This window comes from Thermovirga lienii, from assembly GCF_036847465.1.
Lineage (GTDB): Bacteria > Synergistota > Synergistia > Synergistales > Thermovirgaceae > Thermovirga > Thermovirga lienii.
Map to the genome: position 1 here is coordinate 1 of NZ_DAITZW010000001.1, position 115,343 is coordinate 115,343.

General features: G+C 45.6%; 115 protein-coding genes, 7 tRNA genes and 1 other RNA gene (1 of these 123 running past the window's edge). 120 read left to right on the forward strand and 3 right to left on the reverse strand.

Features of this window, described 5'->3' with window-relative positions; translation table 11 throughout:
* Positions 1-120 precede the first annotated feature (120 nt).
* The 40 genes from V7Z69_RS00005 (at position 121) to V7Z69_RS00200 (ending at position 38,448) form a co-directional block, all read left to right on the forward strand.
* On the forward strand, positions 121-570 hold the full coding sequence (locus V7Z69_RS00005; RefSeq protein WP_334137991.1) for a type II secretion system protein: 450 nt from the start codon (positions 121-123) through the stop codon (positions 568-570).
* Between the two features lie 77 nt (positions 571-647).
* A complete protein-coding gene (gene pilM / locus V7Z69_RS00010; protein ID WP_334137994.1) occupies positions 648-1,601 on the forward strand; it encodes a type IV pilus biogenesis protein PilM in 954 nt (317 codons plus the stop codon).
* Positions 1,598-2,188, forward strand: a complete 591-nt coding sequence (locus V7Z69_RS00015) for a PilN domain-containing protein (protein WP_334137996.1) — start codon at positions 1,598-1,600, stop codon at positions 2,186-2,188. Before pilM ends, V7Z69_RS00015 begins: the two co-directional genes overlap by 4 nt.
* Entirely contained in the window at positions 2,185-2,706 is a 522-nt protein-coding gene (locus V7Z69_RS00020; protein WP_334137997.1) for a hypothetical protein, read from the forward strand. Before V7Z69_RS00015 ends, V7Z69_RS00020 begins: the two co-directional genes overlap by 4 nt.
* Positions 2,703-3,290 (forward strand): hypothetical protein, encoded by a 588-nt coding sequence (locus V7Z69_RS00025; RefSeq protein ID WP_334137999.1) that lies wholly within the window; start codon positions 2,703-2,705, stop codon positions 3,288-3,290. The genes V7Z69_RS00020 and V7Z69_RS00025 overlap by 4 nt, the downstream gene beginning before the upstream one ends.
* Complete coding sequence (locus tag V7Z69_RS00030) at positions 3,251-5,038, forward strand: type II secretion system protein GspD (protein WP_334138000.1); 1,788 nt, start codon at positions 3,251-3,253, stop codon at positions 5,036-5,038. The genes V7Z69_RS00025 and V7Z69_RS00030 overlap by 40 nt, the downstream gene beginning before the upstream one ends.
* A 73-nt stretch (positions 5,039-5,111) precedes the next feature.
* A complete protein-coding gene (efp, locus tag V7Z69_RS00035; RefSeq protein ID WP_014163015.1) occupies positions 5,112-5,684 on the forward strand; it encodes an elongation factor P in 573 nt (190 codons plus the stop codon).
* A gap of 13 nt (positions 5,685-5,697) precedes the next feature.
* On the forward strand, positions 5,698-6,096 hold the full coding sequence (locus V7Z69_RS00040; protein WP_334138003.1) for a CD1247 N-terminal domain-containing protein: 399 nt from the start codon (positions 5,698-5,700) through the stop codon (positions 6,094-6,096).
* Positions 6,097-6,132: 36 nt separating this feature from the next.
* On the forward strand, positions 6,133-6,621 hold the full coding sequence (locus V7Z69_RS00045; protein ID WP_014163017.1) for an Asp23/Gls24 family envelope stress response protein: 489 nt from the start codon (positions 6,133-6,135) through the stop codon (positions 6,619-6,621).
* Between the two features lie 64 nt (positions 6,622-6,685).
* Positions 6,686-7,192: a hypothetical protein gene (locus V7Z69_RS00050; RefSeq protein WP_014163018.1), complete on the forward strand. Its 507-nt coding sequence runs from the start codon at positions 6,686-6,688 to the stop codon at positions 7,190-7,192.
* 14 nt (positions 7,193-7,206) lie between these two features.
* Positions 7,207-7,662 (forward strand): transcription antitermination factor NusB, encoded by a 456-nt coding sequence (nusB, locus tag V7Z69_RS00055; protein WP_014163019.1) that lies wholly within the window; start codon positions 7,207-7,209, stop codon positions 7,660-7,662.
* Between the two features lie 14 nt (positions 7,663-7,676).
* Positions 7,677-8,897 (forward strand): exodeoxyribonuclease VII large subunit, encoded by a 1,221-nt coding sequence (xseA, locus tag V7Z69_RS00060; RefSeq protein WP_334138005.1) that lies wholly within the window; start codon positions 7,677-7,679, stop codon positions 8,895-8,897.
* A gap of 15 nt (positions 8,898-8,912) precedes the next feature.
* Positions 8,913-9,923, forward strand: coding sequence for an S-methyl-5-thioribose-1-phosphate isomerase (gene mtnA, locus V7Z69_RS00065; protein ID WP_334138007.1), 1,011 nt, complete (start codon positions 8,913-8,915; stop codon positions 9,921-9,923).
* Positions 9,924-9,950: 27 nt separating this feature from the next.
* Positions 9,951-11,183, forward strand: a complete 1,233-nt coding sequence (locus V7Z69_RS00070) for an adenosylhomocysteinase (RefSeq protein ID WP_014163022.1) — start codon at positions 9,951-9,953, stop codon at positions 11,181-11,183.
* Positions 11,184-11,203: 20 nt separating this feature from the next.
* Positions 11,204-12,478, forward strand: a complete 1,275-nt coding sequence (locus V7Z69_RS00075; RefSeq protein WP_334138011.1) for an amidohydrolase — start codon at positions 11,204-11,206, stop codon at positions 12,476-12,478.
* Between the two features lie 73 nt (positions 12,479-12,551).
* Positions 12,552-15,191, forward strand: coding sequence for an alanine--tRNA ligase (gene alaS / locus V7Z69_RS00080; protein WP_334138013.1), 2,640 nt, complete (start codon positions 12,552-12,554; stop codon positions 15,189-15,191).
* Positions 15,191-15,613: a Holliday junction resolvase RuvX gene (gene ruvX, locus V7Z69_RS00085; RefSeq protein WP_334138015.1), complete on the forward strand. Its 423-nt coding sequence runs from the start codon at positions 15,191-15,193 to the stop codon at positions 15,611-15,613. Before alaS ends, ruvX begins: the two co-directional genes overlap by 1 nt.
* A gap of 1 nt (position 15,614) precedes the next feature.
* Positions 15,615-18,203, forward strand: a complete 2,589-nt coding sequence (gene mutS, locus V7Z69_RS00090; RefSeq protein ID WP_334138017.1) for a DNA mismatch repair protein MutS — start codon at positions 15,615-15,617, stop codon at positions 18,201-18,203.
* On the forward strand, positions 18,200-19,924 hold the full coding sequence (gene mutL / locus V7Z69_RS00095) for a DNA mismatch repair endonuclease MutL (RefSeq protein ID WP_334138018.1): 1,725 nt from the start codon (positions 18,200-18,202) through the stop codon (positions 19,922-19,924). The genes mutS and mutL overlap by 4 nt, the downstream gene beginning before the upstream one ends.
* Positions 19,925-19,929: 5 nt before the next feature.
* Entirely contained in the window at positions 19,930-20,874 is a 945-nt protein-coding gene (miaA, locus tag V7Z69_RS00100; RefSeq protein ID WP_041446000.1) for a tRNA (adenosine(37)-N6)-dimethylallyltransferase MiaA, read from the forward strand.
* Positions 20,850-21,737, forward strand: a complete 888-nt coding sequence (ispH, locus tag V7Z69_RS00105; protein ID WP_334138021.1) for a 4-hydroxy-3-methylbut-2-enyl diphosphate reductase — start codon at positions 20,850-20,852, stop codon at positions 21,735-21,737. The genes miaA and ispH overlap by 25 nt, the downstream gene beginning before the upstream one ends.
* Entirely contained in the window at positions 21,738-23,282 is a 1,545-nt protein-coding gene (locus V7Z69_RS00110; protein ID WP_334138023.1) for a 30S ribosomal protein S1, read from the forward strand.
* Positions 23,283-23,349: 67 nt separating this feature from the next.
* Positions 23,350-23,838 carry a peptide deformylase gene (gene def / locus V7Z69_RS00115; protein ID WP_014163031.1) on the forward strand — a complete coding sequence of 163 codons (489 nt, stop codon included), beginning with the start codon at positions 23,350-23,352 and terminating at the stop codon, positions 23,836-23,838.
* Between the two features lie 5 nt (positions 23,839-23,843).
* On the forward strand, positions 23,844-24,770 hold the full coding sequence (gene fmt, locus V7Z69_RS00120; protein WP_334138026.1) for a methionyl-tRNA formyltransferase: 927 nt from the start codon (positions 23,844-23,846) through the stop codon (positions 24,768-24,770).
* The gene (locus tag V7Z69_RS00125; RefSeq protein WP_014163033.1) at positions 24,767-25,510 is read left to right on the forward strand and encodes a hypothetical protein; all 744 of its coding nucleotides are present in this window, start codon (positions 24,767-24,769) and stop codon (positions 25,508-25,510) included. Before fmt ends, V7Z69_RS00125 begins: the two co-directional genes overlap by 4 nt.
* A 78-nt stretch (positions 25,511-25,588) precedes the next feature.
* Positions 25,589-25,810, forward strand: coding sequence for a 4Fe-4S dicluster domain-containing protein (locus tag V7Z69_RS00130; RefSeq protein WP_014163034.1), 222 nt, complete (start codon positions 25,589-25,591; stop codon positions 25,808-25,810).
* A gap of 19 nt (positions 25,811-25,829) precedes the next feature.
* The gene (locus V7Z69_RS00135) at positions 25,830-26,879 is read left to right on the forward strand and encodes a 3-methyl-2-oxobutanoate dehydrogenase subunit VorB (protein WP_334138030.1); all 1,050 of its coding nucleotides are present in this window, start codon (positions 25,830-25,832) and stop codon (positions 26,877-26,879) included.
* Between the two features lie 16 nt (positions 26,880-26,895).
* Positions 26,896-27,654: a thiamine pyrophosphate-dependent enzyme gene (locus tag V7Z69_RS00140; RefSeq protein WP_014163036.1), complete on the forward strand. Its 759-nt coding sequence runs from the start codon at positions 26,896-26,898 to the stop codon at positions 27,652-27,654.
* Between the two features lies 1 nt (position 27,655).
* Positions 27,656-28,225: a 2-oxoacid:acceptor oxidoreductase family protein gene (locus V7Z69_RS00145; protein ID WP_014163037.1), complete on the forward strand. Its 570-nt coding sequence runs from the start codon at positions 27,656-27,658 to the stop codon at positions 28,223-28,225.
* 3 nt (positions 28,226-28,228) lie between these two features.
* Positions 28,229-28,771: an NUDIX hydrolase gene (locus tag V7Z69_RS00150; protein WP_014163038.1), complete on the forward strand. Its 543-nt coding sequence runs from the start codon at positions 28,229-28,231 to the stop codon at positions 28,769-28,771.
* Between the two features lie 26 nt (positions 28,772-28,797).
* Positions 28,798-29,691 carry a tyrosine-type recombinase/integrase gene (locus V7Z69_RS00155; protein ID WP_334138033.1) on the forward strand — a complete coding sequence of 298 codons (894 nt, stop codon included), beginning with the start codon at positions 28,798-28,800 and terminating at the stop codon, positions 29,689-29,691.
* 26 nt (positions 29,692-29,717) lie between these two features.
* On the forward strand, positions 29,718-30,551 hold the full coding sequence (locus V7Z69_RS00160) for a purine-nucleoside phosphorylase (RefSeq protein WP_334138034.1): 834 nt from the start codon (positions 29,718-29,720) through the stop codon (positions 30,549-30,551).
* Positions 30,544-31,860, forward strand: coding sequence for a thymidine phosphorylase (locus tag V7Z69_RS00165; protein ID WP_334138036.1), 1,317 nt, complete (start codon positions 30,544-30,546; stop codon positions 31,858-31,860). Before V7Z69_RS00160 ends, V7Z69_RS00165 begins: the two co-directional genes overlap by 8 nt.
* 35 nt (positions 31,861-31,895) lie before the next feature.
* Positions 31,896-32,384, forward strand: coding sequence for a sigma-70 family RNA polymerase sigma factor (locus V7Z69_RS00170; RefSeq protein WP_334138037.1), 489 nt, complete (start codon positions 31,896-31,898; stop codon positions 32,382-32,384).
* Positions 32,385-32,444: 60 nt separating this feature from the next.
* Positions 32,445-32,541: transfer RNA gene (locus V7Z69_RS00175), tRNA-Sec, on the forward strand.
* A 196-nt stretch (positions 32,542-32,737) separates the two neighbouring features.
* Positions 32,738-33,559, forward strand: a complete 822-nt coding sequence (locus V7Z69_RS00180; RefSeq protein ID WP_334138039.1) for an acetoacetate decarboxylase family protein — start codon at positions 32,738-32,740, stop codon at positions 33,557-33,559.
* A 119-nt stretch (positions 33,560-33,678) separates the two neighbouring features.
* Complete coding sequence (locus V7Z69_RS00185; RefSeq protein ID WP_014163044.1) at positions 33,679-34,761, forward strand: BMP family ABC transporter substrate-binding protein; 1,083 nt, start codon at positions 33,679-33,681, stop codon at positions 34,759-34,761.
* 121 nt (positions 34,762-34,882) lie between these two features.
* Positions 34,883-36,448 carry an ABC transporter ATP-binding protein gene (locus V7Z69_RS00190; RefSeq protein ID WP_334138041.1) on the forward strand — a complete coding sequence of 522 codons (1,566 nt, stop codon included), beginning with the start codon at positions 34,883-34,885 and terminating at the stop codon, positions 36,446-36,448.
* Positions 36,449-37,519 carry an ABC transporter permease gene (locus V7Z69_RS00195; RefSeq protein WP_014163046.1) on the forward strand — a complete coding sequence of 357 codons (1,071 nt, stop codon included), beginning with the start codon at positions 36,449-36,451 and terminating at the stop codon, positions 37,517-37,519.
* Positions 37,519-38,448 (forward strand): ABC transporter permease, encoded by a 930-nt coding sequence (locus tag V7Z69_RS00200; protein ID WP_334138043.1) that lies wholly within the window; start codon positions 37,519-37,521, stop codon positions 38,446-38,448. The genes V7Z69_RS00195 and V7Z69_RS00200 overlap by 1 nt, the downstream gene beginning before the upstream one ends.
* Positions 38,449-38,455: 7 nt before the next feature.
* Here the strand turns inward: V7Z69_RS00200 and gpt are convergent, their stop codons facing one another.
* Positions 38,456-38,947, reverse strand: coding sequence for a xanthine phosphoribosyltransferase (gene gpt / locus V7Z69_RS00205; protein WP_014163048.1), 492 nt, complete (start codon positions 38,945-38,947; stop codon positions 38,456-38,458).
* Between the two features lie 25 nt (positions 38,948-38,972).
* Entirely contained in the window at positions 38,973-40,403 is a 1,431-nt protein-coding gene (cysS, locus tag V7Z69_RS00210) for a cysteine--tRNA ligase (RefSeq protein WP_014163049.1), read from the reverse strand.
* A gap of 123 nt (positions 40,404-40,526) precedes the next feature.
* Between cysS and V7Z69_RS00215 the strand changes: the two genes are divergently transcribed.
* From V7Z69_RS00215 to V7Z69_RS00405, 39 genes are all read left to right on the forward strand, one after another.
* On the forward strand, positions 40,527-42,011 hold the full coding sequence (locus tag V7Z69_RS00215; RefSeq protein ID WP_014163050.1) for an excinuclease ABC subunit UvrC: 1,485 nt from the start codon (positions 40,527-40,529) through the stop codon (positions 42,009-42,011).
* Positions 41,986-43,119 carry a bifunctional diaminohydroxyphosphoribosylaminopyrimidine deaminase/5-amino-6-(5-phosphoribosylamino)uracil reductase RibD gene (gene ribD / locus V7Z69_RS00220; RefSeq protein ID WP_014163051.1) on the forward strand — a complete coding sequence of 378 codons (1,134 nt, stop codon included), beginning with the start codon at positions 41,986-41,988 and terminating at the stop codon, positions 43,117-43,119. The genes V7Z69_RS00215 and ribD overlap by 26 nt, the downstream gene beginning before the upstream one ends.
* Entirely contained in the window at positions 43,092-43,754 is a 663-nt protein-coding gene (locus tag V7Z69_RS00225; RefSeq protein WP_334138047.1) for a riboflavin synthase, read from the forward strand. Before ribD ends, V7Z69_RS00225 begins: the two co-directional genes overlap by 28 nt.
* A gap of 28 nt (positions 43,755-43,782) precedes the next feature.
* Positions 43,783-45,021, forward strand: a complete 1,239-nt coding sequence (locus V7Z69_RS00230; protein WP_334138048.1) for a bifunctional 3,4-dihydroxy-2-butanone-4-phosphate synthase/GTP cyclohydrolase II — start codon at positions 43,783-43,785, stop codon at positions 45,019-45,021.
* Positions 45,022-45,057: 36 nt separating this feature from the next.
* Positions 45,058-45,549, forward strand: a complete 492-nt coding sequence (gene ribH / locus V7Z69_RS00235) for a 6,7-dimethyl-8-ribityllumazine synthase (RefSeq protein ID WP_014163054.1) — start codon at positions 45,058-45,060, stop codon at positions 45,547-45,549.
* A complete protein-coding gene (gene serS, locus V7Z69_RS00240) occupies positions 45,542-46,813 on the forward strand; it encodes a serine--tRNA ligase (protein ID WP_334138050.1) in 1,272 nt (423 codons plus the stop codon). Before ribH ends, serS begins: the two co-directional genes overlap by 8 nt.
* Positions 46,814-46,938: 125 nt before the next feature.
* A complete protein-coding gene (locus tag V7Z69_RS00245; RefSeq protein ID WP_334138052.1) occupies positions 46,939-48,636 on the forward strand; it encodes a WecB/TagA/CpsF family glycosyltransferase in 1,698 nt (565 codons plus the stop codon).
* Positions 48,620-49,093: a CBS domain-containing protein gene (locus V7Z69_RS00250; RefSeq protein ID WP_334138053.1), complete on the forward strand. Its 474-nt coding sequence runs from the start codon at positions 48,620-48,622 to the stop codon at positions 49,091-49,093. Before V7Z69_RS00245 ends, V7Z69_RS00250 begins: the two co-directional genes overlap by 17 nt.
* A complete protein-coding gene (locus tag V7Z69_RS00255; RefSeq protein WP_334138054.1) occupies positions 49,077-49,448 on the forward strand; it encodes a hypothetical protein in 372 nt (123 codons plus the stop codon). The genes V7Z69_RS00250 and V7Z69_RS00255 overlap by 17 nt, the downstream gene beginning before the upstream one ends.
* Complete coding sequence (locus V7Z69_RS00260; protein ID WP_334138055.1) at positions 49,445-51,361, forward strand: V-type ATP synthase subunit I; 1,917 nt, start codon at positions 49,445-49,447, stop codon at positions 51,359-51,361. Before V7Z69_RS00255 ends, V7Z69_RS00260 begins: the two co-directional genes overlap by 4 nt.
* Positions 51,346-51,564 carry an ATPase gene (locus V7Z69_RS00265; RefSeq protein ID WP_014163060.1) on the forward strand — a complete coding sequence of 73 codons (219 nt, stop codon included), beginning with the start codon at positions 51,346-51,348 and terminating at the stop codon, positions 51,562-51,564. The genes V7Z69_RS00260 and V7Z69_RS00265 overlap by 16 nt, the downstream gene beginning before the upstream one ends.
* A gap of 12 nt (positions 51,565-51,576) precedes the next feature.
* Complete coding sequence (locus tag V7Z69_RS00270; protein WP_014163061.1) at positions 51,577-52,215, forward strand: V-type ATP synthase subunit E family protein; 639 nt, start codon at positions 51,577-51,579, stop codon at positions 52,213-52,215.
* On the forward strand, positions 52,196-53,248 hold the full coding sequence (locus tag V7Z69_RS00275; protein WP_014163062.1) for a V-type ATPase subunit: 1,053 nt from the start codon (positions 52,196-52,198) through the stop codon (positions 53,246-53,248). The genes V7Z69_RS00270 and V7Z69_RS00275 overlap by 20 nt, the downstream gene beginning before the upstream one ends.
* 6 nt (positions 53,249-53,254) lie before the next feature.
* Positions 53,255-53,542 (forward strand): hypothetical protein, encoded by a 288-nt coding sequence (locus V7Z69_RS00280; RefSeq protein WP_041445760.1) that lies wholly within the window; start codon positions 53,255-53,257, stop codon positions 53,540-53,542.
* Positions 53,535-55,298 (forward strand): V-type ATP synthase subunit A, encoded by a 1,764-nt coding sequence (locus tag V7Z69_RS00285; protein ID WP_334138057.1) that lies wholly within the window; start codon positions 53,535-53,537, stop codon positions 55,296-55,298. The genes V7Z69_RS00280 and V7Z69_RS00285 overlap by 8 nt, the downstream gene beginning before the upstream one ends.
* The gene (locus V7Z69_RS00290) at positions 55,295-56,689 is read left to right on the forward strand and encodes a V-type ATP synthase subunit B (RefSeq protein ID WP_334138059.1); all 1,395 of its coding nucleotides are present in this window, start codon (positions 55,295-55,297) and stop codon (positions 56,687-56,689) included. The genes V7Z69_RS00285 and V7Z69_RS00290 overlap by 4 nt, the downstream gene beginning before the upstream one ends.
* Complete coding sequence (locus V7Z69_RS00295) at positions 56,686-57,330, forward strand: V-type ATP synthase subunit D (RefSeq protein ID WP_014163066.1); 645 nt, start codon at positions 56,686-56,688, stop codon at positions 57,328-57,330. Before V7Z69_RS00290 ends, V7Z69_RS00295 begins: the two co-directional genes overlap by 4 nt.
* A gap of 45 nt (positions 57,331-57,375) precedes the next feature.
* Complete coding sequence (locus V7Z69_RS00300; protein WP_334138063.1) at positions 57,376-57,840, forward strand: 23S rRNA (pseudouridine(1915)-N(3))-methyltransferase RlmH; 465 nt, start codon at positions 57,376-57,378, stop codon at positions 57,838-57,840.
* 51 nt (positions 57,841-57,891) lie between these two features.
* Positions 57,892-58,200: a YbaB/EbfC family nucleoid-associated protein gene (locus V7Z69_RS00305; protein ID WP_334138064.1), complete on the forward strand. Its 309-nt coding sequence runs from the start codon at positions 57,892-57,894 to the stop codon at positions 58,198-58,200.
* Positions 58,201-58,212: 12 nt separating this feature from the next.
* Positions 58,213-58,827, forward strand: coding sequence for a recombination mediator RecR (gene recR, locus V7Z69_RS00310; protein WP_014163069.1), 615 nt, complete (start codon positions 58,213-58,215; stop codon positions 58,825-58,827).
* 15 nt (positions 58,828-58,842) lie between these two features.
* Positions 58,843-59,991, forward strand: a complete 1,149-nt coding sequence (locus tag V7Z69_RS00315; RefSeq protein ID WP_334138066.1) for a PIN/TRAM domain-containing protein — start codon at positions 58,843-58,845, stop codon at positions 59,989-59,991.
* Positions 59,988-61,142: a 2-C-methyl-D-erythritol 2,4-cyclodiphosphate synthase gene (ispF, locus tag V7Z69_RS00320; protein ID WP_334138068.1), complete on the forward strand. Its 1,155-nt coding sequence runs from the start codon at positions 59,988-59,990 to the stop codon at positions 61,140-61,142. Before V7Z69_RS00315 ends, ispF begins: the two co-directional genes overlap by 4 nt.
* 136 nt (positions 61,143-61,278) lie before the next feature.
* Entirely contained in the window at positions 61,279-62,757 is a 1,479-nt protein-coding gene (guaB, locus tag V7Z69_RS00325; RefSeq protein ID WP_014163072.1) for an IMP dehydrogenase, read from the forward strand.
* Positions 62,758-62,931: 174 nt separating this feature from the next.
* Complete coding sequence (locus tag V7Z69_RS00330; RefSeq protein WP_014163073.1) at positions 62,932-63,456, forward strand: ribosome maturation factor RimP; 525 nt, start codon at positions 62,932-62,934, stop codon at positions 63,454-63,456.
* On the forward strand, positions 63,456-64,556 hold the full coding sequence (gene nusA / locus V7Z69_RS00335; protein WP_041445764.1) for a transcription termination factor NusA: 1,101 nt from the start codon (positions 63,456-63,458) through the stop codon (positions 64,554-64,556). The genes V7Z69_RS00330 and nusA overlap by 1 nt, the downstream gene beginning before the upstream one ends.
* Positions 64,557-64,560: 4 nt before the next feature.
* On the forward strand, positions 64,561-65,223 hold the full coding sequence (rnpM, locus tag V7Z69_RS00340; protein WP_334138070.1) for an RNase P modulator RnpM: 663 nt from the start codon (positions 64,561-64,563) through the stop codon (positions 65,221-65,223).
* Entirely contained in the window at positions 65,216-67,186 is a 1,971-nt protein-coding gene (gene infB / locus V7Z69_RS00345) for a translation initiation factor IF-2 (protein WP_334138071.1), read from the forward strand. The genes rnpM and infB overlap by 8 nt, the downstream gene beginning before the upstream one ends.
* Positions 67,187-67,199: 13 nt before the next feature.
* The gene (locus tag V7Z69_RS00350; RefSeq protein ID WP_334138151.1) at positions 67,200-67,526 is read left to right on the forward strand and encodes a DUF503 domain-containing protein; all 327 of its coding nucleotides are present in this window, start codon (positions 67,200-67,202) and stop codon (positions 67,524-67,526) included.
* Positions 67,513-67,890 (forward strand): 30S ribosome-binding factor RbfA, encoded by a 378-nt coding sequence (gene rbfA, locus V7Z69_RS00355; protein ID WP_334138072.1) that lies wholly within the window; start codon positions 67,513-67,515, stop codon positions 67,888-67,890. The genes V7Z69_RS00350 and rbfA overlap by 14 nt, the downstream gene beginning before the upstream one ends.
* Positions 67,887-68,879, forward strand: a complete 993-nt coding sequence (locus V7Z69_RS00360; protein ID WP_334138073.1) for a DHH family phosphoesterase — start codon at positions 67,887-67,889, stop codon at positions 68,877-68,879. The genes rbfA and V7Z69_RS00360 overlap by 4 nt, the downstream gene beginning before the upstream one ends.
* Positions 68,851-69,789: a tRNA pseudouridine(55) synthase TruB gene (gene truB / locus V7Z69_RS00365; RefSeq protein ID WP_334138074.1), complete on the forward strand. Its 939-nt coding sequence runs from the start codon at positions 68,851-68,853 to the stop codon at positions 69,787-69,789. Before V7Z69_RS00360 ends, truB begins: the two co-directional genes overlap by 29 nt.
* Positions 69,786-70,706 (forward strand): riboflavin biosynthesis protein RibF, encoded by a 921-nt coding sequence (gene ribF, locus V7Z69_RS00370; protein ID WP_334138075.1) that lies wholly within the window; start codon positions 69,786-69,788, stop codon positions 70,704-70,706. Before truB ends, ribF begins: the two co-directional genes overlap by 4 nt.
* 76 nt (positions 70,707-70,782) lie before the next feature.
* Positions 70,783-70,858: transfer RNA gene (locus V7Z69_RS00375), tRNA-Arg, on the forward strand.
* 169 nt (positions 70,859-71,027) lie between these two features.
* On the forward strand, positions 71,028-71,684 hold the full coding sequence (locus V7Z69_RS00380; RefSeq protein ID WP_334138076.1) for a protein-L-isoaspartate(D-aspartate) O-methyltransferase: 657 nt from the start codon (positions 71,028-71,030) through the stop codon (positions 71,682-71,684).
* A 31-nt stretch (positions 71,685-71,715) separates the two neighbouring features.
* The gene (locus V7Z69_RS00385; protein ID WP_334138077.1) at positions 71,716-72,279 is read left to right on the forward strand and encodes a DUF1850 domain-containing protein; all 564 of its coding nucleotides are present in this window, start codon (positions 71,716-71,718) and stop codon (positions 72,277-72,279) included.
* Between the two features lie 128 nt (positions 72,280-72,407).
* Positions 72,408-74,387, forward strand: coding sequence for a TRAP transporter permease (locus V7Z69_RS00390; protein WP_334138078.1), 1,980 nt, complete (start codon positions 72,408-72,410; stop codon positions 74,385-74,387).
* Positions 74,388-74,478: 91 nt separating this feature from the next.
* On the forward strand, positions 74,479-77,271 hold the full coding sequence (gene ileS / locus V7Z69_RS00395; protein ID WP_334138079.1) for an isoleucine--tRNA ligase: 2,793 nt from the start codon (positions 74,479-74,481) through the stop codon (positions 77,269-77,271).
* 71 nt (positions 77,272-77,342) lie between these two features.
* Positions 77,343-77,708, forward strand: coding sequence for a TraR/DksA family transcriptional regulator (locus tag V7Z69_RS00400; RefSeq protein WP_014163086.1), 366 nt, complete (start codon positions 77,343-77,345; stop codon positions 77,706-77,708).
* A 20-nt stretch (positions 77,709-77,728) separates the two neighbouring features.
* Positions 77,729-78,718 (forward strand): RluA family pseudouridine synthase, encoded by a 990-nt coding sequence (locus tag V7Z69_RS00405; RefSeq protein ID WP_014163087.1) that lies wholly within the window; start codon positions 77,729-77,731, stop codon positions 78,716-78,718.
* Here the strand turns inward: V7Z69_RS00405 and V7Z69_RS00410 are convergent.
* The gene (locus V7Z69_RS00410) at positions 78,666-80,339 is read right to left on the reverse strand and encodes an NFACT family protein (RefSeq protein WP_334138080.1); all 1,674 of its coding nucleotides are present in this window, start codon (positions 80,337-80,339) and stop codon (positions 78,666-78,668) included. The genes V7Z69_RS00405 and V7Z69_RS00410 overlap by 53 nt on opposite strands.
* A gap of 165 nt (positions 80,340-80,504) precedes the next feature.
* On the opposite strand from V7Z69_RS00410, the gene V7Z69_RS00415 reads away from it, so the two are divergent.
* The 41 genes from V7Z69_RS00415 to V7Z69_RS00615 all read left to right on the forward strand — a co-directional run.
* Positions 80,505-80,591, forward strand: a tRNA-Leu gene (locus V7Z69_RS00415).
* A gap of 54 nt (positions 80,592-80,645) precedes the next feature.
* Positions 80,646-80,722 (forward strand) — tRNA-Met (locus V7Z69_RS00420).
* A gap of 4 nt (positions 80,723-80,726) precedes the next feature.
* A tRNA-Met gene (locus V7Z69_RS00425) sits at positions 80,727-80,803 on the forward strand.
* A 145-nt stretch (positions 80,804-80,948) separates the two neighbouring features.
* Positions 80,949-82,352 (forward strand): tRNA lysidine(34) synthetase TilS, encoded by a 1,404-nt coding sequence (gene tilS, locus V7Z69_RS00430; RefSeq protein WP_334138081.1) that lies wholly within the window; start codon positions 80,949-80,951, stop codon positions 82,350-82,352.
* Complete coding sequence (hpt, locus tag V7Z69_RS00435) at positions 82,339-82,878, forward strand: hypoxanthine phosphoribosyltransferase (protein ID WP_014163093.1); 540 nt, start codon at positions 82,339-82,341, stop codon at positions 82,876-82,878. The genes tilS and hpt overlap by 14 nt, the downstream gene beginning before the upstream one ends.
* Before the next feature lie 45 nt (positions 82,879-82,923).
* Positions 82,924-84,798, forward strand: coding sequence for an ATP-dependent zinc metalloprotease FtsH (ftsH, locus tag V7Z69_RS00440; protein WP_014163094.1), 1,875 nt, complete (start codon positions 82,924-82,926; stop codon positions 84,796-84,798).
* Positions 84,799-84,923: 125 nt separating this feature from the next.
* Positions 84,924-86,924: an excinuclease ABC subunit UvrB gene (gene uvrB / locus V7Z69_RS00445; protein ID WP_014163095.1), complete on the forward strand. Its 2,001-nt coding sequence runs from the start codon at positions 84,924-84,926 to the stop codon at positions 86,922-86,924.
* A complete protein-coding gene (uvrA, locus tag V7Z69_RS00450) occupies positions 86,884-89,727 on the forward strand; it encodes an excinuclease ABC subunit UvrA (protein WP_014163096.1) in 2,844 nt (947 codons plus the stop codon). Before uvrB ends, uvrA begins: the two co-directional genes overlap by 41 nt.
* Entirely contained in the window at positions 89,708-90,496 is a 789-nt protein-coding gene (gene rlmB / locus V7Z69_RS00455) for a 23S rRNA (guanosine(2251)-2'-O)-methyltransferase RlmB (protein WP_014163097.1), read from the forward strand. Before uvrA ends, rlmB begins: the two co-directional genes overlap by 20 nt.
* Before the next feature lie 26 nt (positions 90,497-90,522).
* Positions 90,523-90,597 (forward strand) — tRNA-Val (locus V7Z69_RS00460).
* A gap of 141 nt (positions 90,598-90,738) precedes the next feature.
* Positions 90,739-91,113: a holo-ACP synthase gene (gene acpS / locus V7Z69_RS00465; RefSeq protein ID WP_014163098.1), complete on the forward strand. Its 375-nt coding sequence runs from the start codon at positions 90,739-90,741 to the stop codon at positions 91,111-91,113.
* A 5-nt stretch (positions 91,114-91,118) separates the two neighbouring features.
* On the forward strand, positions 91,119-92,684 hold the full coding sequence (locus tag V7Z69_RS00470; RefSeq protein WP_014163099.1) for a bifunctional ADP-dependent NAD(P)H-hydrate dehydratase/NAD(P)H-hydrate epimerase: 1,566 nt from the start codon (positions 91,119-91,121) through the stop codon (positions 92,682-92,684).
* Positions 92,681-93,223, forward strand: a complete 543-nt coding sequence (gene tsaE, locus V7Z69_RS00475) for a tRNA (adenosine(37)-N6)-threonylcarbamoyltransferase complex ATPase subunit type 1 TsaE (protein ID WP_014163100.1) — start codon at positions 92,681-92,683, stop codon at positions 93,221-93,223. Before V7Z69_RS00470 ends, tsaE begins: the two co-directional genes overlap by 4 nt.
* Positions 93,211-93,882, forward strand: coding sequence for a tRNA (adenosine(37)-N6)-threonylcarbamoyltransferase complex dimerization subunit type 1 TsaB (gene tsaB / locus V7Z69_RS00480; RefSeq protein ID WP_014163101.1), 672 nt, complete (start codon positions 93,211-93,213; stop codon positions 93,880-93,882). Before tsaE ends, tsaB begins: the two co-directional genes overlap by 13 nt.
* A gap of 252 nt (positions 93,883-94,134) precedes the next feature.
* A complete protein-coding gene (locus tag V7Z69_RS00485; RefSeq protein WP_014163102.1) occupies positions 94,135-94,452 on the forward strand; it encodes a (2Fe-2S)-binding protein in 318 nt (105 codons plus the stop codon).
* Between the two features lie 19 nt (positions 94,453-94,471).
* The gene (locus tag V7Z69_RS00490; RefSeq protein WP_041445766.1) at positions 94,472-95,572 is read left to right on the forward strand and encodes an NAD(P)/FAD-dependent oxidoreductase; all 1,101 of its coding nucleotides are present in this window, start codon (positions 94,472-94,474) and stop codon (positions 95,570-95,572) included.
* Between the two features lie 177 nt (positions 95,573-95,749).
* Positions 95,750-95,887, forward strand: a complete 138-nt coding sequence (locus tag V7Z69_RS00495; protein ID WP_334138152.1) for a 4Fe-4S dicluster domain-containing protein — start codon at positions 95,750-95,752, stop codon at positions 95,885-95,887.
* Positions 95,842-96,081 carry a hypothetical protein gene (locus tag V7Z69_RS00500; RefSeq protein ID WP_334138156.1) on the forward strand — a complete coding sequence of 80 codons (240 nt, stop codon included), beginning with the start codon at positions 95,842-95,844 and terminating at the stop codon, positions 96,079-96,081. The genes V7Z69_RS00495 and V7Z69_RS00500 overlap by 46 nt, the downstream gene beginning before the upstream one ends.
* A gap of 3 nt (positions 96,082-96,084) precedes the next feature.
* Positions 96,085-96,369 (forward strand): (2Fe-2S)-binding protein, encoded by a 285-nt coding sequence (locus V7Z69_RS00505; RefSeq protein WP_334138085.1) that lies wholly within the window; start codon positions 96,085-96,087, stop codon positions 96,367-96,369.
* Positions 96,366-97,517: an NAD(P)/FAD-dependent oxidoreductase gene (locus V7Z69_RS00510; RefSeq protein ID WP_334138087.1), complete on the forward strand. Its 1,152-nt coding sequence runs from the start codon at positions 96,366-96,368 to the stop codon at positions 97,515-97,517. Before V7Z69_RS00505 ends, V7Z69_RS00510 begins: the two co-directional genes overlap by 4 nt.
* Before the next feature lie 216 nt (positions 97,518-97,733).
* Entirely contained in the window at positions 97,734-97,940 is a 207-nt protein-coding gene (locus V7Z69_RS00515; protein WP_334138089.1) for a 4Fe-4S dicluster domain-containing protein, read from the forward strand.
* Positions 97,937-99,070 (forward strand): 2-oxoacid:acceptor oxidoreductase subunit alpha, encoded by a 1,134-nt coding sequence (locus tag V7Z69_RS00520; RefSeq protein WP_014163108.1) that lies wholly within the window; start codon positions 97,937-97,939, stop codon positions 99,068-99,070. The genes V7Z69_RS00515 and V7Z69_RS00520 overlap by 4 nt, the downstream gene beginning before the upstream one ends.
* A 2-nt stretch (positions 99,071-99,072) precedes the next feature.
* Positions 99,073-99,900 (forward strand): 2-oxoacid:ferredoxin oxidoreductase subunit beta, encoded by an 828-nt coding sequence (locus V7Z69_RS00525; protein ID WP_014163109.1) that lies wholly within the window; start codon positions 99,073-99,075, stop codon positions 99,898-99,900.
* Positions 99,893-100,438, forward strand: a complete 546-nt coding sequence (locus V7Z69_RS00530) for a 2-oxoacid:acceptor oxidoreductase family protein (RefSeq protein WP_014163110.1) — start codon at positions 99,893-99,895, stop codon at positions 100,436-100,438. The genes V7Z69_RS00525 and V7Z69_RS00530 overlap by 8 nt, the downstream gene beginning before the upstream one ends.
* 70 nt (positions 100,439-100,508) lie before the next feature.
* On the forward strand, positions 100,509-101,963 hold the full coding sequence (gene rlmD, locus V7Z69_RS00535) for a 23S rRNA (uracil(1939)-C(5))-methyltransferase RlmD (protein WP_334138094.1): 1,455 nt from the start codon (positions 100,509-100,511) through the stop codon (positions 101,961-101,963).
* Positions 101,964-102,001: 38 nt separating this feature from the next.
* Positions 102,002-102,077: transfer RNA gene (locus V7Z69_RS00540), tRNA-Gly, on the forward strand.
* Between the two features lie 199 nt (positions 102,078-102,276).
* On the forward strand, positions 102,277-102,603 hold the full coding sequence (locus V7Z69_RS00545; RefSeq protein ID WP_014163112.1) for a cell envelope integrity/translocation protein TolA: 327 nt from the start codon (positions 102,277-102,279) through the stop codon (positions 102,601-102,603).
* On the forward strand, positions 102,590-104,605 hold the full coding sequence (locus V7Z69_RS00550; RefSeq protein ID WP_334138095.1) for a V-type ATP synthase subunit I: 2,016 nt from the start codon (positions 102,590-102,592) through the stop codon (positions 104,603-104,605). The genes V7Z69_RS00545 and V7Z69_RS00550 overlap by 14 nt, the downstream gene beginning before the upstream one ends.
* A 68-nt stretch (positions 104,606-104,673) precedes the next feature.
* On the forward strand, positions 104,674-105,150 hold the full coding sequence (locus tag V7Z69_RS00555; protein WP_014163114.1) for a V-type ATP synthase subunit K: 477 nt from the start codon (positions 104,674-104,676) through the stop codon (positions 105,148-105,150).
* 21 nt (positions 105,151-105,171) lie between these two features.
* The gene (locus tag V7Z69_RS00560; RefSeq protein ID WP_334138097.1) at positions 105,172-105,753 is read left to right on the forward strand and encodes a V-type ATP synthase subunit E; all 582 of its coding nucleotides are present in this window, start codon (positions 105,172-105,174) and stop codon (positions 105,751-105,753) included.
* A 21-nt stretch (positions 105,754-105,774) separates the two neighbouring features.
* Entirely contained in the window at positions 105,775-106,788 is a 1,014-nt protein-coding gene (locus V7Z69_RS00565; RefSeq protein ID WP_334138098.1) for a V-type ATPase subunit, read from the forward strand.
* Complete coding sequence (locus V7Z69_RS00570; RefSeq protein WP_014163117.1) at positions 106,778-107,119, forward strand: V-type ATP synthase subunit F; 342 nt, start codon at positions 106,778-106,780, stop codon at positions 107,117-107,119. The genes V7Z69_RS00565 and V7Z69_RS00570 overlap by 11 nt, the downstream gene beginning before the upstream one ends.
* Positions 107,120-107,163: 44 nt before the next feature.
* Positions 107,164-108,963 (forward strand): V-type ATP synthase subunit A, encoded by a 1,800-nt coding sequence (locus V7Z69_RS00575; protein WP_334138100.1) that lies wholly within the window; start codon positions 107,164-107,166, stop codon positions 108,961-108,963.
* Positions 108,944-110,362 (forward strand): V-type ATP synthase subunit B, encoded by a 1,419-nt coding sequence (locus tag V7Z69_RS00580; RefSeq protein ID WP_041446017.1) that lies wholly within the window; start codon positions 108,944-108,946, stop codon positions 110,360-110,362. The genes V7Z69_RS00575 and V7Z69_RS00580 overlap by 20 nt, the downstream gene beginning before the upstream one ends.
* Before the next feature lie 35 nt (positions 110,363-110,397).
* A complete protein-coding gene (locus V7Z69_RS00585) occupies positions 110,398-111,024 on the forward strand; it encodes a V-type ATP synthase subunit D (protein ID WP_014163120.1) in 627 nt (208 codons plus the stop codon).
* Positions 111,025-111,082: 58 nt separating this feature from the next.
* An RNA gene (gene rnpB, locus V7Z69_RS00590) (RNase P RNA component class A) lies at positions 111,083-111,463 on the forward strand.
* 158 nt (positions 111,464-111,621) lie between these two features.
* Positions 111,622-112,047 carry a division/cell wall cluster transcriptional repressor MraZ gene (gene mraZ / locus V7Z69_RS00595; protein WP_014163121.1) on the forward strand — a complete coding sequence of 142 codons (426 nt, stop codon included), beginning with the start codon at positions 111,622-111,624 and terminating at the stop codon, positions 112,045-112,047.
* Positions 112,044-112,955 (forward strand): 16S rRNA (cytosine(1402)-N(4))-methyltransferase RsmH, encoded by a 912-nt coding sequence (gene rsmH / locus V7Z69_RS00600; RefSeq protein ID WP_014163122.1) that lies wholly within the window; start codon positions 112,044-112,046, stop codon positions 112,953-112,955. Before mraZ ends, rsmH begins: the two co-directional genes overlap by 4 nt.
* A 5-nt stretch (positions 112,956-112,960) precedes the next feature.
* On the forward strand, positions 112,961-113,407 hold the full coding sequence (locus tag V7Z69_RS00605) for a hypothetical protein (protein WP_014163123.1): 447 nt from the start codon (positions 112,961-112,963) through the stop codon (positions 113,405-113,407).
* Between the two features lie 50 nt (positions 113,408-113,457).
* Positions 113,458-115,113 (forward strand): peptidoglycan D,D-transpeptidase FtsI family protein, encoded by a 1,656-nt coding sequence (locus V7Z69_RS00610; protein WP_334138102.1) that lies wholly within the window; start codon positions 113,458-113,460, stop codon positions 115,111-115,113.
* Between the two features lie 42 nt (positions 115,114-115,155).
* Positions 115,156-115,343, forward strand: the 5' end (the start) of a protein-coding gene (locus tag V7Z69_RS00615; protein ID WP_334138103.1) for a UDP-N-acetylmuramoyl-L-alanyl-D-glutamate--2,6-diaminopimelate ligase. 1,348 nt of this gene lie beyond the right edge of the window; only the first 188 of its 1,536 coding nucleotides appear in the window; its start codon is at positions 115,156-115,158; its stop codon lies beyond the right edge, outside the window.

Genomic DNA, 115,343 nt, shown 5'->3' on the forward strand with positions numbered 1-115,343 from the left:
GGTGGAAAAAAAGAGGGGAAATAGAGTTTTTAGGTAGTGGCTTTTATCATGTGCTTGACTAAAGTTTTTGTGTGTCATATTTATTGTGGTGAAGGGTAATGATTGAAGGAGGGAGAGAAAATGTTCAAATTGGTTAGAAGAAGGAAAGCAAAAGGTTTTACGTTGGTGGAACTCCTCATAGTAATGGTCATCATAGGCATCTTGGCGGGAGCCATGCTGTTGGTGATGGGGTCCGGGAAGGACAAGGCGAACGCGACCAAGATAGTGAGCAACTTGAGAAGCATGAAGGCTGCTGCGCTGATGTATTATTTCGATCACAACGATTGGCCAACATCAATTTCAGATCTAGATGACTATATGGATAGGCCTGTTTCCGCTGATGGAGAAATTGTTAAGGCCTACGACATTGATTCAAATGGCAACGGTGTTTATATTAAAGCTACCCTTGAGGATGGCGGTTTTAGAGACAAGTTAAAAGAGATGGCCACTGAAAATGGTTTATATGCGAATATGAACGGTGGAGATTACACAGGCGGTGATAATGTGTACGTAAAGCTAGGAAGCAAATAAAAAGCTCTTAAGTGAAACTAGTTATTTTAGCTTTGTATATTAAGAGGTTGCCAGAGGGAAGAAGAGGAGGTGCCTCAATGGTTGCTCTTTTTGGCAAAAAAGGCCTTGCTGCCGGGCTTTCCCTTTCCAGTGGGCACGTAAGGTACGTGGAGCTTGAAAGGTCCGGAGGGGGGCTTTCTGTGGCCCGTGCCGGCGAGGTGGAGCTCGGGCCGGGTATAGTGGACGGAGAGATGATCGCCGACGTGCAGGCCCTGGAGGGAAAGCTCGAGGAGCTCAAAAGCTGCATTGGCGGCCATTGGGGCGCCCCTGTCTCGTTGAGCCTCCCTTCAAGGGACGTTTTGCTTCGAATAGTTGAGATGCCCTCCTTGGCCCCAGATGAGGCCAAGGAGGCCCTTAAATGGGATTTTGAAAAGTACTTTCCTTTTCCATACGCCGAGGCGGTGTTCGACCTTTCGCCAGTGGACCTTCCGGGGGAACCTGACGTTACCACGTCCAGGTTCCTCGTGGCAGCGGCTCGCCTCAGGGTGGTGGAGGGGCTGATGGAAGTCACCAAAAGAGTAGGAATAAAGGTCAACGCCGTGGAGCCATCGGGAGTTCCCCTCTACAGAAGTTTTAAGGGAGCCCACACAGAGAGCGATATCATAACGGGGACAATGGTGGTGAGCGTTGGCTCTTTGAGTTCCCAAATAATAGTAGGTTTTGGAGATAACGGAATAATATATCGAACCCTCCTTTTTGGAGGAAGGCCAAAGGATGGACTGGACAGCTCTTCAGGCTTCGTGGCAGTCGCCAGGGAGGTTTCTTCCACCTTCACCTACCTGGCAAGCCAATTTAGGGAGATGAGGGTTGATGAGATCATCCTCTGCGGCGATTACGGTAAGGAAGAGCTCCTCAAGGAGGAGCTCCAAAAGGCCACTGATACAGCGGTGGTTGTGAAAGATCCGTGGGAGATCTGGAATATTAGGGGCGCACCTGCCGATAGGTGGGGGTGGGAGACCGCCCTTGGCCTCGCTGTGAGGGATCTGTCATGAAGATAAAACTGGATTTGAGGCCCCAAAGTTATGCAGAGTCCGTATCTAGAGGTGTGGATCTTGCCAAGATAGTTGCTACGGTCTTGGTGCTATCCTTTTTAGTGGTTTCTTTGACTTCATTTGGCTATGGTTTTTACCTTTCGAATGACCTCAAAAAACAGAGGTTGGCCCTTCAGAACAGGATAGAAGCCCTTCAAGTGCAGAACATAAAGCTTGGTAAGGAGCTAAAGAGGCTTAAAGAGAAGGAAGCAGATTATCAAAGTGCCTTGAGCCTAATTGAGAAGGAACTGCCATCCATTGAGTTTTTGGCCTCTCTGGAGAAGGCTTTGCCCGCGTCTGTGTGGCTGGAAAAGATCAACATCTCAAAAGGCAAGGTGGACCTTTCTGGAAAGGCATTTACGGAAAATGACGTGGTCTCCTTCGGTAAAGCCCTTTTAGATGCCCCTGTGGTCAAGGCTGTGGGATTTCCAGTAACCAACAGGGTGGAACAGGATGGGCAAAGCGTTGTCACCTTCTCTTTGAGCGCCTTTCTCGGGGAGTTTAAGGATCTGCGAAGTGTCCTTAGGGAGGAGGTGGCCGCAAGATGAAGCTGCCTCGCAAACGTTTAGTCATATCGCTGGTCCTTTTGCTTTTGTTCGCCCTGATCCTGGGAGGAGAAGCCTTTTTCAGCAAGAAGGTCTTAGAAGAACGGCGTACGATTGACGAAATGCGTCGCCGTGAGGCTATACTGAGCAGAGATGTGATGGACAAAACCAGGTTGATAAAGGCGTACAAGGAAGCATTGAGCACCATAGATGAGTACAAGATAACCTTGCCGGAGGACGAGGTCTCCTTCTATTCGGCGGTGGAGAGGGAGCTTGCCAAAAACGGTATAAAGGTGAACAGTATCAAACCTGGAAAAGGATCCAAAGATCTGAAGGCCATCAACGTGAACTTTGAAGGGCCATATTACGCTGTGCTCAACGTGTTCGCCGATTGGAGGAGCATGGGAGTGGCTGTAAGGATGGTCTCGGCCTCTTTGCAGAAGGACAATGAAATAGAAGGGTACGTGCGGGGAACCGTTACCCTTGAGTCTGCTTTTCCCAAAGGGGGTGAAGGCCAATGATATCCTCTGATTCTTGGCTCGGTGCCCTTTTGGAGTTCTGGGATGAGATAGTGCACGGCGACAAGGTGCCCAGGTTGATAAAGATCCTTTTGGCTGCAGCCCTCTTGGGAGCAACCGTGTGGTCTGGTTACGTATTCAAGGAGCTAACTGAGTTGGCCAAGCCCCAGATTCCTCCGGAGGTAAAACCAAGTCCCAAGGTGGCCGAGGAAGCAAAACGCCTAGATCAAGTGGTGGAAAAGTTCAGGGCTACAGTGCAGGCCAGAGGCGGAAGTACCGAGCTATCCGTGTTGGCTTCCACTATTTCCAGGAAACCCTTTGTGCCTCCGCCTCCTCCAGAACTGCAGGAAGGGGTTTCAGTCACCTTGGCAAAAGAGGTTGCTCCTCCTTTGATCATAGTAAGGGCGATTATTGTAAACGAGCCTGACAGCGTTGCGCTGCTTGATGTAGATGGATTGAGCGATGGATTAGTGGTCAAAAAGGGTGCGTCCTTTGGTGACGGGCAAGGAAGGATAGTGGCTATTTCAGCAGAAAAGGTGGTGTTCACATGGGCCGGTCAAGTGTACGAGGCTTCAATAGAAATGTGAGAAGTTCCCTGCCTGGGGTGCTTAAAACAGTCTTCGTGTTAACGGTGTTGGTCGCAGTTTTCCTTCTAGGGGGAGCTTCTTCCTGGGCGGGCGATGCTCCTAGCCAGGACCTCGCGAACCAGATGCCGACCATGTTGGGCCTAGAGGTAACCCAGGCGGGCGGCAGGGTCCTGTTGATGGAGTTTAAAGGGCATAAGCTTCCCTTACCTGAAGTGCTGTCGACGGAAAACGATCAACTGGTTTTGTATTTCTTGGGGGTAACCCTGCCTTCTGGATTTTGGGAGAAAGACTACAGTTTGCCCCTGCTTCGCAAGGTGAAGCTTTCCCAGGAAGACCAAGGGGTGAAGGCCGTGATTATGGGTAACATGCCCCTTGGCCTGCTCAAGGTGGAGGGTGCACCACCTTCTAGCTTGTTGAGGCTCTATGTTGGGGTTCCTTCCCAAGGAGGAGAGATCGCTCTGAAGGAGGAAATGCTTTTGGAGGGGGCCAAAGAGTTTCCCGGGGGGTCAAAGTACGATCCTATGATGATAACCAAGCCGGTGACCATAGAGATGAGGGACGCTGACTTGAGGGATGTCTTCAGGATGCTTGGGACCATGATGAACATAAACATTCTGGTTGATCCATCGGTTCCTTCCTCCATGGTTACGGTAAGCCTGAAGGACGTTCCCTTCAGGGACGCTCTGCAGTACTTGATGCGCATGTACGAGATAACCTATGCGATGATAGGAAAGACCATGGTTGTAGGCAAGGCTGAAAGCATCGCCAAAACTTTGGGCCTACAGCAGACGCGAGGGTTCCACATATCCTATGCGGACCCCAAGCAGATACCTGCCCTCCTGCAGAGCATTACAGGCGTTACCAAGTTCGTGGTGGACGAGCGCCTCAGGATGGTGTACGTCACCGGAACCGAAGCCCAGTTGGATCATGTCAAAAGGACACTGGAGAGAATAGATCATCCAGGCCTTCAGGTCATGCTCCAGGCGAGGATAATAGAGGTGTCCGATGACGGCAAGGACGAGGTCGAGGCGCTGGTGAACGCTGTTTACAAGAGCTGGTGGGCCTCCTTTGGCGCCTCAGGAGGCATGATAGGTTACTACGACGATAATCAGAACTCGGAGGGGTCGGTTTACGACCCCGATACGGGCGACAGGACCATTGCGCCTCCAGGAGACTTGACCTTCCCGGACTTGAGCAACGGAGCTTTGAAGGTACTGGATGCAGGACTCAGAGCACTGGAAAGCTCATCGAAAGCCAAGGTCCTTGCTAGTCCATCTTTGGTCACTGTGGATGGACAGCCTGCCGAAGTGAAGCTTACGCAAAACTATATTTACCAGTCTGGTCTGGACGATAACGGAAACCCCGAATTTGAGACCGAAGAGGCAGGGCCTATACTGAAGTTCACTCCGAACGTGGGCAGGTCGGGCGTGGTCACAATACAGCTGGATATAGGAACGGGCCAGATTTTGGAGTTCCGAAAGAGCGGCCAGTCGGAAGTGCCTGTCACGAGCAAGAGGAACGTTAAGACCCTTGTAAGGGTACGAAACGGAGAACCTTTTGTGGTTGGCGGCTTGTTCAGTGAGCAGACCACCCGTTCGGTAACCAAGATACCGGTGATAAGCGATATACCCCTTTTGGGTGAGCTGTTCAAGATCCGAAATGCCAGGAAGCAGAACACAGAGGTCGTAATAATAGTGGTTCCCTACATCCTGGAGGTTCCATCAGGCTCTGTGGCGGCCAACTTTTAGGAGGATATTTTTAAATCGTCGATGCTATTGTAAAATACCTATATACTCTTAATTTTGCGTGGGAGGATTGTACATGGCAAGTGTAGTAGAAACAAGTGATTTTCATAGCGGCATGAAAATTAAGTGGCAGGACGGTATTTGGGAGATTTTGGACTGCCAGCATCACAAGATGGGCCGTGGAGGAGCCATTGTTCGCACCAAGCTCAAAAACCTTGATACTGGTGCCATAATTGAGAACTCTTTCAGGTCCGGTGAAAGGTTCGAGCGGGTCACTTTTGATGATAAGCCGGCCCAATTCCTCTATCAGGACGGGGAAAACTATGTGTTCATGGACCTTGGAAATTATGACCAGATCTACATTCCTAAGGATGTCTTGGGGAATGCCGTCTCTTTCCTCAAGGACAACCTGGAGGTATCCTTGAGCATGTATGAGGGTCGAGTTGTTGGGGTTGAACTTCCTAAGAGCGTTGAACTAAAAGTTGTGGATACCTCGCCTGGCTACAAGGGAGATACCGTATCAGGTGGTGGAAAACCTGCCACCCTTGAGACCGGTCTCGTCCTTACTGTCCCCATGTTCATAGAGGTTGGCGATGTGATAGTGGTGGATACCAGGACTGGCGAGTACATAGAAAGAGCAAAAGGTTAAGTAGGAGGGCAATATGACGTCTAAAGAGAGAATAGCTTATCTGGAAGGTTTGTTAGAGGGACTCAAGGTGGAGGATGAAGACACCAGGCGCGTATATGAGGCCATAGTTGAGGCGTTGCGGGCTTTATCCTCGGAGATTGAGGAGCACGAAGAGATATTGACGGAACAACAGGAATTCCTTGGCGAGTTGGCCGATTATTGCGAAGAGTTGGAAGAGGATATGAGTCGGCTTGAGGAAGGACTCGGCGAGGAATGGGAAGAAGAATATGAAGACGATGAAGATCTGGATTATCCTTCCGTTACATGTCCTGAGTGCGGTTACGTTTTCTTCTACGACCCTGAGGAATACGAAGAAGAGGAAGAGCTTCAGTGCCCTGAATGTGGGTTTTTGATGGACCTGCCAAAGGACTAATTCAAACCCTTTGGTGTCAAGAGAGGGGGGTAAGTGGTGGAGGAAAAGGAAAAACACTTGACTGAGGAGGAAACCTCTGAAGGTCTTGAGTCTACTGAAACTTTGGATAGTTCCACGGTGACAGGAAGCGTCAAGATATCAGAGGAAGTGATAGCCCAGATAGCTACCCAGGCATTGTTGAGCGTAAAGGGAGTCCAGCCTGCAAGTCCAGGTCTGGTGGCCAACTTGCGGTTAGGCAAGAAATCTTCCAGTGGAGTTAAGATATCTGTGCACGATGGGGAGGTTCCTTCCATTGCCGTTGAGGCCTATGTGACGGTGAAGTACGGCCTTAGGATCCCTGATGTTGCTTGGGACGTTCAGGAATCCATCAAGAAGAACCTAGAGCAGTTTACTGGGTATACCGTAAAGTCTGTGGATGTATATGTTCAGGGGGTGTTTTTCGAGTCTCCTCAAAAGGAAGAGGAAACAGCCCAATCTTCCGCAGAAACAGAAGGCACCAGTCCCCCTGAAAGGTCCGAGCTGTAGATTTCAAAAATAAAAAAGGCCGGAGCCTTAAAGGGCCGGCCTTTTTTATAGGAGGTTGGCGACATTGTTTTTTTATTGGAAGGATGGACCTTTTGGTAGGTTGTGGGTATCCAAGAAAGGCCTTCAGGATGTGGTCGAAAGGTTTCTGCCGGAAAAGTCTCGATGCGCTGAGCTCTTTTTCGATGGAGAAAGGTCACTGCTTACCCTATCCATAGAACTACAAGGGGACCTACTCGAAGAGGATGCAAAGAGGATAGAGAGAGATTTGGCCTGTGAGTTTTCATCCATAGGCATTGAGAAAGTAGTGTTGAACGTGGTCAAAACTGAAGATGCCAAGGGTGTGGAGGCCTTGCTAGCCAACAGGCTATGTGGTAGGTTTGGTATGGACAAGCCCGTGTTTTGGGCTGTTTTGGCAGGAGCTGTTTCCGCTGCGTTCCAATTGGGACTTAGAGGGATCCTGTGTGCTTTGGGGTGGTCTGTGGCGGGGTTCCTTGTTAGTTTCTTCCTGCTGAGCGATGAAGGAAAGAAAATTACTTCGAAGATCATGTCTTTCTTTAAAAGAGATAAATAACTGGAGGTGGATTTTTGTCTAGATCCTTTCTTCCCCAAAAACGAAGAAGGGCAAGAGAGATAGCCCTTCAGATTCTATACTCGCTGGATGTTAGGGAAGGCTTAGAGCCAGATGAGGCCATAAGCCTTTTCCCATTTAAAGATGAAGAGCCTAGCGTAACTTCCTACGCCATTAAGCTTATAAAGGGAACTTGGGCCAATAAAGAAAACATAGATATGCTCATAAGGACTTACATAACCGGTTGGAGACCCGAGAGAATGGTGGTAGTCGATCTGGTCGCAATTCGCTTGGCTCTCTATGAAGGTTGGATAGAAAAGAGTGTTCCCATGGCCGTGGCCATATCTGAGGCAGTGGAGCTGGCAAAGCACTTCGGCACAGAAGATTCCGGGAGATTTGTGAATGGAGTCCTGGGAAGGATAGTGAGGTCCCTACAGGAGGAATCTTCAGGGGACAATGATAGCGAAGGGTAAAGGGTCCGTGGAACATGATAGTGGAATTCGACGTTGACCAACTTACAGGTTACATTAGAGATCTTTTGGAACAAGACGCCAACCTCCGCAACCTCAGGGTAATTGGCGAACTCTTTGACTTCAAGGTTCACTCATCTGGACATGTTTATTTCACCATATTGGGCAAAGAAAGCCGCTTAAACTGCGTGCTGTTCAAATCTGATGCCAGGGACGTTCCCAAATGGCCGCAAAAAGGGGATCTTGTTGCCGTGGAGGGAAGGATAGGCCTTTACCCTCCCAGGGGGGCTTATCAGCTTTATGCGCGACGTTTGGTGCCCATAGGGCAGGGAGCCATAGCTAGGGCCAAAGAGGAGCTTAGGCTTCGCCTGGAGAAAGAGGGGCTATTCGATATAAGGCTCAAGAGGCCCATCCCCAAACTTCCTCTTAAGGCTGCGGTTATAACTTCACCAACAGGGGCAGCTGTGAAAGACGTGATCAAGGTGTCTTCTGTCAGATTTCCCCAATGCGAGCTCATCATTGTCCCGTGTCTGGTTCAGGGTCTGGACGCTCCCAAGTCTATAGTTAATGCTTTAAGAAAGGTGCAGTACATAGATGGATTGGATGTGGCCCTTTTGGTGAGAGGAGGGGGAAGCCGCGACGACCTGAGTCCCTTCGACGACGAAGCTGTGGTGAGAGCCGTGAGGCTTTGTCCCGTGCCGATAGTTACTGGCCTAGGACACGATATAGACCTTACTTTAGCAGATCTGGCGGCTGACTTACATGCTCCCACTCCCTCCGCAGCGGCTGAAAGGACCTTCCCTGACAGGTTTGCCTTGCTCCATAGCCTGGAAAACCTGAAAAGTGCCATGACAAGAGGAGTAAAAACGAGGTTGAATGAGAGGACCTCCAGGTTGGAACACATTTTTTGCTACATACAAAATATAGTGAACGACAAGTACCTGTGGAGAAATCGCTCTTTATTGGAGAGTTTGTCTAGGGAGCTTGCGAAAAACACCCAAAGGAAAGTAGAAAGCCATAAGCTGTCTTTGGCTAGGGCGGTCGATGGACTGGATGGAGCTTCTCCGCTCAAGATCTTATCGAAAGGGTTTGCTTACTGCAGAGACGAAGAAAAGAACAAGATATCCTCTGCCCTCCAGGTGACATTAGGAGAGAATATCGTTGTTCAGTTTATAGATGGAGATATAAAAGCTTGCGTTACAGATAAAGTACCAGTTGACCGTAGACTTTTGGATTGAAGGGGTGAGGTCCGAATGCTTCCTGATACATTGCGTTGGAACGATAAGACTAAGCAGCTTGAGATACTGGATCAAAGGAGGTTGCCCAGAGAAGTCAGCTACCTTCGCTGCAGTACCGTGGAAGATGTAGCTAGGGCAATAGAAACGATGGCTGTTAGGGGAGCTCCAGCCATAGGTATAGCTGCGGCCTACGGTGTAGTTCTGACCAAACCCATGACTCACGATGCCTTAAAGGAAAGCCTATCCAGGCTTGCTCGGACGAGGCCCACAGCGGTAAACCTCTTCTGGGCCCTAAACAGGATGGAAAAAGTAGCTGAAAGTACAAAAGAGGCTCTCTTGGGAGAAAGACTACTTACGGAAGCTAGGCAAATCCATTTTGAAGACATTGAGATAAATAGGCGAATTGGAATCAACGGGGCGAAGTTATTGCCTGATACTTCCATCGTTATAACCCACTGCAACGCTGGCGCCCTTGCCACGGGGGGGTATGGTACCGCCTTGGGAATAATAAGGGCAGCCAAAGAGCAGGGAAAAAACATAAAGGTATATGTAGATGAAACACGGCCAGTGCTTCAAGGCGCCCGCCTGACGGCGTGGGAGCTCTTCCAGGACGGGGTAGATGTCACTCTTATATGTGATTCGATGGCACCCTTTGTGATGAAGAAGGAGAGGATCCACGGGGTGATAGTGGGAGCCGACAGGGTAGCAAGAAATGGAGACGTGGCCAACAAAATAGGGACGTATGGATTGGCCGTAGCGGCGAAATATCACGGCGTGCCTTTCATAGTAGCCGCTCCCGTTTCGACCATTGACCCCGCATGTTTAGAAGGCGATAAGATACCCATAGAAATTCGAAAAGCAGAAGAGATAAGAAAGCTACCAGGAGGAATGGAAGTTCCTGAAGAAATTCCAGTGTGGAATCCAGCGTTCGACGTCACGCCCAAGGAACTTGTAACTGCCATAGTTACCGAAAGGGGAGTGCTTTACCCTCCCTTTGAAGAGGCCATTGCCCGATTATTTGCATGATCCCTATGTAAGGAAGGAGAGTAAATCATGAAACTTGATAGCACATTGGTAGAAGAAGGACTTAAGAAAATAAATTGGGCATGGAATTTCATGCCGGTTTTGAGGAGCTTTGAGGAGGAGTACCAGAAAGATCAGCCCCTCAAAGGAGAGAGGATATGCACCTGCCTTCATCTGGAGGCTAAAACGGCCTGCCTCCTTCTGACCTTAAAAAAACTGGGAGCAGAGGTCTCTGCAGCGGGCAGCAACCCCCTTTCCACTCAGGACGACGTCTGTGCTGCTCTTGTGTCAAAGGGGATTTTTGTTTACAGCAGAAGGGGAATGTCCACCAGCGAGTACGTTGAAAACCTGAATAAAGCTTTGGACATAGAGCCTACCATAGTTATAGATGACGGAGCGGACCTCATTGCCCTTTTACATACGGAGAGACAAAATTTGCTCCCCCGTATACGGGGCGCAGCCGAGGAAACCACTACGGGTGTGACTAGGCTCAAGGCCATGGAGGCCAGTGACGACCTCTCGTTGGGGGTTATAGCCGTAAACGATGCCAAGAGCAAGTTCCTGTTCGACAATAGGTATGGAACGGGGCAGTCTGTGGTGGATGGAATATTGAGGACTACGAACGTTCTCATCGCCGGTAAGATTGTGGTTGTGGCAGGTTACGGCTGGTGTGGTAGAGGGGTTGCCATGAGGATGCAGTCCCTAGGTGCCAAGGTTATAGTAGTTGAAGTGGATCCCCACAAAGCTTTCGAGGCCCTTATGGATGGCCATTCAGTCATGTCCATGAAGGAGGCGGCTCCTTTGGGGGACATCTTCCTTACTCTGACCGGTAACAGGGACGTAATTCGCAGGGAACATTTCGAGGTTATGAAGGATGGGGCCATACTGGGCAATGCCGGCCATTTCGACGTGGAGATAAACAAAAACCACTTGGAGGAGATGTGTGAAAGTAAGGCCGTGTCCAGAAAGAACATACTCACCTACACTCTGAAGGATGGAAGAAGACTGCACCTGTTGGCAGAGGGGCGCCTGGTGAACCTTGCTGCAGCTGACGGTCACCCGATTGAGATAATGGATTTGAGTTTCTCAACTCAACTTTTGTGTGCCCTTCACATTCGGAAAAAAACTCTGGAAAAGGGGGTAATACCCGTACCGGAGGAGATAGACCGGTTGGTGATGAAAAGAAAACTAAAGACTATGGGAGTAACTCTTGAGGAAATGACCGCAGCTCAAAGAGGCTACTTGAGATCGTGGAAGGAATAGCGGGAAGGAGGGGAGCCCTTTTGAGAACCCTTTTAAGGAGAGTGTACTACGTTGATGCCTTCATGGAGGAGGCCAAGCGGGGAGACATTTTGATCGATGGCGATTCCATAGTGGAGATAGGAGAAGAGATCCCCATATCTGAAGATATGGAGGTATTAGATTGCAAGTTTAAAAAAGCTGTCATTCCGGGTTTGGTCAATGCCCATACTCATGCGGCCATGACCCTCCTGCGAGGGCTGGGAGAGGAAAGACCCTTGAAGGAGTGGCTAGAGGAGAAGATATGGCCGGTAGAGGCCAAGCTCACTCCAGAGGATATATACTGGGGAACTTCCCTAGCCCTTTTGGAGATGACCTCAATGGGTGTTACGGCCTTTGCGGATATGTACTTTGAGATGGAGGAAGTGGGCAGTGCAGCGCAACAGTTTGGAGCAAGATGTGCGCTAGCCAAAGGAATTATAGGGACCGATGAGTCCAATGTGGAAAAGACGCTGAGCTTGATTGACCATTTCAAGGGTCAAGAGCTCGTGAACGTCCAAATAGGTCCCCATGCTCCATATACGGTTCCTGCGGAAATGTACAAAAGATTGTGTGACCTCGCGCTGGACAAGGGAGTGGGGGTTCATACCCACTTTATGGAGGCCCCCTGGGAGAGAGGTTTCCTGATGGAAAAGTACGGAATGACTCCTGTGGATTTTTTGGAGAACTCAGGTCTTCTGTCCGTTCCGGTGGCTCTTTTGGCTCACTGTGTATGGATGGAGGAAGAAGAAATGGAGAAAATGTCCTGTCCTTCCGTGCAGGTTGCTCACAACCCCTCAAGCAACCTTAAGCTCGGTAGCGGCATAGCTCCCCTTAGAGGTTATCTTGACCGTGGTGTTACTGTTTCTTTGGGTACCGATGGTGCTGCAAGCAACAACAGGCTTGACGTGTGGGAGGAGATGCGCCTTGCAGCTTTGCTTCATAAGGGCAAGGAACTGGATCCCACATGTTGCAAAGCTAAAGAGGTCTTGAAGATGGCCACTTTCAACGGTGCAAGGGCTCTTGGTTTCGATAAAGTGGGGAGAATAGAGAGATCCTGGAAGGCTGACCTCGCCATGATTGACTTGGACAAGCCTCATTATGTGGGGTTCGATTGCGCCAACTTAGTCCATTATTTGGTGTATGCGGGAAGCAGCGCAGACGTGGTGGGTACAATGGTAAACGGAGTTTGGGTTTACTACCATGGCAACTACAAATACAAGGAAGCAGAATTTGTGAGGGAAAGAGCCCAGAAATCAAGGGAAAGAATATGTAGTTAGTGGTATAATCTCTAAAACTTTGCATGTGATGTGATGGAAATTCAGGGTATTCTTTGATACGGGGGGTTGGCGAATGCAGGCAAGAAGCGGTAAGGAACTGAGGGAAATGTTTTTGTCTTTTTTTGAGAGCAAAGGGCACAAAAGATATCCGAGCTTTTCTCTGGTACCAGATGATCCCAGCATACTTTTCACCATAGCGGGAATGGTGCCTTTCAAGCCTTATTTCTTGGGACAGAAGACCCCAGAGGTTACCCGAGCTACTACCTCCCAGAAATGCGTGAGGACGAACGACATAGATAACGTGGGAAGGACTGCTAGGCATCATACCTTCTTCGAGATGCTAGGAAACTTCAGCTTCGGAGATTACTTCAAGAAAGAAGCTTCCCTTTTCGCTTGGGAGTTTCTTACGGAGCGTGTTGGGCTGGATCCTGACAGACTGTATCCCACTATTTACAAAGACGATGAGGAAGCTTTCGAGATATGGAATAAGGTAGTTGGTGTACCAGCAAACAGAATATACAGGCTCGGAGAAGAGGATAATTTTTGGTCCGTTGGACCCGTTGGTCCTTGCGGCCCCTGTTCTGAGCTGATCTACGATCAAGGCCCGGAGTTTTCCTGCGGGAGCCCTGATTGCGGCTTGGAGTGCGATTGCGACCGTTACTTGGAGGTTTGGAACCTTGTGTTCATGCAATATAACCGGGACGAAGAAGGGAACCTCAATCCTCTTCCGAAGAAAAACATAGACACGGGAATGGGACTTGAGAGATTGGCCTCTGTTGTTCAGCAGGTAAAAGGAGACTTCGAGACGGACCTTTTCAAACCACTGGTAGCCAAGGCCTCTTCCATAATGGGCGTAAAGTATGGGTCCGGAGGAAGGGAAGATATGGCCGTAAGAGTGGTTTCTGACCACTTGAGGGCAGTTGCCTTCATGATCGCTGATGGCATAATGCCTTCCAATGAGGGAAGGGGCTACGTCCTCAGAAGAATATTGAGGAGGGCAGTGCGCTACGGACGCCTTGCCGGGGTGGAAAGGCCATTTCTCACTGAACTTTTGCCGGTATTGAACGAGATAATGGCAGATCCCTACGAAGAATTGATACTCCACAAGAACTTGATAGAACAGGTAATTGAGCAGGAGGAGTTGCGGTTTGGAAGGACCTTGGAGCAGGGTACAACGCTGCTTGAAGAGGAGATCAGGAACGTGAAAGGTTCCGGAGGGAAGACCTTGAGCGGTGTTGTTGCCTTTGAACTGTATGATACCTTTGGATTCCCCTTCGAGTTGACCGAGGAGATATGTAAAGAGGCGGGGATAGAGGTCAAGTTCGAGGAATTTCAGAAAGAAATGGAAAAGCAAAGGGAAAGAGCCAGGGCTGCTTGGGCCAAGTCCGAGAGCAACAAAATAGAGATGGACGAAGGGCTGTTAAAAGATTTGGAGCCCAGCGAATTTACCGGGTATGAAAAGGAAGAAGACGAAGGAAAAGTTTTGGCCGTGGTCGTGGATAATGAAAAGAAAGAGGCTTGTGCAGAGGGTCAAGAATGTTATGTGGTGCTCAATAAGACACCCTTTTACGGTGAAAAAGGTGGCCAGGTGGGCGATGAAGGAGTTCTCGAATGGCAGCCTGGAGGGCGAGCAAAGGTCTTAGACACCCAAGTGTCCTCTGGTGGGCATTATGTGCACAAGGTGAGGGTGGAGTCTGGCAAACTCAAGGTGGGAGACTTCGTAGTGGCCAAGGTCGACAGCGGAAGGAGAAAGAAGATAAAAGCTCACCATACATCTACCCATCTCCTCCACGAAGCCCTAATAAGGGTGCTTGGCGATCACGTTAGGCAGGCCGGGTCCCTTGTTGCACCGGATTTCCTGAGGTTCGACTTTACTCATGTTAAGCCTATGACAAAAGATGAGATAAAAGAGGTTGAGAACATAGTGTTCGGGGTAATTACCGATAATCTTGCTTTGGAAACTCACATTACGAACATCGAAGAGGCGAAGAAGTTGGGAGCCAAGGCCCTATTCGAGGAAAAGTACGGAGATAAGGTCAGGGTCATAGTAGTTCCCGGCTATAGCGCCGAGTTGTGCGGTGGAACCCATGTGAACCGCACTGGTGACATCGGTGTTTTCAAGATAGTCAAGGAAGAGGGTATAGGAGCAGGCCTGAGGAGGATAACTGCCCTCGCCTCGGATGCTGCTTTCCTTAAGTTCCAGGAACAGGCAGAGAAGCTTGACGAACTTTCGGAGATTTTCGAAGCAGAGGAAGGCCAGCTTAAAGAAAAGGCCCTTTCCTTGCTCGAGCAGCGCAAAAAACTTCAGGACGAGGTGGAAAGACTAAACGTAGAAAAGGCCCAACTGGCTGTGGATGAAATGCTGCAGAAAGCTGTCGAAGTTGAAGGTGTTTTGCTATGCTCGGGAATATTTGACGAACTGCCGCCCAATGTTCTTCGCCAGGTGGGAGACAAGATAAGGAACAGCCGTAAATCCAGCGTGACCATTCTAGCGTCCAAGACGAAGGATCAAGTGACCTTTGTGGTGATGGCCGACAAGGATGCCATGGCAAAAGGAGTTCACGCTGGCAAACTGGCCAAGTCCATCGCCCAGCTTCTGGGTGGCGGTGGGGGAGGACGTCCGGACGTCGCTCAGGCGGGAGCCAAAAAGGTTGATGGAGTGAAGGAAGCACTTAATAAGGCTATAGATATTCTGAGGGAAATGATAGGATAATGAAGAGGTTTCTAGGCCTGGACATTGGAACCAAGAGAATTGGTGTTTCTGTAAGTGACCCCCTTGGTAGTTTCGCCCAGGGGGTCGCTGTTTTGGACGCCACTGGGGACTGGATGGCAGAATTGGACAAGCTTGTGGCACACTATAAGGTGGGTGTTATAGTTGTAGGTATGCCCTATCGAACGGATGCTTCGGTAGGTCCTGAGGCTCTGAAGATAAAAGACGTTGTATCTAGTCTGAGACAGAGATATCCAGACCTCGATGTTGTTCTCTGGGATGAACGATTCACCACTACCATAGCGGAAAAGGCAATGATAGAGGCCGATGTGAAGAGAAAGAAACGTAGGCAGAACATCGATATGGTAGCAGCGAGCATAATGCTTCAAGACTTCTTGGAGCACTATAGCAAGGGGGGCAGCTAGGGTGTCAGTACCAAAGGGTGTAAAACTGACTCCAATGTTGAAACAGTATGACTACTGGAAAAGACAATACCCTGATTGCTTGCTCTTCTTCCGGATGGGAGATTTTTATGAGATGTTTTTTGAGGATGCCCAGAAGGCATCCTCAATTCTAGGTATAGCGCTCACTGCTCGGGACTCGGCTAGGGAGATTCCCATGGCTGGTGTCCCTTACCATGCTGCGGAAAACTACATATACAGGCTCATAAAAGCGGGGTTCAAGGTGGCCATCTGCGAACAGGTTACCGAACCAGACGGTAAGAACTTGGTGGAAAGAAAGGTAGTTAGAGTTATAACTCCTGGAACGTTCGTGCCCGCAGACCTTCCGATGGAGAGCAAACTGGCGGCGGTGAGAATAAAAGACAAGGTCATGTATTTAGCCCTTTTGAACTGCAGCAGCGGCAGGCTTGAAGCTGCCACGTTGCCTGAAGAAGATGGGTTGGGGCTTTTATGCTCCTTTGCACCGTCCGAGTTGGTGATCCCGAAGAACCTAAAAGAAGACACCCGCAAAAAACTCCTTCAATTCATGGAGCCAAGGATAGTGGAAAAAGATCCTGACGATTTTGATCCGAAAGAGGGAGCAAGAAGGTTTTGTAGCGAGTGGGGTATAGCTACCCTAGAGGGTTTCGGCTTCCAAGAGGACGATGGCAGCATAGGGGCAGCGTGGGCTGCATATAGCTATTTAAGGGAAACCCAATTTGGCGTGGTAAAGCACATTAAGAGAATACACAAAAGCCACTTTTCTAGTGAGCTTATAATGGACTACTCCACTCAGAAGAACCTGGAGCTTATAGAGGGAGACAAGTTGACCCTTTTCTCTGTTTTGAACCGGTGTGGTACCCCAATGGGTAAGAGACTACTGAAGGAGTGGCTGTTGCACCCGCTGGTGGACCATGAGCAGATAAGGAAAAGACATGATGGAGTAGAGAAGTTGCTGCAAAACTGGACAGAACTTCAAAGGCTTCGCGAGGTTCTTTCAAGTTGCGGTGATGCCGAAAAAGCCTTATCCCGGTTGGGAATGGGGCTTGGCACCCCAAGAGACCTTGGAGTGATAAGGGACACTCTTGGTGTCTTGCCTGATGTAATGGAAGTAGTTCGAGATGCCTTCATTGACGAGGTGTTGGATATTCCTGGAGATCCTAGAGATCTAAGGGCCAAGCTGGAATCAGCCCTATGTGATGAACTTCCCAAGAATATCAAGGACGGAAACGTTATAAGAGAGGGCTTTGATCAGGAACTTGATTCTTTGCGCTACTTAAGGAGCCATTCCGGAGAAGAGCTTAATGCCATTTTGGAGAGGGAAAGAGAGAAAACAGGCATCAAGAACATGAAAATAGGTTTCAACAAGGTGTTTGGATACTACTTGGAGATCAGTAAATCCTATCTGGATAAGGTGCCCCAAAACTATATAAGAAAGCAGACGCTGGTAGGTGGAGAACGTTTTATAACTGAGGAGCTAAAAGAGCTTGAAGAAAAGTTGATGACCTTGGACATCCAGATCGAGGCGAGGGAGAAGGTCCTTTACGAATCCTTAGTGCAGGAAGTTCTGGAAAATAGCTCTACCATTCAGGACATAAGTGATTTCATAGCAACGTTGGATGTCTTGTGTTCCTTTGCTGTCAAGGCGCGAGAATGTAATTACGTAAGACCCGCTATTAACGATGGATATGTCATAGCGCTTCGGGACGCTAGGCACCCGGTGGTGGAAGAAGCTCTAGGTAGCAGGGCCCCTTTCACTCCCAACGACGTTTTGTTGGATTCCTACGGCAAGAGGATAGCAATAGTAACGGGTCCCAACATGGCTGGGAAGTCCACTTATTTGAGGATGGCAGCCCTTTTGGTTATCATGGCTCAGGCAGGAAGCTTCGTTCCTGCGTCAAAAGCTGAGATAGGTATAATAGACCGTATTTTTTCCAGGATAGGGGCAAAAGACGAGCTTGCCAGGGGTAAAAGCACCTTCATGGTGGAGATGGTTGAAACAGCCAATATTCTCAGGAACGTTACACCCCGGAGCCTTGTGATACTTGATGAAATTGGCAGGGGGACTTCTACGTACGACGGTATAAGCATAGCCTGGGCTGTACTAGAATATTTGCACAAGGTGTGCGACGGCATGCCTAAAGTCCTTTTTGCAACTCACTATCACGAGCTAGCGTCCCTTGCGGACTCGTTGCCCGGACTATTCAACCTCAGCCTGGCAGTGGAAGAGACCGAAAAGGGCATAGTGTTTTTGTACAAACTGGAGCCTCAGCCGGCGGACAAATCCTACGGCGTCGAGGTAGCGAAACTGGCAGGAGTCCCAGAGGCGGTTATCAAGCGCTCGATGGAGTTGTTGAGGCGTTTCGAGGAAGAAAGAAACTTAAAGGAACTGGGCGGGGAAGGGCAAGTTGATAATGGAGTCAAGGTCAAACAGTTAGGGCTTTTCCTTCCTGAAGCCGAGGACCTGGCCAGGGACATAGCTTCCTTGGATCCTGATAATTTGACCCCGCTGGGGGCCTTGGAACTCCTTTACAAATTAAAAGACAGAGCGAAGGAGATAATTGGAGAGAATTGAGAAGAATAGAAAAGCTTAAACCCGACGTTTCTGCAAGGATCGCCGCAGGAGAGGTAATAGAGAGCCCTGCATCTATAGTGAAGGAGCTTATAGAGAACTCCCTGGACGCTGGTGCTACTACTATAAAAATAGCTTTGAATCAAGGTGGCAAGTCCAAAATAGTCGTCGAAGACGACGGGGTTGGCATTTTGTTCAACGATTTGCCCCTAGCCGTGGAGCGCTTCGCAACCAGTAAAATATCCGACGTTGATGACCTGGGCCATATAGGCACGTTTGGCTTTCGCGGAGAAGCATTGGGCAGCATTGCTGCGGTAAGCAGGCTGGAGATACGTAGCATGGCCAGGGAGGAAGGGGAAGGTGGACTGTTGATATGTACTGCTGGCAAGGTGGAACTTCATAGGAGGATAAACACCTTTCCAGGCACCAGGGTGCAGGTTGAAGACCTCTTTTTTAATTTCCCAGCCAGAAGAAAGTTTCTTAAAAGTTCTCAAGGGGAGACACGAAGGGTGTCTTCAGTGGTTAGAGATTATGCGGTCGCCTTCCCTGATAAGGTTTTTACATTGATGAGTGAGGATAGGGTAATTTTTTCAACGGAGGGCAATACCGAAGAGAGGACGTCCCTGGACATCCTGGATAAGATATGGCCTTCACATTGTCCCATTCAGCAGGGGAAGGTGGATTTTGCCCCTGTCAAGATAACCGCTTTTTGGCAACCCTTGAGGGAAGGCACCAGAGTGAACCTTACCGTCTTCGTCAACGGAAGGAGAGTGCAGGACTCAGTGGTGAGGGCGGCCATATCGTCCTTTGGACAGGCTGCTTCAGGACTCTGGTTTGTGATCGTAGAGGTACCACCAGAAGACTTGGACGTGAACATACATCCTGCCAAAGCGGAGGTGCGCTTCAAAAACAGCGGAGAAATTTACAAGGCTGCCAGCAAGCTCGTAGAGGACATGCTAATGGGATCAAAACAAATGTTCTCCATACCTTTGCGGCCCTCTTCAGAAGGTAGGCCGGTTCTAGCTCAGACAGAAGATGACGGAGAAGAACCACAAAAGTGGGAAAGGGATTTGGGAGAAAATTTAGGAGGAAACGGTCCTGAAGAGGCACAGTACGCGGATCACGGGGAAACTTTTTTGCAGTTTGTTGATGAGGATGATCAACATGTAAGGTTTTTAGGAAGGCTTTCCAGTGGTTATCTGTTGTATGAGTATTCTACTAATTTTGTCTTACTGGACCCGCATGCATCCCACGAGAGGATACTATTTGAGTTCTTCTTGAGCAGGATAAGAGATGGCTCAAGGCAGAACATATATCCCGAATTAGAACTCCCCCCTAGTATCTCCGAGGTTGCAAGGGAGTGGGTCAAGGTCTTGGAAGAGTGGGGTTTTTCCTTCAAGGAGCGGGAGGGAGTATTGTATCTTTCTGGGGTACCGGCGGGGATATCTGAAAAGAATTTGAGCCCCATAGGTGTTTTGAGGCTTGCTTTGGATGCTGCCGAAAAGACGGCGGGAGAGGATTTAGCGGAAGTTTTTGCAGAAGGGTTGGCCTCTGAAGCTTGTAAAGGTGCCATAAAAATAACCAAGATAATAGAGGAAAAGGAAGCTTTAGCCCTGTGGAATGAACTCTTTGCTTGCAAAAAACCTCAAGCCTGTCCTCATGGAAGACCCACTCACGTTGTCGTTACGGCAGAAGACATGGAAAGACTTTTCAGGAGGAAATGATGAATATGCGTTCTGGAAATTATTTATTGTCCATAATAGGTCCGACTGCGGTGGGTAAAACTGCTTTGAGCCTAAAGTTGGCCGAGGCTCTTGATGCTGAGATAATCTCGGTGGATTCAAGGCAGGTTTACAAGTATCTTGATATAGGAACAGATAAGGTTTCAGAGGAGATAAGAAGCAGGATCCCCCACCACCTGATCGATGTTGTGGATCCAAAGGAGGTTTTCTCCGCGGCTACTTTTGTGGAGATGACGTTGAAGGTGATCAAAGATATTAGGCAGAGGGGCAAGATACCCATCTTGGTGGGAGGGACGCCTTTTTATTATAGTGCTCTCTTTGATGGCATACTCACCGAATCTTTACCCAAGGACGAAAAGGTGAGAAAAGAACTGGAACTATTGTGGAATCAGGGATGTAAAGAAGAATTGAGGGAGAGACTTAAAAGGGTTGATCCCAAGATATATGATAAGGTGCACCCTAACGACGGCAGGCGTATAATTAGGTTCATTGAGGTCTTTATCTTGACAGGCAAACCCATGTCTTGGTGGAGTTCCTTTGCGAAAAAGCAAAAATCTCATTTTAGGCCCCTTTATTTGGGGTTGTACAGGAATAGACAGGCTCTTTATAGAGCCATTGAAGAGAGAGTGGAAAAACAGTTTTCTGAGGGTTTCGTGGAGGAAGTAGGCAGGCTACTTTCCATGGGATATGATGAAAAACTCCCTGCCATGCAGGGCTTTGGATACAAGGAGTTGGTTTTGTTCCATAGGGGGGTTCTTTCCCTTGATGAAGCCAAGCAGGGTGACATAAAGGCAACCAAGGCTTTTGCTAGGCGCCAGATGACGTGGTTTAGACGTTTTTCGCCCAGTTTGTGGTATGATGTAACGGATAGAGTGCCCTATCAAGACATAAGGCAAGTGGTAGAACGTTGGAGAACGATATTAAATTGGTAGAACCCAAAGTGATTTTAGCAGATCCTATAGGCTTTTGTTTTGGAGTTGAGAGGGCAGTGAACCTTCTAGAGGAGGCCTTAAAGGTCCACGGAAAGGTTTACTGTATTGGTAGTCCCATACACAACCCACAGGAAACTGCGAGATTGGAAAATAAAGGCCTTGTAGTTGTGGATTCGGGGGAAGAGATCCCCAACGGGTCTGCCGTGTTCGTGAGAGCCCATGGGTTGCCTGAAGGAGATAGAAGAGAGCTTTTGAGTCGAGGCCACTCGCTAATAGATGGAACGTGTCCTTTCGTCTTCAAGGCTCAAAAGAAGGCCTCCTTCCTCATTTCTCAAGGATACAGGGTGCTTATTTTGGGAGATAAGGATCATCCAGAGGTCAAGGCCATAACCCAGCACTTAGGCGAACGTAGTAGTGTAGTGCTTCCAGGAGAGCCACTGCCTGAGGAAGTGTCCGGGGGCAAGGTTGGTATAATCTCCCAAACTACACAGAGGCTGGAAGATCTAGCCAATTTGGTTCAGCTTGTGGTCCCAAAGGCGAGCGAGCTCAGAGTCTACAACACCATATGTGGGGCTACTGAGGCCAGGCAGAAAGCTGTAGCTGAACTGGCCGGAATAACTGACGGTGTTGTGGTTATCGGGGGGAAAAATAGTGCCAATACCAGAAAATTGTTTGAAATAGCCCTGGAAAGGAATAACCAGGCTATTTGGATAGAAGAGGCGTCGGAATTGGATTGGAGGTGGTTGGAAGGTAAGAGTATCATAGGAGTTGCCGCTGGAGCCAGCACTCCAGATTGGCTTATCGACGATTTTTTAAAGCTGCTGGGCAAAGCGAAGGGTGTAGTCAAGGAGGATGGAAGGTAAATGTTGATGGACGAAAACAAACAAAACAGGGAAAATTTCGAAATGAGCAATAACAAGCCCCAAGACACTCAGGCACCAAAGCCTCAAGAAAACGAGGAAACGATGGAAAACATCTTTGAACAGTACATTGCAGACGACATACGCCGTGGGAAAGTCGTTGAAGGTGTGATAGTAGATGCTACCGATGGAGGGTGGCTGGTCGATGTAGGTTTTAAGGTAGAAGGTTTTCTGCCTAAAAACGAGTGGAGCCAGGGTATTTTGGTAGAGGAGAAAGAAACGCCACAGAAGGGGGAGACAGTGACTGTAAAGGTTGTCTCCATAAAGCACGGAGAAGAATCTCAGCTCATAGTGAGCCGGTGGCGCTGTGAGTTTGACCGTCGTTGGAACGAATTGGAGAAACATCTTGAACAAAGCGACATAGTTACGGTAAAGGGGCTCCGCAAGGTCAAAGGAGGACTTATCGTAGATTGTCTAGGTTTGGAAGGTTTTATTCCTATTTCCCATACATCTGAAGAAGGCAAAAGCGTAAACCTTTCCAAGTTGGTTGGCGGGACCTTCGATGCTAAAGTCATAGAGAAGGACCGCAGGAAACGCAGGCTTGTCCTTTCGAGGAGGGTAATATTGGAAGAGGAAAGGTCCAAGCTTCTAGATGAATTCTATGGAAAGGTTTCCGAGGGAGATGTGGTGGAAGGTACGGTTTCAACGGTAACCTCCTTCGGAGCTTTTGTTGATTTAGGACCTATAGAAGGACTAATCCACAATAGCGAGCTATCTTGGCAGAAAAACGTAAATCCAAGGGATGTGGTCTCCAAGGGAGACAAGGTGTCTGTCAAGGTGATTGGAATAGATAGGGAGAAAAATAAAATTTCTCTGAGTTTGAAACAACTGCAACCGGATCCCTGGGAAAGTGCCAAGGAAAAACTTTCCGTGGGAGACATAGTAAAGGGAACGGTAACGAACGTGATGGATTTTGGCGTGTTCGTCGAGGTTTTGCCAGGGGTCGAGGGCCTTATCCATATCGGTGACCTGAGCTGGCACAGGATCAAACATCCAAAGGAAGTCGTCAAAAAGGGCCAGACCATAGAAGTCCAAGTTCTTTCTCTGGATTGGGAGAACAAGAGGATAGGCTTAGGTTTGAAACAGCTTCATGACCCGTGGAAAAACATAGAAGAAAGATATCAAGTCAACCAGGATTACCCAGTAAAGGTCGTCAGGCTTACCGATTTTGGTGCCTTCGTAGAATTAGAGCAAGGTGTTGAAGGGCTGATACACGTCTCCCAAATCGCTAGAAAGAGGGTAGAAAAGCCCTCGGACGTTCTGTCAATAGGCCAAGAGGTTCAAGCAAGGCTTGTGGACATGAGGCCTCAGGAGAGAAGAATCAGATTAAGCATTGCGGCCATAGAAGAGGAGAAGTATAGAAAACAAAGGGAAGAGGAAAAGAAGCAGCGTATGGCAGAGCAGGCTAAAAGTAAGCCTCAATTTGCTTCAGATGAAGACAATGTCTCTGTTACCATAGGCGATATCTTGGGAGATTTTTTAAAGTAAGAGAACACTCCGAGTTTGTGCCCGGGCCCTAAATAGGGGCCCGGGTACAAGTGAAAGGAGAAAAAAGATGACCACCTTAAAGGTACGAATCTATCCCGATCCTATTTTGCGTAAGGAAGCTGCTCCCGTGGAAGTCTTCGACGGAGAGCTGGAGAAGTTCATAAAGGAAATGTTTGATGTCATGAGGAAAGAGGACGGCGTTGGGTTGGCCGCTCCTCAGGTAGGTGTGAGCAAGCAGATAGCCGTAGTGTCCTATGGAGGACAAGACTACGTTTTGATAAACCCCAAAGTGCTGGAATCGTCAGGTAGTGAACGCCGTGAGGAAGGATGTTTGAGCGTCCCTGGAATATACGAAGAAGTGGAGCGCCCTTATCGTGTAGTGGTGGAGGCCTGCAATGAAAAGGGAAAGGTGGAAAGGATAGCCGCTGAGGGGTTTCTGGCCAGGGCCTTTCTTCACGAAATTGACCACTTGCGAGGAAAACTTTTCATAGATTATCTTTCGGTTTTAAAGAGGCAGATAATAAAGAAAAAAATGCGCAAACACTGGAAGGAGTGACCTTGTTGGCTTTTTGGTTTATGGGGTCAGGAGGTTTTGCGGCTAGATGTCTGGACCAAATAGTTGGGAGTGTGCCGATCAGTCTGGTAGTGACCAATGTTCCATCTAAGGCAGGAAGAGGCCTGAAAGAGAGGCCAACACCGGTTGATATCTTAGCAAGCAGTTTAAAGTTGAATGTCCACAGAACCAGCAACCTTTCGAAAGATGAACTTCTTATAGCCCTTTTGAAAGACCACTCTCCAGAGGGCATATTTGTAATAGATTTCGGTCATATAGTAGATGAACCATACCTTTCTTGGGGTAAAGTAGGTTGCTTCAACGTGCATCCTTCTTTGTTGCCCCGGTATCGGGGAGCTGCTCCAGTCCAAAGGGCCATAATGAATGGAGACAGAAGGTCCGGTATAACTGTCTTCAAGTTGGTCAAAAAGATGGATGCCGGGCCCATATTATTGCAGGAAGAGGTTGAAATCCCCATTAACGCCACGGCAGGGGAAATGTTGGAATTCATGGCAGTTAAAGGTGGCAAAATATTGCTGGATGCTCTACAATTATTCTTGGAGGGTAAGATAGTACCGAAGGATCAGAGGGAAGAAGAGGCGACATATGCGCCGAAGATAGATAAAGCCGAGAGTAAGTTGAGCTGGGACCTACCTTCCGAGAAATTCCATAACATAGTGAGAGCTTTGAATCCGAATCCTGGAGCATATTTGATGTACAGGGGAAAGAGGTTAAAGATTTGGAAGACCTTGATGGCGAATGCTGTTGAGGGTGCACCGGGGCAGGTCGTGGCACTTGATAAGGGTTTCCCTGTGGTCTCTTGCGGAGAAGGTGCTGTGACATTGATGGAGGTCCAAATGGAAGGCAGAAAACGTCAAGATGGAGCATCTTGGTTTTTGGGGGCAGGTTTAAAGGAAGGGGATATGATTCTTTGATTATCAGAGAAGATATAGTAAAGGACTTAGTGGCGAAGTATCCATGGCCAAAGGCCATAGCGGTAACTGGGGCGTTGGGTTCGGGCAAGACCGAGTGGGTTTTGAATCTGGCCTTTGCGCTAAAAGCAACAGCAGTTCCAGTCACAGTAGCCGACGTAGACATAATAAATCCATATTTTTGTGTGAGGCAGATTCAGACACGTTTGGAGGAAGAGGGCCTTACTATAATAGCTCCTCCAGAGAGCGCCAAATGGTCAGATATGCCAGTCTTATCACCCAAAGTAGGATGGGCTTTAAAGGATCCAGAAGGGAAGCTTTTGATGGACATTGGCGGAGATGCCATAGGAGTAAGGGCATTGAAACAGTTCTCTGACCTTTTGGAAGATGTAGGATATATGTTGATGCTTATAGTTAATACCTTTCGTCCTCAAACTTCCGATACTCAAGGCATTGCCGACATGATAAGGCGGATGGAATCCATAAGCTCCTTGAAGATAAAAGCTTTGGTCGCAAATTGCCACTTGATGGAGGAGACCACTGTTGATGAGTTGGTACATGGAATAAATAAGGCCCGGGAAGCATCGAAGGAACTTTCTCTTCCCTTACTTTATGCCACAGTGCCTCCGAGCCTTCACTCCGAGATGGACAGGATTTCAAGTGTCATAGATGTTCCTCTTTGGCCCCTTGAGCGCAGAATGATGCTGCCGTGGGAGGAAGATTACATGTGGACTAGGCAATAAGATACTGGGCCTGTAAGGCTGGTAGGACTTGATTAGGCGGAGCAGAGGAAAATATTTGGGAGAAAGGTGGGTGTGGTAATGGCAAAAGGTCGCATTGAGGTTTTTGAGGAATACTGTAAAAGTTGCGGGCTTTGTGTGGCGGCCTGTCCAATGAAGGTTTTGCGCATATCCGATAAGATCAACAGCAAGGGGTACAGACCTGTAGAACAGTTCAAAGAAGGCTGCATTGCCTGCAAGATGTGCGCTACGACATGTCCAGATGCTGCTATAGAAGTTTACAAGATTGAAGATAGTCAATAGGCCTCCGGAGGTGAACCATATGGCTAGGGTTTTGATGAAGGGAACAGAGGCTATAGCTGAAGCTGCCATACAGGCAGGTTGTAAGTACTTTTTTGGTTATCCTATAACTCCCCAGAACGAAATTCCTGAGTACATGTCCGCAAAGCTGCCTAAAATAGGGGGAGCGTATGTTCAGGCAGAAAGCGAAGTTGCGGCAATAAACATGGTGATGGGTGGAGGAGCTACAGGTACAAAGGTGATGACGTCCTCTTCCAGCCCGGGGATCTCTCTTATGTCCGAGGGATTGAGCTACATCGCTGGATGTGAGATTCCGGCCGTCATAGTGAACGTGATGAGAGCAGGTCCAGGTTTAGGCGGCATTCTACCCGCCCAGGGTGATTACTTCCAGGCAACCAAAGGCGGTGGAAACGGCGACTATAGGTTATTGGTGCTTGCTCCCAGCACACTGCAAGAAGCAGTGGACTTGACCCAGTTGGCTTTCGATTTGGCCTTCAAGTATAGGAACCCGGTGATGATACTTGCGGACGGTTTCATGGGGCAAATGATGGAGGCCGTAGAAATCAATGAGTACAAAGGACAGGAGTTCGATGTGGTCCCGTGGGCTTTGGGAAACATGGAAAAACGAGGAAAGAGGACCATTCTTAAAAGTCTATATCTTAACCCAGAAGACCTGGAAAAGCACAATTTTAAACTTAATGAGAAATATAAAAGGATGCAGGAAGAGGAGGTTAGATACGAGGAATTTCATGCTGAAGACGCGGAGGTTTTGATTGTGGCTTTTGGAACCACAGCACGTATAGCCAAGTCCGCCATACTCAACCTCCGAAAAGAGGGCAAGAAAGTCGGTATGATAAGGCCCATTACTCTTTTCCCGTTCCCCTATGATGCGGTAAAAGAAAAGTCAGACAAGGCCAAACACGTCCTTGTAATAGAAATGAACATGGGGCAAATGCTAGAGGACGTGAAACTCGCGGTTGGAGAGAGAGCTCCGATCTCTTTCTTTGGGCACGCCGGTGGTATAGCTCACTCGGTGCAGGAAATAGAGGACAAAATAAGGGAAATCCTCTAATAGAGGGGGTTAAATCATGAAAGAGACCAAAGTATACGAACGCCCAAAAAGCTGGAAAAAGGATGTCCACACTCATTATTGTCCTGGTTGCGGCCATGGCATAACCCACAGGATCCTTTGTGAGGTCATAGATGAGCTTGGAATTCAAGAAAAAACCATAGGCATTGCACCTGTGGGGTGTGCAGCGCTGATGTATGACTATATCGATGTGGACTTTTGCGAAGCTCCCCACGGCAGGGCACCGGCCCTTGCTACAGGCCTAAAGAGGACTAGGCCAGACCAGATAGTGTTTACATACCAGGGAGATGGAGATCTAGCGTCCATTGGGACTGCAGAGATCGTTCATCTGGCCAACAGGGGAGAAAAAGTTACCACGATATTTATAAACAACGCCATCTACGGCATGACAGGAGGACAGATGGCCCCTACGACCCTCATAGGGCAACGAGCCACTACATGTCCAGAAGGTAGGGACCCGAACCTCACAGGCTATCCTATTAAGGTGTGTGAGCTTTTGGCTACGCTAAAAACCCCTGCGTACATTGCAAGGGTAAGTGTAGCCCAACCTAAATACATAATTGAGGCCAAGAAAGCAATAAAGAAGGCTTTCGAGTATCAAATAAGCGGCAAGGGATATTCCTTTGTGGAGGTTCTCTCTAACTGTCCCACCAACTGGGGTATGCAACCAGTTAAGGCTTTTGAATGGACAGTAAGTGCCATGATGCCATATTACCCTCTGGGTGTTTTCAAGGATTTTGACAAGGAGGCTGAATAATATGGGAGGCTTCTACAGGAGTTTGATCGCGGCTGGTTTTGGTGGTCAGGGCATCATGGTTTTGGGGCAATTGGTAGCTTATACGGCAATTAACGAAGGCCGTCACGTAACGTGGATTCCTTCTTACGGTCCTGAAATGAGGGGCGGGACGGCAAATTGCGGAGTGGTGGTAAGCGATGAGGAGATAGCCTCTCCTGTCGTTGCAGAGGCCGACGTGGCAGTGATAATGAACAACCCTTCCTTGGAGAAATTCAAGGATAAGGTGAAGCCGGGGGGGCTGCTCATTTATAATTCTGACCTAGTGAATTATGCTGACCCACGTACGGATATAACGGTTTTGCCAGTGCCAGCACACAGTGTCGCCCTTTCGCTAGGAAGCGAGAAAGTCTCAAATATCGTTGTATTAGGAGCCTTGGTGGAAGCGAGCGATATTGTTTCCAAGGATGTCTGTTTGGAGACTTTGAAGGAGAAACTTGGTAAGAGAAAGCCGGAGTTTTTGCCGATGAACCTAGAAGCCTATAAAAAGGGCCAAGAAATAGCAAGGGAATATTTGTCCAAAGGTAAGGAGTAAAAAGTGAGCGGACACTCTATGCAAGAAGAAAGAATTTACACTAACAAGGTATATGAAGGGCGCATCGTCAACCTAAGGGTTGACGGTGTGCTCCTTCCTTCTGGTAGAAAAACCCTTAGGGAAGTGGTGGAGCATGCTCCAGCGGTAGGTATATTAGCCGTAACGGAGGACGAGAAAATCGTTTTGGTGCGGCAATATAGATACGCCGTTGGAGAATGTTTGGTGGAAGTACCTGCAGGCATAGTGGAAGCAGGGGAAGCTCCAGAGGCTACTGCCGAAAGAGAGCTAATGGAGGAAACGGGCTACAAGCCCGGAAAACTCGTGGAAATATGTCGAGTATACCCATCGCCGGGGTTCAGTAACGAGATCATCATATTGTTCTTGGCCACTGAACTTGTGGAAGAATCTTTGGAGCAGGATGATGACGAGAATATAGAAGTTGCCCTCTTCACAAAAGAAGAGATTATGGAGATGATCGAAAAGGGGAAAATAAAAGATAGCAAAACCCTTTTGGCCATCTTTTGGTATTTGAACTGTCAAAAGTAACGAACGAAAGAGGTGTTAAACCTCAGATGCCAACCCAAAAGGACTCATCCCTTCTTGAAGGTTTCTTGAAATATCTAAGGTACGAACGAGGGTGTAGTGAAAACACCCTGAAAGCTTATGAACGAGACATAAAAAGGTGGTTCGACTACTGCGAGAAAAAGGGGCTTTCGGGTTTTCTTCCATCGCACGACGCAGCCCGTGATTTCTTGAGACACTTAAAAAAAATGAATTTAAGCCGATCAACCATTCAGCGGCATGCAGCGACGTTGAGATCCTGGGGAAGCTATCTCTTCTACGAGGGCCTATCGGATGCCTCAGACTTCAAGGTTCCTCTTCCCCCTCGTGGCAAGGTATTGCCACAGATACTAAGCGAGGGGGAGATTCTGAGGATAATAGATGCTTGCTCTGGAGGAACCCCCTTGGACCTTAGGGATAGAGCTATGTTACAGGTTGCATACGGGTGCGGATTGAGAGCCAGTGAGGTTACATCCCTTAAGGTAAATGACGTGGATTTTCAGTCCCGTTCCGTAAGACCTTTAGGCAAGGGCATGAAAGAGAGAGTCGTCCCGCTGTTGGGAGAGGTTGCGGAGACCCTTAAGGCATATATGTCCCAAGCTAGACCTATGTTGGATAAAGCTATGTCTGAGTTTGTCTTTTTGTCCAAAAATGGTAATCCCCTTAGAAGGGAAGATTTCTGGAAAATTGTCCAAAAAAGAGGCAAAGCTGCAGGTATTTCCTCCGCAAGATTACACCCCCATGTTTTGCGCCACTCCTTTGCTACCCACCTGCTTAGGAGAGGAATGGATCTAAGGACGCTGCAAGAACTTTTGGGGCACGCTTCTATTGGGACCACGGAGAAGTATACACACTTTGACCTTGAGCTTAGGGATATATATGATAAAACCCATCCCAGAGCGTGAGCCGAAGAAAAAGGAGGAGAATGGCTATGTCGACTTTTGAGAAAGTTCAGGTGGCGAAGGAGTATTTAAAGAGCAAGATAAAAGAGGTCCCTAAATATGTAATTGTCCTTGGTTCGGGACTTGGTAGCTTTGTGGAATGTCTGGAAGAGGTTATAGAGATAAAGTACGAAGAGATACCTGGCTGGCCTATCTCCACAGCTCCAGGTCATGCGGGTGCATTGATTTATGGGAAAAAGGAAAAAGTGCCTGTGCTTGTGATGAAGGGAAGAGTCCATTATTACGAAGGCTATTCAATGGAGGATGTTGTATTTCCTGTAAGGGTTTTCGGGGCCATGGGAGTGAAATACTACATAGCCACTAATGCATCGGGAGGAATAAATAGAATGCTTTCCCCCGGAGATATTGTCTTGGTGGAGGATCATATAAATTTCCTTGGAGATAATCCCTTAAGGGGCAGGAATATAGATAAGTGGGGTCCAAGGTTCCCCGACATGACGGAAGCCTACGATCGCAGGGTGATGGCATTGGCGGAAAAATGTGCCCACGACGTAGGGGAGAAACTTAAAAAAGGCGTATATATAGCATTTACTGGTCCGTCTTTTGAGACGCCAGCGGAGATAAGGATGGCAGAGATTATGGGCGCTGATGTGGTAGGTATGTCCACTGTCCCAGAGGTAATAACGGCCCGCCATATGGGCATGAAGGTTTGTGTTTTCTCCTGTGTAGCAAACTATGCTGCAGGAATAACTGATTCTCCTCTTTGTCATGAAGAAGTGTTGGAGGCCATGGAGAAGACGGCGGGTAGATTGAACGCGATCTTGGAGAGGCTTATAACATCCTTGGAGGAGGAAGATGTTTGATATTTTAGCCTTTATAGAGCAAAAAAGAGACGGTAAAGTGCATGATTCGATACAGATAGAGAATTTCGTTCGCGGTTGCATGGATGGTAGTGTGCCTGATTATCAGATAGCTGCCTGGCTAATGGCAGTCTATTTCAGATCTTTGAATTCTGAAGAGCTTATATCTTTCACCAGAGCCCTTGCAGACTCGGGTGATAAGATAGTTTTTCCAGAAGATATGGTGGTTTTGGACAAGCATAGCACTGGAGGCGTGGGAGACAAGACTACCCTGATTGTGATTCCCATAGTTTCCTCTCTAGGCGTGCCTATAGCCAAGCTAAGCGGCAGGGGACTCGGTTTTACGGGGGGGACTATAGATAAACTTTCGTCCATACCTGGTATCTCTTTGCAGCTAGAGGCCAGGGAGTTTATCAACCAGGTGATGGAAATAGGGTGTGCCATAAGTGGCCATTCAAAAGCCCTTGCACCAGCGGAAGGTTTCTTTTATGCGTTGCGTGATGTTACTGGGACTGTGCCTTCTATTCCCTTGATAGCAAGTAGTATAGTGAGCAAGAAGCTTGCAGGGGGAGCTAACCGCTTTGTTTTCGATGTGAAGTTTGGCAATGGGGCTTTCATGAAGAAAAAGGACGAATCCATAGCTCTGGCTGAGACCTTAGTAGGTTTGGCCAAGGCTTTTGACAAGAAAGCCCTAGCTCTTTTGACCAACATGAACGCTCCATTGGGAAGATGGGTAGGCAATAGTGCGGAAGTACAGGAAGCTTTGGATATATTAAGAGGTGATGGACCACAGGATACAAGGAACCTTTGTTTAAGTTTATCGGCTGCCATGTTATTAATAGCTGACCAGGTTAAGACAATGGAAGAGGGAATTGCTTGTGCCCAAAAGGCCATAGAAAGTGGCAAGGCTTTGAGGCAATTCAAGAAGCTAATAGAATTTCAAAAAGGAAGGTTGAACGACGCAGTTTTAGCGGGGGAAGAGATGATGCCCCTTGCTGGCAAGATAGCGGAGGTCAAATCAGATCGAGAAGGCTATGTTACTGCGTGTAATGCTTTAAACGTGGGGTTGGCTTTAAGGAAGCTTGGTGGGGGACGCATGAAAAAGGGGGAGAATATAGACCTTACGGTCGCCATTGAACTTCTCAAAAAGACGAAAGATCATGTTGATGCGAAGGAACCTATGGCACGAATTTATTTCAACAATGAAAACTCATTGGAGGAAGCGCTAAACTTGATAAGAGATGCCTTTGTCGTAGGAGAGGCTCCACCTTCTAGTGAATTGTTGGTGGAAAGGATAATAGGAATAGACTAAGAAAATAAATTTTAAAACTAGGGGAATTTTGTCTTATGACGAGTCCTGACTCCAAAAATAAAGAACTTACGCTGTCTAAAGAAGACATATTTTTTGTCAAAAGCATAGCCAAAAGCCTTATAAGCCCCCACTCTCCTGACTTTGACGATTTGGTCCAGGAGGGGAGCATTGCTTTCTTGCGGGCTTTAGCCACATACGACGAGAATAAGGCGTCCTTTCGAACTTATGCTTCTAGATGCGTAAAAAACGCCATGCTTGATTATCTTAGAAAGAAAACCAGGCTTAATATGAGAGAATTGGCGGAGACTTGGGAGTACTATCCATTGAAGGAGCCAGATGATATCTTAGATTTGAAGATAGAGCTGGAGGCGCTCAAGGAAAAGCTTACTGACACTGAACGGAAGGCGCTTGATGCAGTGTTGTTGTGCGGCTCTATAAAGAATGCATCCTCTCACCTTAATTGGCATCCCAAGAAGTTGGAAAACGCCATTACCAGGATTAAGAAAAAAGCTCAAAGAGCCTAAAATAATTTGTAAAGCACATATAGACAGGCCGATGGATAACTATTAAAATTGACCAGGCGAGGAGGCGAACGGTGACTGGTGTTGCCCACGGGCTTCAAACCCGTTGAGAGTCTGTAAAGCAGGCTCTGGTGGGTTCGATTCCCACACGCCTCCGCCATTTTATTGGCCAGAACTATCCTTTTAGCAGAAAACAGGGGAAACGCCTCACCTTTTGAGTCGCTTCCCCTGTTTTTTTTGTGGATAGGAGCGACCCCTTCCCTTGAAACTTGTCGTTCAGTAAATGAGAATGTAAACTAGAGTTAGTTTAATGCACAAAATTGAAATATCTCTAAAGAAGAATGGAGAGGATGCTAATGCTGCGAGATTTCAAACTTAAGGGGTTTTCCTACCCTCTCACTCCAAAAGGTATTTCCTCGGTTATTCCCTCTTTTCCTTGGCATTACGGTACAGAGTATCTAAACATATTATTCAGAGCGGATCCTTCGGTAGTTAGGGAGTTTTTGCCTGAACCTTTGGAGTTAGGACCTGACCCAGGACTGTGTTATGCAGCGTTCAGCAAGTGGTGGTCTGTGTCGGAAGAGGCCAAGGACATGCCGAGCATCAATCCTGAGCGAACCCAGTACAGGGAAGCCGCCATATGGGCAAGCTGCAGTTTCAAGGGGAATCCTGGGCAAATTTGTCTTTTCGTTTGGGTCGACAATGATTTCACCATGGCAAGGGGCTGGTTTATGGGGTTTCCTAAAAAATTGGGACAGGTCTATATAACGGAATACCACGATCTGAATCCTGCCATGCCCCATAAGAAAGAGGGGACGGTGTTTAAGGGAATAGCGAGTGCAAACGGTGAGAGATTGATGGAAGGGACTATAACGCTGGAGAGTAGGATAAACCCATCAGACCTTCCTTATGTTATGACCTCGCCTCTTTATCATATAAGGCACTTCCCGAATATCACGAACCCAAATGAAGCACCATCAGTATTGGAGTTGGTGAAATTAAAAGCGGAGAACAAAAGGTTAGGAAAGGACATTTGGAAGGGCAGCGGAACGCTCAAGTTTTATGAATCGGAGATAGAGGAGCATTTCTTGCTCAGGCCAGAGGAAGTGTTGGGTGCTTACATGTTTTCTTCAGGTTATACTTTTCCAGGGGGTGAAGTTCTGTATAGTTGGGTTTGAAATAGGGCAAGAAACTTATTTAAAGTGAGAGGAAAAAGTTGTATAATCGCATAAGACCCTTAAATAAAATATCAAATAGGAATAATTGTAAGGGAAAAATAGGACAGGAGGCTGAGGTTATGCTAAGAAAAGTAATGTTGTGTTTTGCTATTGCATGTTTGGTTTTTGGGTCAGCTGTTGCCTACGCAGGTGAGGGAATACCGGAGGAGGACCTAGTGGCAGGTTTCGTATATATAGGTCCTATAGGAGACGGTGGGTGGACTTATATGCATGATCTCGGACGCTTGGAAATGGAAAAGGCATATCCCAAGATGAAAACCTTTTTTGCTGAATCGGTACCTGAAGGCCCTGACTCGGCAAGGGTGATGGAAACCTTTGTGCGAAACGGTGCTCAGCTTGTTTTCGCGACCTCTTTTGGCTACATGGATTTTGTGCAGGAGGTAGCCAAGAAGTATCCAAAGGTGAAGTTTATGCATTGTTCTGGATACAAACGGGCGGAGAATGTTGGAACCTATTTTGGCAGAATGTATCAAGCCAGATACCTTTCCGGTATAGTGGCTGGAAAGGCGACCAAGTCCAACGTAATCGGGTATGTGGCGGCTAACCCGATACCAGAGGTAATAAGGGGTATAAACGCCTTTACCTTAGGTGTCAGGAAGGTAAATCCCCAGGCAAAGGTGAAGGTCGTGTGGTTGTTCTCATGGTTTGACCCGGGCAAGGAGAAAGAAGCTACTCTGGCACTAATAGATTCTGGAGCTGACGTTATAGCTATGCATGCTGATTCCGGTGCTGCTCCTCAGGCTGCCGAAGAGGCTGGTGTTTATGTCATAGGTTATAATAACGACATGAGCAAGTATGCTCCTACAAAACATCTTACTGCGCCGGTGTGGGACTGGGGTAAAGTTTACACCTATGTAGCAGGACAAGTAATAAAGGGAACCTGGAAATCAGAGGATATATGGTGGGGTCTCAAGGAAGGATTAGTTGACCTTGCGCCTTTCGGGAAAGAAGTTCCCGAATCGGTGAAAGAAATGGTAAAAGCTGAGAAGGACGCTATAATAAACGGGAAACATGTTTTCGTCGGACCCATAAAGAACCAGAAGGGCGAAGTAGTGGTAAAAGATGGCGTTGCCATGACTGATGAAGAGTTGCTTGGGATGAACTGGTTCGTTGAGGGAGTAGAAGGAGATGTGCCCAATTAATAGCCTGTCATTTTGCGAATAAAAAATTTCGAAGGGGCGCATTTGCGCCCCTCGAGTTTGTAGTCACGTCTTCCTATCATGTTGTAGATCGGGGTTGGTTAGGGTGTCTTTGGAGAGCGAATTGAAAGCAAATCCGATTCCCCTGGTGGAGATGAAAGGTATCACCAAAGGGTTCTATGGAATAAGAGCTAACGACGAAGTGGACTTCGACGTAAGACCAGGGGAAATTCATACTCTCTTGGGTGAAAATGGAGCAGGGAAATCCACCCTTATGAATATCTTGTGTGGATTGTATACCCCCGAGCGGGGGACGATAAAAGTAAATGGTAAGAGGTTCATCTTTAGGTCACCTAAAGATGCCATAAATGCAGGCATAGGAATGCTGCATCAGCATTTTAAGCTTGTTCCTGTCATGACGGTTTGGGAAAATGTAGCCTTAGGAGATGAGGGGCTTCCTCAAATATTACCTAAAAATCAAATTATAGAGAAAATAAAGGAATTATCGGATCTTTATGGACTGAAGGTAAACCCAACGGCTTTCGTGTGGCAGCTTAGCATAGGGGAACAGCAAAGGGTTGCAATAGTAAAGCTTCTCTACAGGCAAGCGAGGATACTCATCTTGGATGAGCCCACTGCTGTTTTGACACCCCAAGAGTCAAAGCACCTCTTCAAGGTGATTAAGAGGATGGCAGAAGAGGGACACGGAATAGTCTTTATTTCTCATAAACTCGACGAAGTTCTAGAGATATCCGACAGGATAACGGTCTTGAGAAAAGGGAGAAACGTAGGAACGGTAGACAAAAGTGAGGCATCCAAGGAGAAACTTGCTGAGTTGATGATTGGCAAGAAAGTGGCCTTTATTATAAACAAACCTATACAAAACCCAGGCAAAAATGTTCTTGAGGTAAAGGATATAAAGGTCCTAGGGGATAGAGGAAGGCTAAAAGTAGACGGCATAAGCTTTAATTTGAAGCAGAAGGAGATATTAGGAATAGCAGGAGTTTCAGGAAATGGGCAGGAAGAATTGGCAGAAGTTTTGACAGGGCTCAGGAAACCCGTTGGTGGTAAGGTTTTTGTAGACGGCGATGATGTTACCGGAGGAAACCCAAGAGACTTCATGAAGAGAAGGGTAAGCTACATACCAGCGGACAGGAAGGGTACAGGCCTTGTCGCAAATATGAATTTGAGAGAAAATGTTGCCCTTAGGAAGTATTGGAAGTCGGAATACACGAAGTTCAAGTTTTTTATAAATTGGGAGAGGATAGCAGGTCATACTGGCAGACTAGTGGAAAGGTACAATGTGGCTAATCCCAGTTTGAGCTATCCAGTTAGGCTGCTATCTGGCGGCAACATGCAAAAATTGATGCTGGCTAGGGAACTTTCAGATAATCCCAGGGTAATAGTGGCTGTTCAACCTACTTGGGGATTGGATATAGGGGCAACCCACTATGTAAGGGAAGTTTTGATATCTCAGAGGGAGAAAGGCTCTGGCGTCTTGTTGATCACCGATGACTTGGAAGAAATATTGGCGTTAAGCGACAGGATTGCCGTTATACATGGGGGAAAATTTGTAGGTATGGTGAATGACCCCGATAAAGTTACAGAAGAAGAGCTAGGTTTGATGATGGCAGGCACCGAACTGGAGAAGTACCCGGTGTGCGACTTGAAGGAGGATGAGCTCGAATAAATGCCTAGATTGATAATAGAACGACGTTTTAAAACACCCCTGGTTTTAAACATAATACTTCCTCTTGTCTCCATAGCGTTGGCGCTCTTGGTGTCTTCTTTTCTCCTTTTGGCTTTGGATGTATCCCCTGTGAAAGCACTAAAGGGAATAATAAATGGTGCTTTGGGCAGCTGGTACGGAGTTAGCGAGGTTTTGGTGAAGGCAACCCCCTTGATCATCTGTGGAGTCGCAGTAGCGTTGGCCTTCATGATGAAGGTATGGAACATTGGAGCGGAGGGGCAGATATATCTTGGTGCATTGGCCTCGGCCGCAGCCGTCAGGTATTTCCCGGTGAATAACATGTTGGTCATGTTGACCATCATGGCTGTGGCTGCCATACTTGCAGGAGCTTTCTGGGGAGGAATTGCCGGGTATTTAAAGGCCCGGTGGAACGTCAACGAGATAATAACCACGCTAATGCTGAATTATGTAGCAATTCATCTTGTGGACTACTTTGTGTATGGACCATGGAGAGACCCTTCAAGCCTTGGATTTCCTATGACCGCTCCCTTTCCTGATTTTGCCAGGCTTCCTACCTTTGGAGGGACTAGGGTGCACGCCTGGATTTTTTTGGCGCTGATATTAGTGGTCCTCTACAGAGTGATTATTCGCTGGACTCGATGGGGCTTTGAGATCAGGGTTATAGGAGAAAATCAGAGAGCAGCGCTGTACGCGGGTATTCCCTATATGAAGAACGTTGTATTGGTCATGGCAGTTTCTGGAGCGCTAGCTGCGTTGGCGGGTATGGGAGAGATAGCGGGCCTGCAAGGCAGGTTGCAGCATGGTTTCTCCCCTGGTTATGGGTACACGGCCATAATAGTGGCTTGGCTTGCACGTTTAAACCCATGGGGGACGGTCATTGTGTCCATTTTTATGGGCATTATCATGGTGGGAGGCGAAACCCTTCAGGTAATCATGCGGTTGCCTTTAGCCAGTGTGCAGGTTATTCAAGGCCTCATACTGCTTTTTGTGCTCGGTTCTGAGTTTTTCAGAAACTATAAAATACGGATATTGTCAGGGGATGGTCAGTGATGGATGCGCTTATCACTATTCTAGCAGCGGCAGTTAGAAGCGGTACTCCTATACTTTATGCCACTTTGGGCGAAATTCTTACGGAAAGAGCCGGGGTTTTAAATCTAGGCTTAGAAGGTTTAATGCTAATGGGAGCCCTCAGCGGTTTTTGGGTCGCCTATACGACGTCAAATGTGGTCTTTGCCATTTTTGTAGCTTTCCTTGTTGGGGCCGCGATTGCCCTAGTGCACGCTTTTTTGTGTGTGCATTTAGGGGCTAATCAGGTGGTAAGTGGCTTGGCCATAACTATGTGTGGCACTGGCGCAAGTTCCCTATTGGGAAGAGGCCTGGTGGGAGAAACAATCAAAGGAATAGGGGGGGTGCCCATCCCTGGTTTATCTAAAATACCTATCATAGGTCCCGTCTTGTTTAATCACGACCCTCTGGTGTATTTGTCGTATTTGCTTGTCATCGGCATGGGGTGGTTTTTGTATTCCACCAAGGCTGGCTTGAAGTTGAGAGCTGTTGGAGAAGCACCTGAGGTTGTAGACTCTGTGGGATTAGATCCTGTCAAACTTAGATATCTGTACACCATATTGGGTGGAGGACTTGCCGCTGTTGGTGGAGCATACTTATCCCTAGTCTATACCAAGATGTGGGGAGAACACATGACTGCAGGGAGAGGCTGGATAGCTGTCGCCTTGGTTATTTTTGCGGTATGGCATCCTGCCAGGGCGGCTTTGGGCGCTTATTTGTTTGGAGGAGTTGGCGCCTTACAGTTGAGGATGCAGGCCGCTGGTACGAGCATACCAGCGCCGCTGCTTCTCATGCTGCCTTATCTTCTAACTATTTTGGTCCTTCTTGGAATATCCATAAAAAAGGGGAAGGGGATCTTGTTAGGAGCCCCTTCAGCCCTTGGTGTGCCTTATCAGAGGGAAGAACGAACATAAATTTGGGTTATTTCTGAGAGACTATGGGTTTTATGTAGTGATATTGAGGTTCTGAATCCCATGGAAAAAGGATCCATGTGTCCTGACTGACCTCAGTTATAAACGTGTCCACTTCCGGTCTGCCGTCGGGCTTTGCATAAACTGTTGCGAAGTGGGCACCAGGAATCATTTTCCGAACTACTCTAGCGGTGGATCCTGTGTCCACCAAATCGTCAATTATCAGTATCCTTTCTTTTTCATCGCGCTTTATTTCTTTTAGTATTCTAGTCTCCCCTTGGGTTCTCAGGGTGTAGCTGGAGATGCATACGGTGTCGACAAAGCGAATCTCCAGCTCCCTGGCAATTATCGCAGCTGGAACCAGCCCACCTCTTGCAACAGCCACAATTTTATCCCAGGTGCCTAGATCTAGTAACCTCCATGCGAGGGCTTTGCAATCTTGATGCAACTGCTGCCATGACACAGGGTAAACTTTCTTGTATTTTTCTTCGCTATTTGTCATGAGGGCACCTCCTCCGGGATTTTATCTAGTGTAAAGCCCTTTTCCATCTCGTTCCGCTTGGGGTATCTTCTAAAACAATGCCCATGGACGAAAGCTTGTCTCTTATTTCGTCCGCTTTGGCAAAGTTTCTTTGTTTCCTTGCCTCCTCCCTTTCCCTTATTAGTTCATTTATGAGCTCTTCATTCAGCTCTGTTGATTCGTTTTCGGCTTTCAGTGTGTTGTTGATATCAATTATTCCCAATATCTCGTCAGCGTATCTCATCAAAGCCTTGGCGCTGTCGATAAAATTCTTGTCGAAGTTGTTTCCCTTCAATACTTGGTTTACTATCTTTACAGCTTCGAAGAGGACTCCTATGGCACCTGCGGTATTGAAATCATCCTTTAAGTTGGAATCGAATTTTTCCTTCAGGGAATTTATTGTTTCTGTTTCTCCCATTGAGGTGCCGCTATCGTAGCAGCGTTCTTCGGCATTGAGCAGCTCATTCCAGCAGTTGCGTATTCTTTCTGCTCCTTTTGCCGAATTAATCAGGTTTTCAACAGAGAAATTCAGGGGGGTTCTGTAGTGGGCACTGAGCATGAACAATCTGATGGCTACAGGATGAAACTTTTTTCTGGCTTCTCTGGCTGTTAGGAAGTTTCCTAAGGATTTGGACATTTTTTCAGCGTTTATCATCAAGTATCCGTTGTGCATCCAGTACTTAACGAAAGGCTTACCTGTAGCTGCTTCCGCTTGGGCTATTTCGTTCTCATGATGGGGGAACACCAGGTCGCTTCCCCCTGTATGAATATCTATGGTCTCTCCAAGATATTTGATGGCCATGGCACTGCATTCTATGTGCCATCCAGGCCTTCCTTCGCCCCACGGGCTAGGCCACGATGGTTCTCCGGGTTTTTTCGCCTTCCATAAAGCGAAGTCCAAAGGGTGTTTTTTATTAGGGTTTATCTCTACTCTGGCCCCAGATTGAAGTTCTTCAAGGGTTTGTTTGGAGAGCTTCCCATATTCGGGATAGCTTTGAACATCGAAATAGACATCTCCGTTCACCACATATGCGTGGCCATTTTTCATTATCTTTTCTATGAGAGAAATTATTTCGTCTATGTGTTCCGTTGCTCTGGGCGCTACTGTAGGCCTTTTAATTCCCAAGGCATCGGCGTCTTCATAGTAGGCTTCTATGAACTTTTCTGCTAATTGAGGCACGGTGATGCCCAGTTCCTTTGCCCTATTTATCATTTTGTCATCTATGTCGGTGAAGTTTTGCACAAAAGTCACTTCGTATCCTTGGGCCTCGAGAAATCGGCGAAAGGCGTCGAAAACTATGAAAGGTCTAGCGTTGCCTATGTGGAAGTAATCATATACGGTAGGGCCACAAGTGTAGATGCCTACCTTGCCTTTTTTTTGGGTAACTAAGGGCTCTTTCGTTCTAGTTAAATCGTTATATATAGTGATGGTTTCCAATTATAACACCTCCAATTAAAGGAAAAAGCGATGTAAAATAATCCTATACCAAAAAGGTGGTTTTGCTCAACTGAATTTTGAGCGCCTATTATTTTTGTAAGGTTTTGGGAGGAATGGATTTCATTGGCGATCGACGCATTGAGGAATAAAATCAACTCTATGCCCAACAGACCGGGAGTATATTTGATGCATAACTCTTCGGGTGAGGTCCTTTACGTTGGCAAGGCTAAGTCTCTCAAGAAGAGATTGCGTTCCTATCTCAGGCATAGCAGTTTTTCCTCTCCCAGGTTAAGGAAATTAACCAAAGAAGTGGAGGATATATCGGTTATAAGGACCGAAAATGAGGCAGAGGCTTTCATCGTAGAGGCAAGGCTCATAAAGCTTTACCAGCCTTTCTACAACGTGGAGCTGAAGATGGGGGAAAAGTATCCTTTCATCAAGATCACTGCGGAGGATTTTCCCAGGCTAATAATAACACGGCATAAAGAGGACGATGGCTCCATGTACTTTGGGCCCTACGTGAATGTAAAGCAACTTAGGCAGCTTTTGAGGATCATAAACAGGTACTTTCCTATCAGGGATTGCGGCAAAATCATAGGTGACGGTACTCCTATTCAATCTAGGCCTTGCATTAGATATTCTTTGGGGCAATGTCCTGGACCTTGTGCTGGTCTTTGTGACAGGAGAGAATATCAGGAAAACGTAGCTGATATAATCTTATTGTTAAATGGACAGTCGTCAGAGCTGGTATCAAGGTTGAGGAATCGCATGGATAGAGCTGCCAAGAATTTAGCCTTTGAGGCAGCAGCCAGGCTCAGAGACGCTATAAGGGTTATATGGAGGTTTTCCAGGCAGAAAACCTCGTCTTTGTTTTTAGAGACAAGTAGCGATGAGTTGTGGAAACCCCTTTTAAGGCTACAGACCGTATTGCAATTGAGGACAGTGCCTTGGAGGATAGAGGGATTTGACATTTCTCATCATGCAGGCAAGGAGACCTATGGGGCCTGTGTAGTCTTTGAACAGGGACTGCCTAATCCTTCTCTTTACCGTAAATTCAGTGTAAGCCAAAGGGATGCTCCCGATGACTTCAGAGCTATACGTGAGGTGGTTTTTCGAAGATACAAAAGACTAAAAGAAGCACAGGATGCCTTTCCTCAACTTATTCTGATAGATGGAGGGAAGCAGCAGCTTCGCTTTGCAGTTGAAGCCCTAGAGGAAGCACAGGTGGAAGGGATAGATGTTGTGGCATTGGCAAAGAAAGAGGAACTGCTGTATGTACCCGGAAGGGACGAACCGTTGTCGTTGCATCGGGATGATGAAGGGTTAAAGCTTTTGCAGAGGGTGAGAGACGAGGCTCACAGATTTGCCTTGGCTGCTCACACGGCTGCAAGTAGAAGGCGCTTCTCCAGATCTTCGTTGGAAGATATTCCGGGTGTTGGGAAAATTATAGCTTCCAGATTGATTGCCAAGTTTGGAAGCGTGGCTAACATAGCTATGGCTACTCCAGAAGAGGTAGCACAAGTTAAAGGAGTAAGCATCTTGATGGCAAACAAAATTTTAGAGGCATTAAAAGGAGCCAAGGATGGGAAACAAGAAGAACAAGTATAAAGATAGCTACTATATGAGGATGGCTATAAGTCTTGCTTCGCGGGGTACGGGTAACGTGAGCCCAAACCCCAAAGTGGGGGCAGTCATAGTTAAGGAAGACGAGGTCGTTGGTTTTGGTTGGCATAGGCAGTTGGGTGGAAACCATGCTGAAGTGGAAGCTTTGGCGATGGCGCAAGAGAATGCCAAGGGGGCTACTGTCTACGTTAACCTGGAACCTTGTAGCCACTATGGGAAAACGCCCCCATGTGCCCCTCGCCTGGTGGAAGCAGGTGTGAGTAGAGTTGTAATTTCAATGGTAGATCCCAACGAAAAAGTTAACGGTAAAGGCATAAGTATATTGGAACAAGCTGGAATCCAAGTGGATATAGGTATAGAAAGAGAAGCCTCCGTATGGCTTAACAGGGGATTTATCAAAAGGGTCAAGACCGGAAGGCCATGGGTTATTCTAAAAGCAGCCCTTACTGCTGATGGGAATATTGCCATGCAGAATGGTTACAGTAAGTGGATAACTAACGAATTTTCCCGAACGTCGGCTCACTTGTTAAGAGCTGAGTGTGACGCTATACTGGTTGGAGCAGGTACGGTCATAAAGGATAATCCTCGATTGGATGTACGTGACGCCCCTGGGAAATCTCCACTAAAGGTTGTTCTTGATTCTAGGTACAGAGTCCCCATTACTTCAAAGGTCTTTGATCGTGGCAGAACAATAATAATGGGAAGCGAACTCATGTTTAAGGAGAGTAGCTTTGCATCTTACAGGGACCGTGATAACAGCACTGTGGAGATAATGTTTGCACAATCTGAAAATAATGGTAAGGTTGACATAGAAAGGGTATTGCAGCTTCTGGGAGATCTAGGTGTCAATTACCTTTTGGTTGAGGGAGGAGCAGAGGTTTTTAGTTCCTTCGTATCTCGTAGATTATTTGATGAAATAAGTCTTTTTATCAATCCCAGCTTTATGGGTAAAGGTATAGGAATGACCCGAAATGTCAATGTAACTTCCCTGGAGGATCGTATAGGCTTTAATGTCTTGCGCGTAAGTAACTTAGAAGGTGATCTATGGATCGAGGGTGTTTCTAAATGTTCACAGGACTTATTGAGGATGTAGGTAAGATAACATCCATAATTGCAAGAGGTGATGTTACCGTTGTTGAAATAGGAGATACATTCATTGCCTCGGAACTAAAAAGAGGAAGCTCTGTTGCTGTGTCTGGAGCTTGTCTCACCGTGGTGGAGGTTGTATCTTCTAACAGGTTCAAGGTGGAGATTATGGAAGAGACCAGGAATAGGACCACGTTAAGCAAGGCTAGAATAGGCTTGAGGGTAAACCTTGAGAGGGCCCTTCCTGTGCAGGGGCGTTTCGATGGTCACATAGTGACCGGTCATGTGGATACATTAGGAGAGGTAGTGGATATAGTAGATAAGGGTAGGACCCGAGAGATTTTCATAAAGGTTCCCTCGGAGTGGGTTAAATATATAGTGGAGAAAGGCTCTGTTTCTGTGGATGGGGTAAGCCTCACCGTGATAAGTGTGGAAGGTGATACCTTTAGCGTAGGGCTTATACCTACCACTCTTGCAGATACCACTATAGGAAGCGTACGTAAAGGGGACAGGGTTAACATAGAGTGTGATATATTGGCTAAATATATTGCAAGGTTGATAAGCAGCGATAATAAATCACCCCCCTCTGATGAAGGCAGTTATGGCTTGAGTTTGGAGCGACTCAGAGAGCTGGGATGGTAAGGTGTTGTTAACTAGGAGGGAACACGCGATGGCTGATAAAAAAATTTTCAGTTCGATAGAAGAGGCCCTAGAAGATATAAAAAAAGGGAAAATGGTCATAGTGGTGGATGACGAGTCCAGGGAGAACGAAGGAGATTTAGTAATGGCTGCCCAGTTTGTGAGGGCAGAGGATATAAACTTTATGGCTAAACATGCGAGAGGGCTTATCTGTGTCCCAATTACTGAAGAAAAAGCCAAACTGCTTGGATTATCTCCCATGGTTGAGGATAATAGTGATCCCCATGGTACTGCGTTCACGGTGTCAGTTGACGCTAGGGATGGCACCACTACTGGAATATCTGCGGAAGAAAGAGCCTTGACGGCGAAATTGCTGTCCCGTCCAGACGTGAAACCAGAGATGTTCAGGCGGCCAGGGCATGTTTTTCCTTTGATAGCGAGAAATGGGGGAGTTTTGAAACGAGCAGGCCACACAGAAGCAGCTGTAGATTTGGCTCGCCTTGCTGGGTGTGAGCCCGTGGGGGTTATATGCGAGATAATGAACGAAGATGGTACTATGGCAAGGCTCAATGACCTTGAGGAGTTTTCTAAGAAACATGGATTGAAAATAATCTCTATTGAAGATCTTATAAGATATAGACACCGTAGGGATAAATTAGTGGAGAAAGTCGCAACGGTAAATTTGCCAACGGAATACGGGATCTTCGTTGCTCATGCGTATAGATCCTTATTGGACAGTGATACTTCATCCTTGCTTCACATAGCATTGGTGAAAGGCGAGGTGAGAGGCAGGGACGGAGTTCTGGTCAGAGTTCATTCAGAATGTCTAACAGGGGATGTTTTTGGTTCCTTGAGGTGCGATTGTGGCCCCCAGCTTCACACAGCGATGAAGATGATTGAGGAGGAAGGCTGCGGAGTGCTTTTGTATATGCGACAAGAAGGCCGAGGTATAGGCCTTTTGGAGAAACTCAAAGCTTACGAGCTCCAAGAAAAAGGTCTTGATACTGTGGAGGCCAACGAGGCTTTGGGGCATCCTCCAGATTTGAGGGATTATGGCATTGGTGCCCAAATATTGGTGGACCTTGGGTTGCATAGGATTCGCCTCATAACGAATAACCCTCGGAAGATAGTGGGATTAGAGGGGTACGGATTAGAGATAGTCGAGAGAGTGCCGTTGACGGTAGAACCCAATGAATACAATAAGCGCTATTTGGCGACTAAAAAGCAAAAACTTGGCCATATGTTGCATCTGAAGGATTTTATCGGCTAAAACGCCAGAATTTTAATGAAAGAAGGGGTAGGCAAAATGCGTGTTTTTCAGGGCAAAATGGTGGGAACGGGACTGAAGTTTGCCATAGTGGTTTCTCGTTTCAATGAGCTTATATCTTCAAGGTTACTTGAAGGGGCGAAAGATTACTTATTGAGACATGAGGTTAGACATCAAGACATAGATGTGGTTTGGGTTCCTGGAGCTTGGGAGATACCCCTGGCTGCAAAAGAGTGTGCTCTTATGGGGATTTATGATGGGGTAATAGCTTTAGGGGCGGTAATTAGAGGCAATACGCCTCACTTTGACTACGTGGCTTCAGAAGTTGCCAAAGGCTTGGCTGTGACTGGTCTGAATCAAAGAGTTCCTGTAACCTTTGGTGTGCTCACGTGTGACAACTTGGAGCAAGCATTGGAGAGAGCTGGCAGTAAGGCTGGCAACAAGGGCGTGGAAGCTGCTTCGGCGGCTTTGGAAATGGCCAATTTGTTGAAAAAACTGAGAAATGAACAAGGAGATGACAAGGATGCTTGATATTCGGCTTTTTAGGGATAACCTAGAGGGTTTGAAGCAAATGCTCAAGAATAGGGGCTATGATTATCCTGTCGAAGAGGTTGCATCTTTGGATGAAGAAAGACGGCGGATATTGGTTGAGGTAGAGGAGCTAAAGGCTGAACGTAATAGAGGCTCAAAAGAAGTTGCAGAGGCCAAGGCGAAGGGAATGGATGTAACTCATCTGAAGGAACGAATGAAAAGCATAGGAGCAAAGATAAAGGAGCTTGATGAAAAGTTATCTAAGATAGAGAAAAAACTAGAGGAACATCTGCTCAGGATCCCCAATTGGCCTCATTCATCCGTGCCTATAGGCCCTGATGAGACATATAACGTGGAAATCAGAAGGTGGGGGGAACCGAAAGAGTTTGAATTCCCTCCTAAGGCCCATTGGGAGATAGGAGAGAGTCTGGGGATATTGGATTTTCAGAGGGGAGTAATGTTGGCGGAAAGCCGCTTTACTGTTTTGGTAGGTCTTGGTGCTAAGCTGGAGAGGGCCCTGATAAATTTCATGTTGGACCTGCACACCAAGGAGCACGGCTTTAAAGAGATAGAGCCTCCATTTTTGGTTAACTCGGAAACAATGCAGGGTACCGGACAATTGCCCAAGTTTGCAGATGACCTATACTCATGTGCTGGTGAAGATCTTTGGCTCATTCCAACCGCTGAAGTTCCTTTAACTAACATGCATAGAGGAGAGATCCTGAGTGAAAGCTCTCTGCCCTTATACTATACTGCTTACACACCATGTTTCCGCAGGGAGGCAGGAAGCCACGGTAGAGACGTGCGAGGTATGTTAAGGCAGCATCAGTTTGACAAAGTTGAGCTTGTCAAAATTTGCACCCCAGAAAAGAGTTATGAGGAATTGGAAAGCCTAACGCAAGCTGCAGAAAGGGTATTGCAGCTTCTTGAACTTCCCTATCGTGTAGTTTGTCTTTCCACTGGTGATATGGGCTTTGCCGCCAGCAAAACGTACGACATAGAGGTGTGGCTACCTTCGCAGGGAAAATACAGAGAAATTAGCTCCTGTAGTAATTGCGAGGACTTTCAGGCACGGCGAATGAACATGAGGTATAAGCCATCAGAGGGAGGTAAGAGCCGTTTTGTACATACTTTGAATGGTTCTGGCGTTGCAGTAGGACGCTGTCTGATAGCTATAATGGAGAACTACCAGCAAGAGGACGGAAGCTTCATTGTCCCCGAGGTTTTGAGGCCATACATGGGGGGCATAGAGCGAATAGGGTAGTTGTCGCGCGTGGTAAAATAAGAAAGCAAGAACTGAATATAACCAAGACTAGAGCCAGTGTAGAGAGGTGAGAGGTTATAGAGGTATATAACGATGTGTACTTGCTTTTTGCTTTTGTGATTTTAATGCCCATAGGGATGTTTTTGGTCCAAAGACAAATTAAGAAATTGTTGGCCAAGGATCAGTACTATTACATTAAAGATCTACTGTTCGTGGGAGTGTGGGTTGTTGCTGCTTTGTGGCTCAAAGGTGAGGGGCTTTTGCCTGTGGTGGCCCTTGGAGTTTTGGGCGCGTCTTTGGGAATGTTCCAGAAGTACTTTCCCTCTAGATGGTGGGTTTTGTCTTACTTTTTGATAGGTTTTATGTTTGCCCTTTTAGGATTGAAGATAGAATTTATAAGGTTTGCGGGGAGGGAGTACGTTTATTTTCAGTGGTGGATGTCTTTGATCGTAACGTCTTTATGGGTAGGTTTGTACCCCCTTCTAATTCAGGAGCTGGATAGGATTCCGGGGTTGGCCGGATTTTTGCTTGCCGTGACTTGGTCTTTAATGCTTCTTGTAACGGGGTTCTCTGGCCAAAACCTAGGTGGTGCTTTTCAAATGTCTCTTCTGGCGGTCTTTATTTTGGGGGTTTTTTGGAGCAGACATGGTCATGCTTACAGGCGACTAGGGGAACCTTTGGCGGCCATGTGGGGGATTCTTATTGCCGGCACATCCATTCTAGGGGTAAGTAAAGGGGTAACTTTCTCGACCATGATGATGTTGCCGCTGGGTTTGTTCGCTGTTCCAATAGTGGAAAAATCGTTGCATTTTATAAGTCTGGCTTTAGATGTCAACAGAGAAAGCACTGTGTCTCTTTACAGGAAGTTTCTTGATAAGGGATATGAACATGCTACTGCAGTCAAGTTGGTGGGTTTGATAAGTGCGGCACTGGGAATGACGGTTGCTGCAATACAGATGCGGGGACAAAACGATGTTTTCATGTTATTGGGGCTTATAACCCCAGGTGCATTATTGGGATATGGCTGGTTGACTTTGCGGAGAAAGCATAAGAGCCTGACAAGCGAAAGGCGGCCTAAACTGTGGGGAATACCTATAGATAATGTTTCCTCTGATTACGCCGTTTCTAAGGTGGTCAATTGGATCAGGTTAAAACAAGGGGGCAAATACATAGTCACTTTAGATGCGCTGGCTACTTTGAGGGCGAGAAAAGATAAAATCTATGCAAAGTGCGTAAAGGATGCAGATTTGGTCTTGCCGGACGGGAAAGGCCTCACCTTTGCCTTACACTTTTTGGGCATGCCAGTGCAGGAGCGCATAGCAGGCATAGATTTTGTCGAGAAAATGTGCAGGATTGCGGCGTACGAAAAGGTTTCGGTCTATTTTTTGGGCGGTGCTGAAGGTATAGCTGCAAAGGCAGCGGAAAACATGGCAAAGAAATATCAGGGGCTTGAGATAGCAGGAGTCCACCACGGATATTTTGATGAGACCGAAGAACCCAAGATAATCGAACATATAAGAGAAAGCGGCGCAAGTTTCCTTTTGGTTGCTCTTGGAGTGCCGAAGCAAGAGATCTGGATGAATAGACACAGAGAGGAGTTAGAAGGAATCGTAGCCATCGGCGTGGGTGGAAGTTTCGATGTACTTTCGGGTAAACTTAGAAGGGCGCCTCTAATATGGCAACGCTTGGGATTGGAGTGGCTTTTCCGTTTAATTCAAGAGCCATGGCGATGGCGGCGGGTGAAGGCTTTGCCTCTTTTTGGTATCCTTGTACTCCTTACAAAATTAGGCTTTGATAGAGGATGGTATGAAGATGGAAATTAACGCAGGGTCACTGATGAACAAGGATCTGACAGCTCTTTCCGAAGATGAGCTGATAATAGACGCTTTGCACGTGCTTTACAGCCAGAGACTTTCAGGAGTCCCGGTTGTAAGGGATGATTGGGTCCTGGTGGGCTTTCTTTCGGAGAAGGATATCCTTCAAGGAGCGGTGCCCACATATCTTGAGATTTTGGCTCAGAGCACGTTCCTGGATGATTGCGAAGGCAATCTACTTCAGCGCCTTTGCGCGATGGGAAAACAGAAGGTCAAAGATTTGATGACCAAGGATCCGGTGTATGTTACCCCAGAGGCAAGCCTTATGACTGTAGCTGACTTGATGTTGCGCAAGAAAATAAAGAGGCTGCCTGTGGTGCAGGATGGGAAGTTAGTAGGAATAATTGACAGGGGTGCTTTTTTTGAGTTCATAATGGAAGGCGATCTGTATGAGACTATGGAGTAAGCAGAAGAAAGAAGAAAAGGCCAAAGAACAGATTTGGGACGTGTCCTCTGAGCTTGTGGCTTTCAAGGAACAACTGGAGGTTCGTTACGAAGAAGAGAAGGCGAAGTTGGAAGTCCAAAGACGCGAGGCAGAGGAAAAGCTTAAGTTGATGAGCGATGAAACCATAAAGAAAAGTTTGAATGAATGGCAAAAGATGGAACAAAAGTTGGAGGAGGAGCTCCAGCGGTACAAACTTGAGGTAGAAGAAAAGATAAGGAAGGAAATGAACAATATAGATAAAAGATCGCTAATGTGTGAGATAGGAGAACTGGCTTTGAAAGAGCTTGTCGGAAAAGATGTGGAGGTTGTGACATGATTTTGGATATGCTTCGCATTGCCGTTTGGGGGTTATCAAGCGACCGATCCAGAATCGTCAAGGTCTTACACGACCTTGGCGTTGTTCATCTTGTACAGATGGACATGAAACATCAAAACAAGGAACCTTCATCGTTGAAAAGTCTTCACAAGATGAGAAATCTTTTGCTAGGCCTCATTGAGGCTTTGGAATGGAATAGTTGGGACAACCTGACCGATGAGTACTTGGAGGAGCAAAGGAAGTTTATTCCCGACTTCAGTGATGGAGTTTTAAAGGCTTTGCAGGAAAGCCTGGAGGAATTTAACGAACGTCTAAATAAACTTAAAAACCGTCAGATTGAACTGAAGACCCAGATGGAGAAATTGAGGAGGGTTCTCAAGATAGCTCATCACTTCGATTCTTTTTGGAGATCGGAGCACGATAAAGGAAACGTGGTGGGTTTTTGGTGGATATATGAGACTAACGTTTCACGGTTGTTGAGTAGATTGAAGGCGTTAGAGCCTCAAGGGGCTGGTTCTTCTTTTGAGACGGGTGGACTCAGATACCATATCGCAAAATTAAGCGAAAGTGAATCAATGATAGCGTTGGCGGGGCCACCAGAGTGGTTTTCTGATGTAGAGGAGATGATGCAGGAAGAGAATGCTGTGAGGTGGACTCCACCAGAAGAATTTGTGGTGGGTGACTTCTTGGCTTCTGTCAAGCATATGGAAGAGCTTTATGAAGAAATTCCTAGGGAACTCAGTAAAATCGAAGCCGAACTGAAGGAAACCAGAGATGCTTGGGGGCCAAAGCTAGCGGCGATCTATATTTTCGTGGAGGAACGCCTTGAAGAAGCGATAGTTGAAAGAAGTGCCAAGACCGAAGGATACATGTTCTGCATAGAGGGATGGATACCTGAGGTGGAGCTTAAGCGTACTATATCAGCGCTGAAAAACCACTTTGGCTCCAGAGTGTTGTTGATGTGGAGGAGACCTAAAGATACAGAGTGGCATGAGGTTCCGACAGCGCTCCTTAACCCACCGATGTTCAGGTCTTTTGAGCTGTTTTTAAAACTAATGCCTCCACTTAGGTATACTGGTATAGACCCTACCCTTTTGATCGGAATATTTTTCCCTTTCTTTTCCGGCTGCATGGTGGGCGATGTGGGATATGGGGTGCTAATAGCTTTCGCAGCGTACTTCATTAAGAAGAGAGCGAAGAGCAAGTTATGGGCTGACGTAAGCAATATAATGTTTTTCGTAGCTTTTTGGAGCGTTGCTTGGGGTGTGTTGTTTGGTGAATATTTTGGGGATGTAGGAAAGAGGCTCTTCCACCTAGAACCCCTTTGGGTTGAGCGATCTCATGTGGTCATGCCAGTTATGATATTTGCAGTAAGTGTAGGGTTAGGGCATGTGGTATTTGGTCTTGTTCTTGGATTTATCCAAGGTTTGAAGGGCAAAAGAAAGCACGTTTGGTTGGAAAAACTGGGGAACTTGCTTATATTGCTAGCGCTAGTGGGAGCCTTAGTGACCCTGAAAGGTTGGCTTCCCCGAGAGGTCTTTGTGTCTTGGGGGATTGTTCTTTTCATAGGGGTTGTTTTGCTGATTGTAGGTGGAGGAATAGGAGCTTTGGCTGAGTCGATAGGTGCCATCGGAAATGTGTTAAGTTACGTGAGGATCGCCGCAATAGGTCTTTCTTCTGCCATATTGGCGGCTGTTGCTACGAAATTTCTGGACGTGTTGGGTATGTCCATCTTTGGGCTTCTTTTGGCTCTGGCTCTTCATCTATTGAATTTTGTGCTTGCTATAGCTGGTTCTAGCTTGCATTCAGCTAGGCTTCATTATGTAGAGTTTTTGGGGAAATTTTATGAAGGTGGAGGTAAACCATACAAACCATTTTCAAGGAGGAGATTAAAGAAATGGAAAAAGCGTTAATTGCCCTTGCAGCTGCTTTAGCGGTTGGATTGCCAGCTTTGGCTACCGCATATGCCCAAGCAAAGATAGGTAGCTCAGGAGCTGGAACCATAGCTGAAAAGCCAGAAACAGGTGGAATAATCATAATACTTGAAGCTATACCCGAAACCATGGTAATCCTTGGTTTCGTTGTGGCTATTATGTTGATACTACAGTTTGCCTAAAGGATGAGTTAGATGACCTTAGATTCTCTAGATGAAGGCCGCTCTTTGGAACTCTTCAAGAAGGCTTTACAAGAGGAATATGAGAAAAGGCTAGAAGCCTTGAGGAAAGAGCATGAAGAGAGACTTATGGAGTTGACTGCCCAATATAGGCAGAGGACTGAGATTGAGGTGAGCCGAATAAGGCAGGCCTTGCAAGCTAGATATGAAGAAACTCTACGAACCAGAAAAGAAAGTGTAAAAGGAGAGTTGATCTCGTTAATATACAAAGAATTAAGCGATCTATACAGTGAGACCTTGTCTTACATCGAAAAAGAGCTTTTCAGTTTTACGTCCAATCCTGAGGGAGGATACAAGGGGGTGCTGAAGGGGCTCGTGGAAGAGGCCCTAGCAGTGCTGAATGAACCTGCGGTAGTTGTTGTTCGTCCTGAGGATGAGAATCTTTTGTTGGAGCATCCCCTTGTTGAAAAAGTTGAAGTGGAAGAAGATGACAAGCTATTAAATTGCGGAGGGTGTATAGTCCTAGATGCTGCTACCAAGCGGCGGATAGTCGATAACACTATCCTTTCCAGATTTGAAAAACTAAAAGGAATGATAAGGGAAAAACTGTCGATTAGGTACAAAGAGGTTTTCGATGTTGTTGAAAAAATATGAAGAAAATTATGGCTATTTCAATGCAAGATTAAGAGCCAGAATGGAGTTTTTTTTAAAAAAAGAGGATTACGAAAGGCTTGCGTCGGGAAGCTTAGGCGAATTTGAGACCTTCATAATGGAAGGACAATTTGGGAAGAATTATAGAGAAGAGCTTCTCAAGTCTGGTTATTCCACTGGAAGAAGAATAGATGAGGCGCTAGCCAGAGGAGTTTCTGATAATTTTCAAAAAATAAAGACTTTTGCGGTTGGGGAGCCGCGATTGCTCCTGGAATTGCTTTTCATGCGGTCAGACCTTCACAATGGCAGGCTTTTGCTTAGGGCTTTGAAAACTAAGAGTAACGCAACTCAGCCGCCTCCTAAATGGTATGGGTTTGGTGCGTTGCCTGCTTCTTTGTTTGAGGATTTATATGCTTCCAGATCCAACAAAGAAATAATAGGAAAACTTTTTTTGGATGGCCACCGAATAGCTACTTCTCTTGCAAAGGCTGTAATAGAGCTGGAGCAGACGGGCAATTTGCCCCAAGCGGAAAGAAGGTACCTTTCTTTGTTGCTCGGCTATGCTTTGGACAGTATTGAAGATATAAGAGCGGAAAACAAAAAAATAATACTGGAATATATAAAACGGACCGTGGATATTTGGAATGTTAATGTCTTCTCCCGAAAGATAAGGAACGAAGGGGAGGAAGCTGCTTACACGAGATACTTCATGGACACCGAGGGACTGATAAATCGCAATCGACTACTTAAGGCAAACAAATGGAGTGAACTTTTGTCAGGGACTCCTTGGTCTGGAGTTTTAAAGAAGGTAAAGGACGATGTAAGTGATCAATTTATCCTTCGAAGCTTGATGAGAGAGTTTTTGTTTTGGCAAGTTCAACAGCGAAGGGAAAACCTTATGGGCATAGGTATTGCTGTTGCTTATGTAGCCTTGCAGCTGGCTGAATGGCAAAACCTTAACACCATATCCATCGGTTTACAGCTGGCCATGCCCGCTGATCAGATTTTATCGCGCCTGATAATTTTGGAAAGGTAGAGAGCGATGAATGAGGTGAAGGTGGAGAGGGCTTTGGTTGTGGGCAGGGATTTGTTCGTGGATTTATGGTCTCTTTTAGGTTTCGAACCCATCGAATGCCCCCATCCTAAAGCATTTGGATCCATATGGAATACTCTGATAGAAGAGGATGTTTCTTTGGTTTTGTTGGAAGAAAGATGGTTTTCTCAAGTTCCTGAGATCTTCAAAAGAAGGATAGAGAAGATGACCAGGCCGTCGTGGGTCGTGTTGCCATCCTTTAGTTTGCCTGAAGAGGGAGGATCCTTTGATGGATAGATGTGGAATTATAAGGGGAATCTCTGGCCCTGTAATAAAAGCCGAATCCAAGGTCCCAACTAGACTTTATGAAGTAGTAAGGGTCGGCAAGGAAGGACTCTTAGGAGAAGTTATACGGATTAGAGGGTCATTCGTAGATGTGCAGGTTTACGAAGACACCACAGGCCTAAGGGTAGGGGAGCCGGTAGTTTTCAGCGGAGAACTTCTGTCTGTGGAGCTTGGCCCTGGTGTCTTAGGGACTGTGTTGGATGGTATAGGTCGCCCGCTGAGTAGAATTGGGGCAGAGGACGGTATTTTCCTTAAGAGAGGTTTCGCTGCTCCAACCGTTCCAAGGGACCTTAAATGGAAATTTGTTCCTTTAATGCAAGAAGGCCAGGAGTTCTTTCCAGGTGATGTTTATGGGGTAATGGTTGACGTGGGAGGTTTCCAACACAAACTCATGATACCTCCTCTGGCGAAGCCCGGGAAGGTTGCTTGGATAGCTGCTGAAGGGGAATATAAAGCAGAGGATCTTCTTTTTGAATCTACCCAAGGACTATCTTTGTGTTGTGTCCAGAAATGGAACGTTAGAGTCTCCCGTCCCTTTAAGGAACGCCTTCCGTTTAACGAACCTCTAATAACAGGGCAGAGGATTCTGGATACCCTGTTCCCTGTGGCGTTGGGTGGGGCATCTGTGGTGCCAGGGGGCTTTGGAACTGGAAAGACAGTTACGCAGCAGTCGCTGGCCAAGTGGTGCAACGCTGACATCATAATTTACATAGGGTGTGGGGAGCGAGGAAACGAGATGACAGAGGTATTGGAGGAGTTTCCTCATCTCAAAGATCCCAGAACGGGAAAAGCCCTTATGGACAGGATGATTCTAATCGCTAATACTTCCAACATGCCTGTGGCTGCCAGAGAGGCCAGCATATATTTGGGCATGACGCTGGCTGAATACTTCAGAGACATGGGGAATAACGTAGCCATAATGGCTGATTCCACTTCTAGGTGGGCTGAGGCCCTAAGAGAAATAAGTGGAAGACTTGAAGAGATGCCAGGGGAAGAAGGGTATCCTGCTTATCTTTCATCCAGACTTTCTCAATACTATGAGAGGGCAGGCAGAGTAAAGGTGCTGTGTTCTGACGAGCGTGAAGGCTCTATAACTGTCATAAACGCTGTCTCTCCGCCGGGGGGGGATTTCTCTGAACCAGTGACTCAAGCCAGTTTGAGGCTTTCTGGTGCTTTCTGGGCCCTTGATAAATCTCTGGCTCAGAAGAGGCATTTCCCTTCCATAAATTGGCACTTAAGCTACACCTTGTATGAACATTCACTATCCGATTACTTCAATAGGAAGCTAGGAGCGCAATGGAGTGAATTGGTCCTTTGGTTGAGGGAGTTATTGGAGGATGAGAAGAAATTGGAGGAGTTAGTACAGATAGTGGGAAGAGACGCCCTGGAGGAACTGGATAGATGGAAGCTTCACCTGGCATGGCTGGTTAAAAGTTTCTATCTTCAGCAAAATGCCTTCGATGATAAGGATGCTTTTTGTCCTCTTGAAAAGCAAAAGCTTCTGCTGGAGTTTTTTAAAGAGATGGATTGTAGGGTAGTAGATAAAGTGAAAGAGGGAGTGCTCTTCTCTCAGATACAAAGGATTCCCATACAAATGTGGCTGGAAGAAATGCGAAAGCTACAGGTTGAGGAAATGCAAACCAAAAAACATGAATATATTACCGCACTCGATAGAGAATTGGACTCACTAGAGGTGATAAGATCATGAGCCTTTACAGGGAAGGGAGCAGGGCCGTTGAGGGTATAACTGGTCCCCTTTTATTTGTCTCAGGAATAAAGAATGGTGGTTATGGGGAGATAGTATCCATAGAGACGGGGACGTCTACTTTGATGGGACAGGTATTGCAGGTGGAAGATGAAATATGCGTAATCCAAGTTTTTGAAGACACCATGGGACTTGACCCTGCGTCAACCACCGTCTGGCTACAACGGGATGTTATGCGAATGCCTTTGAGCCCTGCACTCAAAGGAAGAGTGCTAAATGGTAGGGGGGAACCCATAGACCATAAGGGGCCTATCGTTTACGAAGAGTATAGGCTACCTATTCAGGGTTTACCGTTAAATCCAGTGATGCGTTCCAGTCCTAACGCTTACATTGAGACAGGCATCTCCTCGATAGATGTGATGAATACCTTGGTTAGGGGGCAAAAGCTTCCTATTTTTTCAGGGGCTGGATTGCCTGCCAATGAGCTTGCTACACAGATTGTCAAGCAGGCCAGAGTTCCAGGAGCGAGAGGACGATTCCTTCCCATATTTGCAGCTGTTGGGATAACCGCCAGGGAAGCCCAGTATTTTATAAACTTTTTCAACGATACGGGAGCCATACATAATGGCATTTTTTTCATAAATCTTGCCAGTGATTCGGCTGTGGAAAGGATACTTACTCCTAGACTGGCCTTGACAGCCGCTGAATATTTTGCTTTTTCCCTTGGATATGATGTCTTAGTGGTTATTACGGACATGCTTTATTATTGTGAGGCCTTGCGAGAAATAAGTGCAGTAAGAGATGAAGTTCCAGGTAGGAGAGGTTATCCGGGATATATGTACTCTGACCTTGCTAGCATATTTGAGAGGGCTGGGTGTGTGAAAGGCAGAAAGGGTAGTGTGACTCAGCTTCCTATAATAACCATGCCAGGAGATGACATGACCCATCCAGTTGTGGATTTGTCTGGGTATATAACAGAAGGGCAGATAGTATTGGATAGAAGCCTGAACGACAGAAATATATACCCTCCTATAAACGTTTTGCCCAGTTTGAGCAGGCTTATGAATAAAGGAATAGGAAAAGGAAGGACGGTAAAGGAGCATAGGAGCCTCGCGGATCAGTTATATGCTTCTTACGCCAAAGCGAAAGAGGTAGAGAGGTTAAGGCTTATAGTGGGAGAAGATGGCCTCACTCCAGAGGAGAAGCTCTTTTTGCGCTTCGGTGAAATTTTTGAAAAAGAGTTTTTGAATCAAGGAAATACATATAGAGACTTAAAGCAATCGATGGAGATAGCATGGGATTGCTTGTCTGTCCTCCCGAGGGAGGCTCTGTTCAAGTTGTCGGAGGATGTAATCACAGAAAAGCTGGCCGGAAGGGAAAGAAAAAACCAATGAGCTCTCAGTTGATACCTACTAGGGATCAAGTAATACTGTTACGAAGGCAAATAAATATAGTTAGTTTTGGCAGAACTCTATTAGAGAAAAAGAAGGATGCTTTGCTAAGGGCCATAGAGGAAGATAGGAAGGTGTTTTCAGAGAAGGAAAAGCGTTTAAAGGGTCTAATCCGTAAGTTAAATTACTTGTATGCGTTGGTGCGTATGTACGAAGGGAATACAACTGTAAAACTGTTATCGATGAATAAACCTAGCATAGAGCTAAAATCTACCATGCACACTCTAATGGGGTGTAAGTATTTACAATACAAATGTAAAAAGGCAGAGGGTTTTACTTTGGAGGAAGTAGCGCTAGATCCTGCCTTGACTTCCTTTTACGTAGATGATCTTCTGCGGACTTTGACGGATACTGAATCTGTCCTGTGGGATTTCATAAACACCAAGACCAAGTTGAATGCCCTTGAGGCGGAGCTGAAAAAAACTATGATGAAGGTTAACACATTAGATTACGTGATTTTACCCAAGCTTAAGACCGATTTGAATTATATAATGGACATACTTAACGAACGAGAAAGGCAAGAAAGATATATCGCAAAGAAAGTCTCACGCAGAAAAAGTTCACAAAGGGACGTTAAAGTGTAGGAGTGCAGAATTAAGCATGTTTCTCAGCATGAGAGGTTGAAAAAAGTGAAAATAGAAATATTGACAGTGGGTAAGCCAAAAGCGTCATACGTCAAGGACGGTTTGTCTGAATATTTAAAAAGGTTAAAAGTACATCTTCCTTTAAGCATGAAGCATGTTCCCGATCGCTCCAAGAGGAAAAATGCCGAAAAAGTATTGGAGGAAGAAGGAAAGGAGATATTAAGCACTGTAGGGGATGAAGATTTTTTGGTTCTTTTGGATGTCGGTGGCCGTCTAGTAGACAGCGTTTCTTTTGCTGCATGGGTGCAAAAGAAACTGAACGAAACGCCCAAAAAGCTAATTTTTTGTGTTGGAGGTGCATATGGGGTATCTGAGGACGTAAAAAGAAGAGCAAATTTTCTTTTGTCCCTTTCTCCCATGACCTTTCCTCACGAGATGAGTTTGCTTATCCTGGTGGAGCAACTTTATAGGGCAGTTATGATCAATAAAGGTAGTGCATATCACCATTGAATGAGATAAGATAGACAAAAAACGATATTTTATAGGAGGTAAATGAGAACGATGAAGATGGATCATATTTTAAAGCAGGCAAAGAAACTACAGGCGGAAATGGCCAGGGTTCAAGAGGAACTGGCTAACGAGGTTGTGGAGGGAAGCGCCGGTGGAGGGCTCGTCAAGGTAAAGGCAAATGGACAGGGAGATATCGTTGGAATCGACATAGATGTGGAAGTTATTGACCCTGAGGAAAAAGAGATGCTTGAAGATTTGATCCTTGCTGCTATCAGTGACGCTTTGACTAAAAGTAGGGAGCTCGCTCAAAAGAGGATGGGGGCTTTCAGCAAAGGTTTTGGTCTTCCTGGAATAATGTAGGAGGGAGAAGTCTTGGATAGGGATCCTTTAAAGAAGGTAATCAGTCTCCTTGAAAAAATTCCAGGAGTAGGAGAAAAGACGGCACGGCGTTATGCCCTGTTTTTGCTCCAACAGTCGAAGGAGTATTCTATTGAACTGTCAAAGGCAATATTAGAACTGAAAGAAAATACAGGGTCTTGTCCGCAATGCGGGAATATTACATCCTCCGATGGTGAGCTTTGTGCTATTTGTTGTGACCCTATGAGGGATAGGGAGACCCTTTGTGTATTGGAAAGCCTAGAAGATTTACTCAACTTTGAGCATTCAGGTATTTACAACGGGCTTTATTTTGTTTTAGGCGGACGAATTTCTCCTATGGAAGGAGAAGACCTGGACGATGAGAGACTCAAAAAGCTTAAGGATTACGTCGTTGAAGGAAAATTTAAGGAGGTTATAATTGCTACAAACCCTAAAGTTGAGGGTGATTTAACCTTTTATGCGGTTTATGATGCCATTAAAGACTGCAACGTTGCAATAAGCAGGTTGGCCTTTGGCCTCCCAGTGGGGGGCAATATAGGGTATGCTGACCGGATGACCCTACATGCTTCTCTTGATTCAAGAGTGGCTATAAAAGACGCAAAGAGATAGGAAGGGAGTGAGAGGATGGCAAAAAAGGTCAGGAAGGTCTTAGTGGTTTTTGCTCGTAGTTTGTTTGTTTTCATAGGAGCGATTACGGGTTATGAAATTGCATTTGTTTTGATCAGTAATAAGATGTGGCCATGGGAAAATGTTCCTCATGTAATTATTCTGTACTTGCTCTCGGTGATTTTGTTCAGCCTGATCGGTTATATGGTGACTCCTCTTATTGTTAGGGTTCTCGGCTTTATAGGTTTATATCTTGAAAAAAGCATGGAGGGTATAAGCTGGAGAGATATTTCTGTAGCCATTTTTGGTCTTGTCGCTGGGTTGTTTGTTGCAAATTTAGCGGCGTTGCCTTTTACCAATCTCCCTGGTGTGGGAAGTTATATAGCCATAACATTGAATATTTTTTTGGGATACCTTGGGGTGAGGCTTTTTTTGAGCCACAAAGATGAAATTGCCAGCATGTGGACATCTATAGGAGGATTGAAAAGTCGTTTCGGAAAACCCAAAAAGGAAAAATACTTTCATGAGGAATTGCTGGAAACGGGCCAGGAAGGACCGAGTCCTAAAATCCTTGATACCAGTGTTATTATAGACGGGAGAATATTGGACATCGCGGCTACTGGTTTCGTGGAGGGAGTGTTTATCCTTCCCAAATTTGTCCTTAATGAGCTTCAGTCCATAGCCGATTCGACAGATCCCTTGAGACGAACAAAAGGAAGACGAGGCCTCGATGTAATCAAGGAACTGCAGAGGGTGCGGAATGTATCGGTACACATAGTTGGTAAATCTGTAAACGACCTAGGGGTTGACTCTGTAGATGCTGGAATAGTTGCCCTTGCTAAGGATATGGGAGCAAAAATAGTTACCACAGATTACAACCTCAATAAGATAGCTCAAATACAAGGCGTTGAGGTTCTTAACGTGAACGAGCTTGCCAATGCCCTAAAGCCCATTTTGCTTCCTGGCGAGAACGTCATAGTGGATTTGATAAGAGAGGGCAAGGAACCTAAGCAGGGAGTCGGATACCTCGATGATGGGACCATGCTGGTGGTTGAGGATGGGGAAAGGTACATAGGAAGCAGAGTAGAGGTCACCATTACTTCCATGCTTCAAACACCAGCGGGCAGAATGGCCTTTGGTAGAGTGAAAAGAGAGGTAAAACCTTGAAAAAGTGGTCCTTTATTGTATTGATAGGGGGAAAGGGAAACCGATTGGGAGGAACTCCCAAACAGTACAGGATGCTATGTGGGAAACCCCTTTGGGTCTGGAGTTTCGACCTTGCAAAGAACCTTGTCTCAATGAACGAGGTAGACGAGGTTATTGTAGTTGCCCCTACAGAGGATGTTGGCCTCTTAAGACAGAGACTAGCATGTTATTCATGGGTAAAAGTTGTCTCTGGAGGAAAGACCAGACATGATTCAGTTGTTTCAGGATTGAAAGCAGCAAAAGGTGACTACGTGTTTGTGCACGATGGGGCTAGGCCTTTTGCAGATTTGGCCATGTGCTTGAGACTTAAAGAGGAAGCCATCTTAAGTGGGGCAGCAGTACCAGTTTTGGAAGTTGTAGATGCGTTGAAGAAACAAGAAGGAGAGATCTTAGTTACCGTTCCGAGGGAGAATTTCCTCCTGGCCCAAACACCGCAAGTGTATCCGCGAGATTTGCTCTTGAAAGTTATGGAAGAGGCGAGTAACAAAGTAAGGGATGAGTCAGAGGCATGGAGTCAGGCAGGTTTCCCGGTTGGTCTTGTGAAGGGCAACGTTCAAAATATGAAGGTTACCTTTTTGGAGGATTGGGAATTTGCAAAAATGATTGGTAGCTATTATCAATGTGTTGAGCGATGTGGGGTCGGCTACGATACTCATCCTCTGGAGCCGGGGAGGCCCCTGGTGTTGGGAGGGGTTAAGATACCTTCGACCTTGGGGTCTGTGGGGCATTCTGATGGAGATGCTTTGTGTCATGCTATATCAGATGCCATATTAGGGGCCTGCGGTGAACCAGATATCGGTTTGCTTTTTCCAGCTTCCGATGCCAAGTACAAAGGTGCCAATAGCTTGACTCTGCTGAAGGAAGTTGTTAGTAGGGTGCAAGAAAAAGGTTGGCAAGTGCTTTGGGTAGACTCAGTAATAATTCTCCAATATCCCAGGTTGGCTCCTTTCATTAACGAAATTAAAAGATCCCTGGGAAAGGTTTTATGCGATCCAAGAGGTAACGGAATAGTGAACGTGAAAGCCAAATCGGCAGAGCATATTGATAGTGCAGGCTCAGGCATGGCCGTCCATTGTCATGCTGTGGCCATGTTGCGGAGAATTTCAGATTAGAAATCAAAATCCTTTTGGGCTCTATGTTGAGGCTTGCCATAATTAAATGTTGGCTATAAACTATTCCCTCAAATAACGGATAATAATGGGTGAGAGTAAAAGCTTTTATTGAGATGTGGGATGGGGGCGAGAAAAGATGGATTGCGAAAAACTTATTCAAGCGGAAGAGGGTATTACTTTTGATGATGTCCTGTTATTGCCAGGTTACAGTGAGGTTTTGCCGGCAGAAGTGGATTTGAAGACATACCTTACCCCTCAGATTAAACTTAACATACCACTGTGCAGTGCAGCGATGGATACGGTGACGGAGGGAAGGCTAGCAATAAGCCTGGCCAGAGAAGGTGGAATAGGTATCATACACAGAAACATGACAGTGGAGGAACAAGTAGCGGAGATAGATAAAGTCAAACGCTCCGAATCAGGGGTCATAGTAGATCCTTTCTATCTTCATCCTGAAGATTCCGTTAAGGATGCCGTATCATTGATGGAACATTATCATATATCTGGTGTCCCAATAGTAGATAAGGATAATAAGCTGGTAGGGATAATCACTAATAGGGACTTGAGGTTCGTTACCAACTATGATCAGCCCATAAAAAATGTTATGACGAAAGAAAACCTAATAACTGCCCCTGTAGGGACAACGCTGGATGGTGCTGCAGAGATACTAAAAAAACACAAAGTAGAAAAACTTCCACTCGTAGATTCCAACGGCATATTAAAGGGATTGATCACCATCAAGGATATAAGAAAAGCTAAAGACTTCCCCAATGCCTGCAAGGATGAACATGGGCGGCTTAGAGTTGGAGCCGCTTTGGGGGTAGGAGAAGGAGCCCTTGTGAGGGCAGATAAGTTTGTAGAGGCTGGAGTAGATGTTCTTGTGGTAGACACGGCCCATGGGCATTCCAAGGCCGTTATAGAGACAGTTAGACAGATTAGGAAAAGGCACGGGAATATACCTATAATTGCAGGTAATATCGCAACAGGAGAGGCAGCTGAAGCTCTCATAGAGGCGGGTGCAGATGGGGTGAAGGTCGGTGTTGGCCCTGGGTCCATATGTACAACCCGTGTTATTGCCGGCGTGGGAGTTCCCCAACTTTCCGCCGTAATGAGAGTGGCGAGTGTAGCTCACAAGAAGGGTAAGACCGTTATAGCGGATGGTGGGGTGCGCTTCTCTGGAGATGTAGTGAAGGCCATAGCTGCAGGTGCGGATGCCGTGATGATAGGCTCGTTGTTTGCCGGAACTGACGAGAGCCCTGGAGAAGTGACTATCTACAGGGGAAGATCCTTTAAGAGTTACAGAGGCATGGGATCCTTGGCTGTGATGAAAGACGGTCTCAGCAAGGATAGGTATTTCCAGCAGGATGCTCCCGAAGAAAAGCTGGTGCCGGAAGGAATAGAGGGATTGGTCCCCTATAAGGGACCTTTAAGCGGTGTCGTGTATCAGCTTGTTGGCGGTTTGCGTTCTGGAATGGGATATGTAGGAGCCGCAAATATCAATGAATTGCAACAGAAGGCACGATTTGTAAGAGTAACATCCGCAGGAGTTAAAGAAAGTCATCCTCATGACGTGGTCATAACCAAAGAGGCTCCTAACTATTGGGTGGAAGCCTAGAAGAATGTGAGGCTGTGAAGACTATTGCTTGGTGTATGACCTAATGGTATAATACCCTTGTAGTAGCGCCTTAGAATTGATTGAGATGCCTTGTTGAGGCGAAGAGTGGGTTTTTCCTGCTCTTCGCCTTTTATCTGATACATCTAATGGTTAATTATGGAAGAAGGTTGGAGTATGGATATTTTGAAAGATACGTTCACTAGGGAGAGAATAAAAGATATAGTCGAAAGTTTAGGGTACGAGTTTGTTGGAGTAGAATTCGTTGTTGAGAGCGGACGTACCATAATGCGGGTCTACATAGACTCTATAGGAGGAATTTTGATATCAGACTGTGAGAAGGTATCAAAAAAGATAGATGCTCTGCTTAATGAGCATGACGAAAAGATCCCCCAAAATTTTTATTTAGAGGTAAGTTCGCCAGGCATGGAGAGGCCTTTGTTCGAGATAAAAGATTACATTAGGTTTAAGGGTAAAAAGGTAAAAGTAAAATTAAAAACCCCCTTAGAGGGAAGAAAGAATTTCAAAGCTTTTATAGAGGACGTTGAGGGGGATAAGGTGTTTTTTAGAACACCCGAAGGAGAAGTTTTCAGTGTTCCTGTATCTTCTGTGTTCAAATGTAACATCATACCCGAGGAACTTGAACAATTCGGGCATAAAGAAAAACAAACCAGGGATGATAGAAAAAGGAGGAAAAAATGATGCAATTAGGGCGTGATTTTGCTCGCGCTTTACGACAGATTACTCAAGAAAGAAATCTCCCAATGGAGATAATATCTTCAGGGTTAGAGGCAGCGATGGTTCATGCTTACAGGAAGTTCAAAAACGGCAACCAGAATGTGGAGGTCTATCTTGACCTGGAGCATGGCGAGATGAGCATTTGCGAGGTAAGAAAAGTCGTAGAGGAAATTGAGAATCCTGATACCGAAATTACTTTGAAAGAAGCCATCGAGAAGGGTTTTAATGATGTAGAGATAGGGGATATTATACGAATCGAGGTCAACCCTGAAGATTTTGGGCGTATAGCCGCCCAGACAGCCAGGCAAGTGATAATTCAAAGGCTTAAAGATGCGGAAAGGCAGGTAATATACGAGGAGTTCGCGGACAAGATCGGTGGTTTGGTTACCGGAACCATTTTTAAAGCCGAGAATGATTATGTTTTGGTTAGATTGAATGATAGAACCGAGGCCCTTTTGCCTAGAGAGGAAAAGATAGTAGGAGAAGAGTATAATCTGGGAGACCGGATGAAGTTTTATCTTTTGGAGGTAAGGCAGACATCCAAAGGGCCAAAGATAATAGTATCCAGAAGCCATCCCGGATTGTTGCGGAAGCTATTGGAGCTTGAGGTGCCTGAAATTCAGGATGGAGTAATAGAAATAAGAGGTATTGTGAGAGAAGCTGGTGCCAGATCCAAGGTTGCTGTGAGCAGCCTGGATGCCAACGTAGAGCCGGTGGGTGCATGTGTTGGTCCTAACGGTTCTCGTATCAAATCCATAAGCAATACCCTTGGCGGGGAGAGGATAGACATTGTGGTATACAGCAGCGATCCATTGCAATTCATTAGAAATGCTCTCTCTCCAGCGAAGGTAGTTAAGATGGAACCTGTGTTGGAACAGGAAAGGACTGTTAAAGTTTACGTGCGTCCAGACCAGCTTTCTCTAGCCATAGGAAAAGCTGGCCAAAATGTAAGACTGGCAGCCAGGTTAACGGGATGGAAGATAGACATAAAGACTATTGAACCCGATAGACTGCCTACTTTACAGGATCTTTTTGAAGATATTGTCACTAAGGAAGATGATTGAATAGATGGCGGGAATTACTGGCAATAAAGCAGGTGCCTTACAAAAAAGGAAAAGACCCAGGACATGTGTGGGGTGCGGAGCCGAGGAGGGCAAAAAAAAATTGCTGCGAGTAGTTCGCTCTCCGGAGGGTGTGGTAAGCGTTGACCCCACAGGGAGGGAGCCTGGAAGAGGTGCTTACTTGTGTATCAGTTTAGAATGTCTTAAATTGGCGAAGAAGAAAAATGCCTTTTCCAGAGCTTTGAGGGTGTCTGTGCCTTTAACCTTTTACGACGAAGTTGAGGCATATATAAATGCAAAGCTGAGTGGAGATGAAAATGGAGGGAAAGGGCAAAGGCCTATAGACCCAAAACTATTAGATATGATCGGTCTTTCCGCAAGGGCAGGAATGCTTTCTGTTGGTCAGGATCAGGTGTTACAGGAACTTAAGAAGGGCAAGCATTTACTTGTTTTGCTAACAAGAGACTGTTCTAAGAATGTTGAGAGAGCTATAGCTGGGTATAAGGAAAGAGGTCTCTGTAAGATTATAAAATTGGACTTTCTTGACAGAGACGTTGTCCACACGAAGCTTAATCTTGGGAAAACCCAGATTTTAGGGCTTCCTCTTGACAGCGGAATGGCTAAAAAAATTGAAACGCTCGTGACAGAGGGGGTTGAAAACCATGAGTAAAATTCGAGTATACGAATTGGCAAAGATGTTAGGCTTATCCAATAAGGATTTGATGCAGATATTGGAAGATTTGGGAGTGGATGTCAAAACCCATATGAGCTCCATAGATGCAGAGACAGCTCAAATAATAGAGGAGTCTCTTGGAGAGTCCAAGGCAAAAGACAAATCTTCCGACGTCAAGGGAAAAGATAAGAAGACTGTAAATGTTCCCCCTGGGTCAAGCGTTTCTGATGTAGCTAAACTTTTAGGGATAAAACCAGCGGATGCAGTAAAAGCATTGTTGGAAGCGGGGAAAATGATTCCTGCTGGAGCAGCTGTGAATAAGGAGATATTGGACATCTTATCAGAGGTGTTTGATACGGAATTTGTAGTAGCAGATTCCGCGCAGAAGGAACAGGAAAAAGGTAAGGTGGAGCCTCAACGGAAAAAGCAACCTGAAGGTAAGAATTTGCAGCCTAGGGCTCCTATTGTAACGGTCATGGGGCACGTGGACCACGGTAAGACTTCTCTTCTGGATTACGTTAGAAAGACTAAAGTGACGGAGCGCGAAGCTGGAGGAATAACGCAGCACATAGGAGCGTCCACTCTTGAATATAACGGCAGAAAAATAGTGTTTCTAGATACTCCAGGACATGAAGCGTTCACTTCTATGCGTGCTCGTGGAGCACAGGTTACAGATATCGTTATTTTGGTGGTTGCAGCTGATGATGGAGTAATGCCTCAGACTGTAGAAGCGTTGAACCATGCTAAGGCTTCAGGAGTTCCCATAGTTGTTGCTGTAAACAAAATAGATAAACCTGAGGCGCGACCAGACAGGGTTAGACAGCAACTTTCCGAGCACGGCTTGATCCCCGAGGAATGGGGTGGAGACACTATATTCGTTGATATCTCCGCAAAGACCGGAGTCGGAATAGACCAACTCCTCGAGATGGTGCTACTCGTGGCAGATATGAATGAATTGAAGGCGGACCCAACAGTTGATCCTAGAGGAGTCATTATAGAAGCCAAGCTAGATAGAGGCAAAGGACCTGTAGCTACCGTGATAGTTCAAGAGGGGACCTTAAAGGTAGGTAACATACTGGTTTCAGAGAGTTCTTGGGGCAAGGTTAGGGCCATGATAGATGATAGGGGGCACAACTTGAAAGAGGCTGGCCCCAGTACACCGGTTGAGATTTTGGGGTTCAATGATGTTCCTTCTCCCGGGGAGACCTTTAAAGTCGTAGGCTCGGAGAAAGAAGCCAGAGCATTAATAGATCAAATAAAACAAGAAGAGAAAGCAGCTGCATCAAAGACCGAAAGGCATATGACGCTAGAGGAATTATATGGAAAGATGGCTGAAGGAGAGACTCCAACCCTCCGTCTTGTACTGAAGTGCGACGTGCAAGGATCTTTGGAGGCTTTAAAGGGTTCCCTGAGAAAGCTTGAAACTGAGGAAGTGGAGATCCAATTTATCCACGAAGGCGTAGGTAGGATTTCAGAGTCCGATGTAATGTTGGCTTCCGCGTCAGATGCAATAATAATTGGATTTAACGTCAGACCTGATTCGAAAGCCAAAAAATTGGCGGAGGCAGAAGGTATTCAGATTAGGTTGTATGACGTAATATACGATCTTATCGATGATGTAAAATCGGCTTTGGAAGGAATGCTTGCTCCTACGTTGAAAGAGAAGACCTTAGGACAGGCAGAAATAAGAGCCGTCTTCAAGGTACCAAAAGTTGGCAAGGTTGCCGGATGCTACGTGCTGGAAGGTGTTATAAGAAGGAACGCTAAGGTTCGCCTGATAAGAGATGGTATAGTTATTTGGAATGGGTCTTTGGACACTCTAAAAAGGTTTAAGGATGACGTAAGGGAAGTTGCTGCTGGTTATGAGTGCGGTATGAGCTTCACCAACTTCCAAGACTTCAACGAAGGGGACATCGTAGAGGCTTACGAAATAGTTGAAGAGAAGAGGACGCTGGAGTAGTAAGATTTTGAGAATGTGGAGAAACTATGAATCTCCTGTAGTTGGTATTTTAATGCTCGAAATAAAGGTGCAGGGGGCGAAAAGCTTGAAGGATCGGAGGCAGGTTTTTCGCTCTCTTCAGACCTTGTTGCGGAAAAGGTGGAACGTTTCTGTAAGCGATCTAGGCCCTCCAGGGTCATGGAGTGATTTGGCTATGGCTGTTGGTGTCGTGGGCAGCAGCTTTGAAAGTGTAGAGGGTACCTTATCAGAAGTAATGAGATTTTTGAACATGAAGGAAGAACTCGCAGAATTTACCATTGTTCGTATGAAACGAGAGGTTGAGAAATATGACATCTTTTAGGATGCAACGCATTAACAAAGAACTTTTGAGGGAGATATCGGTTCTTCTTCAAAGCGAGATAAAGGACGAGCGCGCTAAGAGGGCTATTCTGATAGAGGTTGACTGCTCAAAGGACCTTAGTCACGCAAAAGTGTATTACACCACGTTGCGGAAGGAAGACCGAGAAGAGGTCCAAAAGGGCCTTGATAAAGCCTCCAAGCTGATTCGGTCCATTTTGGGAAGGCAGATGCATTTACGACAAATACCAGAACTTAGGTTCGAATATGATTTGGTAGAGGAAAAGGCCAGGAAGTTGGAGGCTGTGTTGGATTCCATAAAGTCCAAGGAGGATAGCAAGAAAGAAGGTCCGGAGGAGAGTTTATGAGGGAACCTTTTGCTTCTATAAGGGAAGCCCTTTTGAACGCTAGGTGCTGGCTAGTCTTAGCTCACGAAAAGCCTGATGGCGACTCTTTAGGATGCGGAAGTGCTCTCGTCCGGAGGGCTGAAGTGCTGAACAAGGATGTCATCTGGTGTGGTCCCGATGAAATCCCTGAAATGTATGCTTTCCTGTATGGGATCGAGAGATATAAAGTCTTAGAAAGTGTAGAAGTTCCAAAGGACTCGGTGGTCGTAGCTATAGATATAGCGTCTTTAGGTAGGACCACCGAGTTGTTAGCTGGAGAAAACAGTGAAGATGTTTTGATTGTTAACATTGATCATCATGGCGATAATACCTGTTATGGGGCAATAAATTTGGTTAGGGAAGAGGCTTCCTCGGTTGCAGAAATTATTTGGCTTATGTATAACGAATTTGGGTGGGAGGTCTTTTCAGAGGAGGCGCTGGGACTCTATGTGGCCCTAGCGACTGATTCTGGCCACTTTCGTTTTTCTAACACTTCCTCGCAAACTCATGCCGTTGCAGCTGAACTCCTCAGGATAGGGGAATTAGATCCCCAAAAAATTTTTACGCAGATATACGAAAACCGTCCGATAAGAAAAATGCGTTTATGGGGCAAGGCATTCATTAAAGCGGAGCTTCACCTGTCAGGCAGGTTGTGTGTCTGCTGCTTGACTAATGGAGACTTTGAGGAATGTGGTGCAAAAAAGGAAGATACCGAGCATTTGGTCAATGAGTTTCTGTCCATAAAAGATGTAATGACAGCCGTGTTACTAGTTGAGGATGAGAATGGTACAAAGGCGAGCATTAGAACTCGAGAGCCTGTAGATGCAAGAGAAATCGCGAGGATATGGTCCGGTGGAGGTCATGTAAGAGCCGCAGGCTGTCGAATAGAAGTTCCAGTAGAAGAGGCAAAAGAGTTGATATTGAAGGAAATCGGAGCGATATATGCAGAACGGGGTTATCTTATTAAATAAACGTTTTGGGGAAAGAAGCACAAGATGTGTTAGCAAAATCAAATCACTAGTTGGAAGGGGCCTTAAGATCGGTCATGCCGGAACACTGGATTCTACGGCAGAAGGTCTGCTGGTGATTTTGTTAGGCTCCATGACTAGGACGTCAAGTTTCATCATGGAGCTTCCCAAAATCTACGAAGTGAAAGCGCACTTAGGGTATGAAACGGATACTTTAGATTCAAGTGGAGTGATCGTTAAAGAATCCTGCGCAGAACATGTAACAAGAAAAGATGTAGAAGTTTGTCTTGCCTCTATGTTGGGCTGGATTAATCAGGTCCCCCCAAAAATATCTGCTGTGCGGATAGAGGGTAAACGTTCCCATGAGTTAGCCAGAAAAGGGGTAGATATTTCTCCTGCTCCCAAACCAGTCCGAGTTTATAAGATTGAAGTATGTGACTTCGATTTAACAGAGAAATCTATTTCCTTGAGGATACGCTGTGGGAAGGGCACGTATATTCGTAGCATTATTAGGGATCTGGGGAGGGCGTTGGGGTGTTATGCTACTGTGACCTCACTGAGGAGGACTTACGTGGGACTAATGGATTTGCAAGATAGCGTTTCGTTGGAGCAGTTGCAAATGGGTTCTGTCGATAAATATCTACTAAAGCCTTATGAAATACTAAAAAACTATACTATCTACTATATTCCTGAGGACCTTCAAAGATGGATCAAAGCCGGTAACAGAGTTGAACCGTCCAAGCTTGTGCGGCGGAGTTGGTCTCCCTTTGGAATAGATAGGCATGTTGTGTTGGTTGGAAGGGACTTTTTCTCTTTTGCCGAACGGATGTATATATCAGGAAAGCCTTTATTCAAGCCTGTCAGAACCATTATGTGCAGCGAAGAAGAGCTTAGGAAGGAAGATATTAAATGATAGTAGTGTTGGGAGCTTTTGATGGTTTTCATAAAGGGCATCAGGCGCTATTTGACGCTGCGAGTAAGATGGCTTTGCGTTTGGAGGATTCTTGGGGAGTAGTAACTTTTTCTCCTCATCCCCAGGCTGTTCTTTCAAGTGATGGCTTTACTTTTCTTTTTACAGAGAGAGAAAGAGAGATTTTAGCTCGTTTTTTTGGCATACCTGAGCTTGTTCGAATACAATTTACAAGAAAATTAGCAGAGATGGAGCCCGAAGATTTTGTTTGTTTTTTAGAAGAAAGGTTTTTTATACGTGGACTGGTGGTTGGTGAAGATTTTAGGTTTGGCCGTTTAAGGAAAGGGAATGCATCCATGCTTAAAGAGCTAGCACATGTCAGAGGGTGGCAGACGTCAATAGTCCCCCAGGTGTCTTTCGATGGAGATAAGATAAGCAGCTCCAAAATAAGAGTGCTTGTTTCTTTAGGCGATGTTCGGACAGCAGGAAACATGCTGGGGTACCCCTTTTTTTTGAATGGGTCCGTTTCTCATGGAGAAGGAAGGGGAAGGGCTCTAGGCTTCCCGACCGCGAATATAGTTCCCTGCACGGGGAAAATTTTACCTGATCGAGGGGTCTACGCAGGGGCGGCAGCTGTGGAGAGAGAAATATTTCCTGCAGCCATAAATATAGGTTTCAACCCAACGTTTGAAGGCATCAGATCTTTGAGGGTGGAAGCTCACATAGTAGGCTTCAAAGGCGATATATATAACAAAAAAATAACCATATTTTTCTTGGAAAAAATAAGGCAGGAATCTAAGTTTCTGAAGGTAGAGGAACTGGTGGAGCAGATTAAAAAAGATGTAAAAGCAACCACTGATTATTGGAAAAGAGAGAAAAAGTTCAAGAGAGTGATCAGTGTGCTTGGTATGCATGTTTGAATTTTTTCTAATTACGAAAATTTGTCTTCCCCATTGAATTAAGCCTTACGGCATGGTAATATTACTCTTGTTTTGCGGGCCTGTAGCTCAGGGGATAGAGCAACGGCCTCCTAAGCCGTAGGTCGCCCGTTCGAATCGGGCCAGGCCCGCCATATACCCTCCGTATAGATGCGATTCCCAAGAGGTTTTTTGTTTATAAGATGGTTAGCGGCATCAAATTCCCCTTGCTGTCTAGTATAATTTTATGCATAGGCTACTTATATTTTGAGTGACGCAGTGTGTGTAACCTTTCAGTTATGCTTCATGGAGAGGCGGATGTGCATGATTTTTGAAGAGCGCAAATGGGCCGAGCTTGCGGAAAACATGGTTAGGACCCAAATAGCGGCGAGGGGAATTTCCAACGGAAGGATTTTGGATGCTTTAGCGAAGGTTCCTAGGCATGTATTTGTTCCGGAAGAACTTCGTTTCATGGCCTATGACGATTGTCCTTTACCCATAGGGTATGGACAAACCATCTCTCAACCTTATATGGTGGCTCGAATGACAGAACTTTTGGACCCTAAGGCCGGAGAAAAAGTGCTGGAAATAGGTACTGGTTCTGGTTATCAAGCCGCGGTATTGGCCTATTTAGGGGCGGAGGTTTTTTCAATCGAGAGAATTGAACCACTAGCAAAAAGAGCACAAGACAACCTTCGGAAATTAGGGCTCAGTGCCTCTGTTATTGTTGGTGACGGCATTAAAGGTTTACCCGAGGAAGCACCTTTTGATGCAGTGATTGTGACTGCAGCATCTACGGAAGTGGCTCAAGCTTGGAAAGAACAGCTGAAAGACGATGGTAGAATATTGTTGCCTTTACGATTACACTCTGGAGTGGAGCGGTTGTTGTTGCTTATACGTAGCGAAGGAAAAGAAGAAGAACAGTGGTACGATTATTGCCGCTTTGTCCCATTACTTCCTGGAGTAGAAAAAACAATGTAATTTGAGACGACGAAAGGAGCTTTTTTGTTGAATGGCTATTACTATCAAGAGTCTGAAAATAATGTTTTGGGTAGCCTTGATTTCAACGGTCTTGGTGTTTTTCATTTTTGTGCCAATACCAAGCGTGAAAATACTAGTAGGTGACAGAGTTTGGTTTAAGGTTCCTGTGGCCTTGGGGGGAAAGTTTGAGACTTTGTATGAACATTCTGTTCAAAAGACTCCAGTGATAGATGAGTATGTAATAAGCTGTGGCCGAATATGGCAGTGGCAGGAGAGAGTAAAATCCCATAATGCTGGTCTTCCATTCGAGGTGCCAAGGAATGGTAAATTTCTTGCAACAAACGGCTGGTTTTATTTTAGGGGAGGACGATGGAATTGGAACCGGTTCTTCTTGAGGGTTGGAAATGACATCTTGGGGAAAAATATCATCGTTTTTGGGGACGGTTTTATAGATGGGACTCCAGAAAGAACAACTTATAAATTGTTTACTATACTTAGAGGCAGAAAGCTTGTTGTACAATGGATGTCTACGACGATTGTCTCATGTTTGTTCTCAAATGAAAGTCTCAGAATAGTGCCTAATATGGTAGAATAAGGCGAATATTTGCATAAAAGAGAAGATGGAGGGTCCGTATCTGGAGGTGGGGGCTGTGTAGTAACTGAGAGTGAGAGGCAATAGGTTGTTTGGTGCTTTTATATTTACCGTTGATAGGAGGTATTTTGATGAACGAGGAGATCAAGCCAAAGAATGGCGCTAAAATAGCGATCGAAGAGATCGAAAAAGAAGCCGAAAAAATTGACCTTGATGAACTTCGCAGAAAGTATGATAGCGAGGCCAATACCCGCGATCTTAGGGGATGGTACGCGCTAATGGTGACAGCCATTGCAGTTGCTCTGTCAGCCTTTCATATTTATACATCAGGCTTTGGCCTTCTGCTTGCGATAAAACAGAGAGCAATCCATTTGGCGTTTGTCCTGTTTCTTGTTTACATGCTGTATCCCCCAAAGAAAAAGGGGGTTATAGAAACTAAAGTTCCTTGGTATGATTTTCTCTTAGGTGGTTTAGCTGCGTTCGCTGCCCTTTATCACGTTATATTTTTCAACGATATAATCATGAGGGCGGGACTTCCTACGACCATGGATCTTACTGTAGGATTTATAGGTATTTTGCTGCTCCTTGAAGCCACCAGGCGAGTATCGAACCCCATTTTGCCGGGCATAGCAATTTTCTTCCTTTTCTATTGTTATGCAGGCAGATATTTCCCCGCCATGTTTGCTCATAGAGGGTTCAATGTGATGAGGATAATCAACCATATGTACATGGGGACAGAGGGAGTGTTTGGTATACCCCTCGGCGTCTCTGCTACATTCGTTTTTATGTTTATCCTTTTTGGGGCCTTTTTGGAGCAGACAGGTATGGGGCGGTTTATAATTGATCTTTCAATGGCTCTGGCTGGGTGGTCCACAGGAGGACCTGCGAAGGTTGCAGTGGTCAGTTCTGGATTGATGGGATCCATATCAGGGTCCTCTGTCGCAAACGTCTGTACTACTGGAATGTTTACCATTCCGCTTATGAAGAGTGTTGGTTACAGGCCCCATTTTGCTGGAGCAGTCGAAGCCGTTGCTTCCACGGGGGGGCAGATAATGCCTCCTGTTATGGGTGCAGCAGCCTTCATAATGGCTGAATTTTTGGGGGTTCCTTATTTGAAAGTGGCCCTCGCTGCTGTAGTTCCTGCGCTGCTCTATTATTTTGCAGTCATAGTGCAAGTTCATTTGGAGGCCTCTAGACTTGGACTAAAGGGGCTTCCTAGGGAGCAGTTGCCCAAAATCTTGCCTCTTTTAAAGGCAAAAGGCCATCTTTTAATCCCCTTGATAGGGATAATCTATTTCCTTTTGGCGGGCTATACTCCACTCAAGGCGGCCTTTAATGGTATCGTGATCACGGTGGTTGTTTCTTTCTTGAACAAAGAAACCATGATGACCCTTCCCAAGCTCAAAGAAGCAATGGAGTCCGGTGCTAAGGGAGCTTTGGGGGTAGCGTGCGCTTGTGGAACCGTTGGTATAATCGTTGGGACCGCCACGTTGACGGGGCTGGGGCTTAGGATAGCTAGCGCCATAATAGCTCTTTCTGGAGGAATATTGATAGTTTCTCTTATGCTTACTATGGTGGCCTGTATCCTACTTGGAGCCGGCCTCCCAACTACAGCTAACTTCATAGTGACTAGCACCATGGCAGCTCCTGCTCTGTTGCAATTGGGTGTTGCTCCCATGGCCGCCTACATGTTCGTTCTTTATTTCGGTATAGCTGCTGACTTAAGCCCTCCGGTTGCATTGGCTGCCTATGCTGGGTCTGGTATAGCTGGTTCTGATCCCATGAAAACAGGAGCAACAGCGGTCAAGTTGGCTATAGCAGGTTTCCTAGTGCCCTATATTTATGTCTTTAACCCCATGCTGGTCTTGGTTGGCTTTGAGCCTATACCTTTCCTGTTGTCGATAGCGACGGCACTGCTTGGTGTGTTCTTGCTTGGTATGGGATCTATAGGTTATTATAAAGCGGAGATGGCCTTGTGGCAGCGAGTTGTGGCTATAGGCGGAGCGATAGCATTGCTAATTCCGGGAATCACGACAGACATAGTGGGGTTAGCAATATTGGTAGTTATGTTCTTGATTCAGAGGCAAAAAGCCAAAGCAGCGGCTGCATAATGCAACGTTTCTTTCTTGTATATGCGAATTAACGCTGAGAGCTGCCTAACGAGTAGGCAGCTCTCAGTACACAATAGGAGGAGATATAAGGATGCCTGAAGATTACAAGAATACCTTAAATTTACCGCAAACATCCTTTCCAATGAGGGCCAATTTAGCCAAAAAGGAGCCGGAATTATTGAGATTTTGGAATTCCATCAACCTTTACGAAAAATTAAAGGAATCCCATAGCGAATCAGAGCGGTTTGTGCTTCATGACGGTCCTCCGTACGCCAATGGAAATATCCATATAGGTACAGCTTTCAATAAGATACTCAAGGATTTCATACCCAAATACAAGTGGATGAAAGGATATTTTGCTCCATATGTGCCTGGGTGGGATACCCACGGGTTGCCCATAGAGCTAAGGGTGTTGAAGGAGAAAAAGATAGATAAAGATAAGGTGGAACCTGCCAAACTTAGAGAATATTGTATGGAATACGCCCAAAAGTACATAGATATTCAGCGATCAGAATTCCGCAGATTAGGAGTTTTAGGAGATTGGGATAATCCATATATAACTTATAAATCTCAGTACGAGGCTGCACAAATTGGAGTTTTTGCCGACATGGTAGAGCGCGGACTAGTGTATAAAGGTAAGAAGCCGGTCTTTTGGTGTATAGATTGTCAGACAGCCTTGGCAGCAGCAGAAATAGAATACGAAGATGAGAGTTCCCCATCCATATATGTGGCTTATCCATTTAAAGATTGCGAGAAACTTGCAGAAGAGCTCAAAGATAGACAGTGCTATACGGTTATTTGGACCACCACACCGTGGACCCTTCCTGCAAGCATGGCTGTTGCAGTTCATCCCGATTACTCTTATTCCTTTGTTGAATCGGAAGATGGTAGGGTTTTCCTGCTGGCAGAGGAACTGAAAAGTGCAGTTGAAAAGGACACAGGCATAAGATTTACTAAAACCCTTCTAACAGTGAAGGGAAGGGAACTTGAACTCAAGAGGCTGCAACACCCCTTCTATGATAGAGAAGTTCCTATGGTCTTGGCAGATTACGTAGGTTTGGATCAAGGTACAGGATGCGTACACACGGCGCCAGGGCATGGTATTGAGGACTTTGAAACTGGTGTGAAGTATGGCTTGGATGTCTTGAATCCGGTAGATGATAAAGGATTCTTTGTGGCAAATACACCTTTGGTTGGAGGGTTGTCCCTGGAAGAAGGTGCCAAGAAAGTTCTTTCGGTTCTTTCAGAGAGTGGCCGTTTATTGGGTAAGTCCCAAATTACTCACTCCTATCCCCACTGTTGGCGTTGTAAAAAACCGGTAATATTCAGAGCAACTGAGCAGTGGTTTGTTTCTGTGGACTCTTTTAGGGAGAAAGCGTTGAACGAGATCGACAAGGTGGAGTGGGTGCCCGATTGGGGAAGAGACAGGATAGCCAATATGGTGAGAGATAGATCTGATTGGTGTATAAGCCGTCAGCGAGTTTGGGGTGTTCCTATTCCTGTCTTTTATTGTGAAGAGTGTGGATGTACTATAGCGACCCCGGATAGGATAAGAAGAGTGCAAGCAAAAGTAGAGGAAAAAGGATCTAATTGCTGGTGGGAGCTGTCACCGGCGGAGTTGCTAGAAGAGCTCGCCGTATGTCCTGAGTGTGGTGGCAAGGAGCTAAGAAAAGAAACGGATATCATGGATGTATGGTTCGACTCTGGGTGCAGTCATGTAGCTGTATTAGAGACCAGGCCAGAATTGAAGTGGCCTGCGGATTTGTATCTTGAGGGCAGTGACCAACATAGAGGATGGTTCCAGACCTCTCTTTTGACGTCCGTTGCTACTAGGGATGAAGCTCCTTATAAATCAGTTTTAACCCACGGATTTATCGTGGATGGCGAAGGAAGAAAGATGTCTAAATCCTTGGGTAACGTTATAGCACCTCAGGAGATCATAAACAAATATGGCGCAGATATCCTTAGACTGTGGGTGGCATCTACTGATTATCGCAATGACGTAAGGATCTCGGAAAACATTTTGAAAAACCTTGTTGAATCTTATAGAAGAATAAGGAACACTGCACGATTCCTTTTGGGTAATCTATATGATTTTGAACCTGCCAAGGATAGTGTGAATCATGAAAGGCTTGAGGAGATGGACAAATGGATTGTCTCCAGGCTCCAAAGCCTTGTGAAGAGGGTGACCAAAGGGTTTGATGAGTATGCGTTTCATCTGCCTACTTACATGATTCATCATTTCTGTGTGAATGACCTAAGCGCATTCTATCTTGACGTAAGCAAGGATAGGCTTTACACAGAAAAGCCCAACTCCCACAAGCGTCGTAGTTGCCAGACAGCTCTATGGGAGATTTTGATGACCCTAACCAAGGTGCTCTCTCCTATATTGAGTTTCACAGCAGAGGAGATATGGCAGGAGATGAAAAAAATAGATGGCTCGTTAGAAGAGAGCGTATTCATGGCGAGCTGGCCACAAGTGCACCTTGACTTAGTGGATGAAGAGTTGGAATCCAAGTGGGCGAGAATACTGGAAGTTAGGGCAAAGATTACCAAGGGATTGGAAATGGCTAGAAGCCAGGGATTAATAGGGCATCCTTTGGAAGCTCAAGTAGTTATAGAAGGAGCCTCTGCTGATAACGAGGATATAAGACTTTTAACTCCCGAGGACTGGGCGGAGATACTTATTGTGTCTGGTTTTTCTTTGGAAGAAGAATTTTCCCGGAATGTAGATCATATCAGGTTTAAGGATGAAGATATTGGCATTCAGATGGTGGTTGCGAAAGCGGATGGGATGAAGTGCCCAAGGTGTTGGAAATTTTCCGAGTCCGTTGCAGAGAAAGGCTTGTGTGAAAGGTGTTATAATGTTTTGCAAGAGCGTTGATGTTGCTCTACTGTCATGGTTTGTTCTCCTTTAACCGTGTAGAGCATAATATATTTGGAGGATAACGCAGTATGGACAAGGCGGAGCTTAAACTTAGGCTTGAAAGGGAAAGGCAAAGATTGACTGAGCTCGTGTCATTGGCAGAACCCCGAGATGAAGATGCTTCTGGACCTGATCATCCAGATCACATGGCAGAGCATGCATCTGAGTTGGTCCAGAAGGAATATGAAGCAGGGGAATTGGCGTCTTTGCGCTATCTCCTCAAAGAGGTCGATCATGCATTAGCAAAGTTGAACAACCTCCCTGACAAGTTTGGATATTGCGAGAAGTGTGGCAAGAAAATAGAAGAAAAGCGGCTTAAAGCAAAGCCTTGGGCTCGTTATTGCCTCCAATGTAGAAAAGTTTATGAGAGCACTGTAGCCAAACGTAAAAAGTGATCTTCAGGTGTTAGAGCAAAATGGTTGATTCGAGGCATCACAACATTGATATAGAGGATTTTGGGGCCGGCGAGGGAGATGAGACCATCTCTATCCTCGTCGGCCAGAATTATGAAGGTTACAGGTTAGACGTGTTCCTCTCTGAAAAAATAGATCGCTCACGATCCTATGTACAGAAACTCATAAAAGAAAACCTGGTCTTCGTAAAAGGATTCTCCACTATCAAACCTTCAACCCGCCTGCAGTCGGGGATGGAAATTGTAGTGAAGATACCTGTAGCTGAAGCCATTACGTTGACGCCAGAATATGTACCCTTTGATGTTCTCTACGAAGATGAAGACATAATAATAATCAATAAGCCCGCAGGTGTAGCTGTCCATCCTTCCCCTGGGCATTGGAAGGGTACTCTCGTTCAGGGGCTTTTGCATCGCTATCCAGAGTTGTTCAGCGGGGAAAATTCGTTGAGGCCTGGGATAGTTCACAGGCTTGATCTAGGCACATCGGGACTTATGGTAATTGCGAAGCATATAAAGGCCCATGAAAGAATGTCCATGTTGTTCAAAACTAGATCCGTTAAAAAAGAGTATTTGGCTCTTGTATGGGGATGCCCTAGGAAAGTGTCTGGATTGATTGATATGCCTATAGGCAGGGATAGTAGAAACAGGCTCAGGATGGCTATAACTCCTAAAGGGAAAAGGGCCATTACGAGATATGAAGTATTGTGGACCCGTAACGGTTTTAGCTTGGTCAGATGTCGTATATACACTGGCCGCACTCACCAAATCAGGGTACACTTCAAGTCGTTGGGATGCCCCGTTGTAGGCGATAAGCTTTATGCTCCCAGGAGAGAAAGGGTCTTCGACTCAGAACGAATATTTTTACATGCATGGAGGTTAGCTTTCCCTCATCCCATGACGGGAGTTGACGTCTCCTTTCGTTCTCCTTTACCGGAGGATCTTATATTTGTTCTTCGAGATATTTTTTCCAATAGACTGGGGAAACCGAAATAGACTTATAATTAGAGTATGTTACCTGAGCTATACCTCCCTTTTGTGGTGCCACATGTTTTTTCTCTGTGTAGTCTACTACGACTAGGTTGTCAGACCTGCCTTTACTGTGGTATGCAGCTAAAGAGGCAGCGAAAATCAAGCGGGGATCATCAGGCGAAAAACTTTTTTCCTTTGTATCGGTTTTCCTGATTACTACATGAGCACCAGGTTTATCCTTGGCATGAAGCCAAATATCGCCGCTTTGTGCAAGTTTGAAGGTTACGTAGTGGTTCGATTTTTGGTTCAGCCCAGCGAAGACAATGGCACCCCTCAAGTCGTAACGGATTACAGGTGAGGTTTTGTTATGTTTACTTTTCGAGCTGCGGCCTGTATTTATCTGTTCTTTTGCCAGAGCAAGGATTTGAGTAGGTTCCTCCAAGGATTCTATACTTTCAATGGTCTCTTTTAGCTCTTCGTAACGAGTTTTGTACCTCATTAGCAGTTTTTGAGCTTCTTCGTTTTTGTCTTTATATTTTTTTGCCTTTTTAAAATAGGTTTGTGCATTTTCTACAGGGCTCTTTTGTGGGTCTAAATTAACCCTTATTTTCTGAGGTGGAGTTGTTGTCCAATCCTCCAAAACCGTTTCCGTTGTCTTTGGTGGTATGTTGTGCTGCCAAGCGATCAACAAATTACCAATTTTCATCCATTCCTCGGATTGTTTTGCCATGTCTATCAAGTTGTTTAACCCCTCTATGCGGGCTTTATACGATTTTAGTTCCGTTTTGAGAGGTTTAAGTATTTCGTTTTTTAGTTTGGTGGTTTCTTTCTGGAGGAATGGATAAAACACAAACTCTCTAGCCAACTTCAAAGCAGAACTGCCATGGGTTTCAATGGGCTCGGCTCCAGGTAGTAGAACGGGGAAAAAAGTTATGTAGTTTCCTAATTTTTGGAATGTAACATTCCCTATGTTGCCATGGATATATCTAAGGTTTGATAACCATTTGTGCCACAGCTCTTTGGGATATTCGTGCCATAATTCTTTTATCTTTTTTTCTAGATTTTTACCAATCCCAACTATTCTTTCAGGAGCTACCGAAGGGATATCATTTATCATTTGAGACAATGTCACTCCTGATAATGGAGGTGGCGGTGAATATCGCGTTCCCGGAAGGAGCAAGGAATTAGATTTGCTATCAAAACTTTTTAACTTTACTGCATCGATAACTCTTTGCTCAGAGTCTGCAAGAATCAGGTTGCTTTTATGGGCCATTATCTCAAAAATAACAGAGTACTTTTGGGCAAAACCTGCTCCTAGCCTTTTTTCGAAAGTTATCGTCAATATGCGGTCATGGTTAATTTGATTGCACCCTATAATGACTCCACCAAGTAGATGTTTTTTAAAAGATTGCTCCACGCGCGATGTTTTTGCGAAATATGAGGCGATCATTTTTCCTTGGCTTTTACTTATGGAGGCCACACCGTAGTACTGGGGATCCAAAGAGAAAAATAAAGCGTCGGTATAATTAGCAAACTGCATAACTATCCAGCTATGTCCAAAGTCTATTTTTGTCACCTTTTTGTTCTTGAATTCAGTTGATATCTCTGTGCTCCATGCTGAAACCATTTCAGGTCCAAATGTCATTGCTATCTCCTCTTTTTACCGTTATCAATGTCTCAAATCTCAAAAACAAGAGTATTTTAAATGAACGGCGCCGTTTTTGCATATATTGACTTTTTAAGGTATACCAAAGATTAGTTCCCCATCTTGACAGAACACGTTGAGCAGTGTAATATCCTGTACGCACGCGGGAGAGTGGTGGAACTGGTATACACGAGGGACTTAAAATCCCTTGGCTGAAAAGCCTTGAGGGTTCGAATCCCTTCTCTCCCACCAATAAAGCCTGGTGTGCTATGATATAATAGTTAACGATAGAGAAGCAGCTGACATCGCGGGGTGGAGCAGTCAGGAAGCTCGTCGGGCTCATAACCCGAAGGTCGCAGGTTCAAATCCTGCCCCCGCAACCAATAAGGCGGTGTAGCTCAGATGGCGAGAGCATGCGGTTCATACCCGCAGGGTCAGTGGTTCGAATCCACTCACCGCCACCACTGAGAAGATGACAAGAGGGTGGATTATTTCCTCCCTCTTGTTTTATGTTGGGAAGGAATTATGTTTTGCAATAAAACCTACTTTTTGGCTACCCCTGGATGGGTTAAAATTTTGTGTATGTAATGCTAAGATAGGATAAATAGGATGGGGATTAAGGTTAAGGATGATAATTGGTACGTGAAGAGAGTTTTGGAAGCAGGAGCAAGGCAAGGGTGGCTAGAAGAGCCTTGTGGCAAGATGGTTGTTGCTGTCTCAGGAGGAAGCGATTCTGTAGCTTTACTGTGGCTCCTTTGCCAGGTCTGGGACAAGGATAAACTTGTTGTTGCTCATGTGGACCATGGTATAAGAAAGGAAACTTCAAAAAGAGATGCTCTTTTTGTGAGAAACTTGGCTGAATCTTGGGGATTGAATATAGCCTTGCTGCAGGTTGAGGTGCCAAAGCTATGCAAAAAAGGGGAGAGCATTGAGGTCGCTGCCAGGAGAATTAGGTATGATTTTTTTGAGAAGACTGCCAAGTCTGTAGGAGCAAGATGGATAGCTTTAGGGCACACCGCCAATGATCAAGCGGAGACAGTGTTACACAATATAATAAGAGGTTGTGGTATAAAGGGCCTCGCGGGAATCCCCGAAAGGCGAGGAAAGATAGTAAGACCCATTATTGACTTTTACCGGAAAGAGCTGATGGAGCTCTTGAGGAGTAAAGGGATAGAATGGGTTTCCGACGAAACGAACGAAGAAACCATATATACGAGAAACAAAATAAGACTTAATTTGATTCCCTACATCGAAAGAAACTTCAACAAACAGTTTGTCAAGCATTTGTTGGGAATATCAGAGATTGCAAGACCTTTGGCCAACTTAGTTGAAGAGGAAGCTGCCAAGCTAGATCTTTGGAGTAGCAAGAATGTTCCGGGAATGCTTAAGGCGTGGGAAAGGAGCGTTATTCTGCGGCGTGGTTTAGATAGAGGGTTGGAAGTTATATTGCTGGAAGGAAAAAGAAGAAATCTTAAGCCCCTTTCTAGAGAAAGAATTTCTGTACTTAGAGAGTTGCTGAACAAAAGGAGTTTTTGGCGATTTCAATGGGAAAGGGACATTGAAATCGTAGGCGAAAAGGATTTGATTGTCTTTCGTCGCAGAGAACAGGCACAGAAAAGGGAATTCATAGAAAAAGAAATTCTTGTTCCTGGATCGAACGCAACAGGAAAACTCAAGTGGGATGACTGGAGCATAGAATGGAAAAGAGCAGAAAAGGAAGAAAGGAAAGTTAAGTTGGGTGTTTTTTCTGCCTGCGTTCCTTTTGACAATAATTACAAGATTATGAGCATTGGGCGCTTTATGACTTCCTCCGTCGAAAAGTGTTTAAAAGAAAAAGTTAAAACAGAATGGCGCTCCATGAAGGAAAGGCCAGTTGTTACCGACGAGAAAAGAATATTATGGATTCCTGGAACGGGAGGCATAAGTTTAGAAGCGAGTGGAAAAGAGCAGCAGCTATTGGTCTTGAAAGCGCATATAAAAGAAAGGAGATTTTTACAGGATGGACAGATATGAGTTGGGAGATATTCTTTTAGGCAGGGACGTCATAAGAAACAAAGTTAAAGAACTTGCCCAGGAGCTCTCTTTGTATTATAAAGATAAGCCAGTGCATGTAATAGGAGTTCTCAAAGGGTCTGTCATCTTCCTTTCAGACCTGATAAGGGAAATGGATGCTAAGGTGCATATGAAGCTTGATTTCTTGAGTGTTTCATCCTACGGTGCATCTACCAAGTCCAGCGGAGTCGTCAAAATCAACAAGGATTTGGATGAGAGCGTCGTAAATAAAAATTTACTTATAGTCGAAGATATAGTGGACACTGGTTTGACGTTGCAATACTTAGTCAATATCCTTAAAGAAAGATCTCCGAAGGAAATAAAAATATGTTCCCTTTTGGACAAACCGGAAAGGCGAGTTGTAGATTTAAAGGCAGATTTTTGTGGTTTCACCATTCCGGACGAATTTGTAGTAGGATATGGTTTGGATTATGGGGGTTATTGGAGAAACCTGCCAGATATACATGTATTAAGAAAGGTTAACTAGATAACGAAACAAGAAGATGCCCCTAAGAAGAAAGGTGGGAAAGCCTTGGGACGAATGGCAAAAAATTTAGGATTGTATTTGGTGCTTATAGTGCTCGTAGTGAGTTTGGTGAACTTGTTTTTGTCGCCAACTCACGCTCCGTCTGAATACGAACCGATTTCTTACAGCGAATTCCTATCTGCTTTCAGGTCAGGGCAGATTGAGTCTGCAGAAATAGATGGGAACACCATAAGAGGAGAAAGGTTGGATGGTAGGAAGTATACAACCATAGGAGTAGGCGTAGGGGAACTTGCGAAGGAGATGGCCGATAAGGGAGTAGATGTGAAGGTCCTACCTCCGCAACAAGCTCCGTGGTGGGCTTCGATGATGACTTCACTTTTTCCGACATTGCTTTTGATTGGGGCATGGATTTTCATTTTGTATCACATGCAGGGTGGAGGCAATAGAGTGATGGGCTTTGCCAAGAGCAAGGCAAAGCTTTACTTGGATAATCGGCCTAAAGTTACTTTTGCCGATGTTGCTGGTTGCGATGAATCCAAGGAAGAATTGGCGGAAGTGGTTGAATATCTCAAAGATCCTTCTAAATTTTCGAAGCTAGGGGCAAAGATCCCCAAAGGAGTGCTACTATTGGGACCCCCTGGCTCAGGTAAGACATTGCTCGCAAGGGCTTGTTCAGGTGAGGCAGATGTGCCCTTCTTTAGTATAAGTGGCTCTGACTTTGTCGAGATGTTCGTGGGTGTCGGGGCTGCTAGAGTTCGTGATATGTTTGAACAAGCGAGGAAATATCAGCCATGCATAGTTTTCATTGATGAAATTGATGCGGTGGGTCGCCATAGGGGAGCAGGTCTTGGTGGTGGCCACGATGAGAGGGAGCAGACTTTGAACCAGTTGTTGGTCGAAATGGATGGCTTCGATGAGAACAGCGGGATTATATTAATAGCGGCCACCAATAGGCCGGATATCCTTGACCCTGCTTTATTGCGACCAGGTCGTTTCGATAGACAAATAGTCGTGGATAGACCTGACCTTAAAGGCCGCGAAGCTATTCTTAGAGTGCACGTTAAAAAGGTTAAGCTTGACGATGACGTGGACTTAGCGGTCATAGCCAGAAGAACTCCGGGCTTTGTGGGTGCCGATTTGGCCAATTTGGTAAATGAGGCTGCGCTTTTGGCTGCACGACAGGGTAAAGATAAGATAGGAATGGCAGAGTTTGAGGAAGCCATCGACAGGGTTATCGCTGGTCCCGAAAGGCGAAGCAGGCTCATCTCTGAAAGGGAAAAGGAGATTATTGCTTATCATGAAGTCGGACATGCTCTTGTGGCCAAGCTTATACCTGGATGTGACCCTGTACATAAAGTTTCTATTATTCCTAGAGGGCACAGGGCTTTGGGGTACACCCTTCAGCTTCCCGAGGAAGACAGATTTTTGATGTCCAAGAAAGAACTACTCAATAGAATTTCGGTACTTCTGGGAGGGCGTGTTGCTGAGGAACTACATTTTGACGATGTTACCACTGGAGCTCAGAATGACCTTGAGAGGGCAACTCAAATAGCAAGACAGATGGTTACCGAGTTCGGCATGAGTGACCGTCTGGGACCAGTTACATTAGGTAAAAAACATCACGAAGTTTTCCTGGGAAGAGACATAATGGAGGACAGAAATTACAGTGACGAAGTCGCATACGCCATTGACCAAGAAGTGAGGAGAATCATAGACGAGTGCTATGAACAAGTTAAGAACCTGTTGGAGCAGCACAGAGCTGTCCATGTAAAAGTAGCGAAAGTGCTACTGGAGGAAGAGGTGATAGAAGGTCCACGGTTGGATGAGATATTGAAGGAAAACCTGGTGGAGGAAGAAGCAGGGACTTTGTCTGAAGAAACGAATTCAAGGGGATTGGAAGAGGCCAACCAGGAAATATAACCTCTTGCCATATTATACCGTGTGGATGTCCTGTTTCACTTAAAATCCCTTGCATTATATAATAAAAGGACGCTCAAAAATTTGGGCGTCCTAATTTTTTGAGAAGAGGAGAGCGATTTGATCCAATGGATGAGCGTTTCAAATTGGTTGCACCTTGGTCGCCAGAGGGAGATCAACCTATTGCCATTGCTAAGTTAGTTGAAGGTTATGAAAAAGGTTTAAATAAACAATGTTTGATGGGGGTCACTGGTAGTGGGAAAACCTTCACTATGGCATGCGTCATAGAAAGGTTACAATTGCCTGTTCTGGTCTTGGCTCACAATAAAACGTTGGCCGCTCAGTTGTACAGCGAGTTCAAGAGCTTTTTTCCTGATAATGCGGTCCATTACTTCGTGAGTTACTATGATTACTACCAGCCAGAAGCTTATGTCCCATCTAATGATATTTACATAGAGAAAGATGCATCTATCAACGAGAAGATAGAGAAATTGCGTCTTGCTACCACTAAAGCTTTGCTGGAACGAAATGATGTAATTGTGGTTTCAAGCGTTTCTTGCATTTATGGCATAGGCAAGAAAAAAAATTACGAAGAGGCGGTTTTGGAAATCAAAACGGGCATGACCCTTCCCAGAAGAGAGTTCTTTAAAAGATTAGACCATAATTTTTATAAGAGAAACGACTATTCTTTGGAGCCAGGAACCTTCAGGGTCAGAGGAAACATAATAGATATATTCCCTGCGTACAGCGATAGTGCGGTGAGAGTGATATTCGAAGATGAAGATGTTGAGGAAATAATGGAGATTGACCCCTTGAGTGGAAAAATATCAGGGAGGAAAAATAGGATTAGAATTTACCCCTCGCAACACTACATTACTTCTGGAGAGGCCATCAACAAAGCCTTGAAGGAGATAGAAAAGGAGCTTGAAGAGAGGCTTTTGGTTCTAAGAAGCGAGGGCAAACTTTTGGAGGCCCAAAGGCTTGAGAGCAGGACCAGATATGATATGGAAATGTTGAAAGAAGTCGGGTATTGTTCTGGGATAGAGAATTATTCTAGATACCTAGATGGCCGTGAACCTGGCGAGCAGCCAGGGACGCTGCTTGATTTTTTCCCCAAAGATTTTTTGATCATCATAGACGAATCTCACATAACTATTCCCCAAATAAGAGGAATGTATAACGGCGATAGAGCAAGGAAGCAAACATTGGTAGATTATGGTTTTAGATTACCATCATGTTTGGACAACCGACCTTTAAAGTGGGAGGAGTTTGAAAAATATTTGCGAAAGGTTTGCTTTGTGTCGGCGACTCCTGGAGATTGGGAGTTGAAAGTGTCTGATCAAGTGGTCGAACAAGTAGTCAGGCCTACAGGTGTAGTTGATCCTGAAGTTGAGGTTGCTCCAGCATCAGCGCAAGTAGATGATCTTGTCGGTAGGCTTAAAGATGTAATAGCTAGAGGTGAAAGGGCCTTGGTCACGACCCTGACTAAAAGGTCCGCAGAAGATATGGCAGAGTACTTTCAAGAGCTGGGGCTTCCGGTCAAATATATACATTCTGAGTTGGATGCCTTTGAAAGGGTGGAACTCTTGAAGGAGTTGAGAAGAGGGGATATTGCAGTCTTGATCGGGGTTAACCTTTTGAGGGAGGGCCTTGATCTTCCGGAAGTCTCTTTAGTTGCCATAACGGACGCAGATAGAGAGGGTTTTTTGAGATCTCATAGGTCTCTTATACAAATGATAGGCAGAGCAGCTAGAAATACTGCAGGTAAGGTTGTATTGTATGCCGACCGCCTAACGGACAGCATACGAGCTGCTGTTGAGGAGACAGAAAGAAGAAGGCGTCTCCAGATGGAGTTCAACAAACAAAGAGGAATAGAACCTAAATCAATCAGCAAGAAGGTTATTTCCATACTGCCAGAAGAACTTGAAATGGCAGGAAAACTTCATTCTCCTGACTATCGTGAGGAGAAAAAGTTGACCAAGCACGAGCTTGAGAGATTGATGTGGGAAGCAGTAGAGCGTTTGGATTTTGAGCGAGCTGCAGAGATAAGAGATATTATTAATCAAAGGTTTGCAGGTGGTGAAGAGCTTGTCTCGAGAAATAATAGTAAAAGGCGCGAGAGAACATAATCTTAAGAACATAAATTTGAAACTGCCCAAAGATAGCTTGATAGTAATTACTGGACCATCAGGATCTGGCAAGTCTTCTTTAGCGTTCGACACTATATGTGCAGAAGGGCAGCGACGATACATTGAGTCTCTTTCTTCTTATGCAAGGCAATTTCTTGGAGTTCAGGATAAGCCCGATGTTGATGACATTGAGGGCCTTTCCCCAACTATATCTATTGAGCAAAAAGGTATTTCTCATAATCCAAGATCCACTGTAGGGACAGTAACAGAGGTTTACGATTATCTGAGGCTTTTGTTCGCCAGAGTCGGGGTGCCTTATTGTCCTAAATGTGGTAGAGAGCTCAAAAGATATACTGTAGATCAAATTTTAGAGTATTTGTATAGAAATTTTTGGGGCCAAAAGGTGGAGATACTGTCCCCAGTAGTCATGGGCAAGAAGGGAGAGTTCAAGAATCTATTTGTACAGCTGCAAAAGAAGGGTTTTTTAAGGGTAAAAGTTGATGGATACGTTTATTGGTTGGAAGAAGAGATCGTTCTAGAGAAAAACAAGAAACATGACATCGAGGTGTTGGTGGATAAGCTGACTGTTAATGACAAAAACAGAAGCAGGTTGGCCGAATCAGTAGAAAGCGCCATAGATGTAAGTAAAGGGTTTGTGCAGATAGAAAATGGCGATGGCTATAAGGTGGTTCTCTCAGATCGTTTTGTATGCCCTTCATGCGAGGTTTCCTTTCCGGAGCTTGAGCCTAGGTTATTTTCTTTCAATAGCCCCTTTGGTGCTTGTCCAGATTGTGAAGGCTTGGGTAGCCATCAGTATTTCTCTGTGGAATTGGCGATAGATAAAGATGCCCCCCTTTTGGAGGGTGGAATATTGCCGTGGGCCAAGAAAAACCATTACATGCTGCGAAAGTTAAAGGCCTTATTCGAATCTATGGGCGAGAGCTTGGAAGGAAAATCTTTCAACGATCTAAGAGAAGATTTGCAAAGGATAGTTGTCTACGGTTCCCCTGTGAAAGTTCCCATGAAGTTCATGGAAAGAGGAGAAAGCATAGATTACATGGGACGGTACGATGGGTTGATACCCTGGCTTCAGACGAGGTGGCGTGAGACAGAGTCCGAATCAGTAAGAAACGAACTGTTGAATTACAGAGACGAGGACATATGTAAAAGTTGTAATGGTTCCAGATTACGAGAAGAAGCTCGCAGCGTAAAAATACACGGTTACTCTATTGTAGATTTTGTGAACATGCCTGTAGAAGACCTTTTGGATTTGCTGCAGCGATTGCCTCTGGATGGAAATCAGGCATATATTGGAGAACCCATAATTGACGAGATCAAGAAGCGTCTATCGTTTATGGTGGACATAGGGATAGGGTATCTTTCCCTTTCAAGAAGGTCAGATACTCTAAGCTCTGGGGAGAGTCAAAGAATTCGTTTGGCAACGCAAATAGGGGCCAAGCTCAGTGGAGTCCTATATGTACTGGACGAACCAACCATAGGGCTTCATTCGCGAGATACTGAAAGGTTGGTGAGGATTTTAAAGTCCATAAGAGACCTGGGCAATACTGTATTGGTAGTCGAACACGACAGGGACACCATGAAAATGGCCGACCATATAGTTGAAATTGGGCCTGGCCCTGGAGAACATGGGGGTAGGATAGTAGCTCAGGGGGCTCCAGAGGAAATAATGAAGGGGGACTCCCTTTCTGCGGGATATCTACTTGGAACCACTTCCGGAATAGTTCACTCTTCAAGGGAGCGTAAACCCAGTGGGTGGCTGAGTTTTTCTAAAGCTTCGGAAAATAACCTCAAGGAGATAGATGTCCAAGTCCCATTGGGAGTTCTAACATGCATTACGGGCGTTTCTGGATCGGGAAAGAGTACGTTGTTACATGAGATTATCTATAAGGGTTTGAAGAAGAAGTTAGATAAATCCTACAAGGGGAAAGCAGGGAGGCAAGGAGATATAAAAGGATGGGAACAGCTTAGAAACGTGGTCTTGATAGATCAAAGCCCCATCGGGCGGACTCCCCGTTCAAACCCAGCAACCTATACGGGAGTTTTTACCCCCATAAGGGAACTTTACGCTCAATTGCCAGAGGCTAGGATAAGAGGTTATAAGCCTGGAAGGTTCAGCTTCAATGTTCACGGTGGTCGCTGTGAAGCCTGTCACGGTGAAGGTGAAGTAAAGATATCAATGCTTTTCATGCCAGATGTGTATGTCAAGTGCGAGGTTTGTAACGGAACTAGGTACAATAGGGAGACCCTTGAGGTTAAGTTTAAAGGCAAAAGCATAAGTGACGTCTTGGAGATGACGGTCAGTGAAGCCTTGGAGTTCTTCAAGGATGTCCCTCGAATAAGTAATAAGCTCTCAGTGTTGGAACAGGCAGGCATGGGGTACATGCGATTAGGGCAGCCAGCTACCACCTTGAGTGGAGGAGAAGCTCAAAGAGTAAAATTGGCGGAGGAACTTTCGAAAAGATTCAAAGGCAACACCCTCTACCTTTTGGATGAACCTACGACGGGGCTTCATTATTCAGATGTAAAGAAACTTTTGTTGTTGATTCACAAGTTGGTGGACAGTGGAAACACTGTTATTGTGATTGAACATAATCTTGATTTCATAGCTTCCTCGGACTATATAATAGACCTTGGGCCCGAGGGCGGGGCAAGAGGAGGCAACGTGGTTGTGGCAGGACCTTTGCGTCAGATACTTGAAGATGAAAGATCTTATACAGCGTTGTATTTAAGAAAGTATTTAAAAGAGATAGGGATGACAAACTATGAAGAGCGAGAAGAATAAGGACGGTAATAAGCAAGAAGGGAAGAACCTGGAAGATATATGTTATGGGAAAAATGCAGTAATTAGTCTTTTGGAGGAGCACCCCGAAAGATGTCTTTCAACTTATATCTCGACAAATGCCCACGGCGGAGTGTACCAAAAGATATTAGCGCTATGTAAAGAGAGAGGCATACCTTGCCACAGGGTTCCCAAAGAGCACTTGGATAGGCAGACAAATTTTTCTAACCATCAGGGGGTAATGGTTAAAACGTCACCTTTAGATGTGAGTGGGATGGAAAAATTTTATGAAATAACAGAGAGAGGAAAAGAAGGACCGTTGCTTTTCGTGGTTTTAGACCACGTAGAGGACGTGCAAAATTTTTCATCCATAATAAGGAGTGCTGAAGTGCTGGGGGCCGCTGCTGTTGTTTTCCCTAAAAGAAGGTCTGCATTGCCTACAGGGACAGTACTTAAAGTCAGCTCGGGGGCAGCTGCCAGGTTACCTTTGATAAGAGTAAACAGTGTGTTTCATGCCTTGGAGATAATGAAGGAGAATAATTTTTGGGTGATAGGTCTGGATATGGAAGGAGAAAACCTTTGCAATCTTGAACTCCCCAAAAGGTTAGTCCTAGTGGTGGGGAGCGAGGGTAGAGGTTTGAGTAAAACTGCTAAGAAAGCCTGCGATGAATTGGCAAAAATTCCCATGGCAGGCAAGACAGGATCACTCAATGCTGCAGTCGCAGCTTCCATTGGTATATATGAATGGAGAAGAAGTGTTGACAAGCTTTAATAACCCAGGTAAAATGCGACTTGCTCGGGTGGTTAGTTCAGAGGAAGAACGCTTCCTTGACGCGGAAGAGGTCGCAGGTTCGAGTCCTGCACCACCCACCATTAGCACGTAAAAGCGCCGATAAGGCGCTTTTTTTTTTTTTGCCTTTCTGCTGATAACTTCACCGGTATTATATTGTTTGTCCCATGTTCAGCTTATCAGTTTTAGATTTATAATATGCGTATTAACTGGGGAGGTATGCAATGATCGTTAAAGGTATAGGTGTAGATATCTGCAGCATATCGAGAATAGGCACAAAAATCAAAAATGATGAGTTCAAGAGGAGAGTTTTCACTGAAGAAGAAATCACGTATGCAGAAGGGCACGTAACCCCAGAAGTCCATTACGCTTCCAGCTTTGCTGCCAAAGAAGCCTTTGCTAAGGCCACTAGGCTGGGACTTGGTAAGGTAGGGCTTAAAAACGTATGGGTAAAGCGAACTGAGAAGGGACCAATTTTGAGTTTCTCTTCAAGCATAAGAGATTTTCTGAAGAAAGAAAAAATGGATAACGTCCATGTCAGCCTTTCTCACGATGGGGGCTTTGCAGTAGCCTTTGTTGTCATTGAGGGGAGGGAGTAGTTGAAGTGCGTCTTTATACCTGTGATGCCATAAGGAGAATAGAAGATCTGCTTGTCGATAAATATGGTTTCGACTTTTTCCAGCTGATGGATTATGCAGGGAATGCCGTTGCTGAGAAGGTTTTGGCAAGATTCCCTGGCATCAAGTCAGTAGCTGTGCTCTGTGGAGGAGGGAACAATGGAGGGGATGGCCTTGTCGCCGCACGCTATCTCTTCCTAAAAGACATTGCCGTGAAAGTGATTGCAGCATCTAGGTTTGAAAGGTCAAGCTTACAAACCATGAAAAATAAAACCATCCTGGAAAAAATGGGAGGGACCTTGCTTACGTCGGAAGAGATTGGTGACACAGAGCTTCTTCGTTTGCTAGACGAAAGTGATGTCATTATAGATGCACTTTTGGGGATTGGAGCCACAAGCTCTCCAAGGGGAGAGTATTTGAGATTAATTAGGGCAGTAAACCAAAGCCAAACACCAGTGGTTTCCATTGATTTGCCTAGTGGTTTGGATGGTTCTACTGGTGAAATAATGGGCGAAGCCGTTAAAGCCGACATAACTGTGACGTTTTGGGGACCCAAAGTAGGTTTATATGTAATGCCCGGCAAAGAACACGCTGGAGAGGTTTTAATTGCTAACGAAGAGTTTGTTTCTGATCGACTCTTTCCCGATTTAGGGGAAATTATTAAAAAAGATCTGCATCTTGTGAGCGTCCCTGAGATAAAACACCTTTTGCCTCCTGTCACTTTGTCATATCACAAGGGCAAGAGGGGCAGTGTCTTAATTTTTGCCGGTTCGAAAAAGTATAAAGGGGCAGCTGCGTTGGTTGCCCTTGGCGCACTGCGGGCTGGGGCAGGAAGGGTGATCCTTGTGGTACCAGAAGGTTGTTTGGTACCTGGAGTGACCCCTGAAACCATAGTGTTTGAGGTGCCTTCCAGAGATGGCACACTGGCAGCCGATAGCTATATCAGAGCCATGGATGAATTTGGGGATATCGTGTCTTCAATAGTAATAGGACCTGGTGTAGGTAGGACCAATGGAGTTAGGGATCTGGTAAGTTACATATGGGAACAATCTCAGGTCCCAACTTGCATGGATGCGGATGCCTTATATTTCCTGCCTGAAATAGGGGAAGGGGCACTTCAAAGAAGGCACGATGTTATTATTACTCCTCATGAAGGAGAGGCCGCCCGCTTAATGAGGAGCAAGGCATCGTGTGTTTCCGCCAAGAGATTGGAATTTGCCAAGAGCATTGCTGAAAAGTGGGGCACGGTGCTTTTAAAGGGTGCAGGTACTATAGTTGATGATGGTAATAGGACTTCGGTTATAAAGGACGCCCATCCTTGTTTGTCCGTTCCGGGATCAGGGGATGTCCTGAGCGGAATGATTGGGGCTTTTCTGGCCAGAGGGCTTGGGTGCTACGAAGCTGGTCTCTGTGCTGCATGCCTGCATGCCAGAGCAGGGGTGTCTTTGGGAGCCATAAGGGGCAATGATGGTATATTAGCGGGGGAGATAGCTAATAGGATACCTATAGAAATTAAAAGTGTATCAGAATTAGAGCGGGAGCCTTTGCTATGACAAGTGCAAGTAAAAGACACATTTTAGATATAGTAACGTGCAGTCCGGAGCAAACTTACATGCTTGGTAAAGAGGCATCAAGGTTTGTATATGGTGGATTGTGCATTATGCTGAATGGAGATTTAGGAAGTGGGAAAACCACCTTTGTGAAAGGGTTAGTGTGTGGTTTAGATGGAGACGAGGCCAAAAGCCCATCATTCAATTTGGTTAACGAATATGCTGGCAGAATAAACGTCGCCCACGCTGACTTGTATAGGCTTAAGGTTACAGATGGCTATGATCTTGGACTTTATGATTACTTAAATTATGGATATTTGCTTATTGTAGAGTGGTGTGATCGATGGATCTGTCCTCCGTCTTCTGATGTGTGGTGCTTATCCTTTGGACTTTTCGATGTGGATGTGGAAGAAGATTTCCTTCCTGATTTAGGAAACAAAAGAAAGATTACCTTTACCTGCTTGGGAGATAAGGCTTGTAAAAGTTTGGCGATGTACGCAGAGAGTATAGATGTGGAGGGGGCTAAGAAATGTCTTTATTAGTGGGCTTGGATTGCAGCACCAGATGGACGGCTTTGGGCGTGTTAGAGGATGGAGGCCCCCTAGGAGAAGTGAACGTCTTGCTGGGGAGAAAGCAGTCTTCAGAACTTCCATTGCTTCTTGATACATTACTTGGGTTTTGGGGAAAGGATGTAAGTGCGATTAATTATATAGCCGTTACTGTAGGGCCCGGCTATTTTACGGGACTCAAGGTTGGTCTTTCTTATGCAAAGTCCTTGGCTTTTGCTTTGGGTGCCAAGATAATACCTGTTTCAACCCTTTCTGTTTTAGCTTATCCGTATCTCAAAGATGGGGTGAAAGTGACTTCGGTTCTTAAAGCCAAGAGTGATTTGGTTTACTTAGGTTCTTATACAAGGTGTGGCAAGAATACCTTTGCGATCCACGAACCGCGCTGCGTGAAAATTGAAGATATTGATGACCTTTTATGGAATGAATTGAACCCCGACGTAGTAATAATGGAAGACCTGCCAAATTTAAGGATCGCCTCACCTTCCTCAAAAAAAGGAGTGATGATAGTCAAAAATGAAGGAGTTTCAGGTCTTGATGTGGCTAGGTTGGGGTTGGAAAGAGTAGATGATGCAGCTGCGCCTTCAAACATACATCCTCAATATCTTAGGGATCCGGACATAGGTCCTGCCTGAGATTGTGATTCTTTGCCAGGTTCTAGAACTATAGTTTATATCCCAACTTTATTTTAACCCTACTTGATATTTTTAGGATAAAATATATTATATATGTGATATGGGGTAATATAGTGAAAATTCTAACACATCCTAGAGGTTCTCTAGATAAGCTGTAGGTTAATAGATCCACATATCAGAAGAAGGGGGGGCGGTTGTGCAGAGATTGTTTTTTGTTCTTGTCCTAATGCTTAGTGAGGGGGGATTGGCTGTATGAAACTTATCGAGAAGCATCCGATTCTTGAGTTTAAGCACGGTAGGTTGGTTAATTTTACTTTTGATGGTGTTCCAATGCAGGGGTACGAAGGAGAACCTATCGCAGCGGCTTTGCATGCCAATGGGGTGAAGGTGTATCGCGAAACGCCTATACGGAAGCAACCGAGAGGATTCTTTTGTGCTATAGGGAAATGCTCATCATGTTTCATGGTAGTAGATGGTGTTCCTAACGTAAGGACGTGCATCACGCCGCTTCGTGAAGGAATGAGGGTCGAAACACAAAAGGGTAAGGGCATTGTGAAAGTGGACCTCTAGGTGAAAGGCGGTGGATGTTTTGCGAGAGACTGAAGTATTGGTTGTAGGCGGCGGACCGGCAGGGCTCAGCGCTGCAATTGAGGCAGCGTCCTTTGGTGCGAAAGTTACGCTTGTGGATAGTGACCTGGCGCTAGGAGGTCAGTTGATCAAACAAACCCACAAGTTTTTTGGCTCAAAGAACGAACGAGCAGGTACGAGAGGTTTCAAAATTGCTGAAGAGCTATTTAGGGAATTGAAGGACAAAGAGGAAAACATTGAAACCTTTACCAATTGTACGGTTACAGGTTACTACAAAGAAGACGGGGTTGTTTCCTGCGTAAAAGGTGAAGATGAGTATTTCCATATAAAACCCAAGAAAATAGTCATGGCTACAGGAGCCCAGGAAAGAATAATTCCCTTCCCAAACAATCACCTCCCAGGAGTTTATGGTGCCGGTGCAATTCAGACCTTGATGAACGTGTATGGCGTTGTTCCAGGGGATCGAGTTCTTATGGTTGGGGCGGGAAATATAGGCCTCATAGTTAGTTATCAGCTGTTACAGGCAGGGGTGCAGGTAGTTGGAATAGTTGAGGCAATGGACAAGGTCGGAGGTTATTGGGTACATGCGGCGAAGGTTAGAAGGCTGGGTGTACCCATATACTTGAGACACACGGTGAAAGAGGCCATAGGTGAACGTTTTGTGGAAGGGGCGGTCATTCAAGAAATAGACGAAAAGTTCCAGCCAACTGGTAATGAGATGAAAGTGGATGTGGACATAATCTGTCTTGCAGTTGGACTTACTCCAACATGCGAGCTTTTGTGGCAAGCAGGTTGCAAAATGGCTTTTGTCCCTCAGCTTTGCGGATATGTTGCTCAAAGAGATAAGAACATGAGAACCAGTCATCCTGATATATGGGTTGCTGGCGATGCAGCGGGAATAGAAGAAGCATCTTCTGCCATGGTGGAGGGGCGAATTGCAGGAGTGGGTGTCGCGAAGGCTTTGGGCTATGGAACGCAGGAGGAGATAGAAAAAAGACTTAAAGAGTACCATGGACGTTTGGCTGATCTTCGCGGGGGAGAAGTTGGAGCCAAGATTCGTGAAGGTATTGCCCTTTGCTCTGTGGAATGCTGGGAGGTGTAGCTGGTGGACGAAAAAGAAAGACTTTTCAATAGTGGTATATTAACTGGAGAGAGAAAAGGTGCAGTCAAACCTCCCCAGGAGTTGTGGGAAACCAAGAAAAACGGATTGGTTGTTATAGAATGCCCTCAAAGAATCCCATGCAACCCATGTCATACTAGTTGCCCCACAGGTGCCGTTGTGCCATTTAAGGATATCAATGACCAACCACAGATCGAATATGAAAAATGCACCGGCTGCGCACGTTGTGTAGCTGTATGCCCAGGGCTTGCGTGCTTCGTTATCGACCTCACGTGGGGGAAGATGACAAGGCTTTGATCAAACTCGCATATGAAATGTTACCTGTCCCTGAGGAAGGACAGGTTGTGGATTGTCTCAATCGCTTCGGCGAAGCCGTAGCCAAAGGTAAAGTAGTAAAGGTAACTGAACCAATGAAAGATAAGACCCTTGTGGTCCATGTAGAGATTCCAAAAGACCTCGTCATGGATATCAGAGCCATAAAGGTGGTGTAATCAATGGCTGACAAGTATGAAGATATAATAATTTGCCGCTGCGAGGAAGTGACGCTCGGGGAAATAAGGGAATGGATAGCGAAAGGATATGATACCTTCGATGAGCTTAAGAGGGTCCTTCGTGTGGGCATGGGGCCATGTCAGGGAAGAGGATGCAGAGATATTATTCTAAGAGAGATATCAAAAATGACTGGAAAGAAGTATGCTGAAATACCTCCGGGGACATTTCGTCCACCGGCAAAGCCAGTGAAGCTTGGAGCTATTGCAAAGGCTGGTGAAAGCGAATGACGTGGAAAGATACAGCTGATGCAGTCATAATTGGCGGCGGAATTCAAGGATGTTCCATCGCATATCATCTTGCAAAATTTGGTATGAAGGACGTTGTCGTTATTGAGAAAAATACGGTATGTTCGGGATCTACCGGGAGGTGTGGCGCTGGCATAAGAGCCCAGTGGGGCACGGAAATGAACTGTCGTTTTGGGCTAGCAAGCTTGGAGAAATTCGAACAGCTTCATGAAGAATTAGGGATGGATTGTGGTTTACACCAAGGCGGATATTTAATGGTGGCCTACAAAGAGAGTGAGTTCGAGCAGCTGAAGAAGAACATAGCCCTTCAGAACTCCCTTGGGATAAAAAGTAGAGTCGTAACTTATGACGAGGCAAAGGAGATCTGTCCAGGGCTCTCAGCCGATGATGCTGTTGGATTTACGTATCATGACCGAGATGGACATGCTGATCCCTTTTTGACCACCTTTGCTTACCAAGAGGCAGCCAAGCGATTGGGGGTAACTTTCTACAAATTTACTGAATGTACGGATATAAAGGTAGAAAATGGGAAAGTGAAGGGAGTTTCTACCAGTAGAGGAGATATAGATGCTCCTATAGTAGTCAATGCAGCAGGAGGATATGCACAACAAGTAGCCAAAATGGCAGGTGTGAACATTCCCAACTTCTCCGAGCGCCATGAGATCATTATAACCGAGCCGGTAGAAAAGGGAGTATGTCCCCCGATGTTGATGAGTTTTTCGGGTAATTACTACATTCAGCAAAGGCCTCATGGATCTATAATTGGTGGATGTAGTCCCGAAGGTCATCCAGAGGATTACACTTGCGGCAACTCTTGGCAATTCCTCAATATGATGTCCAAGACCATTACCAAATTGCTTCCCAGGACAAAAGGGATAAGAGTTGTGAGACAATGGTCAGGTCTATATAATATGACGCCAGACAGGCAACCTATCCTCTGCGAGGCCGATGAAGTGAGAGGTTTTTACCTTTCGGTAGGATATTCTGGGCATGGATTTATGTTTGGCCCCATATCTGGGGAACTTTTAGCCCAGAAGATACTGGGGCAAGAGCCTAGAATATCTATAGAGCCTCTGCATTATAAGAGATTTGAGAGAGGGGAGCTAATCATAGAACCTGCAGTGGTATAGTTTTATCGTTTTTGATGTATAGAAGAAGAGGGGAGTAGAATAGTACTCCCCTCTTCTATATGTAAAAATGACGAGGAAGTAAAGCGGACAATATGCTAGCTTTTTTCTGAATATTTCAGAACATAACAAAAAGGGTTGTCCTTTTCCTCACAAGATGGCATAATGTCTTTTGGTCTTTTGAAGCCCGAGTAAACCCTTGGGAGGAAGGTGATTTTTTTGGCGAAGAGCTTTGCTGTGCAGATTAGCAAGAAATGGTGTAAGGGGTGTGGCTTGTGCATAGCTGTATGCCCCAAGAAGGTTTTGGAGCTGGACGCTGATGTAAAATGTGAGCCGGTGCGCCCAGAGGATTGTATTGGTTGTAGGCAATGTGAGAACATTTGTCCCGATTTGGCAATAACCATCGAGGAGAGTGGACAGAAATGAGAAAAGCAGAATTTTGGCAAGGAAATGTAGCAGTTGCCCATGGTGCTATAGCTGCAGGTTGTAGATTTTTTGGTGGATACCCAATAACTCCTTCTTCTGAGATTGCAGAAGTAATGGCTGAGGAGCTCCCCAAGGTGGGCGGCAAGTTCATACAGATGGAGGATGAAATAGGGGGTATAGCAGCAGCAATTGGCGGTTCCATTGCTGGTTTCAAATCCATGACAGCTACTTCTGGTCCTGGTTTCTCCCTTAAGCAGGAAAATTTGGGGTTGGCTTACATGGCGGAGATACCACTGGTCGTTGTAGATGTTATGCGTGGTGGTCCCTCCACAGGGCTTCCTACTGCTATATCACAACAGGACGTAATGCAGGCTAGGTGGGGTACTCATGGTGACCATGCCACGATAGCTTATTCACCTGCCTCTGTTCAGGAGTGTTATGAGATAACCATAAAGGCTTTCAACATGGCTGAAAGGTTTAGGCAGCCTGTCTTGATAATGAGCGATGAGGTTCTGGGGCACATGCGCGAAAAGGTATTTGTCCCAGCGAAGGAAGAAATTACGCTTGTCGATAGAAAAAAACCAAGCGTACATCCCGATGAGTTTATGGCTTACAAGCCAGATCCAGAAGATAACATTCCTCCAATGGCAAGCTTTGGAGATGGATACAGGTGGCATATAACGGGACTCACTCACAACGAGTGGGGATTCCCCACAAACGATAAAGACGAAATAGCGAAAAAAAGCAAGAGATTGATGGATAAAGTAGAGGCCTACAGAGACGAAATAGTTGAATACGATACAGAATTTGTCGACGATGCAGAAATCATAGTAGTAAGCTACGGAAGCGTTGCAAGGAGCGCTTTGACAGCGGTTAAGGCTGCTAGGGAAGAAGGAATGAAGGTGGGCTATTTTAGGCCTATAACTCTGTGGCCTTTCCCTGATAAAGAGCTTGAAAGGTTAGCGGAAAAAGCCAGCTGCATTATAGTGCCAGAGCTCAATTATGGTCAGATGGTCTTGGAAGTGGAGAGAGCTGTTCATGGCAAAGCAGAAGTGAAACCGCTGAACCTAGTTAACGGTGAACTGTTTAAACCCAAAGATATATTGCAATATGCTAAGGAGGTGGCTTAGCCATGCCCCGTCCAGAGATAGAAAGCTGGCTGCGTAAGAGGTTTTTCCCTCATATATGGTGTCCTGGTTGCGGCCATGGTGTGATATTGCATGCGCTCCTCAGAGCGTTGGTTAGCTGTGGGAAGAAGAAAGAAGAAACTGTGATTGCGTCGGGAATAGGATGCTCAAGCAGGATGCCAGGTTACATAGATGCGTGTACAGTTCACACCACCCACGGTCGTTCCTTGGCTTTTGCTACCGGCATAAAGTTGGCCAATCCTAGCCTAACTGTCGTCGACGTAATGGGTGATGGTGACTGCTCTGCAATAGGTGGAAACCATTTCATACATGCCTGTAGGCGAAATATAGATATAACGGCCATCGTAATGAACAACAATATCTACGGTATGACCGGCGGGCAGGCGTCTCCGACGACTCCTCCTGGATCCAAGGCTACAACGGCTCCTTATGGTGTTGTTGATCCGCCTTTTGATATTTGTAAACTTGCAGTAGGTGCTGGAGCTACCTATGTAGCACGAACGACAATAGCTAACCCCGTTATGTGCGAAAAATACATAAAGACAGCTATTGAGCACAAAGGGTTTTCAGTTGTAGAGATAGTGTCCAGCTGCCATACCCAATACGGCAGAAGGAACAAGAGAAGAACGCCGGTAGACAATTTAAATTATCTCAAGGCTGCTTCCGTGCCACTTGCAAAGGCCAAAGAGATGTCAGAGGAGGAGCTCCTTGGTAAGATCACTGTCGGTGAATTTGTGAAGGTGGATAAACCTGAGTACACCGAAATGTACGATAAGGTCATAGAAGCTGCGGGAGGTAAGAGTCATGAGTAGCCGCTATGAAATTCGTTTTGCGGGTTCAGGAGGGCAAGGTGTGATTTTGGCTGCCGTCATAACTGGCGAAGCGGCTGCGCTCTATGAAGGCTTAAATTCCGTCCAGAGTCAAGCGTATGGACCAGAGGCGCGAGGGGGTAAATCCAAATCTGAGGTTGTTATATCAGAGGGGAATATAGATTACCCCAAAGCCATGGAGCCCGATCTTCAGATTATCTTGAATCAAACTTCTTGCGACGAGTTTGCCTTTGATACCAAAAAAGGCGGGGTAGTGATTCTTGATGATACTTACGTCAAGGAGGCACCGAAGATAGATGCAGAAGTCTATATGGTGCCCATCGTAAAAACCGCTAGGGAAAAAATAGGTCGCGAGCTTGTCACTAACATGGTTGCATTGGGAGCAATGGCCAAAATTCTTGAGCGCAAAGGCATTATGAAACCAGAAAACATCAAGAAGGCGATCTTGGCTAGAGTTCCTAAAGGAACGGAAGAAATGAACGCCAAAGCATTTGAAGAAGGATATGCTTTGATAAACTAAAAAGGCAATTTGAGCTGCTACAATATAGGAGGACGCCGGTATAGGTTTTCTGGTGTCCTCTTTTTGCTTTTTGGTTCAGTACTTACGGTTTTTGGGGTCAGAAAGGATGGTTGCCAGTTACATGAAGCTGCACGTAGGTGAAAAGATAAAGGTTTCAGTTGATTCCATCAACAGCCAGGGAGATGGTGTCGCCAGGTTTGGCGAGGAAAGGTTTGTTTTTTTTGTGCCTGGTGCACTACCTGGGGAAGAGGTGGAGGGGATCGTTAGGATCTTGAAGAGACACTATGGCGTTATGGAATTGACTGATGTTTTGACTCCTTGTGTAAATAGAGTCATTCCTAAATGTTCTTGGTATGGTTTGTGTGGGGGGTGTTCTTTGCAGCATGCTGATTACGCCATGCAGCTTGAAATAAAAAAGCGCATCGTCTTTGACGCTTTTATGAAAACCGTAGGGAAGGAGCATCTGGATAAAATACAGGACTGCGTGCCTTCGCCTAAAAAGTGGTGTTATAGGAACAAGGCTTCTTTCCCTGTCAAAAGGGGAAAGAAAAATCTAAATGTTGGTTTTTACATGAAGGGATCCCACCGTATCATCCCGATAAATTCATGCTGTATCCTGGAAGAGGGCATAGACTATATCTATAGGCGCCTATTGGAAAACTTGTCTTATCTTGGAATTGAGGGATATGACGAAAAAAAAGGAACAGGCATTTTGAGGCATTTGGTTTTAAGGCGAACTGCAAGGGGTGATAAGGCCGTAATATTGGTTTTAAGAAACTTCGGCAAGAAAGAAGAAAGAAGCTTGAGAAGTTTTATGCAGCGTGTTAGCGAAATGCTAGGAAAAGACATCTCCTTTTATGTGAATGTGAACCCTCATAAAGGTAACAGAATTTTTGGTGAAAGAACCATAGCTATAAAAGGGAAAGAAGGCCTGTCGGAAAGCATATGTGGTAAGAGATTATTTTTTGGACCTACCTCTTTCTTCCAGGTAAACAGGGACATTGCTGAGCTTTTGTTCCAGGAGGTAAAGAATGCATTAGAAATTAGTGGGGCAGACCATGTAACAGAGCTTTACTGTGGGGTAGGGGCAATTACCGTAACTTACGGAAAGAATGTTAAGTCTGTTACTGCTGTGGAATCTTGGCCGGAGTCGGTTCTTTTCTTGAGGAAAAACATAAAGTTGAACAAGCTGAATAACGTCCGAGTTCTGGAAGGAGACGTAGAAGAATTTGCTCCCGATGCACTGTTTGGGGAGGACAAGGTAGTTCTTTTGGATCCCCCCAGAAGCGGATGTGCCAAAGGAGTATTGGAAGGCATTATAGAACGCAGGCCCAAAGCTGTCATATATGTTTCATGCAATCCAGCGACATTGGCCAGAGACGTTTCGATTCTCATGAACGGTGGTTACGAACTTAGTTTTGTAAAGCCCTTCGATATGTTTCCCATGACAGCTCACGTCGAGAGTATGGCCTTGCTAACGAGGGAAAAACTACAAATTGCGCGATATGATAAAGGATGTAGTTGAAAAAAACAAACCACCTATATATAATAGCCAAGCGTAGGGCGGACATAGCTCAGTTGGTAGAGCATCGGCTTCCCAAGCCGAGGGTCGCGGGTTCGAGTCCCGTTGTCCGCTCCAGACGTTTAGCAGCGAAAAAAGAGGGCAGGTTCCTCTTTTTTTGTATCCTTCTTCGTATATAACGTATTAAAGCATGTGACGAAAATAAACGTTTTTTTCTGAAATTGCATTAAAATTGACAATAATTTCTCTCACAACTAAAATGAATAAGACTTTGTTCTTTGCATAACGTATAATGTTTTGAAAGGGGGTGCTGGTGGTGGCTAAAAATTTAACGGAGGAGATAAGAGCGACGGAAGAGCAAGCTCAAAAAATCGTTTCTGAGGCAAAGAGTCAGGCTTCGCAGATAATCTCCGAAGCCCGCTATGAGGCGGAACAGGCCGTTAAATCGTTCAGGCAGCAGATGCATAGATCTTTTAGGGATGAATTGGTCCGCGTAGAGAAAGACGCTGAAAAGGAGATCGGAGTAATTTTGCAAGAGGGACAAAAAAAGGCAGAGAGCATAATAGATAACCATAAAGGTAAGGTTGACGAAGTGGCTGCCTGGATAGCGCAAGAGGTGATGACCCGGTATGGCAGTAACTAAATTCAAAAAAGCATCTTTGGTTGTGCTAGGAGAGAAAGAAGAGGCGGTAGTGTCCGTTTTGCAGGATTTGGCGTGTTGTGAAATAATGCCAGAGCCCACGGACACGAGGACCCATGATTGGGCTAAATGTATAAAATCAGCGGATGAAGCCCTTGCTGATATACGATCTGCCCTGCGTTTTTTGGAACCGTACTACCCAGAGGTGTCTGGTAAGTTGGAGCGCCTCTTGGGCGAAAAACCTACAGTCACCGTTGAGGAACTGGAGAACCTTTCGAATAGTATTGATCTTGCAAGTTTGTCGTCCTCGGTTAAAAAAATAGAGCGAAGAATGTTGGATATAAGGACGTTGCTTTCCAAGTTGGACTCCAACGAAGAGATATTGATCAAGTTAAGACAGTTTCCGTATTCACTGGCTATTATATCCAGTGGTACTGTACGCATATCCAGTATCGTAGGAACCTTGCCTGTAGCCTATCTTGAGAGGTTCCAAGGGTTGGTTGCAGAATTGCTGGCATCTGATGGAGAACTGTTTGTTGCTCCATTTACTCCAAAGGAAACGGATGTCACCGTAGTATTGATGTATGACAAAAAGAAGGCTGACGAAGTTGCTGAGATATGCGAAAAGGTTCCGTTCACCAAGTTGGACTTTCCACCAGAGCTTGAGGGTACTCCCGAAGAGGAGTTGTCCAAAATTGAAAGAAATCGGACAGAGCTAGCAAAGGAATCAGAGAACCTTGAAAGGAATGCTGCAAAACTGGCTTCTGAGTGGGTTCCAACGCTTAGAAACTTGTTGGATTACTATTCTGTTATTAGGACTCGCTATGAAACCTTGGTTAATGCTTCTAGGACGGAGAAGGTCAGTGTTATTAAGTTCTGGGTTCCAGAACCTGCGGTAGGAAAGTTAAAAGAAAAGCTCTCTAAATTTGGAGAGGAGCTTGAGCTCATAATAGAGGATCCATCAGATGATGATGAACCACCCACTCTGTTGGAAAATCCTCGTTGGGCTTTGCCATTTGAGCCTTTGACAAGGCTGTACGGTGCACCTAAGTATGGGGAGATTGATCCTACGGTTCCCATGGCTCCCTTCATGTTCCTCTTTTTTGGGATGTGTTTGGGCGATGGTGGCTATGGAGTTCTCATTGCTTTTGCAATAACATATTTGCTCTCCAAATACAAAATTGTTGGAGATACAAAGAATTTCTTGCACTTGCTGCTTCTAGGTGCTCTGTCTACGATAGCTGTTGGTGCCCTCACAGGTAGTTGGATGGGCGATATGATTGATGCTTTTCCTTTCCTAGCCTTGCTGAAACCCCTTAAGGACAGATTGGTTGTGTTAAACCCCATGTCGGACCCTATCACTTTCTTGGGGATATCCCTTGCTTTGGGGGTTGTACAGATACTCTTTGGCCTTTCTATCGCGTTTTGGGATAGCCTGAGGAAAAAAGACTACATGGCTGCTTTTGGTGACAACGGAGGCTGGATTTCCCTTTTGATAGGACTTCTTTTGCTTGGAGGGGTAAAGAGCGGTTTTTTAGGAGGAGCAGCCGGGTTGCTAGGGAAAATACTTTCCATCTTAGGTGCGGCTGTGTTGGTCGCAACGCAAGGTAGGGAGAAAACAGGACTGTTTAGAAGGTTGCTGTCGGGAGTGTTGAGTTTATATAACATAACGTCGTACTTGGGGGATATTTTGAGTTATAGCAGGCTTTTGGCTTTGGGTTTGGCTACTTCTGCGATTGCGATGATAGTTAATACTCTGACCAACCTTGTGTTGTCCATACCATTTGTTGGTTGGATACTGAGCATAGTAATATTTGTGGGCGGCCATCTTTTCAGCGTGGTAGTCAACACTCTCGGTGCTTTCATCCACTCTTTGCGTCTGCAGTATGTGGAGTTTTTCAGCAAGTTCTATAGCGGGGGAGGAAGAATCTTTCAGCCTCTGGAATACAGGACCCGCTACGTAAAGATAGTAGGGAGTAAGCCCTTGGGACAGCAAAGTAAGTAAATAAAAACAGTAACTTTAAACATATTAAACATAATACTTAAAAGTTTTTGAGAGGGGTGTAGAAGAAAATGGAAGTTCTTGGAATTATGTTGGCGGTTTTGGGTGCAGCTTTGGCAGCGGGCCTCGCTGGGTCGGGTTCCGCTATAGGAGTTGGAATAGCTGGTGAAGCTGGAGCGGGTATTATGACTGAGGATCCCGGTAAGTTCGGTTTGGTTCTGCTTCTACAGGCTCTGCCTGGAACACAGGGTATATATGGACTTTTGACTGCTTTTTTTGCCATCTTGAAAGTGGGACTTTTAGGAGGAGAAGCAATTGAAGTCAGCGTATGGCAAGGATTGGGAGTCTTTTTTGCCTGTCTTCCCATAGCCATAGCAGGCTATTATTCTGGTATAGCTCAGGGTAAGACTTCTGCTGCCTGTATTCAGCTCATTGCTAAAAGGCCTGAAGAGACCGGTAAGGCGGTCATACTTCCTGCTATGGTTGAAACATATGCTGTGTTGGCTCTTTTGATGAGCATAATTCTCCTCAACAGCATCAAATTTTAATTGCTGTAAGAGGTGAATGATATGTCGTTACAAGATATAAAGAAAAAAATCGAGGCCGAAGCCCAACAGGAAGCAAAGGAAATACTCGAAAGAGCAAAAAAGGAAGCGGAGAAAATAAAGGAGCAAACAGAAGAAGAGATTAAAAAGATAAAAGATCAGTATGACAAAAAACTTAGTGCTGAGAAGCCTGAGATCTTTAGGCGAAAGAAAGTTGTGGCCAACCTTGAGATCAAGAAAATGGAATTAGGGTCTGAGAGGTACCTGGTAGACCTTGCTTTTGAAAAAGCCGTTGAGCAGTTATCCAATATGGATAAGGAAAAATACAGCCAATTTATGAGTGTGTTATTGGAGAAAGCGGCTGGAGATGGAAGTGGCACCTTGTTAGTCGGGGAAAACGAAGATGTTATTACCAAGGAATGGGTTGAAGGTTTCAACAAGAGCCATAAAGCCAGCATTGTGCTAGGCAAACAGCATATAAACACAGCTGGCGGTTTTATCCTTAATAAGGATAAGGTGGATGTTAATTGTACGTTTGAGGCCTTAGTAAAAAGCTTAAGAGAGGACATTGAAGTCAATGTGTTCAACAAGCTTTTCTCGTCCTGAGGAAGTGAGGTTTTGGGAATCATGATTCCTGAGAATGGATACAGTTATGCAGTCTCCAGGCTTAAAGCCATGGGCAATAGACTGTTGGATAACAATAGCATCTTAAGATTGTGGGAAAGCGAGACCTTTTCCTCAGCAATGAAACTTCTGGCTGAGACCCATTATTCTCAGTGGTTGCCTGAGATGAAGAGCGAAGATGATTTTGAGTCGTTGATATCTGCTGAGTTAAATTATGTTATTTCGGAGGTCAAGGCGCTTTCTCCCGATAAGGAAATACCTGTTTTATTTCAATTACCCTTCGATTTTCATAACATAAAAGTCCTGCTCAAAGACAGGATAACCCGTGCAAGCGGGCAGGGGAGGAGGGTGGACCTTCTTACACCCTTAGGAAATATTGCTACAGACGACCTTCTTTTGGCTGTTGAAAGCGAGGATTACAGACTACTGCCCTTTGGGTTGCACATCGTCCTGCCCGAGAGTATATCAATTTGGGAACAGAGCCATGATGTGCTCTTGGTGGAGAAGAAACTTGATGAGGCCCTATTTGAACTAATGAGAAATATCGCAGGAAACATCAATGTAGAAGGCGTCAAAAAATGGGTCAAAGCCAGGATAGATGCAGAGAACATACGTAACATTCTGAGGCTGACGAGATTTGGCATGGAGACAGGAAAGATAGCTTCGTTCCTTCACGATGGAGGGTTTATTTCCCGAGAGAAACTTCTCCTTTTAGTTAACGAACCTTTGGAAGGATGGAGCCGGATCATTGGTTTCGCTGATGCTGCTGCTGCCTTGTCCCAAGTTGAAAGTTTTCTGGTTCCAGAGAAAGCCTTGGTTGAGCTTGAGAAGGCGTTGGACGATTATGTTTCCAATGTTTTAGCGCCCTATCGCTACGAGGCATTTGCTCCAGAGAACGTTCTAGCCTATCTGTGGGCCAAGGATATGGAGGCAAAGAACCTTAGGATTGTGATGGTGGGCAAAGCTAATGGAGTGGATAAGGACGTCATAAGGGGGTTGCTAAGAAATGTCCTCTAATGTCCATAAGTTGAGAATGGCAGCAGTGGGCGATTACGAAAGCATATTACCATTTCAGGCTGTTGGGGCTGAGCCTTTCTTTCTTAGCGAAGGAGAACAGGATAAGCTCCGTAACCTGTTGTTAAAGTTTGCCAGGGAAGGCTATGCTGTGGTTTTCCTTTTGGATACTATATTCCAGGAAGGGAAAGACCTGGTTGCGGAGATAAATGAGAACTACGCCGTGAGTATAATACCTATCCCTGGAGTTAAGGGTTCTACAGGGGTTGGAGTAGAGGCGATAAGGAAGAGTGTAGAAAAAGCAGTCGGTATGGATATATTTGCCGTAAGATAAATAAACAACAAAAACAAACTAAAAGGATTTGATAGGTGGTGGCCATGGAGAAGATTATTAAAGGAGCCATAGCGAAGATTTCTGGGCCTTTGGTCGTTGCAGAAGGGATGACCGGGGCTTCCATGTATGATGTTGTAAGGGTTGGAGAGTTGGGGCTCGTAGGAGAAATAATCGAGTTGAAGGGTGACCTAGCATCCATTCAGGTTTACGAGGAAACCTCGGGCCTAAAGCCCAAAGAACCAGTGATCAGTACGGGAGCCCCCTTGAGCGTTGAGCTAGGACCAGGTTTGATAGAACAGTTTTATGATGGTATTCAAAGACCTTTGGCGCTGATAGAGGAAGCGGCAAAGAGCCCGTTTATAACAAGAGGAATTGATGTTCCGTCTTTGCCCAGGGATAAGAAATGGCATTTTCGGCCAACCGTCGAAGTGGGAACAGAAGTTTCAGCTGGTGATGTATTGGGAACGGTAAAAGAGACGGTTTTGGTGGAACATAAAATTATGGTTCCTCCTGGTATGAAAGGAAAAGTTAAGGATATAAAGGAAGGAGAGTTTACAGTAGAAGAGGCCGTTGCTGTAATCAGCACGGAAAATGGTGACAAAGAGGTAACCATGCTACAACGTTGGCCCGTAAGGCTGCCTAGACCTGTGGCTAGAAGATTGCCTCCTAATGTGCCTCTGGTAACGGGACAAAGAGTGGTGGATACCTTTTTCCCTATGGCTAGAGGTGGAGCAGCTTGTGTTCCTGGGCCATTTGGTTCTGGGAAGACAGTTATCCAACACCAGCTTGCCAAATGGGCGGATGCTGAGATAGTTGTTTATGTCGGTTGTGGTGAGCGAGGCAATGAGATGACAGACGTTCTCTTAGAGTTCCCGGAACTAGAAGACCCGCGATCAGGAGAACCCCTGATGAAGAGGACGGTGCTGATAGCGAATACCTCCAACATGCCTGTTGCTGCTAGAGAGGCCAGTATATATACGGGTATTACTATTGCCGAGTATTATAGGGACATGGGCTACTCCGTAGCGTTGATGGCTGATTCGACCAGTCGATGGGCAGAAGCTCTCAGAGAAATAAGCGGTCGCTTGGAAGAAATGCCTGGAGAGGAAGGCTATCCAGCTTATCTTGGTACCAGGCTAGCCTCTTTCTACGAGAGGGCAGGACGGGCAATATGCTTGGGTAAAGATGGTAGAGAAGGCTCCATAAGCGCCATAGGAGCGGTTTCCCCGCCGGGAGGAGATTTGTCCGAACCAGTTAGCCAGAACACCCTTAGGGTAACAAAGGTTTTTTGGGGCTTGGATGCCAACCTTGCATATCAAAGGCACTTCCCAGCCATAAACTGGCTACTGAGCTATTCTCTTTATGCTGATTCTCTGGGTGAATACTGGGACGATCGTTACGATGGTGAATGGAGCAAGATGAGAACCCAGGCCATGAGCTTGTTAGAAGAGGAAGATAGGCTGAAGGAAATAGTGAGGCTGGTCGGTATTGACGCGCTATCAAAGGAAGAGAGGATGATTTTGGAAACTGCAAAGTCCATAAGAGAGGACTTCTTGCACCAAAATGCCTTCCACGAGGTGGATACTTACGCGTCAATGGATAAGCAGTTCAAAATGCTCAAGAACATATTGTACTTCCATGAGCTGAGCATGGATGCATTGAAGAAAGGGGCACTTTTGAACGATATCTTGAAATTGGACGTGAGGGAAAAGATAGCTAGGATGCGCTACGTAAGCGAGGACAAGCTGGAAGAGATCGATAAACTTGAGCCTGAAATAAAAGGACAAATAGAAGGGCTTTTACCAGAGGGGGGCTTTAGTGATGTTGTTGCCGAGGGAATATAAGACTATTTCTGATTTGTCTGGACCCCTTATCGTAGTGGAAAAAGTGGAGGATGTTCGCTATGATGAGCTAGTTGAGATAGAGCTCGGTAATGGAGAGATAAGGCGCGGTAGAGTCTTGGAGATAGCTAAAGATAGGGCGCTTGTCCAAATTTTTGAGGGAACAACAGGTATAGATGTCCAATCGACCAAGGTGCGCTTTACGGGCAAAGTCTTAACCCTGCCCGTAAGCAAAGACATGTTGGGAAGAATTTTCAACGGTAGGGGAGAGCCCATAGATGGCGGAGCACCCATAATCCCTGAAAAAAGATTGGACGTAAACGGATATCCTATGAACCCATATTCAAGGGATTATCCTTCTGAGTTTATCCAGACCGGAATTTCTACGATCGATGGAATGAATCCCATGGTGAGAGGACAGAAGCTACCCATTTTCTCTGGTAGTGGTATGCCTCATAACAGAATAGCAGCTCAGGTTGCAAGACAGGCTACTGTGCTGGGTGAGCAAGAGGATTTTGCTGTTGTGTTCGCAGCGATGGGCATTACCTTTGAGGAAGCATCTTTCTTCATGGAGGATTTCCGTAAGACTGGCTCAATCGAAAGGACGGTAATGTTCGTCAACTTGGCAGATGACCCCGCCATAGAACGAATCACTACTCCTCGATTGGCGTTGACCTGTGCGGAATATTTGGCATTCGAGCATGACTATCAGGTTTTGGTAATTTTGACAGATTTAACCAACTACTGTGAGGCTCTTAGGGAGATTTCAGCAGCTAGAAAGGAAGTTCCTGGTAGACGAGGGTATCCAGGGTATCTTTACACTGACCTTGCCACAATGTATGAGCGAGCAGGCAGGTTGAGGGGTAAGAAAGGGTCCATAACCCAATTCCCTATACTGACCATGCCAGAAGACGATAAGACGCACCCTATACCTGACCTTACAGGCTACATAACTGAAGGGCAAATTATATTGAGCAGGACTCTACACAGAAAAGGTATATACCCACCTGTGGACGTCTTGCCCTCTCTTTCTCGATTGAAGGATAAAGGAATAGGCAAGGGGAAAACCCGAGAGGATCATGCCGATTTGATGAACCAGCTATTCGCCGCATATGCAAGAGGTAAGGAGGCAAAGGAGCTTGCAACCATACTTGGTGAAGGGGCGTTGACAGAGGAGGACAAAGCTTTTGCCAAGTTTGCCGACGAGTTTGAGAACACTTATGTTCGACAAGGAGAATATGAGAACCGAACTATAGAGGAAACTTTGGAGAAAGGCTGGGATCTTTTAACCTTGATTCCCGTTACGGAACTTAAGAGGGTACGAGATGAATATATAGAAAAATATCTCAAACCCAGGCTCAAGAAGGAGGGCAGTGCCGCAGAAGGCACGAAGGCTAACTGAGATGCTAGTAAGCATCATGATTGGAAGGTGACCTTATGGCAAGAAAGCTGAACGTCAATCCTAATAGAATGGAGCTTTCCAGGCTTAAAAAACGGCTAACAGTTGCCAAAAGAGGGCATAAGCTGCTGAAGGACAAGCAGGATGCTCTGATAAAGGCTTTTCTTGATTTGGCCAGAGAAATAAAAACGCTACGAGAAGAGACAGAAGCGGAGCTGGCAGAGTGTTACAGAAGTTTCCTTCTTGCCAGAGCTCAGACGTTGCCGGCCATGTTGGAACAAGCTCTAATGATAACTGGGACCAAGGTGAATCTCTCCGTCAGGTATAAAAACGTCATGAGTGTCGTAGTGCCCGAATACGAAGTTGAGCAAAGCGGAAACATATTGAATTACGGCTTAGCGACGTCTCCAGGCTCACTTGATGTGGCTCTTGAGCGGTTTTCTAAGGTTATCCCTAAGCTCATATCTCTGGCGGCAAAAGAGAAAAGCCTTAACTTGATGGCTGCGGAGATTGAAAGGACCCGCAGAAGGGTCAATGCTTTGGAGCATGTATTAATCCCATCCTTTGCAGAAACTATTCATTATATAAAGATGAAACTAGATGAGCAAGAAAGAGCTACACTAAGTAGGTTGATGAGAGTAAAGGAAATTGTGCGGTCTCACTAGGTTGCTGAGATTGTACAGTTGGGGTTATCCCCCAAAATTGTGATAGAATACGACTTAAGGAGTATCCAAAGCGATCGCTGTCCTCTAGAGGGAGGGAGGAAAGTCCGGACTCCACAGGGCAGGGCGCTGGAGAAATTCCAGTGGGTGCGAACCCAAGGAAAGTGCCACAGAAACATACCGCCCAGGGCTTCGACTGGGCAAAGGGCTGCGGCTGTTTGCCTTAGTTGTAAGCCTTGGGTAAGGGTGAAAAGGTGAGGTAAGAGCTCACCAGCTGCAGGGCGACCTGCAGGCTAGGCAAACCCCGCCCGGAGCAAGACCGAATAGGAGGGGATGAGGTGGCCCGCTGACCCTCGGGTACGGTCGCACGAGGCATGGCGCAAGTCATGTCCCAGATAAATGATCGCTATTTACAGAATCCGGCTTATTGGATGCTCCTTTTTAACGTGTTCACCACTAGAGAAGTTTATCAAGATAAACATTAGGACTATTAGCCCTAAAAAGAAAAGTAAAAGGGGTTAATAGTCCTTTTTTTTGTGTCCAAATAGTGGTAAAGTGGTAGAAAGTGGTATTAAGTGGCATAAAATGGGAGGAATTCCCATGCTGGTGGGGACCTATGAGCATCGAATGGATTCGAAAGGTAGAGTGGTCCTTCCCTCTAAATTAAGGGAGGAAATAGGCGATGGTGCGTTCGCAACGATCGGCATTGATCGTTGCGTTTCTATATATGCTGCTGATGAATGGAAGAAGGTATTGGAACGTTTGGGAAAGTTGCCCTTTTCCAAGGGTAAAGCTAGAGATTTCAGTAGGCTTCTGATGGCGTCAGCATACGAAGTTCAATTCGACGCATCAGGCAGGATTTTAGTCCCCCCACATTTGAGAAGCCATGCCTGCTTGAAGCAGAACGTGACGATCATAGGTGTTGGTGACCACATTGAACTTTGGGATACCTGCATTTGGAATGAATACATGGAGAAAATCCGTAACGAGTTACCCAATATAGCCGAGGAGGTGGAAGGCCTATGATCGAACATATCCCCGTTATGCTGGATGAAGTATTAAAAGCTGTAACTAATGCTCCTTCTCTAAGGCGGATTGTTGATGCCACTTTAGGTTTGGGGGGGTATACGAAGGCTTTCCTAAAGCAGTGGCCTCATGTTTCGGTCCTTGGTATAGATAGGGATTCGGAAGCTATAGAGATAGCAAAGGATAAACTGGCGGAGTTTCTTGACAGGGTGAAGTTTTATAACGGTGATTTTAAAGATTTGGCTGAGATATTAAAAAAAATAGGTTTTACTGAACCGGATGCAATAGTTTTTGATCTAGGTGTTTCCAATCTCCAAATATCGAAAGAGGAAAGGGGTTTCTCCTTTGATTTGGATGGTCCTTTAGATATGCGTATGGACACTACAAGTGACCTAACGGCAGAGGAAGTCATAAATACATACTCCAAAGAAGCACTATCGGAGATATTTCGAAAGTACGGTGAAGAGAGGCATGCCTCCAGGATAGCCTGGGGAATATGCAAATATCGACAAGAACATGGTTTGATTCGAACAACAGGTGAACTGGTCAGTGTTATTCGGATGACTTTACCGGCACCAGTGCAAAGGAAAATGGGGAAAAATCCTGCAAGAAGAGTATTTCAGGCTTTGAGAATAGAAGTAAATAATGAATTGAAAGCCCTTGAGGAGGCTTTATCAGGTTGTAGAGAGGTTGCCAAAGAAGGAACAGTAGTAGTCGTAGTAAGTTATCATTCACTAGAGGATAAAATAGTTAAAAAACAATTTAAAGAATGGGAATCCTTGGGGTTGGGAAGGATGCTTTCCAAGAAAGTGGTAAAACCGACCGAGGAGGAGATCACAAGAAACAAAAAGGCCAGAAGCGCAAAGCTAAGAAGTTTCATTTTTGGGGAAAGAGAGCTTAAGGGGTGATTTAAATGGCTAACAGGTCAGCGGCAGTTTTGCGCCATAGGCTATGGAAAGGATTTAATAATGTTAAAACTTCGCATATCGTAATAGCCGCGTTTGTACTTATATTCTTGTCAATAGGGGGATTAGTTAGCCTGCGACTTTATGCCCTTAACCTCGAATATCAGTTGAGTAGATTAGAGCAAAAAATTGCCGCGCAGAAGGAAATAAACCTAAAACTTGAAAAAACGTTGGCATCGCTAGTAAGTCCTGGCAGGGTTTTCGATTATGCGAAAGCTTCTTTGGGAATGAAGACAGACAGCCAGGTTGACATAGTTCGCATAAAAAACAATAATGTCACAGTGCTGTTGGCAAAAGATTCAGGTGCCAGTGAAAGTCCTAGCCAAGTCGATAAGACTGGATCACTGTTGGCCAAGCTGCTGAATTTTGTGACGAAAAAAGCGTTTGCTAGATAACATATAACATGTAATTTTACTTTTCATAAACGGAAGGTCTTCGAAATCTTATGAAACGTAATATAGGTGTGCACTGGTTTTTGTTTTTTTTGGCGTTTCTAGTGGTATTTTTCAGGCTTTATCAGCTTCATTTCAACCCCGATCCTAGGACAAAACATCAATCAGAATCTCAATATTGGTCAAAATTGAACTTAAGTTCTCCTCGCGGCATCATTGCTGACAGAAATGGAGTGCCCTTAGCTATTTCTGTCCCAGCTATAACGTTATTCGTGGATCCTCTTTTTTGGAATCCCAAGAACGCAGAGTTGATAAAGCCTATTCTTTCAGAGGAACGTTATAGGCGGCTTAAGGGTGAGCTTAAAGGTAGGTATTTCCCTGTTGCAAGAAAGCTAAACTTTGAAAAAGCAAGTGAAATAATAGAAAAGGATATTCAAGGATTATTTTGGGTAAAGGAGTATAAAAGGTTTTATCCCCATGGCGAGTTTATGGCCCAGATGCTGGGCTTTTGTGACATAGACGATAGGGGGCTAGCTGGATTAGAGTACCTTTGGGATTTTTTGTTATATGCGCCTCCCAAAGTTTTGACAGTAACTAAGGATGCTTCAGGCAAAGTAATAAGTTTCCCTACATATGGTGATAAAAGCTGGGGAAAGGAATATAAGGGTGAAGTTCACCTTACAATAGACTCTAGAATTCAACACATAGTGGAGAAATACTTGAAAAAAGCATTCAAGATTCATCGTGCCGACTGGGCTGCAGCAGTTTTGATGAATCCAAAGACAGGAGAAATATTGGCTTCTTCGAGTTTGCCTGAATTTGATCCTAATAAGCGGGAAACTCTCATTAATGCTGAATCTCTGCGCAACAATGTCATATCTAGAGTTTACGAGCCGGGGTCGACGTTGAAACCTGTAATGATGAGCATAGCTCTAACAGAAGGGAAAGCAACACCGCAAAAAGATCATTTTTATTGTACTGGCAAAATACGAGTAGCTGATACGACTATACATGATGTCAAGCCCCATGGCAGTTTGGACTTGAAGGGTGTCATAATTAATTCCTGCAATGTAGGTATGGCCACCATAGGCATGAGATTGGATCCCAAGCGAACATATGGTCACCTGAGTAGATTTGGATTCGGAATGAAGACTGGTGTAGAGCTTCCTGGGGAAGAAAGGGGATTGTTAAACACTCCAGAATTATGGCAAGGTTCTGTTCCTGCAAATATAGCCATTGGGCAAGGTATAGGCGTTACACCTTTGCAGTTGGCTCGAGCAATATCGGCGGTTGCCAATGGAGGGTATTTGGTGAAGCCCTTTTTAGTAAAGGAAGCAGTAACAGCTCAAGGCGAAGTAGTATACCAAGGAAGACCTGAAAACCTCGGCCAAGTTATGTCGAAAGAGACGTCCAATTGGCTTAAGTCCGCAATGGAAGATGTTGTGAAGCAAGGAACAGGGCAAGTTGTGGGCAGGAAAGACGTAAGGATAGCGGGAAAAACAGGGACCGCTCAAGTAGCTAAAGGAGGTATATACCAGAAGGGTGTTTTTGTGTCCTCTTTTGTGGGTTTTTGGCCAGTTGAGGATCCTAATAATTTACTTTTGATAGTTATTGGACACCCTAAGGGCAAAGCTCACTTTGGCAGTGAGGTGGCGGCTCCAGTTTTCAGGGACGTCATGGAAGATGTTCTTAAGTTACCCATGAGATAATGTTGAAGTCAACTTTGAAGTGGGATAGGAGGAAGAAGGGTAATGATCAAATTAAAAGACCTGATAGCTTTTCTTGAGGCGAAAGGACATTTAAAAGAAATCTACATTCCAGATGGTTACAGAGAAAAATGGTTGAGTCAGGAAATTAGCGACTGCTTTCACGACTCGAAGGAAGTGACAAAAGGGTCCATATTTGCATGTATAAGGGGTAGTAAGTTCGATGGACATGA

Excerpts from the sequence above, each read along its gene's own strand:
- mraZ (WP_014163121.1), top strand. The coding sequence starts at position 111,622 with ATGCTGGTGGGGACCTATGAGCATCGAATGGATTCGAAAGGTAGAGTG.
- V7Z69_RS00565 (WP_334138098.1), top strand. The coding sequence starts at position 105,775 with ATGATTCCTGAGAATGGATACAGTTATGCAGTCTCCAGGCTTAAAGCC.
- V7Z69_RS00160 (WP_334138034.1), top strand. The coding sequence starts at position 29,718 with ATGTCGACTTTTGAGAAAGTTCAGGTGGCGAAGGAGTATTTAAAGAGC.
- serS (WP_334138050.1), top strand. The coding sequence starts at position 45,542 with ATGCTTGATATTCGGCTTTTTAGGGATAACCTAGAGGGTTTGAAGCAA.
- V7Z69_RS00255 (WP_334138054.1), top strand. The coding sequence starts at position 49,077 with ATGAGACTATGGAGTAAGCAGAAGAAAGAAGAAAAGGCCAAAGAACAG.
- V7Z69_RS00005 (WP_334137991.1), top strand. The coding sequence starts at position 121 with ATGTTCAAATTGGTTAGAAGAAGGAAAGCAAAAGGTTTTACGTTGGTG.
- V7Z69_RS00170 (WP_334138037.1), top strand. The coding sequence starts at position 31,896 with ATGACGAGTCCTGACTCCAAAAATAAAGAACTTACGCTGTCTAAAGAA.
- V7Z69_RS00145 (WP_014163037.1), top strand. The coding sequence starts at position 27,656 with ATGGGAGGCTTCTACAGGAGTTTGATCGCGGCTGGTTTTGGTGGTCAG.
- V7Z69_RS00180 (WP_334138039.1), top strand. The coding sequence starts at position 32,738 with ATGCTGCGAGATTTCAAACTTAAGGGGTTTTCCTACCCTCTCACTCCA.
- truB (WP_334138074.1), top strand. The coding sequence starts at position 68,851 with ATGCAGAACGGGGTTATCTTATTAAATAAACGTTTTGGGGAAAGAAGC.
- V7Z69_RS00165 (WP_334138036.1), top strand. The coding sequence starts at position 30,544 with ATGTTTGATATTTTAGCCTTTATAGAGCAAAAAAGAGACGGTAAAGTG.
- V7Z69_RS00265 (WP_014163060.1), top strand. The coding sequence starts at position 51,346 with ATGGAAAAAGCGTTAATTGCCCTTGCAGCTGCTTTAGCGGTTGGATTG.
- miaA (WP_041446000.1), top strand. The coding sequence starts at position 19,930 with ATGCGTTCTGGAAATTATTTATTGTCCATAATAGGTCCGACTGCGGTG.
- V7Z69_RS00200 (WP_334138043.1), top strand. The coding sequence starts at position 37,519 with ATGGATGCGCTTATCACTATTCTAGCAGCGGCAGTTAGAAGCGGTACT.
- ribF (WP_334138075.1), top strand. The coding sequence starts at position 69,786 with ATGATAGTAGTGTTGGGAGCTTTTGATGGTTTTCATAAAGGGCATCAG.
- V7Z69_RS00140 (WP_014163036.1), top strand. The coding sequence starts at position 26,896 with ATGAAAGAGACCAAAGTATACGAACGCCCAAAAAGCTGGAAAAAGGAT.
- V7Z69_RS00570 (WP_014163117.1), top strand. The coding sequence starts at position 106,778 with ATGTCCTCTAATGTCCATAAGTTGAGAATGGCAGCAGTGGGCGATTAC.
- V7Z69_RS00230 (WP_334138048.1), top strand. The coding sequence starts at position 43,783 with ATGGCTGATAAAAAAATTTTCAGTTCGATAGAAGAGGCCCTAGAAGAT.
- pilM (WP_334137994.1), top strand. The coding sequence starts at position 648 with ATGGTTGCTCTTTTTGGCAAAAAAGGCCTTGCTGCCGGGCTTTCCCTT.
- ileS (WP_334138079.1), top strand. The coding sequence starts at position 74,479 with ATGCCTGAAGATTACAAGAATACCTTAAATTTACCGCAAACATCCTTT.
- V7Z69_RS00135 (WP_334138030.1), top strand. The coding sequence starts at position 25,830 with ATGGCTAGGGTTTTGATGAAGGGAACAGAGGCTATAGCTGAAGCTGCC.
- rbfA (WP_334138072.1), top strand. The coding sequence starts at position 67,513 with ATGACATCTTTTAGGATGCAACGCATTAACAAAGAACTTTTGAGGGAG.
- mtnA (WP_334138007.1), top strand. The coding sequence starts at position 8,913 with ATGCTTCCTGATACATTGCGTTGGAACGATAAGACTAAGCAGCTTGAG.
- V7Z69_RS00225 (WP_334138047.1), top strand. The coding sequence starts at position 43,092 with ATGTTCACAGGACTTATTGAGGATGTAGGTAAGATAACATCCATAATT.
- V7Z69_RS00070 (WP_014163022.1), top strand. The coding sequence starts at position 9,951 with ATGAAACTTGATAGCACATTGGTAGAAGAAGGACTTAAGAAAATAAAT.
- V7Z69_RS00040 (WP_334138003.1), top strand. The coding sequence starts at position 5,698 with ATGACGTCTAAAGAGAGAATAGCTTATCTGGAAGGTTTGTTAGAGGGA.
- rsmH (WP_014163122.1), top strand. The coding sequence starts at position 112,044 with ATGATCGAACATATCCCCGTTATGCTGGATGAAGTATTAAAAGCTGTA.
- V7Z69_RS00015 (WP_334137996.1), top strand. The coding sequence starts at position 1,598 with ATGAAGATAAAACTGGATTTGAGGCCCCAAAGTTATGCAGAGTCCGTA.
- V7Z69_RS00330 (WP_014163073.1), top strand. The coding sequence starts at position 62,932 with ATGGATATTTTGAAAGATACGTTCACTAGGGAGAGAATAAAAGATATA.
- V7Z69_RS00610 (WP_334138102.1), top strand. The coding sequence starts at position 113,458 with ATGAAACGTAATATAGGTGTGCACTGGTTTTTGTTTTTTTTGGCGTTT.
- V7Z69_RS00520 (WP_014163108.1), top strand. The coding sequence starts at position 97,937 with ATGAGAAAAGCAGAATTTTGGCAAGGAAATGTAGCAGTTGCCCATGGT.
- rnpM (WP_334138070.1), top strand. The coding sequence starts at position 64,561 with ATGGCGGGAATTACTGGCAATAAAGCAGGTGCCTTACAAAAAAGGAAA.
- V7Z69_RS00285 (WP_334138057.1), top strand. The coding sequence starts at position 53,535 with ATGGATAGATGTGGAATTATAAGGGGAATCTCTGGCCCTGTAATAAAA.
- alaS (WP_334138013.1), top strand. The coding sequence starts at position 12,552 with ATGCAGGCAAGAAGCGGTAAGGAACTGAGGGAAATGTTTTTGTCTTTT.
- V7Z69_RS00130 (WP_014163034.1), top strand. The coding sequence starts at position 25,589 with ATGGCAAAAGGTCGCATTGAGGTTTTTGAGGAATACTGTAAAAGTTGC.
- rlmB (WP_014163097.1), top strand. The coding sequence starts at position 89,708 with ATGAAGAGCGAGAAGAATAAGGACGGTAATAAGCAAGAAGGGAAGAAC.
- V7Z69_RS00555 (WP_014163114.1), top strand. The coding sequence starts at position 104,674 with ATGGAAGTTCTTGGAATTATGTTGGCGGTTTTGGGTGCAGCTTTGGCA.
- V7Z69_RS00260 (WP_334138055.1), top strand. The coding sequence starts at position 49,445 with ATGATTTTGGATATGCTTCGCATTGCCGTTTGGGGGTTATCAAGCGAC.
- V7Z69_RS00485 (WP_014163102.1), top strand. The coding sequence starts at position 94,135 with ATGAAACTTATCGAGAAGCATCCGATTCTTGAGTTTAAGCACGGTAGG.
- guaB (WP_014163072.1), top strand. The coding sequence starts at position 61,279 with ATGGATTGCGAAAAACTTATTCAAGCGGAAGAGGGTATTACTTTTGAT.
- V7Z69_RS00195 (WP_014163046.1), top strand. The coding sequence starts at position 36,449 with ATGCCTAGATTGATAATAGAACGACGTTTTAAAACACCCCTGGTTTTA.
- xseA (WP_334138005.1), top strand. The coding sequence starts at position 7,677 with ATGATAGTGGAATTCGACGTTGACCAACTTACAGGTTACATTAGAGAT.
- ruvX (WP_334138015.1), top strand. The coding sequence starts at position 15,191 with ATGAAGAGGTTTCTAGGCCTGGACATTGGAACCAAGAGAATTGGTGTT.
- ribH (WP_014163054.1), top strand. The coding sequence starts at position 45,058 with ATGCGTGTTTTTCAGGGCAAAATGGTGGGAACGGGACTGAAGTTTGCC.
- gpt (WP_014163048.1), bottom strand. The coding sequence starts at position 38,947 with ATGACAAATAGCGAAGAAAAATACAAGAAAGTTTACCCTGTGTCATGG.
- V7Z69_RS00505 (WP_334138085.1), top strand. The coding sequence starts at position 96,085 with ATGGCTGACAAGTATGAAGATATAATAATTTGCCGCTGCGAGGAAGTG.
- V7Z69_RS00605 (WP_014163123.1), top strand. The coding sequence starts at position 112,961 with ATGGCTAACAGGTCAGCGGCAGTTTTGCGCCATAGGCTATGGAAAGGA.
- V7Z69_RS00295 (WP_014163066.1), top strand. The coding sequence starts at position 56,686 with ATGAGCTCTCAGTTGATACCTACTAGGGATCAAGTAATACTGTTACGA.
- V7Z69_RS00390 (WP_334138078.1), top strand. The coding sequence starts at position 72,408 with ATGAACGAGGAGATCAAGCCAAAGAATGGCGCTAAAATAGCGATCGAA.
- V7Z69_RS00155 (WP_334138033.1), top strand. The coding sequence starts at position 28,798 with ATGCCAACCCAAAAGGACTCATCCCTTCTTGAAGGTTTCTTGAAATAT.
- efp (WP_014163015.1), top strand. The coding sequence starts at position 5,112 with ATGGCAAGTGTAGTAGAAACAAGTGATTTTCATAGCGGCATGAAAATT.
- uvrB (WP_014163095.1), top strand. The coding sequence starts at position 84,924 with ATGGATGAGCGTTTCAAATTGGTTGCACCTTGGTCGCCAGAGGGAGAT.
- tsaE (WP_014163100.1), top strand. The coding sequence starts at position 92,681 with ATGACAAGTGCAAGTAAAAGACACATTTTAGATATAGTAACGTGCAGT.
- hpt (WP_014163093.1), top strand. The coding sequence starts at position 82,339 with ATGGACAGATATGAGTTGGGAGATATTCTTTTAGGCAGGGACGTCATA.
- V7Z69_RS00250 (WP_334138053.1), top strand. The coding sequence starts at position 48,620 with ATGAAGATGGAAATTAACGCAGGGTCACTGATGAACAAGGATCTGACA.
- V7Z69_RS00550 (WP_334138095.1), top strand. The coding sequence starts at position 102,590 with ATGGCAGTAACTAAATTCAAAAAAGCATCTTTGGTTGTGCTAGGAGAG.
- V7Z69_RS00280 (WP_041445760.1), top strand. The coding sequence starts at position 53,255 with ATGAATGAGGTGAAGGTGGAGAGGGCTTTGGTTGTGGGCAGGGATTTG.
- V7Z69_RS00270 (WP_014163061.1), top strand. The coding sequence starts at position 51,577 with ATGACCTTAGATTCTCTAGATGAAGGCCGCTCTTTGGAACTCTTCAAG.
- V7Z69_RS00560 (WP_334138097.1), top strand. The coding sequence starts at position 105,172 with ATGTCGTTACAAGATATAAAGAAAAAAATCGAGGCCGAAGCCCAACAG.
- V7Z69_RS00380 (WP_334138076.1), top strand. The coding sequence starts at position 71,028 with ATGATTTTTGAAGAGCGCAAATGGGCCGAGCTTGCGGAAAACATGGTT.
- V7Z69_RS00530 (WP_014163110.1), top strand. The coding sequence starts at position 99,893 with ATGAGTAGCCGCTATGAAATTCGTTTTGCGGGTTCAGGAGGGCAAGGT.
- V7Z69_RS00360 (WP_334138073.1), top strand. The coding sequence starts at position 67,887 with ATGAGGGAACCTTTTGCTTCTATAAGGGAAGCCCTTTTGAACGCTAGG.
- V7Z69_RS00405 (WP_014163087.1), top strand. The coding sequence starts at position 77,729 with ATGGTTGATTCGAGGCATCACAACATTGATATAGAGGATTTTGGGGCC.
- V7Z69_RS00025 (WP_334137999.1), top strand. The coding sequence starts at position 2,703 with ATGATATCCTCTGATTCTTGGCTCGGTGCCCTTTTGGAGTTCTGGGAT.
- V7Z69_RS00525 (WP_014163109.1), top strand. The coding sequence starts at position 99,073 with ATGCCCCGTCCAGAGATAGAAAGCTGGCTGCGTAAGAGGTTTTTCCCT.
- tilS (WP_334138081.1), top strand. The coding sequence starts at position 80,949 with ATGGGGATTAAGGTTAAGGATGATAATTGGTACGTGAAGAGAGTTTTG.
- V7Z69_RS00305 (WP_334138064.1), top strand. The coding sequence starts at position 57,892 with ATGAAGATGGATCATATTTTAAAGCAGGCAAAGAAACTACAGGCGGAA.
- V7Z69_RS00410 (WP_334138080.1), bottom strand. The coding sequence starts at position 80,339 with ATGACATTTGGACCTGAAATGGTTTCAGCATGGAGCACAGAGATATCA.
- ribD (WP_014163051.1), top strand. The coding sequence starts at position 41,986 with ATGGGAAACAAGAAGAACAAGTATAAAGATAGCTACTATATGAGGATG.
- V7Z69_RS00575 (WP_334138100.1), top strand. The coding sequence starts at position 107,164 with ATGGAGAAGATTATTAAAGGAGCCATAGCGAAGATTTCTGGGCCTTTG.
- V7Z69_RS00350 (WP_334138151.1), top strand. The coding sequence starts at position 67,200 with ATGTGGAGAAACTATGAATCTCCTGTAGTTGGTATTTTAATGCTCGAA.
- tsaB (WP_014163101.1), top strand. The coding sequence starts at position 93,211 with ATGTCTTTATTAGTGGGCTTGGATTGCAGCACCAGATGGACGGCTTTG.
- V7Z69_RS00585 (WP_014163120.1), top strand. The coding sequence starts at position 110,398 with ATGGCAAGAAAGCTGAACGTCAATCCTAATAGAATGGAGCTTTCCAGG.
- V7Z69_RS00400 (WP_014163086.1), top strand. The coding sequence starts at position 77,343 with ATGGACAAGGCGGAGCTTAAACTTAGGCTTGAAAGGGAAAGGCAAAGA.
- infB (WP_334138071.1), top strand. The coding sequence starts at position 65,216 with ATGAGTAAAATTCGAGTATACGAATTGGCAAAGATGTTAGGCTTATCC.
- V7Z69_RS00315 (WP_334138066.1), top strand. The coding sequence starts at position 58,843 with ATGGCAAAAAAGGTCAGGAAGGTCTTAGTGGTTTTTGCTCGTAGTTTG.
- V7Z69_RS00245 (WP_334138052.1), top strand. The coding sequence starts at position 46,939 with ATGCCCATAGGGATGTTTTTGGTCCAAAGACAAATTAAGAAATTGTTG.
- V7Z69_RS00290 (WP_334138059.1), top strand. The coding sequence starts at position 55,295 with ATGAGCCTTTACAGGGAAGGGAGCAGGGCCGTTGAGGGTATAACTGGT.
- def (WP_014163031.1), top strand. The coding sequence starts at position 23,350 with ATGACCACCTTAAAGGTACGAATCTATCCCGATCCTATTTTGCGTAAG.
- V7Z69_RS00185 (WP_014163044.1), top strand. The coding sequence starts at position 33,679 with ATGCTAAGAAAAGTAATGTTGTGTTTTGCTATTGCATGTTTGGTTTTT.
- nusA (WP_041445764.1), top strand. The coding sequence starts at position 63,456 with ATGCAATTAGGGCGTGATTTTGCTCGCGCTTTACGACAGATTACTCAA.
- V7Z69_RS00275 (WP_014163062.1), top strand. The coding sequence starts at position 52,196 with ATGTTGTTGAAAAAATATGAAGAAAATTATGGCTATTTCAATGCAAGA.
- V7Z69_RS00020 (WP_334137997.1), top strand. The coding sequence starts at position 2,185 with ATGAAGCTGCCTCGCAAACGTTTAGTCATATCGCTGGTCCTTTTGCTT.
- acpS (WP_014163098.1), top strand. The coding sequence starts at position 90,739 with ATGATCGTTAAAGGTATAGGTGTAGATATCTGCAGCATATCGAGAATA.
- V7Z69_RS00510 (WP_334138087.1), top strand. The coding sequence starts at position 96,366 with ATGACGTGGAAAGATACAGCTGATGCAGTCATAATTGGCGGCGGAATT.
- V7Z69_RS00030 (WP_334138000.1), top strand. The coding sequence starts at position 3,251 with ATGGGCCGGTCAAGTGTACGAGGCTTCAATAGAAATGTGAGAAGTTCC.
- V7Z69_RS00385 (WP_334138077.1), top strand. The coding sequence starts at position 71,716 with ATGGCTATTACTATCAAGAGTCTGAAAATAATGTTTTGGGTAGCCTTG.
- V7Z69_RS00110 (WP_334138023.1), top strand. The coding sequence starts at position 21,738 with ATGTTGATGGACGAAAACAAACAAAACAGGGAAAATTTCGAAATGAGC.